Annotated in this window: 104 protein-coding genes, 2 tRNA genes and 1 pseudogene; 53 read left to right on the top strand and 54 right to left on the bottom strand. The window is 68.2% G+C overall.

Annotated features, from left to right (window positions below):
- The 6 genes from ACWF99_RS25780 to ACWF99_RS25805 all read left to right on the top strand — a co-directional run.
- On the top strand, positions 1-7,295 hold a 7,295-nt coding region (locus ACWF99_RS25780; protein ID WP_452537612.1), incomplete at its 5' end, for an amino acid adenylation domain-containing protein.
- The gene (locus ACWF99_RS25785) at positions 7,292-8,302 is read left to right on the top strand and encodes an ATP-binding cassette domain-containing protein (RefSeq protein WP_378633221.1); all 1,011 of its coding nucleotides are present in this window, start codon (positions 7,292-7,294) and stop codon (positions 8,300-8,302) included. The genes ACWF99_RS25780 and ACWF99_RS25785, both read left to right, overlap by 4 nt.
- Positions 8,299-9,117 carry an ABC transporter permease gene (locus tag ACWF99_RS25790; RefSeq protein WP_378633218.1) on the top strand — a complete coding sequence of 273 codons (819 nt, stop codon included), beginning with the start codon at positions 8,299-8,301 and terminating at the stop codon, positions 9,115-9,117. The genes ACWF99_RS25785 and ACWF99_RS25790 overlap by 4 nt, the downstream gene beginning before the upstream one ends.
- Positions 9,117-9,905 carry an ABC transporter permease gene (locus tag ACWF99_RS25795; RefSeq protein ID WP_378633216.1) on the top strand — a complete coding sequence of 263 codons (789 nt, stop codon included), beginning with the start codon at positions 9,117-9,119 and terminating at the stop codon, positions 9,903-9,905. The genes ACWF99_RS25790 and ACWF99_RS25795 overlap by 1 nt, the downstream gene beginning before the upstream one ends.
- A 48-nt stretch (positions 9,906-9,953) precedes the next feature.
- Positions 9,954-11,048: an ABC transporter substrate-binding protein gene (locus tag ACWF99_RS25800; protein ID WP_452537613.1), complete on the top strand. Its 1,095-nt coding sequence runs from the start codon at positions 9,954-9,956 to the stop codon at positions 11,046-11,048.
- Between the two features lie 86 nt (positions 11,049-11,134).
- Entirely contained in the window at positions 11,135-12,043 is a 909-nt protein-coding gene (locus ACWF99_RS25805) for a dioxygenase family protein (protein WP_452537614.1), read from the top strand.
- Positions 12,044-12,119: 76 nt separating this feature from the next.
- On the opposite strand, the gene ACWF99_RS25810 is transcribed toward ACWF99_RS25805, so the two are convergent.
- A complete protein-coding gene (locus ACWF99_RS25810; RefSeq protein WP_378633209.1) occupies positions 12,120-12,806 on the bottom strand; it encodes a TetR/AcrR family transcriptional regulator in 687 nt (228 codons plus the stop codon).
- Positions 12,807-12,901: 95 nt separating this feature from the next.
- On the opposite strand from ACWF99_RS25810, the gene ACWF99_RS25815 reads away from it, so the two are divergent.
- From ACWF99_RS25815 to ACWF99_RS25825, 3 genes are all read left to right on the top strand, one after another.
- Complete coding sequence (locus ACWF99_RS25815; protein WP_452537615.1) at positions 12,902-14,194, top strand: lipase family protein; 1,293 nt, start codon at positions 12,902-12,904, stop codon at positions 14,192-14,194.
- Positions 14,188-15,741, top strand: coding sequence for an AMP-binding protein (locus ACWF99_RS25820; RefSeq protein WP_452537616.1), 1,554 nt, complete (start codon positions 14,188-14,190; stop codon positions 15,739-15,741). The genes ACWF99_RS25815 and ACWF99_RS25820 overlap by 7 nt, the downstream gene beginning before the upstream one ends.
- A gap of 152 nt (positions 15,742-15,893) precedes the next feature.
- The gene (locus ACWF99_RS25825) at positions 15,894-16,298 is read left to right on the top strand and encodes a hypothetical protein (RefSeq protein WP_378633201.1); all 405 of its coding nucleotides are present in this window, start codon (positions 15,894-15,896) and stop codon (positions 16,296-16,298) included.
- Position 16,299: 1 nt separating this feature from the next.
- On the opposite strand, the gene ACWF99_RS25830 is transcribed toward ACWF99_RS25825, so the two are convergent.
- Positions 16,300-17,457: an epoxide hydrolase family protein gene (locus ACWF99_RS25830; RefSeq protein WP_378633199.1), complete on the bottom strand. Its 1,158-nt coding sequence runs from the start codon at positions 17,455-17,457 to the stop codon at positions 16,300-16,302.
- A 63-nt stretch (positions 17,458-17,520) separates the two neighbouring features.
- On the opposite strand from ACWF99_RS25830, the gene ACWF99_RS25835 reads away from it, so the two are divergent.
- On the top strand, positions 17,521-18,483 hold the full coding sequence (locus ACWF99_RS25835; RefSeq protein ID WP_452537617.1) for a helix-turn-helix transcriptional regulator: 963 nt from the start codon (positions 17,521-17,523) through the stop codon (positions 18,481-18,483).
- An 18-nt stretch (positions 18,484-18,501) separates the two neighbouring features.
- On the opposite strand, the gene ACWF99_RS25840 is transcribed toward ACWF99_RS25835, so the two are convergent.
- A complete protein-coding gene (locus tag ACWF99_RS25840) occupies positions 18,502-19,197 on the bottom strand; it encodes an alpha/beta hydrolase (protein ID WP_378633194.1) in 696 nt (231 codons plus the stop codon).
- Between the two features lie 113 nt (positions 19,198-19,310).
- On the opposite strand from ACWF99_RS25840, the gene ACWF99_RS25845 reads away from it, so the two are divergent.
- Entirely contained in the window at positions 19,311-20,288 is a 978-nt protein-coding gene (locus ACWF99_RS25845; RefSeq protein WP_452537618.1) for a cupin domain-containing protein, read from the top strand.
- Between the two features lie 52 nt (positions 20,289-20,340).
- Here ACWF99_RS25845 and nrdF read toward each other — a convergent pair whose 3' ends face one another.
- Positions 20,341-21,303 (bottom strand): class 1b ribonucleoside-diphosphate reductase subunit beta, encoded by a 963-nt coding sequence (gene nrdF, locus ACWF99_RS25850; protein WP_358105034.1) that lies wholly within the window; start codon positions 21,301-21,303, stop codon positions 20,341-20,343.
- A 394-nt stretch (positions 21,304-21,697) separates the two neighbouring features.
- On the opposite strand from nrdF, the gene ACWF99_RS25855 reads away from it, so the two are divergent.
- The 3 genes from ACWF99_RS25855 (at position 21,698) to ACWF99_RS25865 (ending at position 24,765) form a co-directional block, all read left to right on the top strand.
- Positions 21,698-22,684 carry a hypothetical protein gene (locus ACWF99_RS25855; protein ID WP_378633188.1) on the top strand — a complete coding sequence of 329 codons (987 nt, stop codon included), beginning with the start codon at positions 21,698-21,700 and terminating at the stop codon, positions 22,682-22,684.
- A gap of 19 nt (positions 22,685-22,703) precedes the next feature.
- On the top strand, positions 22,704-23,648 hold the full coding sequence (locus ACWF99_RS25860) for a hypothetical protein (RefSeq protein WP_452537619.1): 945 nt from the start codon (positions 22,704-22,706) through the stop codon (positions 23,646-23,648).
- 136 nt (positions 23,649-23,784) lie between these two features.
- Positions 23,785-24,765: a peptidase gene (locus ACWF99_RS25865; RefSeq protein WP_452537620.1), complete on the top strand. Its 981-nt coding sequence runs from the start codon at positions 23,785-23,787 to the stop codon at positions 24,763-24,765.
- On the opposite strand, the gene mgtE is transcribed toward ACWF99_RS25865, so the two are convergent.
- Complete coding sequence (gene mgtE, locus ACWF99_RS25870; RefSeq protein ID WP_378633181.1) at positions 24,762-26,210, bottom strand: magnesium transporter; 1,449 nt, start codon at positions 26,208-26,210, stop codon at positions 24,762-24,764. The two genes, ACWF99_RS25865 and mgtE, sit on opposite strands and share 4 nt — an antisense overlap.
- A gap of 360 nt (positions 26,211-26,570) precedes the next feature.
- Positions 26,571-27,146, bottom strand: coding sequence for a TetR/AcrR family transcriptional regulator (locus ACWF99_RS25875; RefSeq protein ID WP_452537621.1), 576 nt, complete (start codon positions 27,144-27,146; stop codon positions 26,571-26,573).
- Positions 27,147-27,226: 80 nt separating this feature from the next.
- Between ACWF99_RS25875 and ACWF99_RS25880 the strand changes: the two genes are divergently transcribed.
- A complete protein-coding gene (locus tag ACWF99_RS25880; RefSeq protein WP_452537622.1) occupies positions 27,227-27,913 on the top strand; it encodes a DUF899 family protein in 687 nt (228 codons plus the stop codon).
- On the opposite strand, the gene ACWF99_RS25885 is transcribed toward ACWF99_RS25880, so the two are convergent.
- Complete coding sequence (locus tag ACWF99_RS25885; RefSeq protein ID WP_452537623.1) at positions 27,892-28,419, bottom strand: hypothetical protein; 528 nt, start codon at positions 28,417-28,419, stop codon at positions 27,892-27,894. The two genes, ACWF99_RS25880 and ACWF99_RS25885, sit on opposite strands and share 22 nt — an antisense overlap.
- A gap of 183 nt (positions 28,420-28,602) precedes the next feature.
- Between ACWF99_RS25885 and ACWF99_RS25890 the strand changes: the two genes are divergently transcribed.
- Entirely contained in the window at positions 28,603-29,595 is a 993-nt protein-coding gene (locus ACWF99_RS25890; RefSeq protein ID WP_378651664.1) for an LLM class F420-dependent oxidoreductase, read from the top strand.
- Positions 29,596-29,653: 58 nt separating this feature from the next.
- On the opposite strand, the gene ACWF99_RS25895 is transcribed toward ACWF99_RS25890, so the two are convergent.
- The gene (locus tag ACWF99_RS25895; RefSeq protein WP_452537624.1) at positions 29,654-30,142 is read right to left on the bottom strand and encodes a DUF3558 family protein; all 489 of its coding nucleotides are present in this window, start codon (positions 30,140-30,142) and stop codon (positions 29,654-29,656) included.
- Between the two features lie 292 nt (positions 30,143-30,434).
- Between ACWF99_RS25895 and ACWF99_RS25900 the strand changes: the two genes are divergently transcribed.
- Together ACWF99_RS25900 and ACWF99_RS25905 are read left to right on the top strand one after the other, a co-directional pair.
- Positions 30,435-31,919 carry an endoglycoceramidase I gene (locus tag ACWF99_RS25900; protein ID WP_452537625.1) on the top strand — a complete coding sequence of 495 codons (1,485 nt, stop codon included), beginning with the start codon at positions 30,435-30,437 and terminating at the stop codon, positions 31,917-31,919.
- 71 nt (positions 31,920-31,990) lie between these two features.
- Positions 31,991-32,392 carry an RDD family protein gene (locus ACWF99_RS25905; RefSeq protein ID WP_452537626.1) on the top strand — a complete coding sequence of 134 codons (402 nt, stop codon included), beginning with the start codon at positions 31,991-31,993 and terminating at the stop codon, positions 32,390-32,392.
- A gap of 53 nt (positions 32,393-32,445) precedes the next feature.
- On the opposite strand, the gene ACWF99_RS25910 is transcribed toward ACWF99_RS25905, so the two are convergent.
- The 5 genes from ACWF99_RS25910 to ACWF99_RS25930 all read right to left on the bottom strand — a co-directional run bounded on the left by ACWF99_RS25910 (position 32,446) and on the right by ACWF99_RS25930 (position 37,111).
- A complete protein-coding gene (locus ACWF99_RS25910) occupies positions 32,446-33,243 on the bottom strand; it encodes an NUMOD3 domain-containing DNA-binding protein (protein WP_452537767.1) in 798 nt (265 codons plus the stop codon).
- Positions 33,244-33,275: 32 nt separating this feature from the next.
- Positions 33,276-35,357, bottom strand: a complete 2,082-nt coding sequence (gene nrdE, locus ACWF99_RS25915) for a class 1b ribonucleoside-diphosphate reductase subunit alpha (RefSeq protein ID WP_452537753.1) — start codon at positions 35,355-35,357, stop codon at positions 33,276-33,278.
- 59 nt (positions 35,358-35,416) lie between these two features.
- Positions 35,417-35,890, bottom strand: coding sequence for a class Ib ribonucleoside-diphosphate reductase assembly flavoprotein NrdI (gene nrdI / locus ACWF99_RS25920; protein ID WP_378633160.1), 474 nt, complete (start codon positions 35,888-35,890; stop codon positions 35,417-35,419).
- A 30-nt stretch (positions 35,891-35,920) separates the two neighbouring features.
- Positions 35,921-36,154 carry a glutaredoxin-like protein NrdH gene (gene nrdH / locus ACWF99_RS25925; RefSeq protein ID WP_358184484.1) on the bottom strand — a complete coding sequence of 78 codons (234 nt, stop codon included), beginning with the start codon at positions 36,152-36,154 and terminating at the stop codon, positions 35,921-35,923.
- Between the two features lie 387 nt (positions 36,155-36,541).
- Entirely contained in the window at positions 36,542-37,111 is a 570-nt protein-coding gene (locus ACWF99_RS25930; RefSeq protein ID WP_378633158.1) for an NAD(P)H-dependent oxidoreductase, read from the bottom strand.
- Between the two features lie 96 nt (positions 37,112-37,207).
- Between ACWF99_RS25930 and ACWF99_RS25935 the strand changes: the two genes are divergently transcribed.
- Positions 37,208-37,855 carry a TetR/AcrR family transcriptional regulator gene (locus ACWF99_RS25935; RefSeq protein ID WP_378633472.1) on the top strand — a complete coding sequence of 216 codons (648 nt, stop codon included), beginning with the start codon at positions 37,208-37,210 and terminating at the stop codon, positions 37,853-37,855.
- A 6-nt stretch (positions 37,856-37,861) separates the two neighbouring features.
- Entirely contained in the window at positions 37,862-38,686 is an 825-nt protein-coding gene (gene nadE / locus ACWF99_RS25940; RefSeq protein ID WP_378633155.1) for an ammonia-dependent NAD(+) synthetase, read from the top strand.
- A gap of 24 nt (positions 38,687-38,710) precedes the next feature.
- Here the strand turns inward: nadE and ACWF99_RS25945 are convergent, their stop codons facing one another.
- Genes ACWF99_RS25945 through moaA form a run of 3 tightly spaced genes read right to left on the bottom strand, consistent with a single transcriptional unit; the run spans position 38,711 to position 40,369 of the window.
- Positions 38,711-39,073 (bottom strand): iron chaperone, encoded by a 363-nt coding sequence (locus ACWF99_RS25945; RefSeq protein WP_452537627.1) that lies wholly within the window; start codon positions 39,071-39,073, stop codon positions 38,711-38,713.
- A 2-nt stretch (positions 39,074-39,075) separates the two neighbouring features.
- Positions 39,076-39,318 (bottom strand): MoaD/ThiS family protein, encoded by a 243-nt coding sequence (locus tag ACWF99_RS25950; protein ID WP_056812377.1) that lies wholly within the window; start codon positions 39,316-39,318, stop codon positions 39,076-39,078.
- Positions 39,311-40,369 carry a GTP 3',8-cyclase MoaA gene (gene moaA / locus ACWF99_RS25955; RefSeq protein WP_452537628.1) on the bottom strand — a complete coding sequence of 353 codons (1,059 nt, stop codon included), beginning with the start codon at positions 40,367-40,369 and terminating at the stop codon, positions 39,311-39,313. Before moaA ends, ACWF99_RS25950 begins: the two co-directional genes overlap by 8 nt.
- Before the next feature lie 142 nt (positions 40,370-40,511).
- On the opposite strand from moaA, the gene ACWF99_RS25960 reads away from it, so the two are divergent.
- From ACWF99_RS25960 to ACWF99_RS25970, 3 genes are read left to right on the top strand one after another with little or no spacing between them, the layout of a single operon-like run.
- Entirely contained in the window at positions 40,512-41,717 is a 1,206-nt protein-coding gene (locus tag ACWF99_RS25960) for a molybdopterin molybdotransferase MoeA (RefSeq protein ID WP_452537629.1), read from the top strand.
- Positions 41,714-42,796 carry a bifunctional molybdenum cofactor biosynthesis protein MoaC/MoaB gene (gene moaCB, locus ACWF99_RS25965; protein ID WP_452537630.1) on the top strand — a complete coding sequence of 361 codons (1,083 nt, stop codon included), beginning with the start codon at positions 41,714-41,716 and terminating at the stop codon, positions 42,794-42,796. The genes ACWF99_RS25960 and moaCB overlap by 4 nt, the downstream gene beginning before the upstream one ends.
- Positions 42,789-43,220 (top strand): molybdenum cofactor biosynthesis protein MoaE, encoded by a 432-nt coding sequence (locus ACWF99_RS25970; RefSeq protein WP_452537631.1) that lies wholly within the window; start codon positions 42,789-42,791, stop codon positions 43,218-43,220. The genes moaCB and ACWF99_RS25970 overlap by 8 nt, the downstream gene beginning before the upstream one ends.
- Positions 43,221-43,222: 2 nt before the next feature.
- Here the strand turns inward: ACWF99_RS25970 and ACWF99_RS25975 are convergent, their stop codons facing one another.
- The 3 genes from ACWF99_RS25975 to ACWF99_RS25985 all read right to left on the bottom strand — a co-directional run bounded on the left by ACWF99_RS25975 (position 43,223) and on the right by ACWF99_RS25985 (position 46,742).
- Positions 43,223-44,254, bottom strand: coding sequence for a CobW family GTP-binding protein (locus tag ACWF99_RS25975; protein ID WP_452537632.1), 1,032 nt, complete (start codon positions 44,252-44,254; stop codon positions 43,223-43,225).
- A gap of 129 nt (positions 44,255-44,383) precedes the next feature.
- Positions 44,384-46,018, bottom strand: coding sequence for an N-acetylmuramoyl-L-alanine amidase (locus ACWF99_RS25980; RefSeq protein WP_452537633.1), 1,635 nt, complete (start codon positions 46,016-46,018; stop codon positions 44,384-44,386).
- Between the two features lie 187 nt (positions 46,019-46,205).
- Positions 46,206-46,742 carry a sigma-70 family RNA polymerase sigma factor gene (locus tag ACWF99_RS25985; RefSeq protein ID WP_452537634.1) on the bottom strand — a complete coding sequence of 179 codons (537 nt, stop codon included), beginning with the start codon at positions 46,740-46,742 and terminating at the stop codon, positions 46,206-46,208.
- Positions 46,743-46,984: 242 nt separating this feature from the next.
- Between ACWF99_RS25985 and ACWF99_RS25990 the strand changes: the two genes are divergently transcribed.
- Entirely contained in the window at positions 46,985-47,320 is a 336-nt protein-coding gene (locus ACWF99_RS25990) for a hypothetical protein (RefSeq protein WP_378651687.1), read from the top strand.
- 9 nt (positions 47,321-47,329) lie between these two features.
- Here ACWF99_RS25990 and ACWF99_RS25995 read toward each other — a convergent pair whose 3' ends face one another.
- The 3 genes from ACWF99_RS25995 to ACWF99_RS26005 all read right to left on the bottom strand — a co-directional run bounded on the left by ACWF99_RS25995 (position 47,330) and on the right by ACWF99_RS26005 (position 50,665).
- Entirely contained in the window at positions 47,330-48,817 is a 1,488-nt protein-coding gene (locus ACWF99_RS25995; protein WP_452537635.1) for a nitrilase-related carbon-nitrogen hydrolase, read from the bottom strand.
- A 76-nt stretch (positions 48,818-48,893) separates the two neighbouring features.
- Entirely contained in the window at positions 48,894-49,574 is a 681-nt protein-coding gene (locus ACWF99_RS26000) for a response regulator (RefSeq protein WP_452537636.1), read from the bottom strand.
- Positions 49,571-50,665, bottom strand: coding sequence for a sensor histidine kinase (locus tag ACWF99_RS26005; RefSeq protein ID WP_378651695.1), 1,095 nt, complete (start codon positions 50,663-50,665; stop codon positions 49,571-49,573). Before ACWF99_RS26005 ends, ACWF99_RS26000 begins: the two co-directional genes overlap by 4 nt.
- Before the next feature lie 215 nt (positions 50,666-50,880).
- On the opposite strand from ACWF99_RS26005, the gene ACWF99_RS26010 reads away from it, so the two are divergent.
- On the top strand, positions 50,881-51,849 hold the full coding sequence (locus ACWF99_RS26010; protein ID WP_378633122.1) for a cation diffusion facilitator family transporter: 969 nt from the start codon (positions 50,881-50,883) through the stop codon (positions 51,847-51,849).
- 510 nt (positions 51,850-52,359) lie between these two features.
- Here ACWF99_RS26010 and ACWF99_RS26015 read toward each other — a convergent pair.
- Entirely contained in the window at positions 52,360-55,719 is a 3,360-nt protein-coding gene (locus ACWF99_RS26015) for a WD40 repeat domain-containing protein (protein ID WP_452537637.1), read from the bottom strand.
- 99 nt (positions 55,720-55,818) lie between these two features.
- On the opposite strand from ACWF99_RS26015, the gene ACWF99_RS26020 reads away from it, so the two are divergent.
- From ACWF99_RS26020 to ACWF99_RS26030, 3 genes are all read left to right on the top strand, one after another.
- Positions 55,819-56,316 carry a hypothetical protein gene (locus ACWF99_RS26020; protein WP_378633118.1) on the top strand — a complete coding sequence of 166 codons (498 nt, stop codon included), beginning with the start codon at positions 55,819-55,821 and terminating at the stop codon, positions 56,314-56,316.
- A gap of 212 nt (positions 56,317-56,528) precedes the next feature.
- Entirely contained in the window at positions 56,529-57,179 is a 651-nt protein-coding gene (locus ACWF99_RS26025) for a hypothetical protein (RefSeq protein ID WP_452537638.1), read from the top strand.
- Positions 57,179-57,859 carry a hypothetical protein gene (locus ACWF99_RS26030; protein WP_452537639.1) on the top strand — a complete coding sequence of 227 codons (681 nt, stop codon included), beginning with the start codon at positions 57,179-57,181 and terminating at the stop codon, positions 57,857-57,859. Before ACWF99_RS26025 ends, ACWF99_RS26030 begins: the two co-directional genes overlap by 1 nt.
- Positions 57,860-58,395: 536 nt before the next feature.
- On the opposite strand, the gene ACWF99_RS26035 is transcribed toward ACWF99_RS26030, so the two are convergent.
- Entirely contained in the window at positions 58,396-59,757 is a 1,362-nt protein-coding gene (locus ACWF99_RS26035) for a lipase family protein (protein ID WP_452537640.1), read from the bottom strand.
- Complete coding sequence (locus tag ACWF99_RS26040) at positions 59,754-60,902, bottom strand: esterase/lipase family protein (protein WP_378633107.1); 1,149 nt, start codon at positions 60,900-60,902, stop codon at positions 59,754-59,756. Before ACWF99_RS26040 ends, ACWF99_RS26035 begins: the two co-directional genes overlap by 4 nt.
- Before the next feature lie 192 nt (positions 60,903-61,094).
- On the opposite strand from ACWF99_RS26040, the gene ACWF99_RS26045 reads away from it, so the two are divergent.
- A complete protein-coding gene (locus ACWF99_RS26045) occupies positions 61,095-62,369 on the top strand; it encodes a PucR family transcriptional regulator (protein ID WP_378633106.1) in 1,275 nt (424 codons plus the stop codon).
- A 43-nt stretch (positions 62,370-62,412) separates the two neighbouring features.
- Here ACWF99_RS26045 and ACWF99_RS26050 read toward each other — a convergent pair.
- A pseudogene (locus ACWF99_RS26050) lies at positions 62,413-62,739 on the bottom strand (transglycosylase family protein); the annotation flags it as partial.
- A 397-nt stretch (positions 62,740-63,136) separates the two neighbouring features.
- On the opposite strand from ACWF99_RS26050, the gene ACWF99_RS26055 reads away from it, so the two are divergent.
- Positions 63,137-63,631 (top strand): DM13 domain-containing protein, encoded by a 495-nt coding sequence (locus ACWF99_RS26055; RefSeq protein WP_452537641.1) that lies wholly within the window; start codon positions 63,137-63,139, stop codon positions 63,629-63,631.
- A 28-nt stretch (positions 63,632-63,659) separates the two neighbouring features.
- Here the strand turns inward: ACWF99_RS26055 and ACWF99_RS26060 are convergent, their stop codons facing one another.
- On the bottom strand, positions 63,660-64,292 hold the full coding sequence (locus tag ACWF99_RS26060) for a response regulator (protein WP_452537642.1): 633 nt from the start codon (positions 64,290-64,292) through the stop codon (positions 63,660-63,662).
- An 11-nt stretch (positions 64,293-64,303) separates the two neighbouring features.
- Positions 64,304-65,506: a sensor histidine kinase gene (locus ACWF99_RS26065; RefSeq protein ID WP_452537643.1), complete on the bottom strand. Its 1,203-nt coding sequence runs from the start codon at positions 65,504-65,506 to the stop codon at positions 64,304-64,306.
- A 246-nt stretch (positions 65,507-65,752) separates the two neighbouring features.
- Here ACWF99_RS26065 and ACWF99_RS26070 point away from each other — a divergent pair, with 246 nt between their 5' ends.
- Complete coding sequence (locus ACWF99_RS26070) at positions 65,753-66,313, top strand: GlcG/HbpS family heme-binding protein (protein WP_378633096.1); 561 nt, start codon at positions 65,753-65,755, stop codon at positions 66,311-66,313.
- 13 nt (positions 66,314-66,326) lie between these two features.
- Here ACWF99_RS26070 and ACWF99_RS26075 read toward each other — a convergent pair whose 3' ends face one another.
- Entirely contained in the window at positions 66,327-67,280 is a 954-nt protein-coding gene (locus ACWF99_RS26075; RefSeq protein ID WP_378633093.1) for a DNA polymerase domain-containing protein, read from the bottom strand.
- 198 nt (positions 67,281-67,478) lie between these two features.
- Here ACWF99_RS26075 and ACWF99_RS26080 point away from each other — a divergent pair.
- From ACWF99_RS26080 to ACWF99_RS26090, 3 genes are all read left to right on the top strand, one after another.
- Positions 67,479-67,551: transfer RNA gene (locus ACWF99_RS26080), tRNA-Glu, on the top strand.
- Positions 67,552-67,677: 126 nt separating this feature from the next.
- On the top strand, positions 67,678-68,283 hold the full coding sequence (locus tag ACWF99_RS26085; protein ID WP_378633091.1) for a QsdR family transcriptional regulator: 606 nt from the start codon (positions 67,678-67,680) through the stop codon (positions 68,281-68,283).
- A 17-nt stretch (positions 68,284-68,300) separates the two neighbouring features.
- Complete coding sequence (locus tag ACWF99_RS26090) at positions 68,301-69,446, top strand: acyl-CoA dehydrogenase family protein (protein ID WP_378633088.1); 1,146 nt, start codon at positions 68,301-68,303, stop codon at positions 69,444-69,446.
- Between the two features lie 55 nt (positions 69,447-69,501).
- Here the strand turns inward: ACWF99_RS26090 and ACWF99_RS26095 are convergent, their stop codons facing one another.
- The 8 genes from ACWF99_RS26095 to ACWF99_RS26130 all read right to left on the bottom strand — a co-directional run bounded on the left by ACWF99_RS26095 (position 69,502) and on the right by ACWF99_RS26130 (position 77,110).
- Positions 69,502-70,722: a cytochrome P450 family protein gene (locus ACWF99_RS26095; RefSeq protein ID WP_378651721.1), complete on the bottom strand. Its 1,221-nt coding sequence runs from the start codon at positions 70,720-70,722 to the stop codon at positions 69,502-69,504.
- The gene (locus tag ACWF99_RS26100; RefSeq protein WP_378633083.1) at positions 70,719-71,972 is read right to left on the bottom strand and encodes a cytochrome P450 family protein; all 1,254 of its coding nucleotides are present in this window, start codon (positions 71,970-71,972) and stop codon (positions 70,719-70,721) included. The genes ACWF99_RS26095 and ACWF99_RS26100 overlap by 4 nt, the downstream gene beginning before the upstream one ends.
- Positions 71,972-72,520, bottom strand: a complete 549-nt coding sequence (locus ACWF99_RS26105; protein ID WP_452537754.1) for a GTP-binding protein — start codon at positions 72,518-72,520, stop codon at positions 71,972-71,974. The genes ACWF99_RS26100 and ACWF99_RS26105 overlap by 1 nt, the downstream gene beginning before the upstream one ends.
- A gap of 43 nt (positions 72,521-72,563) precedes the next feature.
- Entirely contained in the window at positions 72,564-72,908 is a 345-nt protein-coding gene (locus ACWF99_RS26110) for a DUF742 domain-containing protein (RefSeq protein ID WP_378633080.1), read from the bottom strand.
- Positions 72,905-73,315: a roadblock/LC7 domain-containing protein gene (locus ACWF99_RS26115; RefSeq protein ID WP_378633077.1), complete on the bottom strand. Its 411-nt coding sequence runs from the start codon at positions 73,313-73,315 to the stop codon at positions 72,905-72,907. The genes ACWF99_RS26110 and ACWF99_RS26115 overlap by 4 nt, the downstream gene beginning before the upstream one ends.
- Positions 73,312-74,706, bottom strand: coding sequence for a sensor histidine kinase (locus ACWF99_RS26120; protein ID WP_452537644.1), 1,395 nt, complete (start codon positions 74,704-74,706; stop codon positions 73,312-73,314). The genes ACWF99_RS26115 and ACWF99_RS26120 overlap by 4 nt, the downstream gene beginning before the upstream one ends.
- 197 nt (positions 74,707-74,903) lie before the next feature.
- On the bottom strand, positions 74,904-76,109 hold the full coding sequence (locus ACWF99_RS26125; protein ID WP_452537755.1) for an SGNH/GDSL hydrolase family protein: 1,206 nt from the start codon (positions 76,107-76,109) through the stop codon (positions 74,904-74,906).
- A 2-nt stretch (positions 76,110-76,111) separates the two neighbouring features.
- Positions 76,112-77,110 (bottom strand): saccharopine dehydrogenase NADP-binding domain-containing protein, encoded by a 999-nt coding sequence (locus tag ACWF99_RS26130; RefSeq protein ID WP_452537645.1) that lies wholly within the window; start codon positions 77,108-77,110, stop codon positions 76,112-76,114.
- A 118-nt stretch (positions 77,111-77,228) separates the two neighbouring features.
- Here ACWF99_RS26130 and ACWF99_RS26135 point away from each other — a divergent pair, with 118 nt between their 5' ends.
- Both ACWF99_RS26135 and ACWF99_RS26140 read left to right on the top strand, forming a co-directional pair.
- Positions 77,229-78,143 (top strand): AraC family transcriptional regulator, encoded by a 915-nt coding sequence (locus ACWF99_RS26135; RefSeq protein WP_452537646.1) that lies wholly within the window; start codon positions 77,229-77,231, stop codon positions 78,141-78,143.
- A gap of 85 nt (positions 78,144-78,228) precedes the next feature.
- Positions 78,229-78,756 carry a TetR-like C-terminal domain-containing protein gene (locus ACWF99_RS26140; RefSeq protein ID WP_452537647.1) on the top strand — a complete coding sequence of 176 codons (528 nt, stop codon included), beginning with the start codon at positions 78,229-78,231 and terminating at the stop codon, positions 78,754-78,756.
- Here the strand turns inward: ACWF99_RS26140 and bla are convergent.
- The gene (gene bla, locus ACWF99_RS26145) at positions 78,749-79,666 is read right to left on the bottom strand and encodes a class A beta-lactamase (protein ID WP_452537648.1); all 918 of its coding nucleotides are present in this window, start codon (positions 79,664-79,666) and stop codon (positions 78,749-78,751) included. The genes ACWF99_RS26140 and bla overlap by 8 nt on opposite strands.
- Positions 79,667-79,834: 168 nt before the next feature.
- Here bla and ACWF99_RS26150 point away from each other — a divergent pair, with 168 nt between their 5' ends.
- From ACWF99_RS26150 to ACWF99_RS26160, 3 genes are all read left to right on the top strand, one after another.
- Positions 79,835-80,710 (top strand): LysR family transcriptional regulator, encoded by an 876-nt coding sequence (locus tag ACWF99_RS26150; protein WP_452537649.1) that lies wholly within the window; start codon positions 79,835-79,837, stop codon positions 80,708-80,710.
- Between the two features lie 110 nt (positions 80,711-80,820).
- Complete coding sequence (locus tag ACWF99_RS26155; RefSeq protein WP_378633463.1) at positions 80,821-81,714, top strand: serine hydrolase; 894 nt, start codon at positions 80,821-80,823, stop codon at positions 81,712-81,714.
- 40 nt (positions 81,715-81,754) lie between these two features.
- Positions 81,755-85,468 carry an arabinosyltransferase domain-containing protein gene (locus ACWF99_RS26160; protein WP_452537650.1) on the top strand — a complete coding sequence of 1,238 codons (3,714 nt, stop codon included), beginning with the start codon at positions 81,755-81,757 and terminating at the stop codon, positions 85,466-85,468.
- 65 nt (positions 85,469-85,533) lie between these two features.
- Here ACWF99_RS26160 and ACWF99_RS26165 read toward each other — a convergent pair whose 3' ends face one another.
- Complete coding sequence (locus ACWF99_RS26165) at positions 85,534-86,622, bottom strand: alpha/beta hydrolase (protein WP_452537651.1); 1,089 nt, start codon at positions 86,620-86,622, stop codon at positions 85,534-85,536.
- Between the two features lie 319 nt (positions 86,623-86,941).
- Here ACWF99_RS26165 and ACWF99_RS26170 point away from each other — a divergent pair, with 319 nt between their 5' ends.
- Positions 86,942-88,045 (top strand): metallophosphoesterase, encoded by a 1,104-nt coding sequence (locus ACWF99_RS26170; protein ID WP_452537756.1) that lies wholly within the window; start codon positions 86,942-86,944, stop codon positions 88,043-88,045.
- 38 nt (positions 88,046-88,083) lie between these two features.
- Here ACWF99_RS26170 and ACWF99_RS26175 read toward each other — a convergent pair whose 3' ends face one another.
- Positions 88,084-88,791, bottom strand: coding sequence for an LppP/LprE family lipoprotein (locus tag ACWF99_RS26175; protein ID WP_452537652.1), 708 nt, complete (start codon positions 88,789-88,791; stop codon positions 88,084-88,086).
- Between the two features lie 175 nt (positions 88,792-88,966).
- On the opposite strand from ACWF99_RS26175, the gene ACWF99_RS26180 reads away from it, so the two are divergent.
- From ACWF99_RS26180 to ACWF99_RS26200, 5 genes are all read left to right on the top strand, one after another.
- The gene (locus tag ACWF99_RS26180; protein ID WP_378633051.1) at positions 88,967-89,323 is read left to right on the top strand and encodes a PadR family transcriptional regulator; all 357 of its coding nucleotides are present in this window, start codon (positions 88,967-88,969) and stop codon (positions 89,321-89,323) included.
- Positions 89,314-90,657 (top strand): permease prefix domain 1-containing protein, encoded by a 1,344-nt coding sequence (locus ACWF99_RS26185; protein ID WP_452537653.1) that lies wholly within the window; start codon positions 89,314-89,316, stop codon positions 90,655-90,657. The genes ACWF99_RS26180 and ACWF99_RS26185 overlap by 10 nt, the downstream gene beginning before the upstream one ends.
- A gap of 48 nt (positions 90,658-90,705) precedes the next feature.
- A complete protein-coding gene (locus ACWF99_RS26190) occupies positions 90,706-92,103 on the top strand; it encodes a 3' terminal RNA ribose 2'-O-methyltransferase Hen1 (RefSeq protein WP_452537654.1) in 1,398 nt (465 codons plus the stop codon).
- The gene (locus tag ACWF99_RS26195; RefSeq protein ID WP_452537655.1) at positions 92,104-94,623 is read left to right on the top strand and encodes a polynucleotide kinase-phosphatase; all 2,520 of its coding nucleotides are present in this window, start codon (positions 92,104-92,106) and stop codon (positions 94,621-94,623) included.
- A 77-nt stretch (positions 94,624-94,700) separates the two neighbouring features.
- Entirely contained in the window at positions 94,701-96,191 is a 1,491-nt protein-coding gene (locus tag ACWF99_RS26200) for a DUF4246 domain-containing protein (RefSeq protein ID WP_452537656.1), read from the top strand.
- Between the two features lie 89 nt (positions 96,192-96,280).
- Here ACWF99_RS26200 and ACWF99_RS26205 read toward each other — a convergent pair whose 3' ends face one another.
- Together ACWF99_RS26205 and ACWF99_RS26210 are read right to left on the bottom strand one after the other, a co-directional pair.
- On the bottom strand, positions 96,281-96,976 hold the full coding sequence (locus ACWF99_RS26205; RefSeq protein WP_452537657.1) for a class I SAM-dependent methyltransferase: 696 nt from the start codon (positions 96,974-96,976) through the stop codon (positions 96,281-96,283).
- Between the two features lie 37 nt (positions 96,977-97,013).
- Positions 97,014-97,658 (bottom strand): dihydrofolate reductase family protein, encoded by a 645-nt coding sequence (locus ACWF99_RS26210; protein ID WP_378633035.1) that lies wholly within the window; start codon positions 97,656-97,658, stop codon positions 97,014-97,016.
- 61 nt (positions 97,659-97,719) lie between these two features.
- On the opposite strand from ACWF99_RS26210, the gene ACWF99_RS26215 reads away from it, so the two are divergent.
- Positions 97,720-98,238: a winged helix-turn-helix transcriptional regulator gene (locus tag ACWF99_RS26215; protein ID WP_378633032.1), complete on the top strand. Its 519-nt coding sequence runs from the start codon at positions 97,720-97,722 to the stop codon at positions 98,236-98,238.
- A 3-nt stretch (positions 98,239-98,241) separates the two neighbouring features.
- Here ACWF99_RS26215 and ACWF99_RS26220 read toward each other — a convergent pair whose 3' ends face one another.
- The gene (locus ACWF99_RS26220) at positions 98,242-99,258 is read right to left on the bottom strand and encodes a fatty acid desaturase family protein (RefSeq protein WP_378633030.1); all 1,017 of its coding nucleotides are present in this window, start codon (positions 99,256-99,258) and stop codon (positions 98,242-98,244) included.
- Between the two features lie 124 nt (positions 99,259-99,382).
- On the opposite strand from ACWF99_RS26220, the gene ACWF99_RS26225 reads away from it, so the two are divergent.
- On the top strand, positions 99,383-99,868 hold the full coding sequence (locus ACWF99_RS26225; RefSeq protein WP_378651767.1) for a nuclear transport factor 2 family protein: 486 nt from the start codon (positions 99,383-99,385) through the stop codon (positions 99,866-99,868).
- Positions 99,869-99,962: 94 nt separating this feature from the next.
- Here the strand turns inward: ACWF99_RS26225 and ACWF99_RS26230 are convergent.
- The 7 genes from ACWF99_RS26230 to ACWF99_RS26260 form a co-directional block, all read right to left on the bottom strand.
- Positions 99,963-100,035: transfer RNA gene (locus ACWF99_RS26230), tRNA-Ala, on the bottom strand.
- A gap of 181 nt (positions 100,036-100,216) precedes the next feature.
- Complete coding sequence (locus tag ACWF99_RS26235; protein ID WP_452537658.1) at positions 100,217-100,957, bottom strand: DsbA family protein; 741 nt, start codon at positions 100,955-100,957, stop codon at positions 100,217-100,219.
- Between the two features lie 65 nt (positions 100,958-101,022).
- Positions 101,023-102,354 (bottom strand): MFS transporter, encoded by a 1,332-nt coding sequence (locus tag ACWF99_RS26240; RefSeq protein WP_452537659.1) that lies wholly within the window; start codon positions 102,352-102,354, stop codon positions 101,023-101,025.
- Entirely contained in the window at positions 102,351-103,988 is a 1,638-nt protein-coding gene (gene pgm / locus ACWF99_RS26245; protein WP_452537660.1) for a phosphoglucomutase (alpha-D-glucose-1,6-bisphosphate-dependent), read from the bottom strand. The genes ACWF99_RS26240 and pgm overlap by 4 nt, the downstream gene beginning before the upstream one ends.
- A gap of 47 nt (positions 103,989-104,035) precedes the next feature.
- Positions 104,036-104,398 (bottom strand): fluoride efflux transporter CrcB, encoded by a 363-nt coding sequence (crcB, locus tag ACWF99_RS26250; protein WP_378633021.1) that lies wholly within the window; start codon positions 104,396-104,398, stop codon positions 104,036-104,038.
- 64 nt (positions 104,399-104,462) lie between these two features.
- Positions 104,463-104,879, bottom strand: a complete 417-nt coding sequence (gene crcB, locus ACWF99_RS26255) for a fluoride efflux transporter CrcB (RefSeq protein WP_378633020.1) — start codon at positions 104,877-104,879, stop codon at positions 104,463-104,465.
- 174 nt (positions 104,880-105,053) lie between these two features.
- Positions 105,054-106,547 carry an MFS transporter gene (locus ACWF99_RS26260; RefSeq protein WP_378633018.1) on the bottom strand — a complete coding sequence of 498 codons (1,494 nt, stop codon included), beginning with the start codon at positions 106,545-106,547 and terminating at the stop codon, positions 105,054-105,056.
- Positions 106,548-106,676: 129 nt separating this feature from the next.
- Between ACWF99_RS26260 and ACWF99_RS26265 the strand changes: the two genes are divergently transcribed.
- The 4 genes from ACWF99_RS26265 (at position 106,677) to ACWF99_RS26280 (ending at position 109,720) form a co-directional block, all read left to right on the top strand.
- Positions 106,677-107,354 carry a TetR/AcrR family transcriptional regulator gene (locus ACWF99_RS26265; RefSeq protein WP_358070330.1) on the top strand — a complete coding sequence of 226 codons (678 nt, stop codon included), beginning with the start codon at positions 106,677-106,679 and terminating at the stop codon, positions 107,352-107,354.
- 57 nt (positions 107,355-107,411) lie between these two features.
- A complete protein-coding gene (locus ACWF99_RS26270; protein ID WP_452537661.1) occupies positions 107,412-108,713 on the top strand; it encodes a D-arabinono-1,4-lactone oxidase in 1,302 nt (433 codons plus the stop codon).
- Between the two features lie 142 nt (positions 108,714-108,855).
- On the top strand, positions 108,856-109,269 hold the full coding sequence (locus ACWF99_RS26275) for an arsenate reductase ArsC (protein WP_378633013.1): 414 nt from the start codon (positions 108,856-108,858) through the stop codon (positions 109,267-109,269).
- 52 nt (positions 109,270-109,321) lie between these two features.
- Complete coding sequence (locus ACWF99_RS26280; RefSeq protein WP_378633010.1) at positions 109,322-109,720, top strand: VOC family protein; 399 nt, start codon at positions 109,322-109,324, stop codon at positions 109,718-109,720.
- On the opposite strand, the gene ACWF99_RS26285 is transcribed toward ACWF99_RS26280, so the two are convergent.
- Both ACWF99_RS26285 and ACWF99_RS26290 read right to left on the bottom strand, forming a co-directional pair.
- Entirely contained in the window at positions 109,696-110,184 is a 489-nt protein-coding gene (locus tag ACWF99_RS26285) for an NUDIX hydrolase (RefSeq protein WP_378633007.1), read from the bottom strand. The genes ACWF99_RS26280 and ACWF99_RS26285 overlap by 25 nt on opposite strands.
- Positions 110,185-110,308: 124 nt before the next feature.
- A complete protein-coding gene (locus ACWF99_RS26290) occupies positions 110,309-111,004 on the bottom strand; it encodes a helix-turn-helix domain-containing protein (RefSeq protein ID WP_378633004.1) in 696 nt (231 codons plus the stop codon).
- A gap of 141 nt (positions 111,005-111,145) precedes the next feature.
- Here ACWF99_RS26290 and ACWF99_RS26295 point away from each other — a divergent pair, with 141 nt between their 5' ends.
- On the top strand, positions 111,146-111,970 hold the full coding sequence (locus ACWF99_RS26295; protein WP_378633002.1) for a DUF1266 domain-containing protein: 825 nt from the start codon (positions 111,146-111,148) through the stop codon (positions 111,968-111,970).
- On the opposite strand, the gene ACWF99_RS26300 is transcribed toward ACWF99_RS26295, so the two are convergent.
- Positions 111,948-112,835, bottom strand: a complete 888-nt coding sequence (locus ACWF99_RS26300) for a hypothetical protein (RefSeq protein WP_378632999.1) — start codon at positions 112,833-112,835, stop codon at positions 111,948-111,950. The two genes, ACWF99_RS26295 and ACWF99_RS26300, sit on opposite strands and share 23 nt — an antisense overlap.
- Positions 112,836-112,946: 111 nt before the next feature.
- Between ACWF99_RS26300 and ACWF99_RS26305 the strand changes: the two genes are divergently transcribed.
- Complete coding sequence (locus ACWF99_RS26305; RefSeq protein WP_063816119.1) at positions 112,947-113,156, top strand: DUF5302 domain-containing protein; 210 nt, start codon at positions 112,947-112,949, stop codon at positions 113,154-113,156.
- A gap of 89 nt (positions 113,157-113,245) precedes the next feature.
- On the opposite strand, the gene ACWF99_RS26310 is transcribed toward ACWF99_RS26305, so the two are convergent.
- Positions 113,246-114,307: a hypothetical protein gene (locus ACWF99_RS26310; RefSeq protein ID WP_378651787.1), complete on the bottom strand. Its 1,062-nt coding sequence runs from the start codon at positions 114,305-114,307 to the stop codon at positions 113,246-113,248.
- Positions 114,308-114,314 lie beyond the last annotated feature (7 nt).

Raw genomic sequence — 114,314 nt, forward strand, 5'->3', positions numbered from 1 at the left:
CCCGCCGCCCGCTCGCCCCCGAGATGTTCGTGCGGGCGCCCACCTACAGCTCGCCGGGACCGCTCGTCGCCCGCTTCCGCGGGGTCAACGCGCGTGCGGTGCTGGTGACGCTGGATCCGAGCTATCCGGTGGAGCGGATCGAGCACATGCTCTCCGATTCGAAGGCCCCGATCGGCGTCACTGTGACGGCCACCGGCGAAGACCTGCCCGGGTCCATCGACTGGCTGCTGCTCGACGACCTGAACACCATGCGCCGCGCCATGCTGGTCTCCGACGCGCCGATCACCGACGCCGAACGCGGCGGCCCGCTCGATATCGACCACACGGCCTACCTGATCTACACCTCCGGTTCCACCGGCAAGCCGAAGGCGGTTCTGCTCAGCCATCGCGGCATCGCGAATCTCGTCGCCACCCAGCGCGAAACCCTGGCGCTGGACCCCACCGCCAGCGCACTCCAGGTCGCCTCCCCCAGCTTCGACGCTTCGGTCTTCGAGATGCTGACCGCGCACGCCGCGGGTGGACGCCTGGTGGTCTCACCGCCCGAGGTCTACGGCGGCGGCGAACTCGAGACGCTGCTGCGCACCGAGCGGGTCACCCACGCGGTGATCACCCCGTCGGCGCTGGCGACGATGGAACCCACCGATCTCACCGAGTTGCGGGTGCTGTCGGTGGCCGGTGAGGCGGCCACCCCCGAGCTCATCGAGAAGTGGGCCGCGGGCAGGCGGATGGTGAATCTGTACGGCCCCACCGAGTTCAGCATCTGGGCGACCGGTCCCGCCGAACTGCTCCCCGGCGAGCCGGTCACCATCGGCGGACCGATTCGCGGTGCGGCACTGGTGGTGCTGGACAGCTGGTTGCGTCCGGTGCCGGTCGGCATCGCCGGTGAGCTGTATCTGGCCGGGCCCGCGCTGGCGCGCGGCTACTTCAACCGGTTCGAGATGACAGCGAGCCGGTTCGTCGCCAACCCGTTCGGCGTCGCCGGGGAACGGATGTACCGGACCGGCGACATGGTGCGCTGGGTCACGGGCGAGAACGCCGCGCTCACCCTGGAATACCTGGGCCGCAGCGACTTCCAGGTGAAGATCCGCGGCCTGCGGATCGAACTCGGCGAGATCGACGCGGTGCTCTCGCGCGACGACGAGGTCGACTACGCGGTGACGATCGGGCGCGAAGGACCGGCGGGCGCCACCGTGCTCGTGTCCTACGTGCTTCCCGTGCCGGATGTCGCGCTCGACACCGAACGGTTGCGCGCCGAGGTCGCGGCGGAACTGCCGGGATACATGGTGCCCGCCTATGTCGTTGTCCTGGAAGATATCCCGCTCACCCCGGTCGGCAAACTGGACCGCAAAGCCCTGCCGATACCGGACTTCTCGGCCACCCAGCAGTCCTATCTCGCACCGCGCACACCGATCGAACAGGCTGTGGCCGTGGTGTTCGCCGATGTCCTCGGCAGCGAACGGGTGAGCGTCGACCAGTCCTTCTTCGAACTCGGCGGCAACTCGCTGAGCGCGACGAAGGTTGTCGCCCGGGTCAATTCGGCGCTCGGCTCCACCATCGCTCTGCGGGACCTGTTCGACGCGCCGAGCGTCGCCCAGCTGTCGGCGCGGGTCGTCCCCGCGGCCGAGGGCAGTCCGGGCCTGCCCGCGCTGGCTCCCCGCCTGCGCCCGGACCGCATCCCGCTGTCCCCCGCCCAGCAGCGTATGTGGGTACTCAATCAACTCGACCCCGACTCGTCGGCCTACAACATCGCGATCGCCCTGCGCCTCACCGGAACCCTCGATGTGGAAGCCATGCGCCGCGCTCTCGCCGACGTGGTCGAACGGCAGGAGAGCCTGCGCACCCGCTACCCCGCCGACGCCGAGGGCCCGCGTCAGGTCGTTGTCGGCATCGACACCGCGGTTCCGCCGATGCCGCTGCTCGACACCGAAGACGGCGCGCCACTGCGTGAGCAGATCAACGAACTGGCAGGCACCGGCTTCGACCTCACCCGTCAGGCACCACTGCGTGTCGGCCTGTTCCGCCTCAACAGTCGCCCAGCCGAGACCGGACCCCACAATGCTCATCGATCCGAAGACCCTGTGCCAGTACATGTCATCGTCCTCGTCGTACACCACATCAGCGCAGACGGCGCATCGATGGCCCCGCTGGCGGCGGACCTGGTCGCCGCCTACTCGGCGCGGGTGTCGGGTTCAGCACCCACGCAGCCTGCGCTCACGGTGCAGTACGCGGACTTCGCGCTGTGGCATCGCGAGCTTCTCGGCAGCGCCACGGATTCGGAGTCCGTTGCAGCACAGCAGATCCGGTATTGGCGCGAGGCACTCGCGGGCGCACCGGATGCGCTGGAACTCCCCGCCGATCGCCCCCGTCCGGCGGTGCAGACCATGAGCAGCGATGATGTCGACTTCACCGTCGACGAACAGACCCACCGTGCGCTGATCGACTTCGCCGCCGCGAACAATGTCAGCGTCTTCATGGTCGTCCACGCCGCCCTCGCAGTGCTGCTGGCCCGGCTCGGCGGTACCGGCGATGTCGTCATCGGCACGCCGATCGCGGGTCGCGGTGCGGCCGCGCTGGACGAGCTCGTCGGCATGTTCGTCAACACCCTGGCCCTGCGCACGCCGGTCGACCCCGGCACCGGGTTCCGGCAGCTGCTCGCCACCGTCCGCGACACCGACCTCGACGCCTTCGGCCACGCCGACGTACCGTTCGAGCAGCTCGTCGCGGCACTCGACCCCACCCGGTCGACCGCCCATCACCCGCTGTTCCAGGTGTCGCTGTCGCTGCAGAACTTCATCGAACCGGTACTCGAACTACCCGGACTGCGTTTCGAAGTCGAGGACTTCGACCGCCGCTCCTCGGCCTTCGACCTCACCCTGGACCTGCGCGAACGGTTCGACGAGACCGGCCCGGTGGGCATCGACGGTGTCCTCACCTACGCGACAGACCTGTTCGACGCGGCCACCGTCACCTCGTTCGCGACCCGATGGCGGCAGGTGCTCGCCACCGTCCTCAGCGACATCGACATCCGCCTCGCCGATATCGACCTCCTCGCCGAATCCGAACGCGCGGACCTCGTTCCGGTCCACGGCCCCTCCACCGCGGGCACCACGACGTTGGCCGACCTGCTCACCGCCACCGCGGCGACCTTCGCCGACCGACCGGCACTGGTTGCCGACACTGCGACGGCCACCGCGACCCAGGCCACCGCGGGCACCGGCACCATCTCCCCGACCGAGCCCACATCCGCCGACGACGCGGCACAACCCGCGCAGGTATCCGGCGCGATCACCTACGGCGCGCTGAATGCCCGGTCGAATCAGTTGGCCAGGATGCTCATCGAGGCGGGAGCGCACACGGAATCTGTGGTAGCCCTCGGCCTCCCACGATGTGTCGAGCTCCATGTCGGCATCTGGGCCGCGGCGAAGGTGGGCGCGGCGTTCCTGCCGGTCGACCCGAAACATCCGGCGGACCGCATCGACCACATGCTCACCGATTCCGGCGCGCGCGTCGGAATCACCCTCGCCGAGTACCGGCCGCAGCTGTCCGACACCACCCGCTGGCTGATCCTCGACGACCCCGGCTTCGCCACCCGCATGGCCGCCACCGACGACGCTGACCTCACCCCCGCGGAACTGCCGGTTCCGATCAGGGTGGAGAACCCGGCGTGGATGATCTACACCTCCGGCTCCACCGGTACCCCGAAGGGCGTCACCGTCACCCATCGTGGCCTGGCCGACCTGGTCGCCTCCCAGCGCACCGATCTCGCCCTCGACGAACACGCCCGGGTGATGCAGGTGGCCTCGCCGAGCTTCGACGCGTCGATCTTCGAGGCACTCATGGCCTTCGGCTGCGGCGGCGCCTCGGTGATCGCCCCGCCGGATGTCTTCGGCGGCGCCCCCCTCGCGGAACTGATCGCCGCCGAGCAGGTGACCCACATGGTGATCACGCCGTCGGCACTGGCCACCATCGATCCCGCCGACGTGTCGAGCCTGCGGGTGCTCGCGGTCGCGGGTGAGGCGGTCGGCCCCGATCTCGTCGCGCGCTGGTGCGGCGGCGCAGGCGGGCGGACGATGGTCAACCTGTACGGCCCGACCGAATACACCATCTGGGCAACAGGTTCCGCGCCGCTGTCCGCTACGGAGCCGGTGACCATCGGCGCTCCCGTCCGCGGTGCGTCCGCACTCGTCCTCGACGACCGCCTGCGCCCGGTACCCGTCGGCGTCGCGGGTGAGCTGTACCTCGCGGGCACCTCGCTCGCGCGGTGCTACCACGCGCGGCCGAGCTTGACGGCAGCCCGATTCATCGCCAATCCTTTCGGCGGTCCCGGCGAATGCCTTTATCGCACAGGCGACCTGGTGCGGTGGACTCGCACCGCAGGCCCCACCGACACACCGACCGGATTGGCGCTGGAATATCTCGGCCGCACCGACTTCCAGGTCAAGGTGCGCGGCCAGCGCATCGAGCTCGGCGAGATCGACGCGGTGCTCGGCGCCATCGACGGCGTCGATTTCGCTGTGACGCTGGGCGTTGCGGGCCCCACCGGTGCCACCGCCCTCGCCGCCTACCTGGTACGCGTGCCCGGCGCCGACCTCGACATCGCGCACATCCGCGCCCTCGCCGCCGACACGCTCCCCGCGTACATGGTGCCCGCCGCTTTCGTGGTGCTGGACGAGATCCCCATCAACGCGGTCGGCAAACTCGACCGCACAGCGCTGCCGGAGCCGGTGTTCGTCACCGACGACACCCCGTACCGCGCACCGGAGACACCGACCGAACTGGTACTCGCCGAGGTCTACGCCGAACTGCTCGGCCGTCCACAGGTCGGCATCGACGATTCGTTCTTCGCCCTCGGCGGCGACAGCATCCTCGCCATCCAGCTCGTCAGCCAGGCGAAGCTGCGCGGCGTGCACTGCACGCCGTTGCAGGTCTTCGAACACCGCACGGTGGCGGCGCTGGGCGCGGCCGTCGACGCCGCCGAGACGGTGGAAGCGCTCGCCGAACTGCCCGGTGGGGGCACCGGTGACCTGCCGCTGACACCGATCGTGCGCTACATGGTCGAACGCGGCGGCGATTTCGACCGGTTCGCCCAGACCGCGGTGCTGGAACTGCCCGTCGGCATCGAGCGCGCGCAACTCGTCGCCACTGTCTCGGCCGTGATCGACCGGCACGACATGCTGCGAGCCCACCTGTGGGCGGCCGAGGACGGCTGGCGGCTGCGCGTGGCCGAGCCCGGGTCGGTCGAGGTGGACGCACTGGTGCACCGCACGGCCTTCGACGCCGCCATCGACCCGATCGAGCTGCGCGAATACGCCCAGACCGAGCTCGACTCCGCGATGAACCGACTGAATCCGGCGGACGGGGTCGTCCTGCAGTTCGTGTGGCTGGATCCGGTCGGCGACGCCGGCGCGCACACCGGGCCCGGTCGCCTGATCATCGTCGCGCACCATCTCGCGATCGACAGCGTGTCGTGGCGCATCCTGGTGCAGGACTTGATCGCCGCCTGGGCCCAGGTATCGGCGGGCGCCACCCCGATCCTCCCGGACATCGGTACGTCGATGCGGCGCTGGTCGCACGCCATGACCGAGCAGGCCCGTTCCGAGCGGCGCCGCGCCGAACTCCCGTACTGGCAAGCGGTGGTGCACGGCCCCGACCCACTGCTCGGCGCCCGTCACCTCGATCCTGACACCGATCAGGGACAGACCGTCCGCCGTCTCGACATCGAGGTCGACGAGGACACCACGACAGCGCTGCTCACCACCCTGCCCCGCCTGTTCCAGGGCAGTGTCACCGACGCGCTGTTCGCCACCCTGGCGGTGGCGCTGGTGCGCTGGCGTGCGCGCAGAGGCGTGGACGAGCGTTCGGCGCTGCTGCGTCTGGAAGGCCATGGCAGACAGGAAGAAGTCGTGCCCGGCGCCGATCTGTCGCGGACCATCGGCTGGTTCACCAACCTGTACCCGGTGCGCCTCGATCTCGCCGACATCGACATCGACGACGCGCTGGCGGGCGGCCCCGCCATGGGCGCGGCCATCCGCCGGGTCAAGCACGACCTGCTCGCGGTCCCCGACAAGGGCATCGGCTTCGGCATGCTGCGCTACCTGAATCCCGAAGCCGCCGAGCACCTTCCGACCCGGCTGCCCGGCCAGATCTGTGTGAACTACCTGGGCAGGCACACCTCCGTCGACACTCCGCCCGGCCTCGAAGGTCTCGGCTGGCTACCCACCGACGCGCTCGGCGATCTCGAGGCGGCCGAGCATCCGGACGTGCCGATCATGTCGCCGATCGATATCAACGCCATGGTCGTCGGCAACCGGCTGCAGGCCGAGTTCGGTTACGCGGCACAGCTGCTGGATCGTGCGGACGTCGCCGAACTCGCCCACCTCTGGGTAGCGGCACTCGACGCGGCGGCACGATTCGCCGAAACCCCCGCGGCCCAGATCGCCTCGGCCGACGAAGCCGCCGCCATGACCGCGCGCACGGCAGCGGTCGTGGAGCCCGGACCGACCGGACTCGGTCTCGACGTGCTGCTACCGATCCGCCCCGACGGCGATCGACCGGCGCTGTTCTGCGTCCACTCCTCCTCCGGAATGTCTTGGAGCTACCTGGGATTCGCCGAACAGCTCCGGCCGGGCCGCCCGATCTACGGGCTCCAGGCGCCCGACCTCAGCGGCCGCGAGCCCTCCGCCCGCTCCATCGAGGAATTCGCCCAGCGCTACGTGCGCGAGATCCGCGCGGTGCAGCCGAGCGGCCCCTATCACCTGCTCGGCTGGTCCTTCGGCGGGCTCATCGCCCAGGCCATGGCGGTGGAACTGCGGGCAGCGGGCGAGCAGGTCGGCGTCGTGGCGCTGCTGGACACCGACACCGCCGATATCGACGGCGACACCATCGAGCGCCTGTCGCCGGGCGCCTTCATCAACACCTTCGGCGCCATCTTCGGCATCGACGACGTGCCCGCCGAATCGACCGCCGAACAAGCGGCCGAGCTCATCACCGCCCGGCTCGGCGGAGTCGAGCTCATCGACGCGGCCACCATCGAGCGCATGGCGGGCTCCTACAACGCCTCCGCGGGCACCCGGACCGGCTATCAGCGCCCGGTCTACCACGGTGACGTCGTGTATTTCCGCGCCACGGTCGATCCCGCCGAATGGATGGGACCCGACGGCTGGCGGCCCTACGTCACCGGCGACATCACCGACCACGACGTCGACGTGACCCACGACGACATGACCAATCCCTACGCACTGTCGGTCATCTCGCCACTGCTCGATGACCACTTGGAAGCAGGAGACCGGATATGAGCGTCGAACACACTCTCGTGCAGAGCAACCCGCGCACCGGTGGTGTCGTGGTCGAAGGGATCGAGAAGTCCTTCGGCGACGTGCACGCCCTGCGCGGCGTCGATTTCGAGGCCGCCCCCGGTGAGGTGCTCGGCATCCTCGGCCCCAACGGCGCGGGCAAGACGACGATGGTGAACATCCTGTCCACTCTCGTCACGCCCGACAGCGGGCGGGCGGTGGTCGCCGGACACGACGTCGTCGCCGACCCCGCCGCGGTGCGCAAACGGATCATGCTCACCGGGCAGTACGCCGCGCTCGACGACATGCTCAGCGGCTACGAGAACCTCGTCATGTTCGGCAGGCTGATGGGGCTGCGCAAACCGGCGGCGCAGGTCAGGGCCAGGGAACTGCTCGGCGAATTCGATCTGGAGAAGGCGGCGAATCGGCGCGTCGGCACCTACTCGGGCGGCATGCGGCGCCGCATCGACATCGCGTGCGGTCTCGTGGTGCGGCCCGACGTCGTCTTCCTCGACGAACCGACCACCGGCCTCGATCCCCGCAGCCGACAGGGCGTCTGGGACCTGGTGCGCAGCTTCAAGACCGCGGGGATCACCACCCTGCTCACCACCCAGTACCTGGAGGAGGCCGACGCGCTCAGCGACCAGATCATCGTGATCGACCACGGCGTGGTGATCGCCTCCGGCACCGCGGACGAGCTGAAACACCGTACCGGCGGCAGCTACTGCGAGATCGTGCCGCTGGATCTGGAAGGGCTACCGACCATCGTCGCCGCGCTCGGCTCGCTGCTGCCAGCGGAGAACCTGGCCGCGCTCACCCCCGAATCGGATCGCATCACCATCCCCGCGCCCGACGGTGCCAAGACGCTCGCCGAGGCCCTGCGCAGACTCGACAACGCCTCGGTCGAGCTCGTCGACATCGCCCTGCGCAGACCCTCGCTCGACGATGTGTTCCTGCAGCTCACCGGTCACCTCGCCTCGACCGAGGACGAATCGGCGGCCACCCCATGACCGCCATCACCTGGAACACCTCCGTGCGCGCGACACCGGAGACGGTGCAGCAGTGGTGGGTCCTGAGCACCCGGCTGATCGTGCCCTCGATCAAATCCGGCGAGTTCCTCGCCTCGGTGCTCGCGCCCGCGGCCTTCACGGCCAGCTTCTACATCCCGCTGAAAACGGTGATGACGTTCTCCGGCAACGGTTTCAGCAGTTACGCCCAGTACATGATGCCGCTGGTGATCCTGCAGGCCGCCGCGTTCACCGCCATCTCGGCGGCGTTCCGCTCGGCCACCGATTCCGTGGCCGGCCTCAACCGCCGCTTCGGCGCGATGCCGCTGCGCCCGCTGGTTCCGGTCGCGGCGCGGATGTCGGCCAACCTGTTCCGGCTGCTCATCTCGTTGGCCGCGGGGATCGCCGCGGGCTATGTGATCGGCTTCCGGTTCCGGCTCGACGCCGCGCATACCCTCGGCTATCTGGCGTTCTCGGTACTCATCGGACTCGCGTTCACCCTCGGCGCGGATGTGATCGGCACGCTGTCCAAGAGCCCCGAAGCCACCTCGCAGGCGCTGCTGCTGCCCCCGTTGATCTTCGGCATGCTCTCGACCGGTCTCGCACCGGCGAGCCAGTTCCCCGAGTGGATCCAGTGGTTCGTGCGCAATCAACCGGTCTCCCAGTTCGCGATCGTGTTGCGCGCGCTGGCCGGTGACACCAAGGGCAACGCCGGGACGGTGACCTGGTCGCTGGTGACCCCGTCGCTGCTCTGGCTCGCCGCCATGGTGGCGATCTGCGCGCCGGTGGCCATCCGGCTGAGTTCGAGGAGGGCCTGATGGCAGAACAATCGGAGACCTCGGCGGTGTCGCTGCTGCGGCACACGCTGATCCAGACCGAGCGGCTCCTGGTGCGCTGGGCACGCAACCCGGTGACGCTGCTCGAGACCCTGCTCATCCCGTGTCTGCTGCTGGTGATGCTCAACATCGTGGTGGGCGGTCAGATCGAGAAGTTCACCGGCGACGATGCCCTCTACGGCTCGGTGCCGATGGTCGCCCTCGTCGGCGCGCTGTCCGGCGCCGTCGCGAGCGGCGTGCTGCTCGGCCGCGAACGCGACGCGGGTCTGCTGGCCAGATTCTGGGTGCTGCCCGTGCATCGTGCGTCGGGCCTGATCTCGCGCATCCTCGCCGAAGGCTGCCGGATCCTGCTCGGCACCGTGGCGGTGCTGATCGTGGGCTACCTGCTCGGCTTCCGCTTCCACCACGGTCCACTGGCCGGCCTCGTATTCCTGGCGATCCCCGTGGTGTTCGGACTCGCCTTCGCCACCATGGTCACCGCCGTCGCCGTCTACAGCGCGAAGGCCTCACTGGTCGAGGGCATCACGATCCTCGCCTCGCTGATGATGTTCTTCAGCACCGGATTCGTGCCGCTCGTCGCCTTCCCGACCTGGATTCAGCCGGTGGTGCGCTACCAGCCGATGTCGGTGGCCGTCGACGCGATGCGCGGACTGTCCGACAAGGGTCCTGTCGCCGTGCCCCTGCTGCTCACCCTCGCCTGGTCCGGCGCCGCGCTCCTGTTGTTCGCCGTGCCCGCCGCCGTCGGCTTCCGGCGCGCGAGCCGCCGGTAGCTCGGCCCGCGGCATTCGCGCCGCCGGCTACGCAGTACCCTCGTGCGCATGCTGGCGAGCGTCCGAAACCGCACCCGATTCCGTCGCACCGCAGAGCAGGGCGGGCGCGTCCGCTCACGCGGCGTCGTCGTGGCTGCCGCGTTGCTGTGCGCCGCCGTGTTCACCGCGGGATGCGCGGACAAGCACGATGACGCGAGCACGATCATCCGCACCACCACGAATATCGCCGGTGCGGGCGTGGTCGGGGCCGATCGCGACACCGCGACCGCGTGCCCGTTGCCGAGTGCGCCCGACGCGGGCCCCGGCGGCCCCCGAACGGTGACGCACACCGCCGGTACCTCGCAGGTTCCCGCCGACCCGCAACGCATCGTCGTGCTCACCACCTCGGCGCTCGACGCGGCCTGCGCGGTCGGTCTGTGGGAGCGGGTCGCGGGCGCGGTAACCCTCGACGGCGACCGTTCGCAGCCGATGTACCTGGGGTACGGCGTGGTGAAGGTGCCCAGCATCGGACCGATCGGTCAGCCCGATCCTGCTCGCATCGCCGAGCTGAAGCCCGATCTGATCCTCGGCGACGTCGCACCGGCCGCGGGCGGGTACGAGGCGCTGAGCAAGATCGCCCCCACCGTGCTGATCGGCGCGGGCGGCAGCTGGCAGTCCGATTTCGCCGCTTATTCCGCGGGGATGAACCGCAACGATGCCGCCGAAACCGCCCTGCAGAACTACCTCACCGAGGCCCACGACCTCGGCCCCGCGCTGAACGCGCGCCAGTCCCAGGCCTCGGTGCTGCGCTTCACCGCCGACACCACGCAGGTCCAGGGCGCCGAAACCTTCGCCGCCCAAGTTTTGTCCGATGTCGGCGTCCAGCGCCCGACCGCCCAGCGCGGACCGTCCTTCGACATCACCGGAGCCGACCTCGCCACCAAAGCCGAAGGCGACATCATCTACGTGATGTTCGACGGCCCGGACGGCGAGAAACACGGCAAACAGGTTCTGCGCTCCGACCAGTTCGAGGAACTGGGCGCCTCGACCGACAAGCGGGTCTTCGCGGTCGACGACAAGATCTGGCACACCACAGGTCTCACCGCCGCCCGCGCGGTCCTCACCGACCTGCGCAACAGCCTCAACGGTTACGTCACCGATTGACTCCCAGCTGACTCCCAGCGTGTTCGCAGTCCCAGCGCAGTCCACCTGCTTAGCGTGGTCGCCAACAAGGCAGCGAAGGAGCAGCTATGGGCGAGCACGATCTGGGACTGGGGCACGACCTTCGAGTGATGTCACGGCGGCGAGCGCTGAGTTTCCTCGGCGTCGCCGGGGTCGCGGCAGCGGCGGCGGGTTGCGCGGCCTCGACCGACAGCTCCGGCACGAGCACGAGCTCGGCCGACAGTGCCACCTCCGCGTCAGCCGAAACTCCCGCCGCGGCGCCGCAGGAGACAGCGGGTCCCTACCCGGGTGACGGTTCCAACGGCCCCAATGTCCTGATCGAATCCGGTGTGGTGCGCTCCGATATCACCACCAGCTTCGGCACGTATTCCGGTACCGCCCAGGGTGTTCCGATGACACTCACGCTGAATCTGCGCGACCTCGCGCAGAACGCGGCAGGCACCGGAATGGCGGTGTACGTCTGGCATTGCGACCGCGAGGGCCGGTACTCCCTCTACACCGAGGGCGCCACCGAACAGAACTACCTGCGCGGCGTCCAGGTGGCCGACGACGACGGCACCGTACGGTTCACCTCGATCTTCCCCGCCTGCTACGCCGGTCGCTGGCCACACATCCACTTCGAGGTCTACGACTCCCTCGCCACCGCGGTCGCGGGCGACAACGCCCGCCTCACCTCCCAGATCGCCCTCCCCCAAGACGCGTGCACCGCCGTCTTCGACGCCGACTCCGGCTACGTGAACAGCACCCGCAACCTGTCCGGCGTGACCCTCGCCTCCGACGGCGTCTTCGGGGACGGCTGGGACGCCGAACTGGCCACCGTCACCGGCACCCCCACCACCGGCATGTCCGTCTCCCTCACCATCGGCGTAGCCGCCAAATCCCAGAACACCCAGTCCGACAACGGTTTCCCGGGCTCACCCCCCTCGGGCAACGGCGCACCAGGCGGCCCACCACCCGCCGGCCCAGCACCCCGCTGAAGGGCCCGCGGGCCGGCATCCCCACTCAGCTATCCCCTCGAATCCGAATTCGCCGATGACAGCCGCACCGGGAAGCTCAGTGGCGCAACGCTTCTGAACGGTCCGCGGCGGCAGCCAGTCCCAGGTGCACGATCTCGATGAAGGCCGTGAGATCTCTGATCAGGACGTCGATGTCGCCTTGCGCGCCCGCGTCGGTGTGGAGCCAGTCGGCGACGGTTTCGAACAGGCCGCCGATCGCGGAGACAGCGAGGGCGTGCAGGTCGACGCCGATTCCCTCGGGGGGCACGAATCCGTATTCGCGCCACAGGGTTTCGAGGAACTGGGCGGCCCAGCGGCGGTTGACGCGCCGCTGCTGTTCGACCTTCGCCGAAATGCCGCTGGCTTCACCGAAAGTCACCTTCGCCACGCGGGGGTCGTCGACCATCGAGTGGGCGAAGGCCCCGATGACGGCGGCGACCACCTCGTCGCGGGCGCTCGAGGATTCCGACAGCGCGGTGGCGACCCGGTCCTGCGCGCGTTCGCTCTGCTGCTGCAGCAGCGCCAGATAGCAGTCCTCTTTGCTGTCGAAGAGCTCGTAGAAGGCCTTGTTGCCGACGAAGGCGGTCTGGCAGATCTGCTCGATCGCGGTGTTGACGTAGCCCTCGGCGGCGATCAGGTCGAAGGCGGCGGCCAGGATCTGTTCGCGCCTGCGCGCGCGGCGCTGTTCGGCGTCCAGGCCCTGGATGCGCCGGGAGCGGACTTGGCTCTTGTCGGTCGACGTCACGCAGCTCAGCCTACAGATTCCCGAATATAAACAAGAACTCTTGTTCTCAACAAGGCACCGTGCTGTAATCAGCATCACCTATCGAAGGAGATGCCATGCAGCGCAGCACGGCCACCTGCCGGTCGCCCCGGCTCCGACGGCTCGGTGCCCGAGCCCTGCCCCTGCTCGCGATGACGGCGCTGGCGGCAGGGGGTCCGGCGGGCGCCCAGGATTTCGAACTGCCGCCACTGCCGAACGAGGCGCAGGTGTATCCGGCGGTCGTGCCGATCCCCACGCCGCAGCACGACCCCTGGTACGCCGACCCAGCCGACCTCGCCGGCTACGCCAACGGAGACGTGATCCGCAGCCGGGTGGTACAGACTCACGTGCTCGGCCTGCCCGCGCCCGTACACACCACCCAGCTCCTGCTACGCAGCTCCGACGTGCACGACAACCCGATCGCCACCGCCACCACCGTGCTGATGCCGGGCATCCCGTGGCTGGGTCCCGGTGCGCGCCCGCTGATTTCGTATCAGGAGGCGATCGACAGCCTCGGTCAGCAGTGCAATCCGTCCTACACCCTGCGCGCGGGCATCCAGAAGGAGGTGGCCATCATGAGCCAGTTCCTTGCGGCAGGCGCAGCCGTGGTGGTCACCGATTTCGACGGCAAAGAGAACACGATCATGTCGCCGAGCGAGGGCCGGATGGTGCTCGACGGCATCCGCGCGGCCCAGCGCGGCGGACTCGGGCTCGACGCCGCGCCGGTGGGGCTGTGGGGCTATTCCGGAGGCGGCAACGCGTCCGCCTCGGCCGCCGAGCAACGCCGCCACTACGCTCCCGAGCTCGACATCAAGGGCAGCGTGCAGGGCGGAATCCCCGGCGACAAGGTCGCGATCGCCCCGTTCGCGATCTCGGGACAGCAGCCGCAGGCCAACTTCACCGGCTGGCTCGCCGTGCTCGGACTGGCCCGCGAATACCCCGAATTCGACGCCCAGCTACAGCAGTACCTGACTCCGGAAGGCCGCCGAGTGGCCGACGATCTGCGGGAACGCTGTCTCTACACCTCCGTGGCGACCACCCTGCTCCGCCCGATCGCGCAGTACCTGACCGATCCGCAGGCCGCGCTGGTTGCCGCGCGACCCGCGCTGTCCGCCGCGAGTTTCGGCAGACCCGAGAACACCCCCGATATGCCGCTGCTGATGTGGCATTCGACCACCGACCAACTGCTGCCCGCCGAGCTGGCGATCGACACGATCGCCGGTGACTACTGCGCCCGCGGCGTGAACATGCGGATGATCAGGGTGCCGTTCTCGGAGCACATCAGCGCCGAGATCGTCCCCGAACTGGGCACGGTCGCGTGGCTGCTCGCGGTCGCCGCGGGCGCCGACCCGGGGCCGCGAGTATGTTGAGCGCCGCCACGACCTCGCTACGCCAGATCCGCGCCCTGGCACGGGCCGGGATCATCGATCCACGTCACCCCGCGCAGATCCTGCGCACCGCCCGCACCATGCGCGCGTTCGGCCCGATCGCCGGTGGGATCCGTTCCTCGGCGCGACGCGCACCCGAGCGCATCGCGCTGATCTGCGACGGCGAGCGGATCAGTTACCGGGAACTCGATCAACGCACCGACGCACTCGCCGCCACCTGGCACGCCGACGGCCTCGACGCGGGTGACACGGTCGGCGTGCTCTGTCCCGACGGAGTGCGGCTCGTCGAATCCATGGCCGCCACCGCGAAACTCGGCGCTCGACTGGTGCTGCTCAATACCGGATTCGGTGCGGCGCAGTTGCGTGACGTGCTGGACCGAGAGGGGGTCAGCGCACTCGTCCTCGACCCCGCCCTGTCCACGATGGCTCAGGATCTACCCGAACGGATAGTCCTGCTGGACAACACGATTCGCTCCGACGTCCCATCGATCGGCGCGCCCGCACAGCAGGGCGGTTTCGTCCTGCTCACCGGTGGCACCACAGGTACGCCCAAGGGCGCACCACGACGAGTCGAATCACCGTTGGCCGCCGCACAATTCGTCGACCGGGTTCCGCTGCGACGCGGGCAGACGGTGCTGCTGTGCGCGCCGCTGTTCCACGGCACCGCGCTGTCCCAGTTCATCCTCTCGCTGAACCTGGGGTCGACGATCGTGCTGCACGGCCGGTTCGACGCCGCCCGCGCCCTCGCCCAGATCGCCGAGCATCGCGCCGACATGGTCGTGCTGGTGCCCACCATGCTGCGTCGCCTCCTCGATCTGGACCCGAAGTCCTTGTCCACCACCGATACCCGCTCCCTGCGGATCGTGTTCACCGCCGGGGCGGCGTTGCCGTCGTCGTTGGGCACCAGGGCGATCGACACCTTCGGCCCGGTGATCTACAACTTCTACGGCTGCACCGAGACCGGTACGGCCACCATCGCGACCCCGCAAGACTGGATCGCCGCACCGGGCACCGTGGGCAAACCTCCGGTCGGGATCACCGTCGCGCTCTACGACGCCGACGGGACCCGGATCACCGAGCCCGGCGCGGTCGGCACCGTCTACGTGGGCAACACCATCGCCTTCGAGGGCTACTCCGGTGGCGGGTCCAAGCAACTCCGTGGCGGGTTGATGAGCACCGGCGACCTCGGTCACTTCGATTCCGGCGGTCGGCTTTTCATCGACGGACGCGATGACGACATGATCGTCTCCGGGGGCGAGAACGTCTTCCCCGGCGAGATCGAGGACCTGCTCTACCGGCACCCGGCGATCACCGAAGCGGCCGTGATCGGTGTGCCCGACGAGGAATTCGGTCAGCGGCTCGCCGCGTTCGTGGTGCCCGCGGGCGAGATGGACGCCGAGACCGTGCGCACCTACGTGAAAACCCACCTCGCCCGTTTCAAAGCCCCACGCGATGTGCTGTTCGTCGACGAACTACCGCGCACCCCGACCGGCAAGATCGACCGCCGCGGCCTGGCCGCACTGAGCTGACCGAACCCGGCGGCGCCGACGAGGGGTCGGCGCCGCCCGCTCGGCCGAGAAACCGCTGGTAGCGGCCCCATTGCTATCATGGCCAACAGTGCTCCATGATGTCGCGCCCGCCCGGCGACGAAGCTCGGCCACCCAGCGCTCGAGGAGGAAACATGGCTCAGCATGCCGATGATCGAGTCCCGCCCACATCCGACAACGCCGCCGATCTCGACCTGCCGTGGGCGCCCCGCGACCACAAGTGGAGCGGCCCGAAGGCCGAACACGACGCACTGAAGTGGGCCGACGGCGACGCGCTCAAGTTGGCGAGCATCTACCTGTATCGCGAGCCCGGTGGCAATCCGGCGACCGAGGCCGACTACAAGTTCCCGGTCGCCGACATCATCGACGGCAAGCCGACACGGGTCTTCCACGCGGTCACCAACGCCGCGTCCCGCCTCGACGAGGCGCACATCTCCGAAGCCGACCGCGCCACGGTGAAGCATCGGATCTCCGAGCTCTACCGGGACGCGGCCGAGGCCTTCGACGACCCGTCACTGCGGGCGCCCTGGGATCGCTGACTCAGCGCAGTCCACGAAAGAACGCGCGGATGTCGTCGACCAGCAGGTCCGGCACTTCCATCGCCGCGAAGTGGCCGCCACGATCGAACTCCGACCAGTGCACGATGTCGGTGTCGGCGCCGGCGTAGCGCCGGATCGCGATGTCCTCGGCGAAGACCGCGACGCCGACGGGCGTGGTCAGCGGCGTGGTCTCCCAGGAGCGGACGTGGGTGGCCTCGTAGTACAGCGCGGCCGATGAACCCGCGGTGCCGGTGAGCCAGTACAGCATCACGTTGGTCAGCAGCCGATCCCGGTTCACGGCGTCCTCGGGCAGGCCCGCGGCCGGGAACGTCCACTCCTTGAACTTCTCCACGATCCACGCGAGCTGGCCGATCGGCGAATCGTGCAGGCCGTAGGCCAGGGTCTGCGGGCGTGAAGCCTGGATCTTGAAGTAGCCGTTGCCCTCGCTCTTGAACAGGGCGAGGCGGTCCAGCCGGGCGAGCTCGGCGGGAGTCATCGTCGCCTTCTCGTCGTCGGCGACCGGGCCGAACGGGATGTACCCGAAGGTCGCGGCATTGACGTGCACGCCGATCACCTTGTCACCGCCCGCGCGGCCCACCTCCGGCGTGACGAACGCGCCCCAGTCTCCGCCCTGCGCGCCGTAGCTCTCGTAACCGAGCCTGCTCATCAACTCGACCCACGCCCTGCCGATGCGGGCCGGATCCCAGCCCTCCTCGGCGACCGGCCCGGAGAATCCGAAGCCGGGCAGCGACGGGATCACCAGGTGGAAGGCATCTGCCGGATCGCCACCGTGGGCCGCGGGGTCGGTGAGCGGACCGATCACATCGAGGAACTCGACGACCGAACCCGGCCAGCCGTGCGTGAGGATCAGCGGCGTGGCATCGGGATCGGCCGAACGTACATGCAGGAAATGGATGCGCTGGCCGTCGATCTCGGTGGTGAACTGCGCGAACCCGTTCAGTTCCGCCTCGGCCGCGCGCCAGTCGTAGGAGGTGCGCCAGTAGTCGGCGAGTTCGCGCAGGTACGCCACCGGCACACCGCGACTCCACTCGGCGCCGGGCTGCTCGGCAGGCCAGCGCGCATCGGTCAGCCTGGCTCGCAGGTAGTCCAGATCGGACTGCGGGATGTCGAGGTGGAACGGGGTGATCTCGTTGGTCATGAGGACAACGGTATGACCACAAGCGGACACCTTCTGTCCTATAGAACTGGCAGAGTCGAATTCGTGAAAGAAACTTCGGCGCGGCTACTTCGGCTGCTCTCCCTGCTGCAAACGCGGCGCGAATGGTCCGGCGACGAGCTCGCCGCGCGCCTGGATGTCAGCACCCGCACAGTGCGCCGCGATATCGACAAGCTGCGCGCGCTGGACTACCCGGTCCGCGCGGTGAAGGGCATCGACGGCGGCTACCACCTCGAAGCGGGCGCGCAGCTGCCGCCGTTGCAGCTCGACGACGAGGAAGCCGTCGCGATGGCGATCGCGCTGCGCACGGCGTCGATCAGCGGGGTGAGCGGGATCGGCGAGACCGCGCTCAGCGCGCTGGTCAAACTCGAGCAGGTGCTGCCCGCCCGATTGCGGCACCGCGTGCACGCCATGCAGGTCTCGAGCGTCCAGACCCCCGGCCGGGCCCGCGTGGATGTCGATCCGGCGGTGTTGTCCGCCGTCGCGGCCGCGTGCCGCGACCGTCAACGCCTGCGATTCGACTATCGCAGCGGTGGCCGCGAATCCCGTCGCGAGACCGAACCACACGAACTCGTCACCTGGGGCCCACGCTGGTACCTGGTGGCCTGGGATATCGACCGCGACGACTGGCGCACCTTCCGGGTGGACCGCATGTCACCGAAAATCCCGGTGGGCCCGCGCTTTTCACCGCGCGAGATCCCCGGCGGCAACGCCGCGGAACACGTGGCGAAAGGTGTCGCGCAACTGTGGCCCTACCGCGCCACCATCCGGCTACACGTCCCCGCCGACTCCGAACAAGCGCGCTCGGCCGCCACCTACGGCACCGTCGAACCGATCGACGCCGAGACCTGCCGCCTCGAGATCGGCGCCGACAACCCGCGCGGCCTGACCTTCCTCCTCGGTGCCCTCGACACCGATTTCGACATCGAGCACGGCCCCGAACTGACCGAGCACCTGCGCCGGATCGCCGCCCGCTACTCCCGCGCGATCAGCGCGGCGCCGGAGTAGCGCGGCGACGAAGCCGGGTCAGCCCGCGATGTCCAGCGCGGCCGCGTCGATCAGATCCACGACCGCGCCGGGCTGCGAGGCCAGCGAGGCATGGCTTGCGGCGAGTTCGATGGTCTTGCGCGGGTTCATCCGCGCGGCCATCCGCCGCTCGTTGTCGGGGTGGATCATCCGATCCTCGGTGGATACCTGGTACCAGGTGGGCTTCACCTTCCAGGCAGGCGCGGTCACCGTGTCACCGAACGTCGAGCCCAGTGGCGCCTTCTGCGTCACGGCCATCACCAGCGCTTCCTCGGAAGTCAGGTCCTGGCAGAAGCTTTCGTGGAACTTGTCCTGCGCGATCCACAGGTAGCCGTCGGAGTCCGGCGCGATGTTCGCGAACGCGGCGGGCGGCAACTGCTCGCTGATCGCACCGGGGCTCTCCCCCGCGTCGGGCGCGAAGGCCGCGATGTAGACCAGGCCCGCCACATTGGGCAGATCGCCTGCTTCGGTGATCACCGCGCCACCGTAGGAGTGACCGACCAACAGCACCGGGCCGTCGATCTGCGCCACCATCTTCCTGGTGCGCTCGGCATCATCGGCCAGCGAGGTGAGCGGGTTCTCGACCGCGTACTGCGCCGGATAACCGCGTCGGTTCAATTCCACGATCACCTTCGCCCAGTGCGCGGCACCACCCCAGAATCCATGGACCAGAACGATTGTCGGCTTGGCAGCCATTGCGAGGCCTCTCTCTCGGTCGGATTTTCTCGCCGGCCGGATCGGCCCGATACCGCGGAGCCGGTTGACCCGACGAGCACCATTGACGATATTTGGATGATGAGGCAAATACCATGACCGAAGACCCGGGATATTTTGCCGATCAACCGAGCGTCGGTGATACCTTCGCGCGGGACACCACCCTCGACGCCCTGTCCGACATCCTGCACACCGTCCGGCTGCGCGGCGATCGGCTCATCCGCTGCGCACCCCCGGCACCCTTCGCGATCGGGATACCCGGCGGCATCCGGCTGCTGCACATCGCCGAACGCGGGGACCTCGAGCTCCGCGTCGGCGGCCGGTCCTACACCCTGCGTGACGGCGATATGGCACTGCTCGCGCGCGGCGACCCGCACGTGATCTCCGTGGGCACACCCTCGGCGCCCACACGCGGGCTCACCGCCGCCGACAGCGTCCGCCGCGTCGCCGAGCTCACCGATCCGGCGGCGCCGCGCTGGGTCACCGGCACCTTCGGTGTCGAGGAGGCTATCGCCGATCCACTGCTTTCGGTCCTGCCGCCGGCGGTTCTGATCCGGGCGGGAGTCGGCGACCGCGATTGGCTGACGCTGAGTCTGCGGCTGCTCGTCGTCGAGATCACCGACGCCAGACCAGGTGCCGCAGTGATGATCTCGCGCATCCTGGACCTGCTGTTCATCCATGCGCTGCGGGCCTGGTCCGCCGACGACGCGACCGCGCCCGGCTGGCTCACCGCCGCTCTCGACCCCGACCTCGGTCCGGTGCTCACCAGGATCCACAACAATCCGGACCGCGCGTGGCCGATCGCCGAACTCGCGGCCGAGGCCAGGATGTCGCGGTCCACGTTCACCGATCGGTTCACCCGGCTGCTCGGGCAGTCACCCGGCGCCTACGTCACCGACCGGCGCCTCGAACACGCGGCCCGTCTGCTCGGCTCGACGGCCGAACCGGTCGGCCGGATCGCCGGCGCCGTCGGCTATCACTCGGAAGCCGCGTTCAACCGCGCCTTCCACCGCCGGTTCGGCATGCCACCCCTGCGGTGGCGCAAACGCGGTCATCCGAAGACCGCGCCATAGACAACGACGGCGCACCCGAACAGGTGCGCCGTCGTTCACAGTGCTGGTGCGCTCAGAACTCCCAGTCCTCGTCCTCGGTGTTGATCGCCTTGCCGATGACATAGCTGGAACCCGAACCCGAGAAGAAGTCGTGGTTCTCGTCGGCGTTGGGCGACAGTGCCGACAGGATCGCCGGGTTCACCTCGCACTCGTCCTTCGGGAACAGGCCCTCGTAGCCGAGGTTCATCAGCGCCTTGTTGGCGTTGTAGCGCAGGAACTTCTTGACGTCCTCGGTGAGGCCGACCTCGTCGTAGAGGTCCTGCGTGTAGTCGACCTCGTTGTCATAGAGCTCGAAGAGCAGCTCGAAGGTGTAGTTCTTGAGCTCGTCGCGCTCGGCCTGGGAGACCAGCTCGAGGCCCTTCTGGTACTTGTAGCCGATGTAGTACCCGTGCACGGCCTCGTCGCGAATGATCAGGCGGATCATGTCGGCGGTGTTGGTGAGCTTGGCCCGCGAGGACCAGTGCATCGGCAGGTAGAAGCCGGAGTAGAACAGGAAGCTCTCCAGCAGCGTGGAGGCCACCTTGCGCTTGAGCGGGTCGTCGCCGTTGTAGTACGACAGGACGATCTCGGCCTTGCGCTGCAGGTTGCGGTTCTCTTCCGACCAGCGGAACGCCTCGTCGATCTCCTTGGTGGAGCACAGGGTGGAGAAGATCGAGCTGTAGCTCTTGGCGTGCACCGACTCCATGAACGCGATGTTGGTGTACACCGCCTGCTCGTGCGGAGTGAGCGCGTCGGGGATCAGCGAGACCGCGCCGACGGTGCCCTGGATGGTGTCGAGCAGCGTCAGGCCGGTGAAGACCCGCATCGTGAGCTGCTTCTCGTCGGGCGTGAGGGTGTTCCAGGACGGGATGTCATTGGACACCGGGACCTTCTCGGGCAACCAGAAGTTGCCGGTCAGCCGATCCCAGACCTCAGCATCCTTCTCATCGGGCACCCGATTCCAATTGATGGCCGACGCCCGATCGATGAGCTTCATTCCGCCTCCACACCTTTCCGCCAGACCTGTTGACCCGCACCCGCCGCCGTGCGCGAAGCCCTTCACCCACGAACACTACTCGTAGTGGGTGACAACCTCGGGGAGCACTACAGCTTGTGTTGCGGCGCGCGGAACTCGACCCGACCGGCCGAACACCCACGCCACACACGCGGCCCCCATTGTGCGGCACGATCGCGAAGTCACCACCATCGCATCGCCAGTGATTCGCCACATGTGTGCCGGCACCCGCTTCACCGGTGAGCGCCGCCACTGCCCGGCGCACCCGGGCCCGGTGCGGATACGGGGCGCCGATTCCGGCACACTGGGCATTCGACAGGGCTCGACCGTGAGCCGGAGGGAGGCGGGAGTCGTCCCGCGCGAGGGGGATTTGTCGATGCTGTGGCGTCGTTGCGCGGTGGCCGCCGCTGTCATGATCGGGCTCACCGCCTGCCAGGACGACCTACCCGGGCACCGGCCGGTCACCCCGATCGAGGCGGCCTCGGCGATGCCCGCGTACTGGAAGACGGCGCCGACCTCCGACGATCAGCGCCTCGAACTGCTGCGACGGCTGCGCGCGATCGACCCGTGCGCGCTCATCCCCCGGACCGACCTGGCGAAGATCGGCACCCTGCTCGAGGTCGAGAACGACGGCCCGAACAAGTGCGAAGCGACGTTCGACTCCACCGAGAGCGGCAAGGGCACCTCGGTCAGCTGGGCGATCGGCGTCGCGCCGACCGGGTACGGCTGGGGACAGTCCCAGCGCGAGGAGGTCGACGGCATCACCGTCGGCGTTCTGCGCGATCTCGACAACGGCCCCCAGGTCGAAGGACAGCTCGACCGAAGTTGTCTCGCCACCGCGGCTTTCGCCAATACGACCACGCTCCCGGTCCACGTGCGAACGCCACTGGGCACCGAACCGTGCCCGGCCGCGCAGTCCGCGCTGGCCCGCGCGATGGGCGGGCTCGCCGCCGAACCGGCACAGGGCACCTCCCCGGACACCCCGCGGACCGCGCTGCACGGCAAGGACCCGTGCGAGGTCGCCGCCGCGCTCGACACCGCGGTCACCGTCCTCGATCTGCGGATATGGTCCTGCCAGTTCACTTTCCGAGGTGCGGCCATCGATGTGGACTACGGCTACGAGGCGCGCGGCTACGCCGACAGCGGCAAGCCGCTCTTCACCGTCAACGGCCACACAGGGTACGGCCCCAGCGACGACACGAGCGAATATGCCTCGTACACAGCGATAGTCGGCCCCAGCCTGCCCGGACCCGGTTCCGACCTGATGGGCCCCGCCGTCCCCACCATCCGCGTCTTCGGCACGGACCGTGCCGCCCTCGAATCCGTCCTCCGTTCGACCACCGAACTCTTCCCCGCCACCTGACCGGACAAGGAGAACCCCTGTGCGACAGCTCATCCTGCTCGCCACCGCAGTGCTGACGATGGTCGCCTGCGGAAGCGAACCCGCACCGGACTCCATGCCCGAGGGTGGATTCTGGTCCACCGCAGCGGTTTCCGATCAGGAGAAGGTCGCGGTTCTGCGTAAGGTCAGGGCGATCGATGTGTGCGCGCTGCTCCCCCGCGTGGCACTGGGCACCCTCGGCACCGTGCGCGACGTCGAGAACGTGCATCCGAATCAGTGCCGGCTCAGCATCGCCGTGCCGGGTCATCTCACCGGCATCGACGCGACCTGGAGTACCGGGGTGATGTTCGAGGGCGAGCCGAGCATGGACGGTCCGGTGGACGAGGAGTCGATGGGCGACGTGCGGGTGCTGTTCAACGACGAGCCCGCCGCGTCGGATGATCCGCAGGTGCGCGGGGCCTGTCAGGCGTGGGCGCGGTTCGTGGCGGGGGCCGACCTGTCCTTCAGCGTGCGGGCGCCGCAGGACGCGTGCGCGACGGCGAAGACGCTGGTACGGATCGCGTTGACCGAGTGGCGCGAGGAGCCGCCCCAGGGTTCCTCGCCGGATTCGGATCGGGCGGTGATCACCGGCGCCGATCCGTGCGCGGTCGCGCCGTTGCTCGGCGTTCGGGTTCCGGTGGCCGATCAGCGCGTCACCACGTGCAAGGTGAGCGTCGACGGGCACGACGCGATCGTCACCTTCGACTACAACGAGGAACGCTCGATCATCGACGACACCCCGGCCTTCACCGTGGGCTCGCGCCAGGTGTACCGATTCGATACGGCCCAGGCCGACATGGCGTCGCTGTCGGCCGTCGTCGGTCCCGGCCTCGCACCGGGACCGACCGACGCACTGCTCGGCCGGCGCGTGCCGACGGTCTCGGTCACCGCCCACTCGACGATCGCGGAGAAGGTCATGCGCGAAACCTTGCCGCTGGTGCGCTGACAGCTCGGCACCGGTGCGATCACGACAACGTTCTGAGAACGACCTGGCGTGATGTTTGCGCGAGTGTTGCCGTCGCGGGCAGACTCGGTGGTCGGGCGCGGGTCCGGGCCCGTATCTGTCGAGGACAGGGGTGCCGATGTATCGCAGGATGGCGCTGGCCGCTGCCGCGTTGCTCGTGTGCGCCGGATGCGGGAGTGACGACGCGGGCAACCCACCCGACTACGGGGAGCTGCCGCCGCCGCCCGCACCGGTGATGCCCGCCCAGCCCCCCGAGTTCTGGTCGAAGGTCCCCCAGGATTTCGCCCAGCGAGCCGAGGTCGCCCAGGCGACCCGCCAGGTCGATGTTTGCGCGCTGCTTCCGCGCGACACTCTGGCACGGCTCGGCGAGGTCAAGAGCGTGACCGTCGGCCTGGATTCGTGCCGGGCCATCATCGGCAGCGACAAAGCCGGTGAGGGCTCGACCCTGACCTGGCACGCCACCCTGCTGGGCAGCCTGTCGGCCGGTGGCCGGGGCACCACGCGGCAGATCGGCGACGCGAACGTCCGCACGGTCCCCGACCGCGATACGGGTGAACCGCGCGCCTGCGGCGTGACCGTCCAGTTCCCGTCGAGCGCGGCCTTCTATCTCGGCCTTTCCACACCGGGCAAGAACCCGTGCACGGTCGCCGACGAACTGATGCCCGGCATGATCGAGCGCTGGCGTCAGTCGCCGAAACAGGGCACCTCCCCCGACACCGCGCCGACCGTGCTGCTCGGCGCGGATCCGTGCACGGTCCGGGGCAAACTGGCCGGCGCCGTCCCCGATGACGAACAGCGGCTCACCCAGTGCCTGTTCGGGTACCGCGGCGAGAAGATCACCGTGAGTTACGAGTACCGGGTACCCGAGTATCTGGCCGCCAACAGCACCGAGGACCACATCAACGGCCGCACCGTGCACCGCTCGGTCTCGGTGTACGACAGCTCGATCCCGATCTACACCGCGGCCGTCGGCCCGGAACTGCCCGCCGAATCCACCGTTTTCGGCAGGCGCATCCCAGTGGTCGAGGTGGTCGCCGCCACCGACGACGTCGCGAAAGACGTCATGGCACAGGCGCTCACGCTCTTTCCGCAGCGTTAGATCCCCAGCACGAGCTTCGCGGTCGTGAAGTAGATGATCAGCCCGGTCGCGTCGACCAGGGTGGTCACCATCGGCGCCGACACGACCGCGGGGTCGATCCGGAACTTCTTGGCCAGCAACGGCATCGTGCCGCCGATGGTCGCCGCCCAGCCGCAGATGACCACCAATGTGATGGCCACGACGATGGCGATCTTCGGCCCCACGAACACCGTGCCGATCAGCAGCCCGGCCGCGGCCAGCATGCTGCCGAGCACCAGCCCGACCCGGCATTCGCGCCAGATCACCTTGAACAGGTCCGAGACCCGCACCTCGCCGACGGCCAGCGCGCGCACGCACGCCGTCGCCGCCTGCGCACCCGCGTTGCCGCCCGCGCCGATCAGCAACGGGATGAACAACGCCAGGCTCGCGGCCTGTTCGAGCGTCGTGGCGAACATGTCGGTGACACTCACCGTCAGGGTCGCCGCGAACAGCAGCAACATCAACCACAGCGCCCGATACCGCGCCAGCTGGAACACCTTGGCGGCCATGTAATGGCCCTCCCACGGCGCCGAACCGGCCTGCTTGGCGACGTCCTCGCTGTCGGCGGCCTCGAGCACCTCCATCGCGTCGTCGATGGTGAGCAGCCCGACCACCCGGTCCTCGCTGTCGACGACCACCAGGTTGATGAGGTTGGTGGAACTCATCAGCCGGGCGGCCTTCTCCGCGGCGTCGGTTGCCCGCACGAACGGCGGCTCGGTGACGACGAGCTCGGACACCATCGCGTCCGGCGCGTGGAGCACCAGCTCGCGCAGTTCGACGATGCCGGTGAGGCGGCGGCCACGATCGACCACGGGCAGCGTGTAGACGGTTTCGGCGTTGGCGCCCTTGGCGCGCACACAACCCAGCGCCTGCGCGACGGTCAGATTGTCCGGCAGCGCAACGACTTCCGGCGTCATGTACAGCCCGACCGAGCCCTCGGGGTAGCCGAGCAGCGTGGCGGTCATCCGGCGCTCACGCGGGCTCAGCCCGGCGAGGACCTTCTTGGCGACCTTGGCGGGCGCTTCGTGCAGCATGCGGGCGCGGTCGTCGGGGTCCATCGCCTCGACGAGATCGCGAAAGCTCTTCTCGCGCAGGCCCTGCAGGATCTGCTGCTGGTCGACCGGCTCGAGCTCCTCGAACACGCTGAGCGCGCGCTCCTTGTCGAGCAGCCGGAACACGACACCGGCCTGCACGGCGTCCATGCGGGCCAGCGCGTCGGCGATGACGTGCGGCGGACGGTTGTCGAGCCAGTCCAGGCCGCCACAGACCCGGTGGGTCTCGACGATGTCGCGCACCGATTCGGACAGGATCGCGAGCGCCTCGGTGACAGCGTGGTCCTCCACGGCTGCGCGTCGCGCTGAAACCACCTCGGGCACAACGGTTTCGGTGGGTACATGACGGGTGGTGACGAGATCGACGTTCGACATGATCGAGTCCTCTGGCGTGACAGCGCACACGCCTGCGGCACAACAGCTACAGGATGCGCGAGAAGTGGAACGAGTGACGGTGGTTCACACCGCGGGGCGTCCACCACCGAGGCCGGCACGCACAGACCGGACCGAGCAGGTCAGGATCGGCAGTACGAGGACGAAGGGGTGACGCCGCGCGGCCTTCGACTGGGAGGTTCATTGCGCATTGCAACCCCACCTCCTCGCAGTCGCCGCGGGTGATCGTTCCGCGGATCGCTTGGAGTACCCACTCGGGCACACCCTTCCACCGACGAGACTACATGCGAGGGCCGATCGTTTCACCTTCAGCGCGCGTACCACTGGTCACAGTGATACCGATCACACCACCGACGGCAGCCCCGCGATGACCGTGTCGACCGCCTGTTCGGCGAGCGGCCACAGCTCGGTGGTGTCCAGGTGCCGCAACGGCCCGCGCAACGCCAGTTCCGCGAATCCGTGCACGGTGGACCAGCAACTCCAGGTCGCACCCGCACGCGCCGCCGGTGCGAGATCGCCGATGTGCACCATCATGTCGAGGGCGTCGGCGAGGGCGAGGTAGGCGGGCGAGTCGACGACCGACTCGGGCGAGGTGTCACCGGCGCCGAAGAACGCGACCGCGAACCAGCCGGGCTCGAGCAGCGCGAAGCCGATATAGCCGAGACCGACCGCGCGCAGGCTCGCACGACCGGTCGCGGGGCCGCGCTCCATCCCCTCGGCCATCCTGGACTCGATCGCGGCCGAGACCGCGCGCAGCAGGGCACGCCGGTCGGGAAAGTGCCGGTAGGCGGCGTTCGGCGTGACGCCGACCTGTCGGGTGACCGCACGGATGGTCAAGGCGTCGGGGCCGCCGGCCCTGGTGAGTTCCAGCCCGGCCTCGACCAGCGCCGCCGCGAGGTCACCGTGGTGATAGGCCAACTCTTGAACCCCCTTTCGACGAAGTGTACGGTGTGAACATATCAAATGTGCACGCCGTACACATCGAAGGGTGGCTCACCATGACCGCATTGCCCACCATCGTCGATCAAGACGTCTGGCAGGCCGAACTCGATCAGCTCCGGATCCGGGAGAAGGCCGCGACCCGCGAACTCGACGCCGTCGCCGCCCAACGCCGGCGCATGCCCGCCGTCCGCTTGCCCGACTACACGCTCGAAGCCGAAGACGGCAAAGATGTTTCGCTCGCCGAGGTCTTCGACGGACACTCACAACTGATCACCTACCACCACATGTGGACACCGGGGAACACCTGGCAGTGCCCCGGCTGCACCGGCCTCACCGCGCAGTACGCACGACTGGACTTCCTCGACGGCTACGACGCGCGATTCGTCATCGTGACGCAGGGGCCGATGGACGAGGTACTCGCCTACAAGAAGCGCGTCGGCAACGCGATGACCTGGTATTCGACCGCCCACAGCCCGTTCGGCGCCGACATGGGCGCAGGCCCCGGCGCGGGTTTCGCCGTGAACACATTCCTGCGCGACGGCGACACCGTCTACCGCAGCTGGCACACCGACGGCCGCGGCACCGAACAACTCGCCCACACCTTCGGCCTCATCGACGCGCTTCCCTACGGCCGCCAGGAGCAATGGCAGGACAGCCCCGAGGGCTGGCCGCAGTCACCGACCTACAGCGGCTGGCCGAGCAGCAAGGACATCGCCGCGTCCTACGGCGACCCGAGCGCCTGACCCGCGAGATCAGCACCCACCGCACGTTCGACGGCAGGCCAGTCGGGCGTGTGGGTCAGCCACGGCGGGATCGGCCCGGTCTGCGCGCCGAACAGGTACAGCCGGGGCACCAGGTCGCGCAGGATCAGGTGCACGTCGAGCCGGTCGTCGATCATGTGCGTGATGCCGAGCTCGGCGCAGTGCGGCGCCTTGCCGGCGCGAGTTCTGCAGAAGCGCAGGTGTTCTCGGGGGATTCCGGTGCGGGCGGCGAAGTCGTGATGGTCGAGCCATTGCCTGGTGCGCTGTTCGATGCGCGGACCACATTTGGAGATCACCCACGCGTTGCCGTCGAAGGCTCTCACCAGCCGGTTGAGCACGGCGAACGCATCAGGACCGGGTGGAGTGCTCATCGCTTCGTCGAAGCCACCCGACAGGAATACGGTGTCCGCGGCGCCCGGTTCGAGCGCTGCCCCTTGGATCACTCGGCCGAAGTCGACGCCGAGGCGGGGTGGAGAAATATTGTTCATACGCCCGCAAGCATGCCCGGGTTCTCCCCGCGTGCCAACAGATTTTCGGCGCATAACGGCCGGTCCAGGGTTCAGCGCGGTGCGCGCACAATAGTTGCCTGAGCGCGCAGAAGTGGAACAGTGGATCTCGACAGCCGCGGCGTGTGGCGCCGCTCGAGCTCTACTCACTCCAGGAGAAAACCTGTGCGCTTCGGCATCTTCGTTCCCCAGGGCTGGCGGCTAGATCTGGTCGGTATCGAACCGGCCGACCAGTGGTCGGTGATGCGCGAACTGGCCCAGCGGTTCGACGCGGGCACCGACTGGGAGTCGATCTGGGTCTACGACCACTTCCACACCACGCCCGTTCCCACCGACGAAGCCACCCACGAGGCGTGGACGTTGATGGCGGCGTTCGCGGCCACCACCTCCCGAGTGCGGCTGGGCCAGATGTGTACTGCCATGAGCTACCGCAACCCCGCCTACCTCGCCAAGGTGGCCGCCACCGTCGATCTCATCTCGGGTGGCCGGGTGGAGATGGGCATCGGCGGCGGCTGGTACGAACACGAGTGGCGCGCTTACGGTTACGGCTTCCCGTCTGCCGGTGAGCGCCTCGGCCGCCTCGACGAAGGAGTCCAGATCTTCCGCGAGGCGTGGAAGACCGGCCGAGCGACATTGGACGGCAAGTACTACCAGGTCGACGACGCCATCGTGCACCCACGACCGTTGCAGGAGAACGGGATTCCTATCTGGATCGCCGGTGGCGGCGAGAAGAAGACCCTGCGCATCGCCGCCAAATACGCCGATTACACCAACTTCAGCGGCGACCCCGACGAGTTCGCCCGCAAGTCCGACATCCTGCGCCAGCACTGCGAAGAGGTCGGCACCGATTTCTCCGCCATCACCCGCAGCTCGAACTTCAACGCCATCGTGGGTACCACCGAAACCGAAGTGCAGGAACGACTCTCGACCATCGTCGACCGCTTCACCCCCTTCCTCGGCGCCGATGAGGCGAAAGCCCGCGTGCACGAACAGTTCGCGACCAGCGCGGCGGTCGGCACTCCGGAACAAATCGTCGAACGCCTCACGAAGGTCAAGAACCTCGGCCTCGCCTACACCATCGTCAACTTCCCCGAAGCCGCCTACGACACCTCCGGCATCGAACTCTTCGAACGCGAGGTGATTCCGGCATTGGCATAATCCGCGGCCGGTGAACTCGGGCAGTCCGCGGCCTCGCTTCGCAGGGCGCGGACCCGGCTCAGGTCGGGAAGGTCGGAATGATCGAATCGCCCATGTGGCGCAGGGTGGTGCAGGCGTCGGCGGTCTGCTGGGTGGGGTTGTTCACGACCACCATGCGGATGACGCCTTGGGACGCGGCGAAGAGGATGTCGCAGGAGGTGGGGGTGTCGCCGAGGCGACGGCCGGTGCGGCCCGCGACTGTGTAGTCGGTGAAGGGTGTCGGACCTGCTTCCTTTTCGAACTCCTCGAGGGTTCGCGAGGTCGAGAACACCCTCAGGTAGGCGGTGGCGCCGGTCCATTCGCAGGTCTGCCAACCGGCGGACACCGCACCTGCCGCCACCTTCGTCGCGGGGTCGACACCGGCCTTGCGTAGTGCGTCCGCGGTGACTCCGGTGCACGGCTCGAACAATGCCTTCGGCTGCGCGGCCTGGGACTCCTCGCTCGAGCATCCGACGAGCGTCGCCAACGCCAATCCCCCGGTCGCTACCACCATGAGCGCGCGCTTCATCCGTTCCCTCTCACCGTGCATCGCAAAACGCGGCCACGTTAACAAGGCTCGCAACCTCACCGAGCGATCGTTCGACAAGACTTGGTCCGATCACCACCCCCTCACACCGCGACTGTGACGAACACCCACCCAGCGCCTTCGGCATCGAACACGAAGCGATTCACGCTCTTTCGCGATTGTGGCCTTGACCACATCGGCGGGATCCGGCTATGTTCTCTCGCCAACAGACTTGGACATTCGTTCAGTTGAACGAGCGTCCACCTGGGGATCGAGGACGCAGATGATGAGGACGATGAGGCGACCGGTGCGCTGGCTGACGGCGGTCGCACTCGCAGCCGGGCTGGCCGTGAGCAGCGCCCCGGTGACCGCCGACCCCGCGACACCGCTGACGCCGCTGCGGGCACAGGGGTCCGCGTTGATCGACGGGTACGGACGCACCGTGCTGCTCCACGGGGTGAACACCGTCGACAAGGACGCGCCCTACCTGCAACCCGGCGACGGATTCACCCTCACCGACGAATCGGCGGCGATACTGGCCCGGCACGGGTTCACCACGGTCCGGCTCGGGGTGTCGTTCGACGGGCTGATGCCGACAGCGGGTGTTGTCGATACCGCCTACCTCGACCGGGTCGAGAATGTCGTGGATACCCTTGCCGCGCACGGCATCTACACGTTGCTCGACAATCACCAGGACGGATTGTCGAAGATCTGGAACGGCAACGGGTTTCCCGAATGGGCGATCCGCGCCCGGCCCTCGGACGGTGAGCCGAATCCCGGATTCCCGCTGTACTACCTGATGCCGAGCATGAATGCCGGGTGGGACGAGGTGTGGAACAACACCTACGGGGTGCTGAACCATCTGGGAGTGGCGCTGGGCGCGCTCGCCGAGCGGATGAACGGGCGAGCGAGCGTGCTCGGGATCGAGTTGCTCAACGAACCGTGGCCCGGTTCACCGTTTCTCACCTGCTATCCCGACGGCTGCCCCGACTTCGACGTGAAATATCAACGGGCACTGCAACAGCTGACCGATGCGGTCCGGGCACGCAATGCCACGGTGCCGGTGTTCTGGGAGCCGAACGTCACCTGGAACGAGACCATGCCGAGCCACCTGGGCAAGAATCCACCGATCACCAGCCCGAATATCGTTTTCTCCCCGCACGATTACTGCATTCCCAGCCAGCTCGCGATCTACCTCGGCCTGCCCGAGGAGCTGCGCGCACTGTGCCCACCGCAGCAGGACCGGACCTGGTCGAACATCGACGCGTTCGCCGACCGCACCGATATCCCCACCATGGTCACCGAATTCGGCGACGGCGATCCGACCGTGTTGCGCAACACCACCACCCGGGCCGACGAACGGTTCGTCGGCTGGCACTACTGGCATTACAGCGCCCGCGACGGTGATCCCTTCCGCGGTGAACTCGGCCGCGAACTGGTCCGCACTTATCCACAGGCCACCGCGGGAACCCCCGACGGCATGGTCTTCGATTCCGGCACAGGCGATTTCGCCTACCGGTACCGCCCTCGCCCAGCCTCGGCGCCGACCGAGATCTACGTCTCGGATCTGTTCCATCCGGACAGCTACGAGGTGAAGGTCACCGGCGGTCGGGTCACCTCGGCGCCCGGCGCGCGCATCGTCACCGTGGAAGCCGAGGGCACCGACCCGGTCACCGTTCGCATCCACCGCCCTGGCTCGGCGGGCGCGGACCTTCCCGCCGGCGGCGGCACGGGATCGGCCTCGGGATTCCCCTGGTTGTCGTCCGGGTCCGCGGGCTGACACCGGAGGTGATCAGGTCGGCAAGGTCGACACCGGGTGCTTGTTAAGCGGCGTCGACCACGCTGAGCCCCATGAGCAACGCAGCACCGCCCCGGCACGCGGCGAGGAACAGCGGATACGAGCGCGGCCCCGCACGACCGAAGGACGAATTCCCGCTCACCGGGCGCACTTCCAGCGGCGACGAGACCGGCGTGATCCCCGCGTTCCTCATCGATATGGCGCTGCACGCCGCGATCGGCGTCACCGCCTGGTACCTCGCGCCCGGCACGACAGCCGTTCTGTACGGCATCCTCGCCTGGCTGAGCGCGTCTTTCCTGCACCGCACCGTCATCCAGCACCTCACCCGGACAACGATCGGCAAGTGCCGGTACGGACTCCGACTGCGCCACGCCGACGGCACCTACCCGTCGACCTGGCAGCTGACCGTCCAGTGGTTCCGCGGCGGCTGGTCCTGCTTCGATCTCTTCGACTGACGCGCAACGGTGCCAGATCAGCTCACCGTACGCAGAAGTTCGACGCCTCATGATCAGTCGATAATCAGTTCAGCAATCGCTTCAGGTTTGGGAGCGTTCTGATTCGCCTGGTCCTCTATGCAGTACGCACAGGACGGTTTGAAAGTGCCCTTGTTCGTGTGGTGACGCGTGTGCGCGTTACGCCTGCTAGACGGCATCGGCCGCCCCTTCCGAACCGCAGACATCTTCGCCCGAGTCTCGGCGCTGGCTGTCCGCCCGTAGTTGGGGTTTGCCGCACCGGTTCTCATCTCAGAAAGACGCCGACGCGATTCCTCCGACATCACACGGCCGAATCCGGGATGCTCTGGGCCGAACTTTCCATAGTTCGGGTTGGCTTCCCCTTGGTATGTGCCTTTGCGTTCGGCCGACCATTTCGCTCGCTGTGCAGCCGAGTGCGTGTGCCCGTAGAACGGAGCCTCGTCCCCGAACCGGCTCACGCCCGGACGGCCAGTCGCACGGATCCGCGCTGCCTCCCGCATTTCCGTAGTCCAGACCACACCGTTTGGCCCGAGTCCGCCATCGGCCAGATTGAGCAGCGGCTGGCGGTCTCTACGCAGATACGCAATCCAATCAATCTCCGCGCGACCCAAATCGTTCAGGCCGTAAACCCAATCGAGGACATCGGCAATCACATCATCGCGATTCTGTTTGCGCAGCCAGTCATAGAACGGAGTCTTCCGACCTGCGCGGGCGACCTGGAAGTGCTGACGGAGCCGAACACTCTCCGACTTTGTTGTCAGCCCGATATACCGGTAATCAAACTCGGCGCGGAGACGGACCCCGTAAATCACACCACTACGTGGCTTTTTCATCGAGCCTCCGCACAGAGTTTGTTATTGACTGATCACAACATACAGCTGACGCAACCCTCCACGGCAGTCCCCTCGAGCGCCATCTGGCGCAGGCGGATGTAGTAGAGCGTCTTGATGCCCTTGCGCCATGCGTAGATCTGCGCCTTGTTCAAGTCACGGGTGGTGGCGGTGTCCTTGAAGAACAGCGTCAGCGACAGACCCTGGTCCACGTGCTGGGTGGCCGCGGCGTAGGTGTCGATGATCTTCTCGTAGCCGATTTCGTAGGCGTCGTCGTAGTACTCGAGATTGTCGTTGTCCAGGTAAGGAGCCGGGTAGTAGACGCGGCCGATCTTGCCTTCCTTGCGGATCTCGATCTTCGACGCCACCGGGTGGATCGAGCTGGTCGAGTGGTTGATGTAGGAGATCGAACCGGTCGGCGGCACGGCCTGCAGGTTCTGGTTGTAGATACCGTATTCCTGCACCGAGGCCTTGAGCAGCCGCCAGTCGTCCTGGGTGGGGATGCGCACGCCGGCGTCGGCGAACATCTGAGCCACCTTGTCGGTCTTGGGCTCCCATGCCTGGTCGGTGTACTTGTCGAAGTACTCGCCGCTGGCGTACTTGGAGTCGGCGAACCCACCGAACGCGGAGCCGCGCTCCTTGGCGATCAGGTTCGAGGCCCGAATCGCGTGGTAGACCACGGTGTAGAAGTAGATGTTGGTGAAGTCCACACCTTCTTCGGAGCCGTAGTGGACCCGCTCACGCGCCAGGTATCCGTGCAGGTTCATCTGGCCGAGGCCGATGGCGTGGGACTCGTTGTTGCCCTGCTCGATCGAGGGCACCGAGAAGATGTGCGTCTGGTCCGAGACGGCGGTGAGCGCGCGGATCGAGGTCTCGATCGTCTGACCGAAGTCGGGCGAATCCATCGCCTTGGCGATGTTGAGCGAACCCAGGTTGCACGAGATGTCCTTGCCCACCTTGGAATACGACAGATCGTCGTTGAATTCCGAAGGGGTGGAGACCTGCAGGATCTCCGAGCACAGGTTCGAGTGGGTGATCTTGCCCTTGATCGGGTTGGCCCGGTTCACCGTGTCCTCGAACATGATGTAGGGGTAGCCCGACTCGAACTGCAGCTCGGCGATGGTCTGGAAGAATTCGCGCGCCTTGATCTTCGACTTGCGGATGCGCTTGTCGTCGACCATCTCGTAGTACTTCTCGGTGACGTTCACATCGGCGAACGGCACACCGTAGATGCGCTCGACGTCGTAGGGCGAGAACAGGTACATGTCCTCGTTCTTCTTCGCCAGCTCGAAGGTGATGTCGGGGATCACCACACCCAGCGAGAGCGTCTTGATGCGGATCTTCTCGTCCGCGTTCTCACGCTTGGTGTCGAGGAAGCGGTAGATGTCGGGGTGGTGGGCGTGCAGGTACACCGCGCCCGCGCCCTGACGCGCACCCAGCTGGTTCGCGTAGGAGAAGGAGTCCTCCAGCAGCTTCATGATCGGGATGACACCCGAGCTCTGGTTCTCGATCTTCTTGATCGGGGCACCGTGCTCACGGATGTTGCTGAGCAGCAACGCCACACCGCCGCCACGCTTGGACAGCTGCAGCGCGGAGTTGATGGAGCGCCCGATGGACTCCATGTTGTCCTCGATACGCAGCAGGAAGCAGGACACGGGCTCGCCGCGCTGCTTCTTGCCGGAGTTGAGGAAGGTGGGGGTGGCGGGCTGGAACCGGCCGTCGATGATCTCGTCGACCAGGTTGCTCGCCAGCACCTCGTCGCCGGCGGCCAGCGTCAGCGCGACCATGCAGACGCGATCCTCGAAACGCTCCAGGTAGCGCTTACCGTCGAAGGTCTTCAGCGTGTACGAGGTGTAGTACTTGAACGCGCCGAGGAAGGTCGGGAACCGGAACTTCTTGGCGTAGGCCTGCTGGAACAGCTGCTTGACGAAGGGCCGACCGTACTGGTCGAGCACCTCGGTCTCGTAGTAGTTCTCCTTGACCAGGTAGTCCAGCTTCTCGTCCAGATTGTGGAAGAAGACGGTGTTCTGGTTCACGTGCTGCAGGAAGTACTGGTGCGCGGCCTCGCGATCCTTGTCGAACTGGATCTCGCCGTTGGGGCCGTACAGGTTCAGCATCGCGTTGAGGGCGTGGTAGTCGAGCACCTCGCCCGCCTCGCCGCGCACCGCCGACTGCTCTAGGCGTGCTGACTTGCCTGCCGGTGCTGTGGTTGCTGTTGCCAAAACAATCCCAATCCCTCTCGGACGCGCGCGACGTCCTCAGCGGTTCCCATGAGTTCGAAGCGATACAGATACGGCACCCCGCATTTTTGCGAGATGATGTCTCCTGCAACGCAATAGGTATCGCCGAAGTTCGTGTTGCCGGCCGCGATCACTCCGCGCAGCAGCGCGCGGTTGTGTGGGTCGTTGAGGAACTTGGCGACTTGCCGTGGAACGAGGTCCTTGTCGGGACGTTGTCCGCCCATGACGTGCCGACCACCACCATAGGTGGGGGTGATCAGCACGTAGGGTTCGTCGATCCGCGGCGGTTCAGCGGTGGTGTGTAGCGGAAGTCGAGTTGCCGGGAGACCGAGCTTCTCGACGAAACGATGGGTGTTCTCCGAAGCGCTGGAGAAGTAGACCAGCCCGCCCGGAGTCATCTGCTCGGGCATGGCGCCTCCTTACCGGCGAACCGGCGCGAACTACGCAGCCGCGACGGCGAGCGACTTGATGCGGTCGGGACGGAAGCCCGACCAGTGATCGTCACCCGCGACGACGACCGGCGCCTGCAGGTAGCCCAGGGCCATGACGAAGTCACGCGCCTCGTCGTTCTCCGAGATGTCGATGACGTCGTAGTCCACGCCGACCTTGTCGAGAGCCTTGTAGGTGGCGTTGCACTGCACGCAAGCGGGCTTGGTGTACACGGTGATGGTCATGATGGAAGTCCCTCTCTCCTATGCCTGATCCACAGCCTGTGATCCGTATGCAATGCACGAACGGGTGATGCTGCGCAAACTCCTGGATCTGGCGAAGAAAGCCCTGCTCGCAACCCCTTCCCTTGGGCCCGATCAGTGGTGGCTCCACACCGTCTTCCAGTACGACAGACACTACACCTAGTGTCCGACAGATGGGAACAACACAAGGTGTTGCGAGTCGCACGGATGTAATTCCCACGCGGTAAGTCCCAGGACGGGCCGCCGACCAGCAGGGAAAACAGTGGTTCAGATCACGATTTCATCTACCGGCGAGTCTTCAGCAAACTTCGTGGACAGCGAAAGGGCGTCGCATCCGTGACGGATGCGACGCCCTGCCGAAGGACCAGCTTACGCCGTGATCAACGTGCCGTTCACCGCGGCGACCAACTCGTGCACGGTCGCGCCGAGCTGGGTCAGCGCCTCGGCGTCCTCGGCCGGATGGGTCTGCGCGAAACGCTCGCCGATGGTCGCGAACTGCGCGTGCGCCGACTCGACGACGACGCCGCCCGCCACGCCGACGGACTTGACGGTGTCGCCGTGTGCCCACGCCGCGGCGTTCGGGCTGATCGACGCGCTCACCACGGCGACCGGCTTACCCTTGATCGCACCGGCGCCGTACGGACGCGAGGCCCAGTCGATGGCGTTCTTCAGCACGGCGGGCAGGGTGCCGTTGTACTCGGGGGTGACCAGCAGGACGGCGTCGGCGGCGGCGACGGCGGCACGCAGCGCCTCGGCCCGCGCCGGTACCTCACCGGGTACGTCCAGGTCTTCGTTGTAGAACGGGATCTCGCCGAGACCCTCGTAGATGGTGATGTCGACACCGGCGGGCGCGGTCTGTACGGCAGCCTCGGCCAGGCGGCGATTGATGGAGCCCGCGCGCAGGCTTCCGACAAGAGTAAGGATGCGGGTCTCGCTCATTGCGACTCCTGGTGTACTCAGTGGAATGATCCAAGTTTCATCCGACATTAACCGGACCCCGGTCCGATTACTTCCCGCGGAGGACGCGTGAGCGGCGTGAGCTATGGCACACCCAAGTCCGACGAGCCACCCCTGCTGGGAATCGGACGGCCGCTGCCCGGCAGCGCGGAACCCGTCGAACGTGCCGACGCCGCGCGCAATCGCGCGCTGCTGCTCGACGCGGCCCAGCAGTTGGTGCGTGAGCACGGCGTCGACGGCCTCACGATGGACGCGCTCGCCAAGCGCGCGGGCGTCGGCAAGGGCACGGTCTTCCGCCGGTTCGGCAACCGGACCGGGCTCATGCTGGCCCTGCTGGATCACTCCGAGCAGAAATTCCAGGCCGCGTTCATGTTCGGGCCCGCGCCGCTCGGTCCCGAGGCAGGCCCGGTCGAGCGGCTGATCGCCTTCGGGCGAACCCGGCTGCTCGACATCGAGGTGGAGGGCGATCTACACCAGGCCGCGGAGAAGGACGGGCGTTTCGGTGGTGGACCCTACGCCCTGCACAAGGCGCACATCATGCTGCTCCTTCGCGCGATCGGCGTCGACGGTGAGGTGCCGCTGATCGCCGACACCCTGCTGTCCACACTGTCGGCGGCGCTGGTCATCCACCAGGTCGAGGTGCTCGGCTACACCCGCGATCAGATCGGCGACAACTGGGAATGGCTCGTTCGCCGGGTCGTTTCGCCTGTCCCCCAAGTAGAGTGAGACCGCATGGGGACACTGCGTGAACAGATCATTGCCGAATTGGGTGTGCTGCCCGAGATCGAGGCGAAGCAGGAGGTCCGGCGGCGCGTCGACTTCCTGAAGGACTACCTGGCCACCACCCCGGCCAAGGGATTCGCCCTCGGAATCAGTGGCGGGCAGGACAGTGCGCTGGCCGGTCGGCTGTGCCAGCTGGCCGTCGAGGAGCTGCGCGCCGACGGTGTCGAGGCGAAGTTCCTGGCGGTCCGGCTGCCCTACGGCGTGCAGGCCGACGAGCACGACGCGCAGACCGCCTTGAATTTCATCGACCCCGATCGCACGGTCGTGGTGAACATCCGGCCCAGCGCCGACGCGGTGGGCATCGAGGTGGCGGGCGCGCTCGATCACGAGCGCCTGCGCGACTTCGTGCGCGGCAACATCAAGGCGCGTGAGCGGATGGTCGCCCAGTACGCCCTCGCGGGCCAGGAAAGCCTGCTGGTGGTCGGCACCGATCACGCGGCCGAAGCGGTCACCGGGTTCTTCACCAAGTTCGGCGACGGCGGTGTCGACCTGACTCCCCTCACCGGTCTCACCAAGCGCCAGGGCGCGGCCCTCCTGCAAGAACTCGGCGCTCCGTCGAGCATCTGGTCCAAGGTCCCCACCGCCGACCTCGAAGACGACCGCCCCGCCCTCGCCGACGAGGACGCACTCGGCCTGCGCTACGCCGAGATCGACGACTACCTCGAAGGCAAGGACGTCACCCCCGAGGTGGCCGCCCGCGTGGAGTCGATCTTCACCAACACCCGCCACAAGCGCACCGTCCCGGTGACCCCGCTCGACACCTGGTGGCGCTAGGGGCGTGATCCCGGCCCCACCGGATCAGCAGATCTGGGCGCCTTCACCGGAGGCAGTGGCTCGCAGCAGGTCCCGAACCAGCTCGTAGTCCGGTTCTTTGCGGAAACGCAGGCATCCTTTGCCCATGTCCTGGCTCGCGAGACGGTCGGCGAAGGCCGCGCGGACGTCGGAGCGCAGGAGGTAGAAGGAGATGTACTGCTTCTGGCTGGCGAAGGCGACCTCGCCGGTGCCGTCGCGTTCGTAGGCGGGCATCCCGTAGGACATCACCTCGGTGAAGCCCGACAGCTCCTGGAGGCACAGGTCGCGCAGCCTGGTGAGCGCCTCGCGGCGATCGGCCGGGAGTTCGGCGAGGTAGGTCGCTACGTCCGGGGCCTTGCTCTGGACCACGGCTAGCCGCCCGCGAAAGGCGGGAGAACGTCGACTCGGTCGCGGAGCATGGCCGACGGGTCACGGGTGAGTTCGTCGCCGATGAGGAAGGCGCAGACGCCGACGAGGCTGTCAATATCGGAGCCGTAGGTGGCGGCGAGGGTGGCGCGCAGGTCGGCGACGGTGGCGCCGTCGGGTAGGTCGAGGGATTCGGTGTTCTTGCCGACCGCGTCGGCGATGGCGGCGAAATAGCGGACCTCAACCACCGATGGCTCCCATCGTGCGTTCCGGGGGGACGAAACCGGCGGCGTCGATACCGTGACCGGCCCACTTCTGCCACATCGCACCGCGCCACAGCTCGGCGACCTCGTCGTCGTCGGCGCCTGCCCGCAGCGCGGTGCGCACGTCGAACTCCTGGTCGCTGAACAGGCACGAACGCAGCATGCCGTCGGCGGTGAGCCGGGTGCGGTCGCAGCTGTCGCAGAACTTGCGCGTGACCGTGGCGATGATCCCGACAGTCGCCGGCCCACCGTCGACCAGCCATTTCTCGGCCGGGGCGGACGGGTCGGCGCGGGCGGTGGGGGTCAGGGTGAAGCGCTCGCCGAGGACGTCGAGGAGGTCGGCGGCGGTCACCATGTGATCGCGGGCCCACTCGTGGTCGGCGTCGAGGGGCATCTCCTCGATGAAGCGCAGTTCGCACTGTTCGGCCAGGCACCACGCGAGCAGGTCGGCCGCGCCCGCCAGATTCTGGCGCATCAGCACGGCGTTGACCTTCACCGGCGCCATCCCCGCGTCGCGCGCGGCACGGATGCCGTTGAGGACCGACTCCAGCCGGTCGCGGCGGGTGAGGCGGGTGAAATCTTCCCGGTCGACGGTGTCGAGGGAGACGTTGACCCTGGTCAGCCCAGCCGCGGCGAGCTTATGGATGCGATGTTCCAGGCCGACGCCGTTCGTCGTCATAGCCAGCGGGGTGCCGGGCACCGCCGCATGACAGCCCGCGATGATCTGCTCCAGCTCACGGCGCATCAGCGGTTCGCCGCCGGTGAACCGCACCTCCCGCACACCCAGCTCGCGCACCGCCAGCGACACCAGCCGCACGATCTCGTCGGCGGTGAGCAGTTCCTGGCGCGGGATCGGCGGCAAGCCCTCTTCGGGCATGCAATAGGTGCAGCGCAGCGAACACTTCTCGGTGATGGATACGCGCAGGTCGCGGGCGACCCGGCCGAAGCGGTCGACGAGGAACGGCGTCTCGGGCCTGCCGTCCAGGGGCGGCCGCTCCGATCGCACGGCGGGTATCCCCATTTCGACCAGCGTCATCTCTACAGTATGACCCGTAAGGCCCGTCACATTCCGTGCGCCGGGCCGATTCTTCGCGAACTCGTCAGCTCACCGCCGACCGCCTACCACCGTGAGCAACGCGACGCCGACCGGCCCCGACGCCGGCGATTAAGCTGGCAGCATGACTCCCCGGCCCGCTACCGCGTCGGCGCGCAGCGTCGACGAGTACCGCGACACCGTCGCCGCGCTGCTGGCCCGCCTCGCCGACCGCCCGGATGAACAGGTGCCGGTACCCGAGGCGCTCGGCCGCACGCTGTCGGCCGATGTGATGTCGCCGATCGATCTGCCGGTGTTCCGTAACTCGGCGATGGACGGCTACGCGGTGCGGGCGGCCGATGTGGCCGTCACCCCGGTCACCCTGCCGGTGGCCGGCGTGGTGGCGGCGGGTAAGCCGGGCACCGACGCGCTGCCCGCCGGATCCGCGGTGAAGGTGATGACCGGTGCGCCGATGCCCCCCGGCGCCGACTGTGTGGTGCCGGTCGAGGATGTGCAGGCGGTCGAGGGCCGGATCGTGGTCGAACGTGGCCGCGGACGTGGCGAATTCGTGCGCGAAGCCGGTACCGATGTGCGCACCGGCGAGCTCGTCGCGCGGGCAGGCACGGTGCTCGCGCCCCGCCATATCGCCGCACTGGCCGCTGTCGGCCTGCCCACGGTGCCTGCCCTGAGTCGATTACGCGCTGTCTGCATCACCACCGGGGACGAACTCCAGCCCGCGGGCACCGAGCTGGCCCCTGGCCAGATCTACAACTCCAACGGCATCGCGCTGGCCGCCGCGTTGCGGGCCGACGGTGTCGAGGTGGTCGAGGTCGCGCACAGCACCGACGACCCCGCGGTGTTCACCTCGGTATTGCACGCCGCGACCGCCGTCGCCGATCTGGTGTTCACCTCCGGTGGCGTGTCCAAGGGTGACTTCGAGGTCGTCAAGGATGTGCTGGGTCCGCTCGGCGGGACCTTCGGCTCGGTCGCGGTGCAGCCGGGCGGACCGCAGGGCTACACCGTGGTCGACGAGGTCCCCGTGCTCAGCTTCCCGGGCAATCCGGTGAGCACGATGGTGTCGTACGCCGTGTTCGCGCGCCCCGCCGTGCGCGCGCTGGCCGGATTGCCGGAGCTCGTGAGCGGCGAGACCACCCTGCTCACGCCGCTTCGCTCCCCCGCCGGTCGTCGCCAATACCTGCGCGGCCTGCTGACCGAGGACGGGGTGGAAGTGATCTCGGGCCCCGGCTCACATCTCATCGCGGGGATGGCCTGGGCCGATGTCCTCGTCGACGTTCCCGCCGAGGTCACCTCGCTGGCCGCCGGTGTCGCTGTGCGAATCTTATCGCTATGAGCGAGTTGTCCCACGTCGACCGCGAGGGTCGCGCGCGCATGGTCGACGTCAGCGCGAAAGCCGACACCACCCGGATCGCTGTCGCCGCAGGCGAATTGCAGACGACCGCGGAAGTGGTCGCGTTGGTGCGGGCCGAGGGAATGCCCAAGGCCGATGTGCTGTCCACGGCACGACTGGCCGGAATCGCCGGTGCGAAAAAGACTTCCGAGCTGATCCCGCTGTGCCATCAGCTGGCGTTGTCGTCGGTGAAGGTGGAGTTCGGGTTCACCGAGACCACCATCACAGTCGAGGCGACCGCGAAGACCAAGGGGCCCACCGGGGTCGAGATGGAAGCACTGACCGCTGTCGCCGTGGCCGGGCTGACCCTGCACGACATGGTGAAGGCGGTGGATCCCGCTGCCGTGATGAACGGGGTTCGGCTGATCACCAAAGAGGGTGGAAAGCACGGGCATTGGGTGCGACCCGAGGGTCGATCCGACACCGGCACACCGGCGCTCGACCGATCGGCACAGGTGGACGCGGGTGCCGGCGCCGAGTCCGCGCTGCCGGCGACCACCGAATCCCAGGACGGCGCTGCGGCGGAATCGTCTGACGCCCCGACCTTTTCGCGGACCGCGGTCGTGGTTGTCGCGTCTACCGGTACCGCGGCCGGTACCCGCACCGACACCACCGGGCCCGTCCTCGTCGACTGGCTGACGGCGCGAGGTTTTTCGGTGCGTGGGCCACTGGTCTACGCCGATGCCGAGATCGCCGCCGGGCTGGCCGACGCACTCAGCGGGGCGCCGGCGCTCGTCATCACCACCGGTGGCACCGGCGCCTCACCCACCGACGCGACGCCCGAGGCCACCCGCGCCGTGCTCGATCGTGAGCTACCCGGTGTCGCCGATGCCATTCGGCAGCGCGGGACCGCGAAGTTCCCCCTCGCCGCGCTGAGTCGCGGCGTTGCCGGGCTGGCCGGCGGGACCGTTGTCGTGAACCTGCCCGGTTCGCCCGGCGGGGTGAAGGACGGGACGGCGGTGCTGGAACCGCTGTTGGATCATCTGCTCGCGCAAGTAGCCGGAGGCGGCAACCATGAGTGACTTCGGTGCGGTTCGGCTGGCGACCATCAGCGATCAGGACCTCGATCCCCTCGCCGTCGAGAAGGCGGTCGACGGACCGGAATTCGGCGCGGTGGTGGTGTTCACCGGCAAGGTGCGCAACCACGACGGCGGCCAGGCGGTGACGTCGCTGGAGTACTCCGCGCATCCCCAGGCCGAGCGCTTCCTGCACGCGATCTGCGCGGAAGTGGCGCAGGCGAGCGGACTTCCGGTCGCGGCGACGCATCGCATCGGGTCGCTCACGATCGGCGGGCTGGCGATCGTGGTGGCGGTGGCCGCGCCGCATCGGGCCGAGGCGTTCACGGTCTGTGCCGAGCTGGTCGACCGGATCAAGCACGAGGTGCCGATCTGGAAGCGGCAGTCGTTCGCCGACGGGCTTTCCGAATGGGTCAACGCCTGCGGCTGACGCTACTGCGTGGCGTACCGCCACACACCGAGCATCTCCTGCTCGTCCAACGGCGTCTCACCGTCGAAGACTGTGTCGTGCAAGCGTTTCAATGCCGCGACCGTATCCAGTCCGGCACCGATCAGCACCAGATTCGAGACACGGCGCTCGCCGCGCGCCCAGCTTCCAGGAGTGACGACCACGTGCCGGCCCACCAGGTGCACTTCGAACTTGCGGCGCTCGCCTGCCACCGCGAACGCGACACATCCCTTGGCACGGAACAGCCCTGACGGCGGATCTTCCAGAAAGGCCACCAGCGCACGCGGATTCAACGCGCGCTCGCTCGTGAACGCTACCGAGACGTAGTCGTCGTGAAGGTGGCGATGGTCGGGGTTGTCGTGATCATGGTCGTCGAGCAGCGTGTCGAAGCTCAGTTGCTCGGCTGTTTTCGGCTGCTCGGGTACCCGATCGTCGAACAGCAGGCCGGGGTCGATGCGGCCGTGCGTCGTCGCGTAGACCGGCACCTGCCCCACCCAGTCGGTCAGCTGTGCGCGCAAACCGGCCAGCGCCTCGGCCCCGACTCGATCGGCCTTGTTCACCAGCACCAGATCCGCCATCCGCAGATGCGTCACCAGCTCGGGATGTCGCGTGCTGGTGGCGGCGAACTGCTCGGCATCGACCACTTCGACCAGGCCGCCGTAGGCGATGCGCGGGTTGGGGTTGGCGATCACCATCCGGATCAGGTTGCGCGGCTCGGCCAGTCCGCTGGCCTCGACCACGATCACATCCACCGCGCTGCGCGGTTGCGCCAGCTGCGCGAACAGATCGTCGAGTTCGGACACGTCCACCGCGCAGCACACACACCCGTTGCCGAGCGACACCATCGCGTCGACCTGCCCCGCCACCAGCATCGCGTCGATGTTCACCGCCCCGAAATCGTTGACCACCACCCCGATCCGGGTCCCCCGATTGTTGCGCAACAGGTAATTGAGCAGGGTCGTCTTCCCCGAACCGAGAAACCCAGCAACGATCACGACAGGAATCACCGCACCCATGCTGCCACCACGTCACCGCGGCGGAGGCGACCGGTCCACCACGCCCGGACTCCCTCCGTCCGCCCCCAAGCGGCACACCGCCCACCCCTGCGATCAGAGGTGGGCGGGTCGACGTGCGGCGAACCGTTGTCAGGACGGGCTGAAAACCATGCCTACCAGGGTGTACGCGAGATTGATCAGCTGGCCGGGGATGGTCGACTCGTCCATGCCGAGCGCTTGAGCCAGCGGCATGAGCAGCGTCATGACGGTGGTGATCGGACCGCCGAGCGTGCTCAGATCGAGCTCGGATTCGTTGGGCGTCGCCTGGGATTTCGGGCTGGTGCCGCGGTTCTTCGGGGTGGTGGTGGACGGTGCGGCGGGAGCCTCGGGTGACGCGGTGCGGGCCGGGGCGCCGGGAGACGCGGTGCGGACGGGGGCTACCGGAACCGGATTCGCGATCGGGACCCGCTCGGGGATCGGAGCGGCAGTGGCAGGCGCGTTGGCGTCGGCGGGAGCCTGGTCCTCCGACGGTGCCGTCCGATCGCCCGAGCCACTGGGAGGCGCGGACGAATCGGTCGGTGCCCGGTCGGGCGCGGGAGCCTGGGCGGGTGCGGGTGCCGGCGCGGGAGCGTGGGCGGGCGCTTTCGCTCCCGGCGTCGCAGTCGTCGAAGCGGGCGACTGGGCCGGTGCGGGTGCCGTCGTGCCGGACTCCGGCGCCGACGCGGTGGTCCCGCTGGGCTTCGTCGACGGCTGTGCGGGTTCGGCCGGATCGGTGGTGGGCGCCGGCGCGCCGTTCGTACCCTCGGCGGGAGTTCCGGCGCCGTTGGGATCCTCGGCCGGGGCGGAAGCTCCGTTCTGGCTCCCCGCCGGTCCGGGCGCGGGGGCGTCGGTGCTGGGCGAGGGGGCCTCGGTCGGGTCGGCGGCGGGTGCCCGCTCGGGTTCCTGAGCGGTCGTCGCGACCGGTATCCGACCCGGCGCGGCGGCGTAGGCGGGAATCGGCTTGTTCAGCAGGAACCCGACGACGCCGGTCGCGATGGCGACCGCGTGCTCGAGCTGGCCTTCGCGCGATTCCAGGCGGGCGGCGTCGTCGACATTGGCGCCGTTGCCCATCTCGACGAACACCAGCGGCACCTGCGTCAGCGCCGGGCCCGCCACATCCTCGCGGGTCTGCAGGCCCGCCTTGACGCCCGCGTAGTTCGCGGGTGAGAAGCCGGCCGCCAGGTAGGCGTCGCGGACCGCGCTCGACACGAGTCGCCCACCACCGGATTGCGCCTTGTCGGCGATCGAGTCGGGAATGGGCAGCTGGGGCACGATCATGTGGAAGCCGTGCTGGTCGGGGCCCGCGCTGTCGGCGTGAATGCTCACCGCCACGTCGGCGCCGGACTGGTTGGCGGCGCGCGCGCGATCGTCGACGCAGCCGCCCCACCCGGTGTCGTCGGCGCGGCTCAGCACCACATCGGCACCCAGTGCCTCCAGAGATGCGCGCACGAGCTGGGCGACATCCCAGTTGATGGTGTGCTCGGGGATGCCGTTGAGCGAGGTCATGCCGGTGGTCTGGCAGTCCTTGGTACCGCCGCGACCGTTGTCGACCTGGCGGCTCAGGTCCTCGGAATGCGCCGTCCCCTGGTGACCGGGGTCGAGGAAGATCGTCTTACCGGCGAGCTGCTCGCTGGTCGCTGGTTCAGGGGCGGCGTGGGCGGTCACGGGGACCAATCCCGACAGCGACACCACCACCGCGGCGGAGACGGTAGAGCAGATTCCGGCCTTGATGATGTTTGGTTGCATGTTCGGTCGGTGCTCCGGGACCGGAGCACCCCTCCCTTCCCATTGGTAACACCTGGTAACACCAAACCCAGTGGTTCACTCTTGCAACGTTGACAACCACAGGGCAAGCACAGTTACCGAAATGTAACTGGATAGGAGTATCAAAAGACGCTGGTCGGATGCCCAGCTGAGCCGTCAGCGGGCTAGTTCAGGCAACTTCTGGCAATTGGCGCAGCGACCGCAGCGCGTAGTGAACCCGGGTCTTCACGGTCCCGATCGGAACACCGAAATCGGCGGCGACTTCCCGGTATCCGCGGTCGTGCAAGATCACCTCGGTCACGGCTGCCCGCTGCGGTTCCGGGAGCCGAGCGAGGAGTTGATCGACCAGTAACCCGTCGACCAGACCGTCGGCGAAATCCGGTTTGCCGCAGACCGGCACCTCAGTGATGTCGTCCCAGCCCACATCACCGGGGCGGACGGCTCTGGCCCGCACGATGTCGATGATGACGTTGTGTTCGATCGCGAGCAGCCAGGTCCGCACGCTGCCCTTGCGACCGTCGAAGTCGTGACACGAACGCCAGCCACGCAGCAAGGTCTCCTGCACCGCGTGCTCGGCCAGGCCCGCGTCGCCGAGGCTGCGCATGGCCCGCCAGTGCAGCAGACCGCGATCGGTGGCCAGCACCTCGGCCAGCCCGTCCCTGGTACACAGGCGCGCGCAGTGCGCACCGCAGGTGTTGTCCGTCATATGGGGTTATCGCGGTGGACCGCGCCGATGACAACGCCGCGCGTTAAGCGGCTCTTCAGGATCCTGCTGGGGCCGTGCCGGAAGGTAGTTCTTGCGAGCCCGGCCGGGCCTGCTCCAGGAGGGGGGAGCAGGGACGCCGGGCTCGTTCGTTTCCGGACCCGATCATCGCGGGTTCGCGCATTCGAGCGAAGTCCAGCACGATCGGACCGGGGCGACGACAATCGCCCGCGAGGAGCGAACAAGTGGACATCCATGCATATCCGACCGACGCGCAGACGCCGGTCGACCGGGCCGAGGCCACCCGAGTGGCGGCCGAACACCTACCAGTCGACCTGCCGGGTCACGATCGGCAGATCGTCGAATTCGCGGACGGCTTCGCGGTTTTCGCGGTTGAGCCGTTGCACGCGCCACCGGATCGGCCGATCCCGATCGGCGGCTCGGTCTACGTGATCGACAAGGTGACCGGGGCGGTGTCGTTCTGGCCGACCTATCCGACCGGCGTGATCGCCGCGCACTACGCGCTGCTCCTGGCGGCGGGACAGTTGGTCGTCGCCGATTCCTGGCCCGATCAGGACTGATCGAGTAGTTCACGACGTCTCCTCGGTCGAGTGGCTACGGCGACGCAGGGCGGCGAGTCCGCAGGCCACAGCCAGCGCGATCGCGAGTGCGCCGAACCAGTCGCCCCAGCGGACGTAGGGAGTGCGATCGCCGGCGGTGCGGATGTCGGCCAGCACCGTGTGGGTTTCGGTGATGCCGGTGCGGACGGAGGCTCGAACGGCGCCCTGTGCGTCGGTGGCGGTCAGCTCGCCGAGCTGGGCGGGGCGGGCGACGGCGATGCCCGATTCGACGGCCCGTACCGCCGCCATCCGGCTGTGTAACCAGTGATCGACGCTGAAATCCAGCGCAGGCGCGAGCAGGAGCGTCGCGCCGTCGGCGCGGTTCTGGCGAACGAGGGCCGGGTGGTCGAGGTCGGCGCAGATCGCGAGCGCCCACGAGCGGCCGGGGATCTGGACCGGCGTCGCACCGCGTTGTAGGCGGGACTCGAGCCCGGGGACGAGATAGCGCTTGGCGTAGAGGGTTTCGCCCGGATAGGCGATGGCGGCGTTGACGGTGCCGCCCGGTTGCTCGAGTTCCAGGCCGACGACCACGTGGATGCCACGGCGAGCGGCTACGGCGGTGAGCGGGTCGCGCAACAGGAAGAGGTCGGATCGTCGTGCATGCCATGCCTTCTCGGAGAACACGATGACCTCGGCGCCCTGATCGGCGAGTTCGTCGACGGCGGTGACCGCCTCGGCGATCATCCGCGCACCGTCGGGCGACGCGACAGGAACATACATCGGCGGCTGTGCGAGAGCCACCAGCCCCACCCGTGTCACCGGACCGCCGCTCGCCGCCGCGGAACACCACAGACCTGTGCCGATGGCGAAGGTTACGACCGTGGCCGTCACGCCCGCTGTCCTCAGCAGGCGTGGCGCTCGGATGCCGGGTGCCGTCATCGTGCCAACGGCACTGGGCACCGCGAGCACGAGGAAGCTGATCCCCCACACCCCGGTCAGCGAAGCGACACCCACGATCGGGTCGACCCCGGCCTGGGAGTAGCCGATGCTCCACCACGCGCCGATCCCGCCGACCAGACCGAACAGGAACTCGGCGGCGGTCCATGCGGCGGGTAGCGCGAGCACAGCCAACCCGAACCTGTTCTGCATCAACAGCTTTCGGAAGAGCGCCACACAGACCCCGAAGGTGAGTGCGCTGCCGACCAACAGGGCGACGGCGGTCGCCTCGGGTTGCTCCAGGGTGTCGGTGAAATAGGACCAGTATTCGGCGTTGCCGCCGAGCCAGGACAGCACCGCCGCCGCGTACACCGCCCGAGCTGAGCGCCGTGGGGCCAGCCACAGCACCGGGATCGGGGCGAGGAGGGCAACTCCGGGGACCGGCTGCAGACCGGTGCCGATACTCCACAACACCGCCGAACTCACCGTGGCGGCCGACCAAGCCGTCAGCTCCCGACCGGGCATTCGTCGGCCGGTTCGCCCGGAGAACTCTTCGCGCACAGCCTCTTCAGTAGATGTCACGCGACAATCGTCACGGTGGAGCGGGTCCCCGCACATCGCCCGTGCGAGCGGACTCGTCTCCCTCTCGCGAGTGAGCTCATCGCACACCACCCGGCAATTGATTGTCCCCCGGCGACACCATTCCGGATTCGTAGGCGAAGACCACCGCCTGCGCCCGATCGCGCAGCCCCAGCTTCGAAAGAACGGAGCTGACATGAGTTTTCACGGTGTGTTCGGTGACAACCAGCCGCGTCGCGAGTTCCGTGTTCGATCGGCCGGCGGCGAGTTCACGCAGGATGTCGCGTTCCCGCGGGGTCAGCACGGCCAGCTGCGCGGACGCTTCCGGGTGGGCACGCGCGCGTCCGGCGACCTCGGCGATCAGCCGCCGCGTCACCGAGGGAGCCAGCAGTGCGTCGCCGGCGGCGACAACCCTGACGCCACCGATCAATTCGGCCCTGCGTGCGTCTTTGAGCAGGAACCCGCTCGCACCCGCCCGCAAGGCGGCATAGACGTACTCGTCGACATCGAACATGGTGAGCACCAGTACTTTTGCCGCGGTTTCCGCGCAGATCCGCGCAGTGGCCGCCACCCCGTCCAGCCGGGGCATCCGCACGTCCATCACCACCACGTCGGGGACGAGCCGCCGGGCCGCCGTCACCGCTTCCACACCGTCGGAGGCCTCCCCCACCACCTCGATGTCGGGTTCGGATTCCAGGATGAGGCGGAACCCGGCACGGAACAATTCCTGGTCGTCGACAACGAGCACCCGCACCGTCAACTCCTCTGTGCCAGTGGCAGATCGGCCGACACCACGAACCCGGCACGCGTCGGCTCCGCCCGCAGCAAGCCGCCGCACGCCTGTACCCGTTCGGCCATCCCGACCAAACCGAAGCCCGTCGGGCCCGCGCCCGCCCGCGCATGTTCCACGGCGGTGCCGTCGTCGGCGATCCGCACCCCGAGCCGACCCGATGACCAGCTCAGCGCCACCTCGACCCGCGTCGCCTTCGCGTGCTTGCCCGTATTGGTCAGCGCCTCCTGCACGATCCGGTACGCGGCGGCATCGGCTTGCGGTGAGATCGGCAGGCGGGTTCCGTGCTCGGTGAAACGCGCGGTCAGACCCCCGTGTTCGGCGAGGGCGACGAGATCGGCGATAGCCGCCACCCCCGGTTGATGCGGCGGATCGTCCTCGCGGAGCACACCGATGCTGTGGCGTAGTTCCCGCAGGGCATCACGTCCACCGTCGGCGATCGCCGCGAAGGCCGCGTCGGCATCCGCCCGATCCAGCAGCGGACCGGTTTCGGCGCGCACGATCATCGCGCCGACGGTGTGGGCCAGCCCGTCGTGCATGTCCCGGGCGATCCGCAACCGCTCGCGGACCACCGCGGCCTCGCGTTCGTCGTCGAGACGTCGTGTCCGTTCGGCGAGCGCGTCGATCTGTGCCTGCTTCGCACGCACGCCCGACCCGAGCGCCCATGCCGTCATGAACGACATCGCGGCATAGGCGTACGAATCAGCGGGCTCGCGTGGCACCAGCAGCGACACCAGAATTCCCACCGCGACCAGTACGAAGGTCAGCCGACGCTGCCGCGCGGAACAGTACGCCGCGATCGTGTACACACAGACGACCGTGCCGAACGGCAGCACCGGCAACGCGTGCACACAGCCGAGCGCCGTGATCGCCGGCCCGACCACGCACAGCACCCCCACCGGCGCCCGACGCCGCCACAGCACCGGCGCCGATGCGAGGACCGACAGCCCGACAACCCACCACGACGCACCGACGACAAGCGCGGGCACGACGCTCGCGACCGTTACGACGGCGGCGATCAGTGCGTCCAGCGGCGACGGATGTTCCCGAGGTACTCCCACGACGTCCCAGTCTGTCCGCAAACAGTCCACCGCACCTCACTCTCGAGAGTGATTCGATGGGCAGCACCGCGACCGTACGCTCAGGCATAGGGTGGAATTCGACGCGGCAACATCCGATGACCAGCGACGATCGCGCTCGACCAAGAACGAATTGCATACATAGCGATGTGTGCATATGATTGCGACCGATCGGACCGCAGGAGAAGGGGAACGCGATGGGCGCAGGGCACGGGCACGACCACGGGGTATCGGCCGACAGCGATCGGCGCTGGCTGGCCGGCGCGCTGGCGGTGATCGTCACCTTCCTGATCGGCGAAGTGATCGTCGGCATCATCGCCGATTCGCTGGCGCTGCTCTCCGACGCGGCACACATGACCACCGACGCCGCCTCGATCGCACTGGCGCTGTGGGCGATCCGGCTCGCGGCGCGACCGGCGACCGGGCGGATGACATTCGGCTGGAAGCGGGCCGAGATCCTGTCGGCCCAGGCCAACGGGCTGACGCTGCTGCTGCTGGCACTGTGGCTCGGCTACGAGGCGATTCGCCGACTGTTCGAGCCGCCGGAGGTACACGGCTGGCTGGTGCTGATCACCGCGCTGGTCGGCGTCGCTGTGAACGTGCTCGCGACTTGGATGATCAGCCGCGCCGATCGCACCAGTCTCAATGTCGAGGGCGCCTACCAGCACATCCTCAACGACCTGTTCGCGTTCATCGCCACCGCCGTCGCCGGCCTGATCATCATCCTCACCGGCTGGGTCCAGGCAGACGTCGTCGCGACGCTGATCGTGGTGGCGCTGATGATCAAGGCCGGCATCGGGCTGATCAAGGCGTCGAGCCGGATCTTCCTCGAGGCCGCGCCCGAACATCTCGACCCGGCGCAGATCGGTCGCGACATGGCCGCGCGCGACGGCGTCACCGAAGTCCACGACCTTCACATCTGGGAAATCACCTCCGGCTCCCCCGCGCTGTCGGCCCACGTTCTCGTCCAGCCCGGCCACGATTGCCATGCGGTCCGCGAGGACATCGCGCACATGCTCGACCACGACCACCACATCGAGCACGTCACCCTGCAGGTCGACCACGCCAGCCCGAAACTGCTCGACATCGGCAACCGTGACTCCCACCCGTGCGCCGACTCGCACGGTCCCAAGCACGTGTCCCAACAGGCGCCCCACACCCACTGACGAGGGAAGGCCCCACACCCATCGGGTGCGAGGCCTTCTCGTCGGTCACGCGCTAGCGAGGACCAGGTCGTTTCATCGACCTATGGGGCTGATTCAGCCGCCGAAGGAACCGGTCCACAGGGTGTCGACCAGCCCGTGCAGTGCGGCGCCGAGGGTGTCGAAGAGGCCGCCCAGGGCAGCGCTACCGGTGTCGATGATAACGGGGATCATAGTAATTCCTCTGTTTCTCGCATAGGCCCAGCCGGAGCTGGCTTACGAATGGCATATCGACACTAAAACGCGACGGGTTACGGATTTTCCGATTTAGTGACACTGGTAACAGTACGGCCACAAAACTGCCCCCACCTGGCATTTTCGCGCGATACCCACTGTTCCTTAATTAATTCTGAGAACTCTATGAGATTCGTATTGCGACATCCGATAAGGCCGCATTTCCATTGCCCCAAGAAATAGGGGCACCGCTACACAGCGTCACACACAAATGCGAATACTCCGGCCAGGGGGTATCGGTCAGCGTGCCGGGCAGGTGTTCACATAGGCGTGGCCGGGGAGGGCGCCCGCCCATTCCTCGCGGGTGATCGGGGTGGTGCCGCTGGCGCAGATCCGATCGGCTTCTGCGGCGGCGTCGGTGCGCCATTGACGCAGGGTGCCGTCGACCGCGGACTCGGTGAGGACAGCGCCGCCGGCGGCGAAGGCCAGCATGGTGGGTTGCCGGTGGCGCAGCCCCCGGGCGATGGTGGCGTAGGCGGTGGGGTGCGCTGGGTCGGAGTAGTCCCAGAGCAGGATGGTGCCGCTGACGATGTCGTCGATGGCGAGCAGGGTTCCGTCCGGATCGAACGCCACCGAACCCGCCGAGCCGTTGGCGCCCACGGGGGCGGCAAGGGCGCGCGGCGGGGTACCCGGCGTGCCGAGCTGGTAGACGAAGGCGCCGGTGAGAGTGCCTACCGCGAGTGTGTCGCGCGAACTCAGGGCCAGCGCGATGGTCTGTCCCGGGGTTCGCAGATCGGACAGTTCGGCGATCGGCTGCGCGGTGGAGGTGGTCGAGAAGACGCTGACATTGCCGGTGCGGTGGCTGCCCACGGCGAGCAGGCCGCCGTCCGGGCTGAACGCGAGGGAGGTCGGGTAGCCGCGGCCGAATCGGATACTCGACCGCAGCCGGGGCTCGCCGGCGACATCGAAGAGATCGACGGTCTGGGTCATGCTGCGGCCGATGGCCAAGGAACCGTCGGGGCTGAACGTGATGGCGCGGATGTCGACGCCTGCCGCGCTGAGCGGCGCGCCGACACGACGCGGAGTCACCGGTTCGGTGATGTCCCATACCTGGATCGTGGATTCGGTTCTGGTGACCGCCCTGGCCGCGTTCGGGGCGATCGCGACGACGTCGATCAGGCCGGCGGGGTCGCCGTCGAGCAGCGCTCGATCGGTGGCGTAGGGAGTTCTGGCCAGACTTCGCAGGTGGGGGAACAGGTCCTGCGGGAGGGCAGGCTGGTCGAGCGGAAACCGGAACAGCGTCAGCGAGCTGGTCGACACGACCGGGCCCGGCAGTTCGAACACATGCACGGCATGGTCGAAACTCGTTGTCACCAGCGACCTTCCACCGCGCAGGAAGCGCGCCCGCGCGACCATGTCGATCGGGAGCGTGACCAGCTCCTCGCCGGTGTCCAGATCGCGAATGCGCGCCCGGGTGTCGCCGCCGACGATCACGGCGGATCGACCGTCCCCGGTCGGTGATACGTCGAGGTATTCGTTGGCGCCCCGCGGCACGGCAGGCATCGGGTCGAAGCCGTCCGCGCCTACTCGCCAGCGCGCGACCTCGCCCGGATTGAGGCCGACGGCCAGCACGGTGCCGTCGCCGTTGAACTCGACCGACCTCGCCTCCGCGCCGCCGGGCCGTTCGAGGCGGCGGTCGAACACCGGTGTCTGCTCGCGGTCGAGGGTCTCGATGTTCCAGGCGCGCACCGTGGTGGTCCAGATTCCGCCGAACAACGACGGCACCGCCGCGACGAGCGTGCGATCGCTCAGGGCGACCTCCGCACGCTGCCCCGAACCGGCCATCGTCGGCAGGGCGACCGGGTGCGCCGGATCGTCGCCGAGGCGCCAGCTCACCACAGTCGCGCTGTGGGTGCCGATGGCGACGAACCCGAGGTCGGGACTGAGCGCTGCCGACGAAGGCAACCGGCCACCGAGCGGCAGCTCGGTCACCAGGCGCGGTGCACCGGGGTCGGCGATGTTCCACAACGCCGACCGCAGATCGCCCGCGACCACCAACCACTCGTGACCGGCGCTCATCGCGAGACCGCGGATGTGCCCGCTCCCGGTGGCGAACCGTGGCCACCGATCGATGCCGGACTCGCTCACCCGCACCAATTCCACAGAGCCGTCACCTTCGCCGATCGCGATCACGTCGCCCTGCGCGGTGGTCGCGATGCGTGGTGCGTCGGGATCGAAGACCACGCCGCGACCGAGCACGACGCCGGGACTGATCCGGATCGGCGCATTCGTGGCGGTGTTCTCCAGCAGCGCGGACCTCGCCTCCTCGGTCGGAGCGGTGCGATAGGCGGCGAGGGCGATCTGCTGGGACAGCGCGGGATTGAGATTGCCGCCCCCTCGGGCGACACCGGCGAACAGGCGCGAATTCGATTCCGCGCGAGCGGCCGCGTTCCCGATGCGCAGCTGGACCACATTGGTCACCGACACCACCGCCAGCAACACGGCCAGCCCGGCCGCAACAGAAACGATCCACAGCGCGAGGTTGGCCCGTGTGCGGGTCCGGGCGATCGCTTCGGTCACCGTGCGGGCGGCCGAGATCCGGTCGGCGTAATTCTGTGGCGCCTCGTCGGCGGCTTCCCGCAATGCCTCCGACGCGACCACCACGCGCAGCGACGAGCGTTGCGCGGCAGTCAGTTTGCCCGCATAGCCACCGACTGCCGTCAGATTCGACCCGGACAGGCCCGCGGTGACCGCGCACTCGGGGTCGAGTCGACGGGGCCGCAGCTTTCGCAGCAGGGCGTGCCGCGGTGCGAGATCGTCCAGGGCGACCGCGAACGCCGCGCCCATCGACGCGCCGTTGATGTCGTTGGCCGGGGCGCTACCGTGCGTCGAGACCGACCATCGAACGCACGCGTCGGTGCCGGCCAATCTGCTGATGCGCCATGCTTTTTCGAGGCTGTCGGTGAAGGCACGATCGGCCTGCAGAAAACCCATCCGCGCCGGGTCGGGGTGCAGGCCGCTCGGTCCTCCCCGGACCTGGTCGAGGCGCAGCACGCCCACCTCGCCACCACCGCCGAAGCTGGCGAACAGCACGCTGATCCGGCTGCTGCGCACGACCGGGAGGGTATGCCCGGACAACTCCAGCGCGGCCATGATGGCGTAGCCGCGCGCCGCGCGAGCGCCCTGTCCGAGGAGATGGCGCACGATCTCGCCGAGCGGAGCGTTCGCGCTGGTGATCGGAATGCCCGCGGGCAGCAACTGGGTACCCACCGAGGTCAGACCGGCGCGTTCGGCGTGATCGAGAAAGGCCGCACACGCGTCGTCGGTGTCGATCGAACCGGTCAATGCCCGCGCCAGCACCGCCATCGCGCGTGCGGCGGACAGATCCGCGGTGATCCGACGGTCCTGCGCGTCGCGGTCTTCGGCTTCTTCCTCTAGCAGATCGTCCGCGGCGAGATCCTTCCAGCGGGCCAGCGACTGCCTCGCCAGCACGCCCGTCTCCCGCCGGTGTTCCAGCAATCGGCGCGCGGCATCCGGCCCGGCCGCAACGGCAGCACGGCACAGCGCAAGCCAGCGTTGCGACGCGCCGGTCAGCTCGATCAGCACCGCGTCATCGGACAACAGCGCATCCGTCGGCTGATCGGTCGATTCGCCTGCCATGTCTCCCCCATCTCCCTCCGGGCAGCACCGGCGACCCTGCCGGGAATGCCCCGATACGATGGAATTCCAGCACACCACCGATCGACCCAGGGGACCACGTTGTCGAGACGACACATCGCCGGACGCACCCTGACCGCCGCGGCCCTGCTCGTCACGATCCCGGTATCGGCGAGCTGTGCCGACGACACGGACACCGGCGCGAAGCCGACAGCCGTGGTCGCGCAAGAGATTTCCGCACCGCCGCCGCTGCCCGGCGCCGACGAGGTCGGGCAACTGATGCGACGGCTGCTCGACACCACCGTGTCCAACGCCGAGAAGCTCGAGCTGATCCAGGGCATCGGGAGCGACCCCGAGCTGCCGAACCGGGTGGCCGACGCGCCCCGCCAGGGCGGCGCCACCATCGCGCTCACCATCACGGGTACCCGCGCCGCACCCCCCGGCATGATCGCCGACGGCACCGCTTCCATCAACAACAGCCCGCCGCAGCCGCTCATCGTGAACTTCGTCGTCGAGGACGGGAAGTGGAAGGTCGAAAAGGCCTGGTACTGCCAGATCGCGTTCTCGTTCATGGTCGCCTCCCCGGCGTGCCCGACCTGATCCGTGGACACCGTCGATGCCGACTGAGCGAACCGCCGCGGGCCGCAACCGCATCTGTGTAGGAGCCGATCGACCCGACAGGAGGCTCCGCGATGCGACATGCTCGACCCCGTACCGCGCGCCACTGTCTGTCCTCGGCCCGGCCTGCGGCGTGGGGAGCGTCGAGAAACCGAGCCGTGGTGGGCGCGCCGTCGGCCGCGTGGGGGTGCCGGGTGAGCACTGAACCCTTGGACGAATGGCTCGGCGCCTGCTGGAGCGAGGTCCCCGAACGCCTGCGCCCGGCGGTGGTCGATCACATCTTCGGCGCCGATCTGGTCACCATGTCGACCTATGCGGCGACCAAAGCGCGCTACGTCCTGGATCGGCTCGACCCGGACATGCGCAGCGACTTCGAAGACGTCGCCCAGGACACCATGGTCGAACTCACCGCGACGCTGCCCACCGAGCGGATCCGGCACTGGAAAGCGTTGGTGCTCAAGAAGCTCCAGTGGCAGGTACTCCAGGACCGCCGCAGTCGCACCGCCGAGAAACGCCACCCCGGCCAGCGGGTCGACTACGAGTCGGCGGTCCTGGTACTCGAGGATCACCGGTGCGGCGACGCCGAGAACCGGCTCGCCGACCGCGCAGTCTTGCGGGACGCACTGGCCTCGATCACGCACGCGGAGACCGCGGCCGTGCTCCGCGCGACCTTCGTGATCGCCACGGACGGCAGCTATGCCGATGTGCAGACCACCGGCGAGGTGGCCGGCGACCTGCGGTTCAGCCAGGAGAAGGTCAAGCGATTACGCGCGGCAGGCGCCAAATTGCTGCGCGAGGCCGTGCGCGCGCAGCTCGACGACCGGGACAACGAGGAGACAGCGTGATGGCGCCGGATCATGACGCGGACCGGTTGAGTCTGCCTGTCGACCTCGACGTGCTGATCGCCTTCGCCGCGGCCGACAGTCCGGACGCCGACGCGGAATCCGCCGCCGCGGGGGCGCGAATCGCCGAGCGACTGTTACGCGCGGGCGCGGTGTCGGGCGGCTCAGCCGCGCTCGGCGACCTCGGTGCGCGCCGGGCTGTGATGACGGTGCCCGGCTGGTCCGTGCAGCCGCTCGCCGCGTCGTCGGACAGCGAGCAGACAGCGACTCGCACGGTGCAGAAGCAGCGCGACCGGGAGTTGGGGATCGAATTCACACGCTCGCCCGCGGGCGCGGAGCAGACGCGAATCTCGGTGCACTCGTTCGGCGCTCGGGCCGCGGCGGGCGACATCGTGCGGGTCTCGGTGCGTCTCGGTGCCGAGCGCACCGAACTGCTCGTCGTCCTCTACGCCGGTGACGACGGCACGCTCACCGGGCAGGCCGTCACCAGGGCGCTCACCATGTCCGAGGGTCTCGAGATCTCGCTGTTGCCGGGTGCGGCACTCGACAGCACGCACGTCTCGGCGGTGACCGATGCGGTGCGCTGCTCGCTGACGGCCGGGCGCAACGCCTGGCGGCGGGTGGCCAAGGGCCTACCTGCCGGTGATCCGGTACGGGCGGCGATCGTCGCCGGTTTGAGCTGATCGTCGCGGGTTGTGGTGCAAGGCACGGAACCCGGCTGCCGGAGATGTTCGTCCGGCAACCGGGTTCGGATACGCCCCGGGAGGGCGCGCCGACGGACCGGGTGGAACCCCCCTGCGGCTCCACTCGGCGAGCGGCGGCGCGGCCGTCACTCCCAGGGCAGTAGTACTTCACCGACGTCGGCGCGGTGGTGGCGACAACGTCGGTGAAACCCCTCACCGACACTGATGCCGTGCGAGGGGCAAACGGTTCGCGGCGAACCGCCGCCGGGGCATGGCGCATCTATGTTCCGACGGCCGGTGCCGGTGCCGGTAGTGAGGAACACGGAATGACACCTTCGAGGAACGACACGGCGCGGCAGCTCGCCGCGTCGGCCGATCTCGAGGCGGCGCGGCGACAACGAGACAGCGACAGCCGAACACGGCGCGACACCGCGGAGTTCGTCGCGCTCTTGCCACTGCGTGGCGAGGCTCAGCTCACGGCGGCCGCTCCTGACACGCCACCACAATCGAGCACGCGTCTCACGGAGTACACCGACTCAGCATTCGACCGCGATCGAGGCATCACCGACCACGTGCGGATGTTCGGTATCGCTGTCACGCAGGCTGGTTCGTTCCGGTGACACCCCACCGATCGGCATACCTGCCAGCATCCGCAGCGCCAGCCGCACGAACGCGAAGTGCGTACGCAGAGCCCGCGGTGAGCGGGCGACGGAGGCAACGGTGCACGTGCCGGTCGGTGCGGGAGTTCCAGCGAATCTGTCGGTGAGCCAATCGAGAATCGCCGGGACGATGAGGAATTCGAGTGGCAGGTGCGAACCGCGGCGCACGCGCAGGTAGCGCACCGTCGCCCCGGCCTGCTCGTACCGGCGCACGTGGGCGTCGATATCGGCGACGGCGATCACCTCGTCGTTCACCCCCTGGACGATGAGCAGCGGTGCGGCGGGCGCGCGAGTGCCGGGTTCGATGTCGGCGAGAATGCGGCGCAGGACGGGCTCGGCGAGCAGCTCCCCCATGCCGCCGCGCAGATGCCGGGTCACATCGCGACGGGCGAACCGCAGCAGCAGCGCGAAGGTGCTGCGCTCCTCGGCCTCACCGAGCAGACCGCGATATCGCGCGTCGAAGTGATCGCTCAGCACCGGATCGAGTTCGGGATAGGCCTGCCGCAATCCCGCGACGAACGCCGCCGGGAACCCGGCGAACCATCCGCCGTTGAGACGAACGAACGCCGCGGCCGGGTCACCCACCGGTGATCCCGCCGCCGCGCCGACGATGTTCAGCTCCGGCGCGTACTCGGCGGCCAGTTCGGCGGCCCACGCCGTCGCCAACCCACCACCCGAATAGCCCCACAGGGCAACCGCCGTGGTGGGCGTCAGCGCCATCGGGGCGAAGTCGAGCGCGGCCCGAATCCCGTCCAGCGCACGGTATCCGGGTTCACGTGCCGCTCCGAACCGGCCACCTGCCCCTTCGTGATCGGGTACCGATACCGCCCAGCCCTGCTCCAGGGCCATCGCGATGATCGGCAGCTCGAGCGGCGCGATCGAACCGATCGTCCACGCCCCGCTCCGCAACGCGTACGACGGAAAGCACTGCGGGGCAACCGCATCGATCGCGCACTGGAACGACACCAGCGGCCGGGGACGCGCGGCGGCGCCCCATGGCAGCAGCACCGTCGTCACCGACACTTCCGGCGCACCGTCGAGATCGCAGGTGCGGTACAGCAATTGCCAGGCCGTGATCCGCTGCCGGATCACCCCGAACAACGCGACATCCACCGGCCGCGACCGCACCACCGTCCCCGGCGCGAGCACGTCGAAACCGGATGGCGCGTCGTAGAACGGGTCATCGGGCGGGAGCAGCGGCGCGGCCTGCCGGGTCGGCGCCGGGGCGTCGACGGTCATAGGCTGCCGCCGCCACCGAAGAACCAGGGGTTGAACGTGCAGGTCAAGGTGGGACTGCCTTCCGGGTCGAGGGCACGCAGCGCGATCGAGGCGGCGCGCGGGGAATACATCATGGTCAGGTGGTCGGAGACGTCCTGCTCACAGCCGTTCTGCAGGGCTATGTTGTCGACGGTCGCGTCCGGCCCGGCCCGCAGGAAGGTGAGGTCGAGGGGATTCATCACCTCGTCGTAGCGGGAACCGACCACGGTGTAGGCGACGCCGGGCACGGTGTCGCCGGTGGCGTTGAGGGTGGTGTAGAACGACGAGCCGATGGCCTGTTCGACATTGGCAGCGCCGATGATCGGCCGGTAGAAGCCCAGGATGTCGATGCCGGCGTTGTTGATCATGCGGCCGAGGGTGGCGATCCCGAGCAGCGAGGTGCCGTGGTGGGTGGCGCCGAAACTGACGAGCTTGCCGACCTTGCCCTGGCCGCCCTCGAACTTCAGGTAGTGATTCGCGATGGTGCCGCCCTGGGAATGGCCGACGATGTCGACCTGGTCCGACCCGGTCGCCGCGCGTACTCGTTCGATGAAGGCGGCGACCTGACGGGAAGAATCGGCCATCGGGCCGACCCCGTAGCGCCCCGGCAGCACGGCGCCGAGTCCACCGGCCTCCAGCAGCCCGGATTTGCCGAAGTTCAAGGCGAACACGCAGTACCCGGCCTCGGCGAGGCGGGGCGAGAGATAGGAGAAGGTGTCGTAGGCGTTGAGCCAGGTGCCGTGCAGCAGCACCACCGGGCGGGGGTGCTGCGCCGAGGGCTTGCAGTCCCAGCGGTTGGCGCCGGGCGGCGCGGCGTCGGGGTGGAGCAGGCCGTAGGCGAAGGCGGGCAGGTAGGCCGACATCTCGGGGCCCTCACCGACGGCGTCGGAGGCGCGGCTGCCCGACGAACCCGAGCTGCTGCCCGAGGCGCTGCCGGTGTCGGCGATAGCGGTGGGGGTGCGGCCGTCAGCGGCGGCCACCGTGCCCGCGTTCATGTATTCGGCCAGCGAGGCGATCGTCGGTTCCAGCGTGGGAGCCGCGCCGGCCGGGCCTGCGGCCACGGTCAGCGCCGCGGCGATGCCGATTCCGCACAGTGCGCGGCGAAGGGAATGCGTCGTTGCAATCATGGTTTCACTTCCGTAGATCCGCGTCGACGAACAGGTAGCTCGGACGCGCTCTGCGAATCTATGACCCAGGACACAGTGATGTCACTGCACCGGGCAACGAGAAACTCTGGACCGGATTGGCGCGGGAACCAAGTTCTGTACGTTTTCGATCGGATGGTCCACTACCGGGCTGTCGTCGGACACAATCGAGTCATGCTCGCCGAACACCCCGTTTCCGAACTCCCCGCTCTGCCCGCGCTGACCGCCCGCCTGCTGACGCGGTGGCCACAGATCTCCGAACGCATGCTCGCCGCTGGTCTCGGCGCCAACGCGCCCGCCGAACTGCCCGACGGGCACTTCACCGCGGAAGTGCTACCGACCATCTACGCGTGCGGGCGGGCCGTACTCGAGGCGATCGGCGCCGACCGCGAGTTCACCTACGCCGAGGTCGCGGCCTTCGTCGCCCCGGTCGCCGAGCGTCACGCCGAGGACCGGCTGCCGTTGCCGATGCTGATCGGCGCGATCCACGGCTCGGCGCAGTCGGTGTTCGCGGAGGCGTTGTCGCTGGCTCTGCCCACCGAGACCGCGGAGATGGCGCGGGTGGGCAACCGCCTGCTCGATCTGCTGCGCCATATCAACATGACGGTCGTGGAGACCTACACCGAGGTCGAGCAGTCGATCTATCACGCCGAACGCGAGGCGCGCCGGGAGCTGTGTTCGGCACTGGTTCGCGGCCTGCCCGCCGAGGAGCTCGCGGCCCGCGCCGACACGATCCTCGCCGACCAGTACACGGTGCTGGCGGTCCATCTGAGCGAGCCGCCGCGCGTGGGCACCGCGGCCAACCTGGTGACCAGGCGACGGATCCGCGTGTTGCAGCGCGCTTTGGACGAACTCACCGGCACCACCACCCCGGCCACCTTCGACGGCGCTCACGGGATCGCGCTGCTGAGTCACAGTTCCGAAACCGACATCCTCGACACGGCGAAGTTCGACGAACTCGCCGACCGACTGCGGGCCCAGTTCGGGGTACCGGTGTATCTGGCCGAATTCTCCGGCGTCAGTCGTGACGCCATTCCGGCCGCAGCGAAGGACGCGACCGAACTGACCGAACTGGCGCGACTACGCGGCAAGCCCGGCGGCTGCTATCGGCTCGACGATCTGCTGCTCGAATATCAGCTCACCCGGCCCGGCCCGGCCCGAGAACGCCTGGCGCAGCGGGTGATTCCGCTCCTGAGCAGCCCGCACCTGATCGATGCGCTGGAAGCGCATCTCGTGCACGGCGCCGACCGCAAAACTGCGTCACGACTTATTCATGTGCACCCGAATACATTTACCTATCGCCTGCGCAGGATCGCCGAACTCACCGGTCTCGACCCGGCCGATCCGAAAGATTCGCGTATGCTCGCCGCGTCACTCACGGTGTATCGACTCGATTCCCTCGAGAACGAAAAAACCCGCTATTCGACGTGTGCATCGAATAGCGGGTAATTCGTTTCCCGACAAGGAAAGTCTTACTTGTCAGCGCTCTTTACAGGTAGGCGCTGCACACGGGCCAGGCGCCGGGACCCTGCGCGGCCAGCACGTTCTCGGCCACGCGGATCTGCTCTTCACGGCTGGCGTTGTCGGCGGTGCCCGCGCCACCGTAGGCTTCCCAGGTGCTCTGCGAGAACTGCAGGCCGCCGTAGTAGCCGTTACCGGTGTTGATGTTCCAGTTGCCTGTGCTCTCGCACTGCGCCACGGCGTCCCAGTTGTTCGCCGAGGCGGTTGCGGTGGTCAGACCGGCCGGAACGGCGATCATCGCGCCGGCAACAGCGGCAAGACCAAGGGCACGGGTGGTGAACTTGCGATTCAAAGACATAAAGTATTTCCTGCCTGCGCCCACCGACTCGGTGATGGAAACTACCGCGTCCCTGCCCCTCAGTCATGTCGGGGATCCTCGAATCACGGGGCAGGCTTTCTGGCGTTCTGCGATTCGATTCGGCTCGGGTTGTTGTTCAAGCCGTGATCGAATGTAGCCGGTTTGCGACCTGAGATCACGTACCGATCACGACGCCATTTGTAGCGAGCATTGTCCAAACGAACACTGTTCACCCCTGGTCGACCGTAATAAATCCGTAATCACACCACTGTCGTTATAGCGCCGTAATGTGACGGGGCTCATGCGGAACAAGAGACCCCAGTCACGTTTCTTTCCCGGCAATTCGGGCAAGCGGCCCACGTCGGGCCGGGGGATGATGGGTGAAAAGGAGGCGCACATGAGCACTCGCCGGACCCTGTTCACCGTCATCGCGCTCGGCGTGGTCGCGGCCGTGAGCGTAGGTCTCTACCTGTTCCAGCCCTGGCGACTGTTCACCACGGTCACCGTCGACGAGGCACCGATCGTCGCAGTGGACGGCGCGCCACCGCCGGTCATCGCGGAGGGCACCTTCGTCTCACATGAGCACGACACCTCCGGCACCGCCCAGCTCCAGCGCACGTCGGAGGGCACCATCGTGCTCCGGATCGTCGACCTGAACACCTCCGACGGGCCTGCCCTGCACGTCTGGCTCACCGATCAGCCGGTGATCGTCGACGACTGGCACAACTTCGACGACGGCAACCACATCGACCTCGGCTCCCTGAAGGGAAACGAGGGCAACCAGAACTACGAGCTGCCCGCCGGTACCGATCTGTCCACAGTGAAGTCGGTCAGCATCTGGTGCGAGCGCTTCCACGTGTCCTTCGGCGCCGCCACCCTCGTTCCGGCGTAAACCCGCAGATCAGCGGGATAACGACCGGTCAGGCGAGCAAGCGGCGCTCGGTCGCGACAGCGACCGCCGCCGCGCGGGTGTCGACGCCGAGTTTGTCGTAGATGCGGCCCAGATGCGTCTTCACCGTGGCCTCGCTGATGTGGAGGGCGCGCGCGATCTCGCGGTTGCCGAGGCCGTGGGCGAGTTGACCGAGGATGTCGCGCTCACGCGCGGTGAGCGTGGGTCCTGGATTGCGCATCTTGGCCATCACCTTGGCGGCGACCGGCGCGGACAAGGCGGTCTGCCCGCTCGCCGCGGCGTGGATGGCGGCGAACAGTTCCTCCGGCCGCTCGGCCTTGAGCAGGTATCCGGTGGCGCCCGCCTCGATCGCGCGGGTGATGTCGGCGTCGGTGTCGTAGGTGGTGAGTACCAGGACGTGCGGGGTCGGCGCGGGCTGGGCGGTGATCCGGCGGGTCGCTTCGACGCCGTCCATGTCACTGCCGAGCTGGAGGTCCATCAACACCACGTCCGGGTTCAGGTTCGCGGCCAGCGTGACCGCGGTCGGCCCGTCGGCGGCCTCCCCGATGACCTCGATATCCGGCGCGCTCGACAGCAGCGCGTGCAGTCCGGCGCGGACGACAGCGTGATCGTCACAGATCAACAGGCGCACGGTGGGGTTCACAGGTGCCGATGTTAATCCGCCGACCGGTCGACCGCGGTCGCGCCGGCGACGGTGCCGAGCGGAATGGCGGCCGAGAGCACGGTGCCGTCGCCCGGCGCGGACTCGACGGTGCAGGTGCCGCCGAGTTGGCGGACCCGAGCCCGAACAGCGGGCAACCCGTGGCCGCGATGTTGTGCCGGGTCGGTCTGCGCGTCGGGGTCGAAGCCGCGTCCGTCGTCGGCGACGTCGAGCACGATCTGGTCGTCGAGACTGGTCAGCGTGATGGTGGCGGTGGTGGCCGCCGCGTGTTCGCGCACATTGGCCAGCGCGCCCTGGGCGATGCGCAGCAGGGTGGCCTCGACCCGCTGGGGCAGCGGTCCCGGCGTTCCTTCTATATGGCAGCGCACGCTCAGGGTGTCGGTGGTCTCCCGCTCGGCCAGCGCGGCCAGCGCGGCGGGCAGTGATCCGCCCGCGGCCAGGTCGGCCGGTGCCAGGTCGTGGACGAACCGGCGGGCCTCGGTCAGGTCACGTTCGGCGATGGCGGCGGCCGAGCGCAGATGGGTGTGCGCGAGCTGCGGATCGCTGTCCCACACCAGGTCGGCCGCTTGGAGCAGCATGCGCTGACTCGACAGACCCTGTGCGAGGGTGTCGTGGATCTCCATGGCCAGCCGTTGCCGCTCAGCCAGGGTGCCTTCCCTGCGTTCGGTGGCTGCCAGTTCCCGCCTGGTCCGCACCAGGTCGTCGATCAGCGCGGCCTGCCGTTCGGCCTGACGGCGCATTCCGACGAACAGTGCCGTGGTCACCGCCGCCACCGCGGGTGGGGCGAGCACCAGATTCGGATCGAGCCACCCGGCGATGCGCACCTGGCTCACCACCACCAGCGCCGTGAGCGCGACGACCAGGATCACCGCGACCCGCTCCGACAGAATCCGCAACCCCGTGTACACCAGCGGCACCGCGCACCAGGCGAAACTCGGCGCGAGCACCACCAGCACCGACCAGGTGAGCACCAACAGCGCGAACCACACCAGCCGCCCCGATTGCCGCAGCTCGCTCAGCGCGTAGAGCACCGCGATCACCACGGAGAGGACGACGATCAACGGCGTCGACCGGGTCTCGCTGTGCCGGATCAACCATCGCATCAGGGAAGCGGCCAGCAGGACATAGAAGGCACTGTGCACGATGACGGCAAGCAGTCGCGTGTCGTCCCGCTGGGCGCCGAGCAACTGAGTCATGTCGTCCACCTGCATCTCTCGACGGCTGCGGCCGCGGGTTCTCGCCCCTACGGGTCCTGGGCAAACTCCGATTCTCCCCCGGCGATCGCCCGCGGTGGGTCATCCGATCGGTTGACCCGGGTGTCGACCGATCCGGCCCCGGAGTGCAGCCGGTACGCCGATCCGCACGGGCCCCCGAGCGAACAGGATGGATATCAACAGGCCACGGCAGACCGCCGGCCGGCCGAAATCCGCACAGGAGCAGTCATGACCGCCAAGTCCACCACCCGCAACCGTCTCATCATCGCCGGCGCCACCGTCGGTGTCGTCGCCGCCGGTGTGGTCGGCGTCGTGACGGTCCAGGCGCAGGATCAGGACCCGGCCACCCGCACCCCCGTCGTCGTCAACGCCGCCGACGCCAACCTGGCCCAGTCGACTCACCTGTCGATCGCCGCCGCCACCAAGGCCGCGCAGACCGCCCTCGACGCCGCCGCCAAGGAGAACCAGCGGGTGAGCGTCGCGGTTGTCGACCGCAACGGCAATGTCATCGTCACCCTGCGCGGCGACGGCGCGGGCCCGCAGTCCTACGACGCCGCCCAGCAGAAGGCCTTCACCGCGGTCTCCTGGAACGCCCCCACCACCGAGCTGGCCAAGCGTCTCGAGTCGGCTCCGCATCTGGCCGACATCGACGGCACCCTCTTCCTCGGTGGCGGCGCCCCGGTGAAGTCGAACAATGCCCCGATCGCGGGCATCGGCGTGGCAGGCGCCCCGAGCGGTGACCTCGACGAGAAGTTCGCCCAGGCGGGCGTCGCCTCGCTCGGGAGCTGATCAGCATCAGTGTTCATTCGGTGCGGCGGGCGCGGGCCCGGCGTTTGCCCTCGTGCATCGCCTGGACCCGGGCGATCGGAATGGTGTGGCCCTCGGCGATCAAGTCGGCCGGAAGTGCTTGCGGTGCGGGCATTTCCGTGGTCCACGGGTCGGAATCGCCGAGCAGGTTCGGCGCTGTGCGCAGGGTGAAGTCGGCGGGGGTCACCGAGTCGATGTCGTTCCAGCGCAGGGGAAAAGACACCGGAACACCCGGGCGGATACGCGGGCTGTATGCCGCGATCACCGTTGCGCCACCGGCTCGCGTGGAGTCGAGAAAGACTTTGCCCGCACGGTCCTCGCGGATGAACGCGGTGGTTCCGACGGTGGGGTCGATGCGCTCGGCCCTGGCCGCGACGGCCCGTGTCGCCGCCGCGGCGTCCTCGATCGCGACGCCGGGCTCGATCGGCACGTAGACGTGTAATCCCTTGGCGCCGCTGGTCTTCACCGCACCGGCAAGCCCGTCGGCCGCCAGCGCGGCCCGGATCAGATGCGCACCCGCGGCCGCGTCGTGAAACGTCTGCCCCGGTGAGGGATCAAGATCCAGCACCAGGTGCGTCGGTCCCGCGCTGTGGTCGACCGGCAGCAACAGCGGGTGGTATTCCACCGCGCGCTGGTTTCCGAACCACAGCAGCGTGCGCACGTCGTCGCCGAGTGCGTAGGTGACCTCGCGATGCGAGCTCTCGGCCCACACCGTCGCGCGCGGAACCCAATCCGGGGTGTATTTCGGCAGGTTCTTCTGCATGAACGGCTCCTGCCCCGGCCGCACCCGCACCACCGACAGGGCCCGCCCCCGCAACACCCGAACGAGCCGCTCCCCCACGAACTCGAGATAGTCGACCAGATCCCGCTTGGTCGCCTCGGCCCCGTCGAACAACGGCTGATCGAGATTGCTCATCTCCACCCCACCGCGCAGCTCTTTGCTGGTCATGGCCCCACCTTGCCCCGCTGCCAGAGGGCGGTCAACCGGTCGTGCGCACAGAACCGCCGCCCGAGCTCGTCTCGGGCGGCGGCGTATCAGCAGAGCGCATCAGGCACATCGAGCAGCGATCATCACCCGTTTTGGTCGATCACCAGGTCGTCGGCTATCGTATGTTCCGCGCGGCTCACCCCGGTGAGCTGTAGTTCTGGCCCCGTCGTCTAGCGGCCTAGGACGCCGCCCTCTCAAGGCGGTAGCGCGGGTTCGAATCCCGTCGGGGCTACAGAGAGAACTCCTCGGTCATGGTGACCGGGGAGTTTTTTTGTGCCCGTGTCTTGTGCCCCGAGTGCAACATATTGACAGACGTTGCACAGTTCATACACTGTAGGAAACGGTGCATGGAGGTGACGTGATCGAGCAGACGGCGTTGGAGAAGCGACTCCAGGACGCCGCGGCGCGTCCCGATGCCGTGAGCGCGTTCCGCGCCGCCAGGGCCGTATTCCTGGCCGGGCACCGACTCGAGATGAAGGAACTCGCCGTCGCGCTCGGGGTGAACCGGGCAACGCTGTTCCGGTGGGTCGGCGGGCGCGACGAACTACTCGCCGAGGTGATCTGGTCGGTCGCCGAGCCGACCTTGCGGCGCGCGGCCGCCGCGGCGCCCGGTCACGGCGCGTACCGCATCGCGACGATCCTCGGTGATTTCGCGCAGGCCACCAACACCTCCTACGCCTTCCGCCAGTTCCTGCTGCGCGAACCCGAGCGGTCGCTGCGACTGCTCACCACACGCGCGGGATCGGTGCAGCACCGCGTCGTCGCGATCGTGGAAGAGCTACTCGCCGAGGAGATTTCGGCCGGGAATCTCGATCCGCTGCTGCCGGTGCCGGAGTTGGCGCTGCTGCTGGTGCGGATCACCGAGACCTTCATCTACACCGATGTGATCAGCGGTGAGGAACCCGACGCGGCCAGAGTTGTCCGGGCGTCATTGGTTCTGCTGGGCGAACGGCCCGAACAGTAAGTCAGCGAAAGGACACCATGAAGCGCTCCATCTTTACCGAGGACCACGACGCCTTCCGCGCGTCGGTCGCCGAGTTCGTCAAGCGCTCGATCGCGCCGAATGCCGAACGCTTCGTCGAAGAGCGGGCGATCGACCGCGAAACCTGGCTCGCGGCAGGCGAACTGGGCTACCTCGGCCTCGGCGTGCCCGAGGAGTTCGGTGGCAGCGACGCCGGCGACTACCGGTTCAACGCGGTGTTCGGTGAGGAGCTGTCGAAGGCGAGCGCCGCGATCGCGTCCTCGTTCGGCATCCACTACGACGTGTGCGCGCCCTACATGGTCGAGCTCACCAACGATGAACAGAAGCAGCGCTGGCTCCCGAAGTTCTGCACCGGCGAGATCATCACGGCCATCGGCATGACCGAGCCGTCGGGCGGTTCCGACCTGGCCGCGCTGAAGACCACCGCCGTGCGCGACGGCGACGACTGGATCGTCAACGGCTCGAAGACGTTCATCACCAACGGTTTCAACGCCGATCTGGTGATCGTCGCCGCCCGCACCAGCCCGGAGAAAAAGGCCAAGGGCATCACCCTGTTCGTCATCGAGACCGGGATGGACGGCTTCACTCGCGGGCGCAAGCTCGACAAGGTCGGTCAGCCCGAATCCGATACCGCCGAACTGTTCTTCGACAATGTGCGTGTCCCCGACGCCAACCGGCTCGGTGAGGTCGACCGTGGCTTCATCGCCATGATGGAGCGGCTGCCGCAGGAACGCATCGGCGCGGCGATCTCCAACCTCGCGCACGCCTCCGCGATCCTGGACGAGACGCTGCAGTATGCCAAGGAGCGCAAGGCATTCGGGCAGCAGATCGGCAGCTTCCAGTACAACAAGTTCCTGTTCGCCGAGCTGGTCACCAAAATCGAAGTGACACAGGCGTTCGTCGATCAGGGCATCGTCGCCCACGCTGCCGGTGAGCTGTCCGCGGTCGACGCGGCGAAGGCCAAGTGGTGGTCGGCGCAGGTGCAGAACGACGTGCTCGACGCGTGTGTGCAGCTGCACGGCGGCTACGGCTACATGCGTGAATACCGGGTCGCGCGGGCGTGGATGGACGCCAGGGTCACCAAGATCTGGGCGGGTTCCAACGAGATCATGAAGGAACTGATCGGCCGCGATCTGGGTCTGTAGCGCACGGATAGCGTCGCGCCCGGCGTAGGAGCCACCGGGCGCGACGCGTCGCCGGTCAGCTCAGGATGATCGGCAGCGCGGCCAGATCGTTCTGCGTGAGCACCGGCAGGTTGCCGATCTCACTGTCGGGCACGGCAAGTCGCAGCTTCGGGAAGCGGGCGAACAGCGCGGGCAGCGCGATCGCGGCTTCCAGCCGCGACAGGGCGGCGCCGGGGCAGATGTGCGGGCCGTAGCCGAAGGCCAAGTGGCGGTTGGCGGTCGGGCGCGTCACATCGAACTCGTCGGCGGTCTCGCCGTGCACCGCGGTGTCGCGGCCGACGGCACGGTAGGACATCACCACGCCCTCGCCCTTGGCGATCACGGTGTCGCCGACAACGATGTCCTCGGTGGCGAAACGCATCAGCAGGTGCGAGACCGGGCCGTCCCAGCGCAGCGATTCCTCGATGACCTGCTTCCACTCCACGTCCCCGGCAAGGACTTTCGCCAGCTGCTCGGGTTCGGCGAGCAGCGCGCGCACGGTATTGATGATCAGGCTGACGGTGGTCTCGTGGCCGGCGGCGACGAGGGCCTTGATGTTGCCGATCGCCTCTTCCTCGGTGAGCGGCTCGCCGCCCTCGTCGGCGGTGACGAACGCCGAGGTCAGGTCATCGGCCGGGTCGGCGATCTTCTGCCGGACCAGGTCGGTGAAGTACACATCGAGGCCGCCGATCACCTCGAGGCGCTCGTCCTGCGGGGTCATTACCGAGAAGAACTTCTTGTACCACTCGAGCAGCTGCGCGTGGTCTTCGCGCGCGACGCCCATCAGGTCGCCGACCACGCGCATCGGCAGCGGGTAGGCGAAGACCTCCTTGAGGTCCACCGGCGCGCCGTCGGCACCGGCGGCTTCGAGGTCGTCGAGCAGGTCGGCGGTGAGCTGTTCGATCACCGGACGGAGCTCTTCCAGCCGCCGCGGGGCCAGCGCCTGGGCTGTCTTGAGCCGCAACCGGCGGTGCTCGGCACCGTCGACGCTGAACATCGACCTGTCGACGAGGACCATCCCGATCAGCGGCCACTGGTTGGTCACCACGCCGTCGGCGTACAGCGACCACGCGTTGATGTCCTTGACCAGCCGGGTGTCGGTGGTCAGCTGACGCGCGACGGCGTGATCGGTGACCGTCCAGGCGGGCACACCGAGCAGGTCGATCCGGGTGATCGGACCGAGTGCACGAAGTCGGGCGGTTTCCCCGTTGAGGTCACCGACCATGGGGTCGATGGCGAAAGGGCATGGCGAGCTCACGAAAAACCTCCGACGGGTCGAACTGGTGTGAAACGAACGGGCAGTGCGGTCATGCCCCGAAGGAAAGCCGAAGGTCGCCGGGTGAGCTGGTCGGCGGGCACCCCGAGGTCGACATCGGGCAGCCGGTCGAGCAGCACCTCGATCCCGGTCCTCGCGATGATCTCCGCGATCTGCTGCGCCGGGAAAGGACAGCGATACTCGCCATAGCTGAACGCGAAGTGGGCGTTGTTGCCGGTGGGCACCGAGCCGCCCTCGGTAAACGATTGGCGCACATGCGGATCGAGATTGGCCGCCGCGAGACCGAGCAGCAGGAGGTCGCCCGCCCGAATCGTCTTGTCGGCGAGACGGGTGTCGCGCGCGGCCCAGCGCCCCGCCAGAATCGAGGTGGGCCCCTCTTCCCAGAGCACCTCGTTCATGGCCTCACCGACACTGCGCCTGCCACCGCCGAGCGCGTTCGCGAATCGGTCGTCGGTGAGCATCAACCGCATGGAGCTGCCGAGCCAGTCCGCGGTGGTGAGGTGACCCGCGGCGGCGATCGCCATCAGGTCGTTCATGTATTCCTCGTCGGTGAACGGCTCGGGGTCGGCCAGCATCATCGAGGCCAGATCCCCAGCGGGACGTGCCCTTTTCGCCGCGACCAGGCGGGCCATGTGCTCGGCGAAGCGGGCATGGCCGGACTGGGCGTCGGCGCCACCGTCGGCGAGCTGTTTCATCGCCAGGGCGAGGTCTGCCGCATCGATGTCGGGCAGACCGAGGATGCGCGCCAGAGCGAGAGCGGGCAGCGGCACCGCGAACTCGGCGATCAGGTCGGCGCTGCCGCGACCACAGAACCCGTCGACGAGGCGGTCGGCCAGTTCCTCACAGGCTCTGCGCAATTCGAAGTGATCCACCGCGTCCAGTGCCGGTTCCACCATCGCCAGGTGCCTGCGGTGTTCGGCGCCCGCGGTGAAGTAGATCGAGGGCATCGGGTGCCCGATCATCGGCAGCAGCGGCCAGTCCTCCGGTACCCGGCCCCACTGATTCCACAGCGACACATCGCGCGGGAACAGCAGTGGATCGCTGGTCACCTGGTGCAGTTCGCGATAGCCGATGATCAGCCACGCCGGAAAACCGCCCGGCAGCTCTACCTCGACGACCGGGCCGTGGTCGCGGCGCATCCGCCGGTAGACCTCGTGCGGTTCGATGTGGAACTCGGGCCCGCTCAACGGCACCGCGCCGGTGATCGGGCAGGCGCCGGTCGGTGTGCTCATCAGACGGTTTCTCCCTGCGGGACAGCGGAATACAGGTGCTCGACCAACGTGATCAGCACCTGCTTGCTCGATTCGCGCGAGCGCGCGTCACACATCACCAGCGGCACCGCCGGATCGAGATCGAGCGCGTCACGCACCGCTCCGGGCGAATGGGAATCGCCGAAGTCGTTGCAGGCGACCACGAACGGGGTGCCCTGGTGTTCGAGCCGGTCGATCGCATACCAGGAGTCGCTGATCCGGCGCTGGTCGACCAGCACGATCGCGCCGAGCGCACCCGCGAAGAGCCGGTCCCACAGGAACCAGAACCGTTGCTGCCCAGGAGCTCCGAACAGATACAGCACGTGTTCGTGGTCGAGGGTGATGCGGCCGAAGTCGAAGGCGACGGTGGTGGTCGACTTGCCGGGCACACCGCTGGTGTCGTCGACACCTGCCCCGACGTCGGTCATCGTGGCTTCGGTGTCGAGGGGCCGGATCTCGCTCACCGAGCGCACCAGTGTCGTTTTGCCGACACCGAATCCGCCGATCACCACGATCTTCAACCCGTGCATTGCCGTGCTGTGCAGCGGCGCTCGAGCCCGCTCGGGCACGTTCTCAGAGCTTGCGAAGTCCAACGAGCACCTTCTCGAGGGTGGAAGCGTCCAGCGACATCGCCGCCGACAGCGGTGGGCGCACCGTGATCTTGCCCGAGGCCAGCAGGTCCGACAGCACGACCGTGGCCACCCCGACGGGCAGGCGCAGCTCGGCCGCGATCTCCACCACGGCGGTCGGCGCCCGGCACATGTCGAGGATCGCGGCTTGCTCCGAGGACATGCCCGCGGTGGGCGCGGACTCGCTGACCACCAGGGTGACCAGGTCGAAGTCCTCGGTCGCGGGGGCGCGGCCGCCGGTCAGCGTGTAGAAGCGGTCGGGATCGTCGTCGCGACCTGCCCTGGTCACTCGATCGCTCCGCGTCTGGGTTGGGCAGCCAGATGCTCGCCGAGCTGTTCGACGAGCTCGTGCATCGTGTGGCCGACCAGACCGGCATCGGCGTCCTCGGCGGCGACCACCGCCAAGTGCGCGCCGCGCCCCGCCTCGACCACGAACAGGATGCCGCCGTAGAACTCGGTCATCGACTGGCGAACTCCGCCACGCCCGTCACCGAACTCGACGGAAGCCCCGTGCGACAGGCTCTGGAATCCGGCGGCGATGGCGGCCAGCTGATCGGCGCGGTCCACATCGAGTTCCGGCGTATGGCAGATCTTGAGCCCGTCGCCGGACAGCAGCAGGGCGTGCCTGGCGCGCGGGGTGCGGGCGAGCAGCTTCTCGAGCAGCCAGCCGAGGTGGGCGGGGGCGGTGGTGGTCATCGGTCCTCCATGGGGTCGGGAGCCGCGGCGGCGCTGCCCGGTTCGTGGCTTGCGTTGGTGCGGCCCGGCGCGGAGCGCTGGAAGGCACCGAGGGCGGTGGGCTTGGCCGGGGCCGCCTTGGCGGCGGGTGCGGCGGTGAGACCTTCGGGGTGGACCTGGGCCAGGGTGTCGCCCCGGCGGCGTTTCGGCAGCGAGGGTGAGGTCGGGACCGCGCCGTCGGTCTCCGGTCGCGCGTGCTGGCCGGCGGACTCGCTGAAATCCATGGTGCCGGTGTCGGTTCTGCGCGGGATCGGACTGTCGAACTGGCTCAGCGTGGCGGGTTCGGCGAAGCGCGGCGCCGCCACCACATTGCGACTGCGGCGTTCGGCGCGGGCGGTGAGTTCGCGCGGGATGACGACGACGACCGCGGTGCCGCCGATCGCCGACGGCCGATACGACACGGTGAGTTCGTGCTTGCGCGCCAGATGCCCGACCACCGCGAGGCCGAGCCGGGTACCCGACAGCGAGGCGAGATCCACGCCCTTGCCCTTGTGATCGCGCCCGGTGACGGCGGCTTCGGCGCGGCGCAACGCGGAATCGCTCATGATCAGGCCGCTGTCCTCGATCGTGATCACCACGCCCGCGGGCACTTCCGCGGCGTAGACGTGTACCTCGGTGGTGGGCGGCGAGAAGTTGCAGGCGTTGTCGAGGAGTTCGGCCAGTGTGTGCATCACGCCTTCGGCGGCGTGCCCGGCGATGCCGACCTCGGCGATCGCCCGCAGCCGGACGCGCTGATACCCGGCGACCCGGCCCATCGCGCCGCGCAGAATCGATTCCATCGCAATCGGTTTCGCCCAGCGGCGCCCGGTCCGCGCACCGGACAGGACCGCGATGCTGTCGGCCAGGCGTCCCGCCTGGGCGGTGCGATGGTCGATGTGGAGCAGGTCGGTGAGCACTCGCGGATCGGCGTGGCGGTGTTCCATCTCCCGCAGTTCGGCCAGCATCGAGGTGGTCATCGCCTGGATGCGGCCGGCCGCACCGGCGAAGGCCGCCAGTGCCGCCGCGCCCCGGCGCGAGTTCTCCTGGGCTTCCCACGCGTACGCGGCGGTGTGCTCGTCGGCCTGGGTCAGGCGCGCGCTCGCCTCGGCCACGGTGGCGGCCAGTTGCTGCTCGGCCTGCTGGGCAGCGGCCAGACTCGCGCGCGCCTGCGCGCGCTGGCGCAGGGCGAACCACACCGCGGGGCAGCCGATCAGTGCCGCGGCCACCGCCGCGGCGAGCACCGGGATGCCGATGGCCGGTGGCGTGAACACCGCGGTCACCGCGGCGATCGCCACCACCGCCACGCCGGCGCCGAGCACCACAGATCCGGCGCTGTCGCCGGACGCCTTCGGCGCAGCTGCTGTCTGTGCCATCGGCAGTACTTCCGCAGTACTCACAGGCCCCCTGCCATAGTGGTCGATCAAACACGCAGCAAGGCAGCCTGTTTCGAAGTCGGAGTCGAGCATATCGAGCCCCCGCCCGACCTGCCACTCGACCGATCAGGGTTCACCGGCCGTTGGGGTACGGGTCAGTATCGGGCCTGGTCACGACAGGTGGGGCGAGACGGCGATCACGTCCCGAGAGCAGGTGCGATGACCGTCGCCATGGCTCGGTAGCCGGAATCATTGGGATGCAGGTGATCACCGCTGTCGAACACGTCGGCGAGGCGGGTGCGATCACCGGGAGTGGCCAGCGCTTGTTCGAGATCGACCACCGTGTCGAAGGCGCCCGACTCCCGAATCCAAGTGTTCACCTCGTTCCGCAATCGTTCCTTCTCCGGCGAGTAGTACGCGGAACCGGCGAATGGCAGAATGGTCGCGCCGACGATGCGCACGCCCGCCGCGCGCGCCTGCGCGATCAAGGCGCGATATCCGGCGATTAGCTGGTCGGTCGACACCGGTGGGAAGACAACCCCGTCCGGGCCCGCACTGCCCGACAGGCCGATGTCGTTGATCCCGATCAGGACGACGGCGGTGCCGACGCCCGGTTGGTCGAGAACGTCACGACGGAACCGAGCCAGCGCGCTGTCGCCGAGCACGGTCGAGTCGGTGAGCAGCCTGTTGCCGCTGATTCCGGCATTGACCACCGGGCCGTGGTGGCCTACCGCCGCGAGTTGGTCGGGGTAGCGCAGGTCGGCGTCGAGAGTAGAGCGGTAGCCGTCGGTGATCGAATCGCCGAAGGCCACGGTGACGTCGCCGGTGCTCGACCGCAGCGTCTCGATGCCCGCCACGTAATACCAGGACTGCGAGGTGTCGGCGAACGGCGCCGCCGACGGATCGGCGGCGTGATCGCCCTGCGCTCGGTAGCTGGTGGCCAGCGACTGGCCGTGCTGGGTCGCGGGGCCGGTGGGTCGGTCGAAATAGAGGGTGACCGCGATCGATGCCCCCACGGTGCGCACGGCGTCGCTGACCACTTCGGCCCCCGGCGCGATCACGAAGGTGGACTGCCCACCAACGCTCAACCCCCGCACCGATTCCGGGGTGATCGCCGCGCCGCCCGCGCTGGCGGCCACCGTCGCCGCCGACACGGGCAGGGGGTACTCACCGAAGCGGTTCGACAACCGAATCCTGACTTGCGGACCCTCCTGCGACAGGCGAAACACCTGTCGCACAGTCTGGTCGGCGAAACCCATCGCCGACCAGTTCTGGTAGACCGGGTACTGCACAGCGGTCGTCCAGGCACTCGACCACGAGGTTTCGGTGTCGCGAGCACCGAACGCCACCAGGACCAGCGCGGCCACGGCGGCGACGGGCGCGGCGATCCACCGTAGGCGCACCGTCAACGCAGCGACCATGTCATGCCGAACGGCGCGAGAGCGTCGAGGAATTCGACCGGCTCGAACAGCTCGGCGGGTGACTGCGCGCCGGGCTTGCCCACCCCCGCGGCAATTCGCGTCGCGACCTCCACCGCTAGCTGGGCGCTGTTGCGGTAGGCGTCGGGGCCGCTACCGATCCCGCGCAGGGTCCGGCCGTCGCGGTGGATGTCGACGACCATCGAGTACGCGGCCGGGGCCGACGGGGTTTCGGGCGCGGCGTCCAGATCGGCCTCGGTGACGGTGCCGACGATGTCGAAAATCGACGTCGCGAGCACACCCTCCACCGAGCGCGCCGTGGTGTGGCGTGGAATCGTCACCACGGAGGGTTGCGGAAACTTCATCACTGCAATGGGTTCCGTCTCGTCAGGAAGTAGGAAGGTGGCCCGGCGGGGCTGGGGACCGGTGCGGAATTCGCCGTCGGACCAGGACAGGCCGCCACTGGTGAAGACATCTAGATTCTGGAAGACGGTGCGCATACTTCCGCGCGAGCCCTCACCGCCGGGCGTGGCGACATGGCTCAGCACGATCTCGTCGGCGCCGCCGAGCCGCTCGGCGCCGAGGTGGGCGAGCAGGTCGCCGAAGATCCCCGCTTCGGTGGTCGCGGTCGAGAGCGTCACCCCGGCCTCTGCCGCGAGCGGACCGAATTGGGCGAAGACCTTCTCGACGAAGAGCTGTTCGCCCGCGACGTCCACGTAGTGGACGCCGGCGGCGATGGCGGCGCGCAGTACGCCCTCGCCGCGACCGGTGTAGTCGGGCAGGGTACTGATCACGGCGTCGACATCGGCGAACGCGGCGACGAGTGCGCCGTGATCGTCGGCCGCGGCGACCCGAACCTCGGCGCCGCGACCGGCGAGCCGCGCGGCGTCGCGGCCCACGGCCACGGTCTCGATGCCGCGCTCGCGCAGTTCCCGCACCGCGAGTGTTCCGACGTGGCCACTGGCTCCGTAGACGGCGATCTTCATGTCGTGCTCCTTGTGCTCATCGGGCTGATGAACACAGCGTATGAACTATTGGTGAGACAAGAAATCATCCATAATCTTGCCTGGATATCCGATCGTCTCCACGCGTATTGTTTCGAACATGGATCTGCTGAGCGATGTCCTGGCCACCGCGAAGACCGGCAGCCCGGCCTCCGGCATGTTCGTGCGGCACGCGCCGTGGGGCCGGGCGTATCCACGCATCGAGAGCGCGGGTTTCCATGTGATTCTGCAGGGCTCGTGCTGGCTGACGCGACCCGATGCGGAGCCGCTGGCACTGGGCGCCGGTGACGCGGTCTTCATGCCACGCGGGGTGGCCCACGATCTGCTCGACCAGCTCGACAGCCCGGTGACCGAAACCGCGGGCCCCGAGGATGTCCGGATCGTGACGGGACCGGGCGCTCCCGCGACGCTGCTGTGCGGTTCCTACCAGCTCGCCGCCGACCGAACCCATCCGCTGCTGACGGAACTGCCCGAGGTGGTACACATTCCGGCGCGGCTCGGCACGCATCCGTCGCTGCGCGCCGCGGTCGATCTGCTGGCCGACGAACTCACCCACACCCACCCCGGCGCCGACGCGGCGATACCCCCACTGCTGGACCTGCTGCTCCTCTATCTCCTGCGCGCCCGGCTCGCGGACTCCGCCCAGACGACCGGCTGGGCGGCCGCGGTCGCCGACCCGGACATCTCCCGCTCCCTGCGCGCCGTCCACGACGACCCCGCCCGCGGCTGGACCGTCGAATCCCTCGGCGCCCGAGCAGGTCTCAGTCGGGCCGCCTTCGCCAAACGTTTCACCACGCTGGTCGGCGAGCCCCCACTGACCTACCTCACCCGCTGGCGCATGCTCACCGCCGCCCGCCTGCTCCGCGACACCGACCACCCGCTCTCGACCGTCGCGAGGCACACCGGATACAGCTCCGAGTACGCCTTCAGCAAGGCCTTCAAACGCGAATTCGGCACGGCACCTGGCCGATACCGCTCGACACCGACCGAGGTCCTGATGGCGGGCGCGCGGTAACCCTCAGTCGAGCACAGCCGTGGCCTCCACCTCGACGAGCAGATCCGGCTCACCGAGCGCGGCCACCCCGATCAACGTGATCGGCTTGACCGGATCCACGCCGAGCTTCGCCGCGGCCCTGGCGACACCTTCGCCGAGCAGCGGATACTTGTCCGCGCTGCCAAGGACGAAGAACCCGGCGGTGCGGTCGATGCTGATCGACCGGGCGGCGCAGCTGGCGGCGCGGCTGGCGCAGGTGCCGGTCGCCGAGGATCCGGTGCACGATCTGGCCGCGCTCGGCAGCGCCTACCTCGCCAACGCCATGGCCAATCCTGATCTCTACCGGGTGATGTTCGGCGCGGGTTTCGCGCTCGAGGACGCCGGAGCCGCCGATGCCACCCTCGACCGCCTGGTACGGGCGGCCGACTCGGCCAGGTCGATCGGACGGTTCGAGGCCGATATCGATCCGCTCGATCTGGCCACGCAGAGCTGGACCATCGGACACGGGCCGGCGGGCCTGGTCGCGACCGGGCCGCTGCCACCGGCCGCGCTGGGCCACAGAATTCCCCTGCTCACAGCATTGTTCGTGGCCCAGTGCGCGCGGTCGGTGGCGTCGGGCTGGAGCCTCAGTTGAGTTGGGCTACAGCGGCTTTCGTCGCCTCGGCGACGAGGTCGTTGGAGGGTTCGGCGTTCTGGTCCGGCTTGGTGGTGAGGACGGCGAGGACCAGGGGCGCGCGGTTGGGGGGCCAGGCGACAGCGACGTCGAGGGCGGAGCCGTAGGCGGGGCTGCCGGTTTTGTCGCCGACGATCCAGTCCGTGGGCAGACCTGCCTTGATGCGTTTGGCGCCGGTCTTGCTCGCCTTCAGCCACGTGGCGAGTTGGGCGCGTTCGGGTTCCGGGAGAGCGGTGCCGACGACGAGGGCGCGGTAGTTCGCCACCAGGGCGGCGGCGGTGGTGGTGTCGCGCTCGTCGCCGGGGATCGCGGTGTTGAGCTCGGGCTCCCAGCGATCGAGGCGGGACACGGTGTCGCCGAGGGTACGCAGGAAGGCGGTGAACCCCGCTGGGCCACCGAGCAATCGGAGCAGCATGTTGCCCGCGGTGTTGTCGGACTGGGTGATCGCCGCGTCGCAGAGCGCGGTGACGGTCATGCCGGTGTCGATGTGTTTCTCCGACTCCGGCGAGTTCACGACGATGTCGGCCGCGGTGTAGCGGATCACCTGGTCGAAATAACCGGTGGACAGCGGATGCGCCTGCAGGAGAGCGCCACACGCCAGACCCTTGAACGTCGAGGCCATCGGGAAGCGCTCATCCTCCCGGTAGTCGACGGTCGCTCCGTTTCCGGTGTCGACCACCGAAAGACCGAGCCGGGCACCGTATCCGGCCTCCATATCGGCGAACGACGTTGTGGCGGGCACGCCGGCCGACGTAGACGATGCCGGTTCGGCGTCGTTGCTCGAGCAGGCGGTGAACGTCACGGCCGAGATCGCCAGCGCGACGGCGGCGATCCTGGTGCGGAGGCGGGGCGTCAGTGTGGAGGAAGTCACCGGTGCACGCAATCATCGCCGACCGGTTCGAAGCCAATACCGGACAGCGGGCTGGACGAGTCGTACCCGATATCACCGCAGGTGAACAGCGGTGAGGCGACGTGGAAGACCGATCCCCACCAGCTCGTCACCCCAGATCGACCGAGTCGCGGCAAGCGCGCTGGTTCAATGGCCGATATGGATCTGATCCGCCACCTCCGGTTCTTCGTCTCCGTCGCGGACGAGGGCCACTTCGGGCGGGCAGCAGCGGCACTCGACATGACCCAACCGCCCCTGTCGCAGGGGTTGCGCCGCCTCGAACAACATCTCGATGTCGAACTCATCCACCGCACCAGCCAGGGCGCGCTGCTCACCACCGCGGGCAAACACTTGTTGCCGCGCGCCCGGCTGCTCGTCGACGACGCCGACCGATTGCTCGCCGAATCACAGCGGATCGCGCAGCTCAGCGGGACCGTGCGGTTCGCGGCGACGACCGCGCTACCCGATCGCCTGGTCACCGCGTGTGTCACCGGCTTGCGCGCCGCGGGTGGCAGCGTGGCGACGACACTGGCCACGACCGTCGATCTCGTCGCCGAGGTGCGCGCGGGCGTCTGCGATGTGGCGGTGATCGAACATCCGGCGCTGGTCGACGGAGTGGAGGCCGGACCGGTGGTGAAGTTGCCGCGCTGGCTGGTGGTGCCGGCCGAGCACCGCACCACCACCGCCGAACGGCCGACCTTCCCCATGCTCGCCGGACTGTATTTCGCGCATCCGCCGCGCGCCGCGAACCCGCCCGCCTTCGACAGCATCATCGATCTGCTGCGGGAACGCGGACTGGACGCAGCGCCACTCGCGGCTCCCGACGATCGGGCGGTGTTGGCCGCCGTGGCCGCGGGCACGAGTTTCGGCGTCACCGCCACCTCGCCGACGCCGACACCGGGGGTGGCATGGCTCACGCTGGCGCCGCAGTCGATTGCCTTGCGGATCAGGGTCATTCGCAGAGCGGACGCGGGAGCGCAGGCCGATGCGCTGGATCGGGTGCTGTACCGGGAGCGGCTGCGATGAGCGGGTTCGACGCGGCGACGGACGGCCGCCGCCCCGATTCGAGCCGGCTCAGCGCGACCGACACGCTGCCCGGATCGAGCACCACCGACACCGGACACGGCGGTGCCGGCATGCCGGAATCTGCGAGTGCCCGGATCCGTGCCGTGTTCGCCGATGCGGGCTGCGTCGGCTGGTTGCACGCCCGGCGCTGCGATGGCTCCGCCGGCCAGATCTCTGTCGGCGGGCACGACCGGGTGGTGATCGCGTCGGTCTACAAACTGCTGCTGTTGGCAGCGTTCTTGCGACAGGTCGACCACGGCCTGATCGACCCCACCGGCCGGCTCACCATCGATCCGGCCGACTGCACTCCGGGGCCTACCGGTCTTGCGGCACTGCATGATCCGGTCACGCTGAGCCGTCGCGACCTGGCGGCGTCGATGATGACCGTGTCCGACAATGCCGCCGCCGATGTCCTGCTCGGCGAGGTCGGTCTCGCCGCGGTGAGTGAGCTGGTGCACGAGCTCGCCCTGACGGATACCCGGATCGTCGGCGGCACGGCCGACCAGCACCGCAGCCTGGTCCGCGATACCGATACCCACAGCACCGCGGAGGCTTTCGCGGTCCTGGCGGACAACGACGAGGCGTGGACGGTCTCCGCCTACGACCCCTCCTACGCCAGCGCGACCACGCCCGAGGAGATGACCCGGTTCCTGTGGAAGCTGTGGACAGGTGACTTATTGTCCACGGCCAGTACGGCATTCGCGCGCACGGTGATGAGCAAGCAGATCTGGCCGCACCGCATCGCCGCCGGCTTCCCGCATCGCGGAGTGCTCGTCGCGGGGAAGACCGGGACCATCGGGGTGATCCGCAACGAAGTCGCCGTCATCGAATTCCCCGGCGAAACACCGGTAGCGGTAGCGGTCTTCACCCGCGCCGCCCGCGCGGATCCGATGCTGCCGGTGGTCGACGCCGCGATCGGCGAGGCGGCACGGATCGCCGTCACCGAACTACGCCGCCCGCGCTGAGGTGACAACTACCTGACGACCATGGCTAGCATCGTCGTTTGTGGGTGGAGATTCTTCCGGCTTCGGCCGAGTGCAGAAAATCGGGATCGCGGCGGGGGCGCTGGGTGTGGTGCTGGCGGTGGCGACTCCGTTGCTGCCGGTTCAGCAGCAGCGCGCGAGCCTGGAGTGGCCACAGCCCCAGTCGATGCAACTCAGCGTGCCACTCGTGGACTACGTGCCGTTGTCGCTCGACGTGAGCATTCCGTGTACCGCGTTGCGCGACATGACCGGCGGGACAGTGCTGTCCACGGTTCCCGCCCAGGCGCCGCGAGCAGGATCGAAAGGCTTGGTCGCGCGTATCGAGGACCGGCCGGGAGCCGGGCGCACGTTGTCCGTGGTGCTGCGCGACAAGTTGCTGTTGAGCGCGCCGATCGCGGATATCGCGGGGAACGCCCCCGTGCAAGAGAGCTCGACCGCCGACGGCCGGAATGGCACACAACCGCCCCCCACCGACGCGAACCGGCCACCTGCCCCCAACGGCACACCGTCCGCCGGCGGCGCTCCCCCCAACGGCGCACCGCCCCTCAGCGGCACCCCGCCCAACGGTGCACCGCCCTCTGGCGGCACCACTCCCAACGGTGCGCCGCCACCCGGCGGCACCACTCCACCCAACGGCGCGCCACCCACCGGCACCACTCCACCTAGCGGCGCTCCCGCTCCTGGCAGCACTCCCCCGTCGGGCGCGGTTCCGCCGAACGGGCCGCTGTCCTCGACGACGAAGCCACCGGCCGGTCCGGGCGGCGCGCCCGGAACAGCTGTGCCCGAGACCGCACGCGACGCCCGATGCGGAGCGCTGACCGTGGTTTCCACCGGCTCGAGCACCACCGCCGAGCTCACCGGTATGACCCGAGCCGACGGCTCGCCGATGAAGACGACCGTGGACGCCGATGTGCGCCCACAGGTGGTCGGAGTCTTCACCGAGCTGGATCGCGGACGGATGGGAGACGCGCGACTGCATGCCGAGATCGATGCGCGGTTCTCGTCGAGTCCGAGTGGCTGGAAGCTGGCAGCGATCGTCGGGGCGGTGTTGAGCGCCTTGCTCGCCCTGATCTGCCTGCATCGCGGCGACGCTCGCGACGGCCGCCGGGCGCGTCGCGTTCTGCCCGCCCAATGGTGGCGGTTCACCGGTCTCGACGCGGTGGTCGCGGGCACGTTGGTCAGCTGGCATGTGATCGGCGCCAACAGTTCTGACGACGGCTACATCCTCACGATGGCGCGCGCGTCGAAGGAAGCGGGCTACACCGCCAACTACTACCGCTGGTTCCAGGTCGCCGAGGCACCGTTCGGGTGGCCCTACGAGGTGCTCGCCCAGATGACCCGGGTCAGCGAGGTCGGGGTGTGGATGCGGTTGCCCGCGTTGCTCGCCGGGTTCGTGTGCTGGCTGGTGCTCAGCCGGGAAGTGTTGCCGCGCCTGGGTTCCGGCGTGCGCGCGAGCCGCGTCGCGCGCTGGACCGCTGCCCTGGTGTTCCTGTCGATCTGGCTGCCCTACAACAACGGCCTGCGACCCGAACCCCTCATCGCGGTCGGCGCACTTCTCACCTGGTGCTCGATGGAACGGGCGATCGCCACTCGCCGCCTGCTGCCCGCCGCCGTCGCGGTGCTGATCGCCGCGTTCTCCCTGGCGGCCGGGCCCACCGGATTGATCTGCGTGGCAGCACTGTTGGCCGGTTCGCGACCGGTGCTGCGCACGATCATCGCCCGCGCCAGACCGGATTCGGGCGCTGGCGTGTCCCCTCGCGGAACCGTGTTCCTCCGATACGCCGCACTCGTCGCTCCGATCGTCGCCGCGGGCACTCTCGTACTGGTCGTCGTCTTCGCCGACCAAACCTTCTCGACCGTCCTCGAAGCCACCCGCGTGCGCCAGCTCGTCGGCCCCGACATGTCCTGGTTCGAGGAACGCACCCGCTGGGATTCCCTGCTGTCGGTCAACCCCGACGGCTCCCTGGCCCGTCGCTTCGGCGTCCTCGCCATGCTCCTGTGCCTCGCGGTCGGCATCGCCGCGACCCTGCGCCGCGGTCGCATCCCGGCGACCGCGCGTGGCCCGGTGACCCGAATCCTCGCTGTCGTCTTCATGGCCCTGCTGCTGATGATGTTCACCCCCACCAAGTGGACGCATCACTTCGGCGTCTACGGGGGCCTGGCCGCCGCACTCGCCGCGATCACGGCAGTGGCGCTGGTCCGCGTCGGCCGGAACTATCTCCGAACACTGTTCGCCGCCGCGGTGCTGTTCCTGCTCGCCGTGAGCTTCACCGGCTCCAACGGGTGGTGGTACGTCTCCGGCTATGGCGTCCCGTGGCCCGACCGCGCTCCCACGCTAGGCGGGATCGAGGTGTCGACCCTCTTCCTCGCCGCAGCGGCCGCGAGCCTCCTCACGGCCCTGTTCCAGTACTACGGCGGTATCGGTCGCCGCAGGCCGAATCGCAAGATCCCGGCTGTCGCGCCGCTGACCGTCGCCGCGGCGGCCATGGTGCTGTTCGAAGTGGCTTCGCTTGCCGCCGCGGCCGTTTCGCAGTACCCGGCCTATTCGGTCGGGCTGTCGAATCTACGCGCGCTGACGGGTGACCGGTGCGCGATGGCCGATGACGTTCTCGTCGAGACGAATACCGCGGACTCACTGCTCGCCCCGTACAGCGGCACCGTCGCCGACGGGCTGGCCGCCGAGAACACCGGCTTCACCCCGAACGGTGTCGGGAGTCTCGCCCCCGATCCCGGTCCCGGCCAATCCTCCGCCCCGCCTTCGGGTTCGGGTCCCGGAGGAAGCGGCCCCGGCGGCTCAGGCCCTGGCGGAAGTGGCCCCGGCGGTCCAGCCCCGGCCGGCGGCACGACCGGGACACCACCGAGCGGTCCGAACGCGGGACCACCCGGAGCGGCCGGTCCTGCCGTGGCCGGCGTGAACGGCAGCACGGTGGCATTGCCGTTCGGCCTCGCCCCGGAACGAACGCCGGTGCTCGGCAGTCACTCGACCGGCGAACCACAGCGGACGCAGTTGACGACGCAGTGGTATCGGCTGGATATGGCCGCCGCACAGCAGAATCCGGCCTACCGGGTGATGATCCTGACGGTGGCCGGTCGGATCGAGTCCACGGCGCCCGATGGCTCACGCATGCCGGGGCAACGCTTGCGAGTGGAGTTCGCTCGTCGTGCCGAGGACGGAACCACCACCGCCCTGGGCGAGGCGATCCCGCCGACGGTTGGTGGCGCTCCGGGCTGGCGGAACCTCCCGATCGCGCTGGATCGAGTTCCTGTGGGTACCACTGCCGTTCGACTCGTCGCCGACGCGGCGGAGCCCGACCCCATGCAGTGGCTCGCGATCACCCCACCGCGCCTGCCGAAACTGTCGAGCCTGAACACCGTCGTCGGCAGCACCGACCCGGTCCTCACGGATTGGCATGTGGGACTGGCTTTCCCGTGCCAGCGCCCGTTCGACCACCACACCGGCGTCGCGGAGATGCCGATCTGGCGTATCCAGCCCGACAAGCTCAACGCCCAGGTCTCCGAGACCTGGCAGGGCGACACCGGCGGCGGCCCGCTCGGCTGGACCGGCATGCTCATGCAATCACGCACCGTCCCCGCCTATCTGGCCGACGACTGGACCCGCGACTGGGGCGAGCTCCAACGCCTCACCCGCACCGTCGCCGCACCACCGGCCGACATCACCGTGCGCACCGAGATCCGCTGGGGCCTGACGAACGAAACCCCGATCAAAACCAGCTGACCCCGGCAAACACGAACCGCCGCTACCCCGAGCACGGGTAGCGGCGGTGTCGGTTGTGGCAGAGGCTACTTCGGCGGTTCGGCACCGGCGGGCGGGCCACCGGCGGGCGGACCGTCGACGGGCGGAGCGCCACCGCCCGGCGGGGTCGCGCCCGCGGGCAACGGCTTGCCGATGTTGCGCGCCATGTCGGGCATCAGACGGATGGCGACCTGTTCCCAGGTGCCCCAGTTGTGAATGCCGATGTCGGGGAAGTCGTAGCTGACGTTCTCGTAACCCAGTGCGGTCACCCGCTTCTCGAACGAGCGGGTGTTGGCCAGGGCGATCGCTTCCAGCGGCATGCCCTGGGTGATCGCGTCGACCGAGGACAGGTCCTGGTCGGCGGGCTTGGCGCTACCCGCGGAGACGTAGAGGCGGGTGTTGTTGGCGATCAACTTCTCGACGAACCCGTACGGGTCCATCCGCTTCCACTTCTCACTGCCCGCGGGCGCCATCGCCTCGATGTTGTACCCACCGCTGGCGATCATCGCCCCGCCGAGCGCCTCGCGCATGCCGGGCATCGACATGTGCAGGTAGCCCGACAGCGACCCGGCGTAGGTGAACTGCTCGGGGTGGTATGCCGCCATCAGCATCGCCGCGCTACCGCCGCTGGACAGGCCGACCACACCGTTGCGGGTCGCGCTGAAGCCCAGCCGGGAATTCATCGCCTCCGGCAGCGTCTTGGTGATGAAGGTTTCCCACTGGTAGGTGTTGACCTTGCCCTGGGTGTCCTCCCAGCCGCCGATCGCCGAACCGGAGTCGGCGCTGGGCAGCATCGACCCGTCGGGGTTGACGCCGAAGAAATTGCTCGGCTGCTCCCAGTCGGCGTAGAAGCTGGACTGGCCGCCGACCGGCATCACGACGTTGATGTTGAACTTCGCCATCTGCGCCGGGATGGTGGTGTGCTTCTCCCAGCCGTTCAGGTCGTCCTCGGCGCGTTCGCCGTCGAGCAGGTAGACCACCCGATCGGTGTTGCCGTCGGCCGCGCGGATGATCCTGGTGTTGATCTCCCCCATCGACGTATCCACCCGGAAGTCGATCGCGGACGGGTCGGCATCGGCTGCGGCGGGCGCGACAGAGGCGCCGAACGGCACCACCACGACGACGGCGCCTGCCATCACTCGCCGAAGAACTCTCTTTACCCCACGCATGATCGGTGTTCTGACCTTCCCGTTTGTGCGGCCTCGCCGCTTCCCCACTCGACCCGCCGCGGTACTGCACCTGCGCGCGGGGCCCTGTCGGGCAGCATAGCGCGCACCTGATCCCAGGGGTACATCGAATTGTGCAGTGGGGCAGCCTGCTTCGCGCGCCCGCTGCGAACTGCGGATTCTCGGCGAGGGGCGGCGCCGGCGGAGCGCTACCCTGGGAGGTCGATTCGTGGCCGCGCCCGGCCGCCCTGCCCAGAACGGGACCGCCGTGAAGCTCGCCGTACGCCTGATGATGTTGTCGCTGGTCCTCGCCCTGTTGTTCGGGGTCCCCTGGTGGACGTTGGTCTCGGCGCCGACCGGTGGCAGCGGCACGCTGTTCTGGATCGGGACGGCGATCGCCGCGGCCGCCCTCGTGTGCCTGCCGCTCACGATGTTCCTCGGGCACGGGCCCGCGCAGTCCGATCCGGCGGTGATCGTCGGCGACACCCTGCTCGGGGTGGTGTGGGTGGTGTTCTCCTGGTCGGTGATCGGGCTGCTCGTGCGGGGCGCGCTGGCCGTCGGCGGGGTCGACGGTGCCCGGATCGTGGCGGCAGGGGTGCTGGTGACTTCCGCGGCGCTGGTCGGGTGGGGCGTGTACGAGGCGCGTCGGGTACCGCGGGTACGCACGGTCGACGTCGCGATTCGCGGGCTGGCGCGGGGCCTGGACGGGTTGCGCGTAGTGGTCGTCACCGACACCCATTACGCCGCGCTGAATCGGCGGCGCTGGTCGGAACGCGTGGTGGAGGTGGTCAACGCGCAGCGGCCCGATATCGCATGCCACGCCGGTGATCTCGCCGACGGCTCGGTCGTGAAACGCCAGGCGCAGGTCGATCCGCTCGGCAAGGTCGAGGCGCCGCTTGGCCGGTTCTACATCACCGGCAATCACGAGTACTTCGGCGACGCGCAGGGCTGGATCGACTACATGGCCTCGCTCGGCTGGCAGCCGCTGCACAACCAGCACAGCGTCCTGACCCGCGACGGCGACCGCCTCGTCATCGCCGGCATCGACGACCCGACCGGCGTCGGCCTGCCCGGTCACGGTCCCGATCTGCCCGCCGCACTCGCGGGCGCCGACCCCTCGCTGCCGGTCGTCCTGCTGGCCCACCAGCCCAAACAGATCGCCGACAGCGCCGCGGCGGGCATCGCGCTGCAGATCTCCGGTCACACCCACGGCGGGCAGATCTGGCCGTTCCACTACCTCGTCCGGCTCGACCAGCCGGTGGTCGCGGGCCTGAGCAGACACGCGAACAACACCCAGCTCTATACCAGCCGCGGCACCGGTTTCTGGGGCCCGCAGCTACGGGTTTTCGCCCCCAGCGAGATCACGGTGCTGGTGCTGCACCCGGACAACTGAACCCAGTCGCCCAGCGCACAGGGGCGTCCGAGATCGGATCAGCGGTGCGGCTGGGTGACTTCGGTCGGTAGCGTGCCGCCCATCACCACCTTCGAACCGTTCCACGAATAGGTGATCGTGGCCGGGCCGCCCTGCGGTGCGGCAAAGGGTTCGTCACCGGCGAGCCAGCGGTAGTCGACGGTCACCGCGTTGTTGCTCGACCCGACAACGGTGGTGAAGGCATACGGCTCAGAAGTGCCCGTGCCCAAGTACTTTCCGTTGCGGAAGAACAAGAGGTGGATCGGCGCACCCGCGGAGTTGCCGCCGATGGCGCGCACATACAACAGCTGACCACAGCTACCCGGCTGATCACTCGAAGCCTGTCCGGCGACCCAGGTTCCCTGGAGGCTCGCGAGGGCGTTCTGCACACCGGTCGAGGCCGGGTCTATGCAGCGACCCGGTCCGCTGATGTCGTCGGCGGGGGCGGGAGAGGTGGTGCCGGGAGCCGGGATCAACGTGGGAGCTTGTGTGACCGGCGGTGTTTCGGGCTCCGGCGCGATGGTGGCGCCGGGCCGGGGCGCGGCGGTCTCCTCGGGCGCGGAGGACTCCGGGGTCTGGCCACCCGGCGCGGGCGCGCGGGAGCTCGACGGGGCCGCCGTCGCGCGGGAGGTTGATGTTGTTGCCCCTGAACCACTCTCGTCGGTGCAGCCTGTGACCAGTGCCGCGGCGACGGCGATGAGCGCGCCCATTCGAACTGCGTTCTTCATGGTTCCTCGATTCTGTGTCCCCTACGCGCGGTAGCGCGTACATGCAGACTTCATCGGGGCCCCCGACACGGTCGTTAGGCGATTCAACGGAATCCTCACCCTAGGGTGCGACATCCACACCCATATACCTAGATCTGCTAGGTTATTACCTAGATCTTCTAGGTATAGGAGTGCGATGCGGATAGACAAAGACCTGGTGGCGGCCTCGGCGACGCCGCTGGTACTCGGAATTCTGGCCGAGGGCGAGTCGTACGGCTACGCCATCCTCGAGCAGGTCAACCAGCTCTCCCGCGGGCGGATGCAGTGGACCGACGGGATGCTGTACCCGCTGCTGCACCGGCTGGAACGGCTCGGGCACGTGTCGTCGACGTGGCGGGTGTCCGAGGGCGGACGCCGCCGCAAGCACTACCTGATCACCGAGTCGGGCCGGGCGGCGCTCGCCGAACGACAAGCTCAGTGGAGTGTGGTCGCCGAGGCCCTGGACCAGGTCTGGCGCAGCGCCACCCGGCCGGTGGAGAAGGGATGGGCGTGATGGAGACCGAGTTGCAAGCCCATATCGATCAGTGGCGCGGGTACGTCCAGCGTCATCGTGCGATTTCGGTCGCCGACATCGACGAGATGGAAGATCATCTGCGCGAACAGATCTCGACCTTGCACATCGCGGGCCTGTCGAGCGACGAGGCATTCCTCGTCGCGGTGAAACGGATGGGCAGCATGGACGCGATCTCCCGGGAGTTCGCGCTCGAGCATTCCGAAAGGCTGTGGAAGCAGCTCGTTCTGGTGCCGGAGGAGTCCGAGGGCGGTGCGGGCAATCGAGAGCTGATGGTTGTGCTCGCCTTCGCCATAGGGGCGGCGCTCACGGTGAAGGCGGGCTTCACCTGGCTGGCGGGCCCTGCGTTGGATCTCAACATCAGCCTGCTCGTGTTGCCCTTCCTCGCAGGATATTTCGCGTGGAAGCGCCAGGTTTCCGCGCGGGTGGCCGCCGTGCTGCTCGCGCCCGTCGTGCTCACCGCACTCGTGCTGAACCTGTATCCGTTCGAGCCCGAAGGGGCGACCGAGATCATCGCCGCGATCCACGCGCCGATCCTGCTGTGGCTGGTGGTCGGCTTCGCGTACGTGGGCGGCGACTGGCGCTCCGGGCGGCGGCGGATGGACTTCATCCGGTTCACCGGGGAGTGGTTCGTCTACCTGACCTTGCTGGCACTCGGCGGCGGCGTGCTGATCGGACTGACAGTGGGCGCGTTCGGGACCCTCGATTTCGACATCGAGCCGGTGATCGAGGACTGGGTGCTGCCCTTCGGGGCGGCGGGCGCGGTGATCGTCGCCGCCTGGCTGGTCGAAGCCAAACAGAACGTCGTGGAGAACATCGCGCCGGTGCTCACCCGGGTCTTCACCCCGCTCACCATCGTCATGCTGTTCGCGCTGCTCGCCGCTCTCGCGACCACCCGCAGCCTGACCGCGATCGACCGCGATCTGCTCATCCTGATGGACCTGATCCTCGTCCTGGTCCTGGGCCTGCTCCTCTATACGATCTCCGCCCGCGATCCGCTGACCCCACCCGGGTTCTTCGACCGCCTGCAGCTGGTGCTGGTGCTCACCGCGCTGGTCGTCGACGTGACGATGCTGGCCGCCATGCTCACCCGGATCGCCGAGTTCGGCTCCACCCCCAACAAGGTGGTCGCGCTCGGACTGAACGTGGTGTTGCTGGTGAACCTCGTGTGGTCGGGCCACCTCGGGCTCGGCTTCGTGCGCGGCAGGAAGACCTTCACCGCTGTCGAACGCTGGCAGACCGACTACCTGCCCGTATACGGCGTGTGGGCGGCCGCCGTGATCGTCGCCATCCCACCGTCGTTCGACTTCCGATGATCTCCGGACTCGGCGAAAATCGCTGGCGGTCCGTGACAGGATCATCAAGTGCTCTTGACGATCTCCACGACTCACACGCCGGCGACCGACCTCGGATACCTCGTGGTCAAACATCCCGACCGCGTGCAGTCGTTCACGACCACCGGCGGCACGGCACACGTCTTCTATCCACAGGCCGATGTCGATCGCTGCACCGTCGCCCTGCTGCTGGAGGTCGACCCGGTGGAGTTGGCGCGACCGAGCAAGGGGCACAACGGGTCCGCGCTCGGACGCTATGTGAACGACCGGCCGTATGTGGCGTCGAGCCTGCTGTCGGTGGCGCTGGGCAAGGTGTTCCGGTCGGCGCTGAACGGCACGAGCCGCGACCGTAAAGAACTGGCGGAGACCGCGATTCCGTTGGAGATCGAAGTCCCCGCCGTGCCGTGCCGTGGTGGGACCGAGATCGTCGAGAGACTGTTCGCGCCGCTGGGTTGGACGGTGTCGACCAGCTCGGTGCCGCTCGATCCCGAGTTCCCGGAATGGGGCCCGTCGCCCTACACCCACCTCCGTTTGACCGGGACGCTGCGGCTGGCAGAGGCACTGAACCACCTCTACGTGCTGTTGCCGGTGCTCGATGACAGCAAGCATTACTGGGTGGACGCCGACGAAGTCGACAAACTGCTCCGCGCGGGCGAGGGCTGGCTCGGCGCCCACCCCGACCGTGAACTGATCGCGCGGCGCTATCTGGCCGGACGGCGCACACTCATGTTGTCGGCGTTGGAACGGCTGCGCTCGGCGGACGAGGTGGTCGACGATGCCGAAATCCCCGGAGACGCGATCGAACGCGTCGAAGCTGCCGAGCGCCGCACACCCCTGGTGAAGCTGCGCAAGGAAGCGGTGCTCGCGGCACTCGCCGAGACCGGCGCATCGCGTGTCCTCGATCTCGGTTGTGGCCCGGGCGCTCTGCTGCTCGCGCTGCAAGCCGAGGCCCGGTTCACCGAGATCGTCGGCGCCGACGTCTCCAGCGCGGCGCTGTCGATGGCGGAGCGGCGCTTGAAGTTCGACCGGATGTCGGACCGGCAGCGGGCCAGGATCACGCTCATCCAGTCGGCGCTGACCTACCACGACAACCGCCTGCGCGGCTTCGACGCGGCGGTGCTCATGGAGGTGATCGAACACGTCGACGAGTCCCGGCTGCCCGCGCTCGAACGCGCCGTCTTCGGGCATGCTGCGCCCGGCGCGGTGATCGTGACGACGCCGAACGTGGAATACAACGTGCACTACGAGACCCTCGACGGTCACCGCCACGACGATCACCGATTCGAGTGGACCCGTGCCGAATTCACCGCCTGGTGCGCCCGCGTCGCCGAGACCTTCGGCTACACCGTCGACATCCGCCCGGTCGGCGACCACGACCCGCAGACCGGCTCCCCCACCCAGCTCGCGCTGTTCCGGAAGGCCGCGTAAATGAACATCGACCTCCCCGACCTGTCGCTCATCGCCCTGGTCGGCATCTCCGGTTCCGGCAAATCCACCTTCGCCCGCGAGCACTTCAAGCCCACCGAGGTGCTGTCGTCGGACTTCTTCCGCGGCATGGTGGCCGACGACGAGAACGATCAGTCCGCGACGAAGGACGCCTTCGACGCGCTCGGCCACATCGCCGGGATCCGGCTGCGCGCCGGTCGACGCGTCGTCATCGACGCCACCAATGTGCAGAAGCACGCCCGGGCCGAATTGGTCGCGCTGGCGCGGTCTTTCGATGTGCTGCCGGTCGCGATCGTCATCGATACGCCCGAAGCTGTGGCGTGGGAACGTACCCAGGGACGCACCGATCGCGACTTCGGGCGCAACGTCCTGAAGCGGCAGAGTCAGGACCTGCGGCGTTCCCTGCGCGAGCTCGGTCGCGAGGGTTTTCGCAAGGTGCACGTCGTCAGTGATCCGGCCGAAGTGACGATCACCTACGAGAAGGCGTGGAACGACCGGCGTGAGCTCACGGGTCCGTTCGACATCATCGGCGATGTGCACGGCTGCCGGGCCGAATTGGAAACGCTGCTGGGCGAACTCGGATGGACGCTGGTTCGCGACGAGGCCGGGCGCGCTGTCGATGCCACCCACCCGGCGGGACGTCAGGCGGTCTTCGTCGGCGACCTCGTCGACCGCGGGCCCGATTCACCGGGGGTACTGCGGTTGGTGATGGGCATGACCGCGAGCGGACACGCGCTGTGCGTGCCGGGCAATCACGAGCAGAAGCTGCTCAAGAAATTGCGGGGCAAGAACGTCACGGTGTCGCACGGCCTCGCCGAGACGCTCGAGCAATTGGACAGCGAGACACCGGAGTTCATCGAGTCCGCGGCGCAGTGGATCCACGACCTCGTCAGTCACCTGCGATTGGACGGTGGGCGACTCGTGGTCGCGCACGCCGGACTCAAAGAGGCATACCACGGACGCGCGTCCGGGCGCGTTCGCGACTTCTGTCTCTACGGCGAATCCACCGGCGAGACAGACGAATACGGCTTGCCGGTGCGCTATCCGTGGGCGCGGGACTATCGCGGTGCGGCAATGGTCGTCTACGGGCACGTACCGACGCCGAAGGTGGAGTGGATCAACAACACCGTCTGTCTCGACACCGGTGCGGTGTTCGGCGGCGAGCTGACGGCGCTGCGCTACCCCGAGAAGACATTCGTCGCGGTGCAGGCCGAGCGGATGTACTACGAGCCGATCCGGCCGCTCGCCGATGCCGAATCCGCGCGCGACAACGAGACGCTCGACCTCGCCGATGTCACCGGGCGCAGGCACATCCGCACCGAGCACGGCACGGTGATCGTCGATGCCGAGAACTCGGCGGCCGCGCTGGAGGTGATGAGCCGGTTCGCGATCGATCCCCGGCTGTTGCTGTGGTTGCCGCCGACCATGTCTCCGCCGTCGACGTCGACCGTCGAGGGGTATCTCGAGTATCCCACCGAGGCGTTCGCCGACTATCGCGCGGCGGGTGTGGACAAGGTGGTGTGCGAGGAGAAGCACATGGGGTCGCGGGCCGTGGTGCTCGTGTGCCGTGACAAGGCGGCGGCCCGCTTCGGCGTCGGCGACGGATGCTCCGGTGCGATCTACACCCGCACCGGACGGTCGTTCTTCAACGATCCGGCCCTCACCGAGACGCTACTCGACCGCGTCCGTGCCGCGGCCGCACCGCTTTTCGACGAACTCGACTCGGACTGGCTGCTCCTGGACTGCGAACTGCTGCCCTGGTCCGCCAAGGCCGCCGGGCTGATCCGCACCCAGTACGCGGCCGCAGGCGCCGCCGCACGGTCGGCGCTGCCCGCCGCGGTCGCGGCACTCGACGCCGGACTGGCCCGTGGGCTCGACCTCGGCGAACTGCGTGCCCGCACCGCCGACCGCGCCGAGAACGCGGCCGGTTTCACCCACGCCTACCGCCGATACTGCTGGCCGACAACAGGACTCGACGGCGTCCAGATCGCCCCGTTCGCCCTCCTCGCCTCCGCAGGCGCCTGCTACGCCGACCGCGACCACGGCTGGCACCTCGACATCAGCGACCGCTTGGTCGCGGCCGACCCTGTGACCTTCCGCCCTACCGGCCGCCGAATCGTCGACCTGTCCGACCCTGCCGCCGAAGCCGAAGCCACCACCTGGTGGCTCGAGATGACCGCGGCAGGTGGTGAAGGCATGGTCCTCAAGCCCTACGCCGGCCTCACCCACCGCAGCAGAGGCAAACTCGTCCAGCCCGGCATCAAATGCCGAGGCCGCGAATACCTCCGCATCATCTACGGCCCCGACTACACCACCCCGGAACACCTCACCCGTCTGCGCGACCGCACCCTCAGCCGCAAACGCACCCTCGCCCTCCGCGAACACACGCTCGGCCTGGCCGCCCTGGACGCCGTCGCCGCGGGCGAACCACTGTGGCGCGTCCATGAATTGGTCTTCGCCGTCCTGGCCATGGAATCCGTACCGACCGACCCTCGCCTCTGAGCTCTGCGGCGGTCAAATAGTGTCGTCTCCGGTATTCGCACCGCGCGACTCGCCAGAACTGTTGAGAGAATAGAGAATTGACTCAGCTCGCCCCGTTTCCGTTGCCCTTCCGTGCCGCTCATCTGGTGGCTGTCGCACCGGTCAGGACGGTGCGCGAGCTGGAGATGATGCGATTGAGCGCCGCTGTTCGGGAGAAATCACAGTGGCATCAGAAGATGCTGGACTCCGACATCGTCGCCCGATGGACTCGAGAAGCCGCCGAATCCGGAATGACGGAGGCGCAAATCCGCTATGTGCTCGATGAACTCGCGTACTACGCCGGATTACGCGACGAGAAGACCGGGATCGAGATGTCCGCTGTCGATGGGGTGTGGCAATCGGACACCCTGATCGACGACACGTTGCGGGCTCGCCTGCGCGCAGCGGCCCGGGTGTTCGAGGATGTTCCAGCGGCAGAACACGATTGGCAACCCGGGTCGAACGGTCAGGTGCGCAATCTCGTCCATCCCTCGCTGTACTGCCTGGTCCGCGGCGTCAGCCGGCCCGATGACGCGCCATGGCCCGGCCCGGCGAAAAATGATGCCGGGTACGCGTATTCGCAGAAGTTTCAATGGCTGCCCACCGATGTCGATGTCACCGACACCGGCGAGGTCGCCTTCCGTTCCTATGTCAACAACGTCGACCCCGCTCGCCATCACGCACTCGAATCCGTCTTGCCGGAACTGTTCGCCCGCATGCTCCCACTGCTGGCCGATGTGCTGACCGACCTGCGCCGACCACGACCGGTGCGGATCGACGTCAACCCCTTCGCCTGGTACGAAGACTCCGAACCCACCGAGCCGACCGATGAGAGCGACGAAGCCCAGGAAGCCTTCGAGGCCGCCTGGGACGAATGGTGGGAAAACCGCCGACCGGCCATCCCCGACGCCCCCGCTTTTCAGCCACCCATACCCGTCGACGACAGCGATCGCGTCGACCTCACCGGGCGCAGATTGCAGGTCATCGTGAAACTCGCCAACATTTACCTCACACCCGAGAAGCCGGAATATCCGGGCGGTTCGTGGCACGTCGAAGCAATGCTCAACGAAAGCATCGTCGCCACCGGAATCTACTACTGGGACAACGAGAACATCACCGACAGCCGGCTCGGTTTCCGCGCGGCGATCGATGACCCCGAATACGACCAGAACGACGAAACCGGCATGCGCGAGGTCTTCGGTCTCGCCGACGAGGACGCACTCAACCAGGACCTGGGATCGGTCCAGGCCACAGCCGGTCGCTGCGTGGCGTTCCCGAACATCCTCCAGCATCGCGTCGCACCGTTCCGGCTCCAGGACCCGACCCGGACCGGTCACCGCAAGATCCTGGCCTTCTTCCTCGTCGACCCTTCGACGACCATCGTCTCGACCTCCGACATCCCACCCCAACAACCCTGGTCCCCGACGTCGACGATGACAGCGGCACAGGCCGACGCCTTCCGCACGGAACTGATGCGAGAGCGCAAGTTCTTCGTCGACGAACACAACAACGAACTCTACGAACGCGAATTCTCCCTCTGCGAACACTGATCTCGATGCCCTGCACTTCCAGGGAGCGGTGCCCACCGATGTCCGTCAGCTCGCCGCCGTTGCGGTGTGCCAGAACTGACGATCCCGGTTCACCACTCGTAGTACGACACCACCGCCGGCTGACCGGTATACCCGGGACCCGCGGTCGGGTCGGCGCCGAGGAAGGTGGCGGCGAAGGTCGGGCGGCCGTGTCCACGCACCTGGTGTCGGCGGCGGTTGTAGGTCAGTCCTGCCGCGCGCAACGCATCGACGACAGCGGTCGTCGCCGGGGAACCGCCCGGACAGCGGATTTCGGAGGGGTCGAAGTCGGCGGCGAAGTGGCCGGAGGGCGTCATCCAGGATGTCATCGACTCGATCAGCGCCAGTTTGTCGCCGATGTAGTGCAGGCCGTGGACGCAGGTGACGAGGTCGGCTTCACGTGGCGGGGTCCAGGTTGTCGCCGAGGTGGTGAGCAGGCGCAGGCGCGGGGTGCGGGGTTTGTCCAGGAAGAAGTCGACGAGGTCCAGGCCGATGATGGTGACGTCGGCGGTCGGGAATTCGCGGTCGAATCGTTCCTCTGCTTCGAGCAGGGCCCGGCCGGAGCCGCAGCAGACGTCGATCCACGTGACCCGGGCGGTGGGGTCGGCGCGCAAGCGCTCGGCGAGTACCTCGTAGGGGTCGAATCCGAGTTCGCGGGCGTAGCTGTTCACCCCGGACAGTCCTCGGCCGCGGTTCATCGCGTTGTTCGCGACTACCGAGGACTGTTCCAGCGTCAGGTCGTCGAGCAGGACGGGATCTGTTGGCACCACACGATTATCGCTGCCGCGCAGGTCACGTGATACGTCAGCGACGCCAGAAGAAGTGGTGGACGACTCCGCTGGGGCTGGGGACCTGCTCGTGGTGGAAGCGGTCGTCGTATTCGTCGGGGCTTTCCCACAGGCGTTCGCCCGCACCGATTTCCACCGGTGCGACGACGATGTGCATCGCGTCGATGAGGTCGGCGGCGAGGAATTCGCGGACCGTGGCGACGCCGCCGCCGATGCGTACATCCTTGCCGTCGGCGGCATCCAGAGCCTGGGCGAGCGCGTCCTTCGGGGTGGCGTCGATGAAGTGGAACGTGGTGTCGGCCAAGGTGAACGACGGGCGCTCGTGGTGGGTGAGGACGAAGACCGGAGTGCGGAACGGCGGGTTGTCGCCCCACCAACCCTGCCAGTCGTAGTTCTCCCACGGTCCGCGCTGCGGACCGAACTTGTTGCGGCCCATGATTTCCGCGCCGATGTTCACGGCGTAGTCGCGGGTGATGTAGTCGTCGAGGCCGTAGGTGCCACCGGGATCGGTGCGGTTGGGCCAGTGCGCGGTGGCGCCTGCCCAAAACATGAAGTCAGAGGGTTCGGCGTGACCGAAGGGGTGTTCCAGACTCTGCCCCTCCCCCGCGCCGTACCCGTCGCTGGAAATGCTGAAGTTCTGAACGCGGACCATCTGAGCCATCGGGGGTGCCCTTTCTGATTGCAATGTGCAAGCAGTGATGAACGTATCCTAGACTGATCCTATGTCGCAACCAGTTGCTCAGGAGAAGTTGCCGGTGCCGCCGGGCAAGTCGGGCTGCCCGATCAACCTCACAGTCGAGCTCCTCGGCGACCGCTGGAGCCTGATCATCCTGCGCGACATCATGTTCGGCGGGCATACGCATTTCCGGGAACTACTCACCGGCTCCATCGAAGGCATCGCCTCGAACATCCTGGCCGCACGGCTCGCCAAACTCGTCGCCGCAGGTCTGCTCACTCGCGACGACGACCCCAGTCACCGGCAGAAGGTCGAATACCACCTCACCGAGGCCGCGATTCAGCTCGTTCCGGTGCTGGCCGCACTGGGCGCGTGGGGTGCGCGATGGTTGCACACAGCGCCGGAGCTGACGGTGCGCGCGGAGCTACTCGCCGCGGGCGGACCCCCGATGTGGGAGCGCTTCATGGATGAACTGCGCGCCACCCATCTCCGTGGCGCGCCGCTTCCCGACGACGGGGTGCTCGCAGAACTCACCGCCGCCTACCTCGCGGCGGCCGGCGAGTAAGGGTCAGCGAGCCGCCTGGCGGCCGACTTCGTTCAGGTGGGCCATCGCCTGGCGGTACGACTCGAACAAGCCGGTCTCGCAGTAGGGAACGCCGATCTCGGCGCAGAACTGCGCGACCATCGGCTGGGCATGGCGCAGGTTGGCGCGCGGCATCGACGGGAACAGGTGGTGCTCGATCTGGTAGTTCAGCCCACCCATCGCGGTGTCGACGAGGAAGCTGCCGCGCACATTGCGCGAGGTGAGCACCTGGCGACGCAGGAAATCGGTGTTGTCGCCGTCCGGCAGAACTTCCATGCCCTTGTGGTTGGGCGCGAAGGTGGAGCCCATGTACAAACCGAACAGACCCTGCTGAACGGCGATGAACACCAACGCCTTCCCCGGCGACAACACCAGGAACGCCGCCGAGAGCAAACCGATGAAGTGGGCGGCCAGCAGCGCACCCTCCCAGACCCGGTTCGGGATCGGCCAGCGGAACACCGCGACGATGCTCTTCCAGTGCAGGCTGCCACCTTCCAGAAGCAGCAGCGGGAAGAACAGCCACGCCTGGTAGCGGAAAATGAATCGCCGCCAACCTGTTCCGGCCCGCGCACGGTCACCGGAGAACGCGAGCACACCCATCGCGTCCGGGTCCATGCCCTCGGTATTGGGGTGGGCGTGATGACGGTTGTGGTTGCTCGTCCACCACCCGATGCTCAGCCCGATGGCGAGGTTGCCCGCGATCAGCCCGTACAGGTAGTTGGCCCGCCGCCCGGCGAAGATCTGCTTGTGCCCGGCATCGTGCCCGAGGAACGCGATCTGCGAGAACACCGCGGCCAGGAACACTCCCACCGCCAGCGTCCACCACGAGTCACCGATGGCGAAAAATGCCACCCAACCAGCCACGAAGGCCACTGCGGTCAGCGCGCTCTTCCACCCGTAATACCCCACTTGCCGGTCGAGCAGGTCCGCCGCCCGGACGCGACGCAACAGGACCGAGTACTCACTGCCACGCACGGGAACGACATCAGACGCGATAACCACGCCACAAGCATGGCGCATGCAGGCCACGTCCGGGTGAACGGGTTGCAGATCTGCGATATCCACCGCTGGGTGGTCGCGGAGTTCGGCGGGAATTCGCTACCGTCAGGCTGACGAGGGGAGTCACATGTCCGCTGAACAGTTCGTCGCGAACTTCATCGATTTCTGGGATCGACCGTCCGTTGACCGAATCCCGGAGATTCTGCATCCGGACGTGGTGCTGACCCAGCCGTTGTCCCCACCGATGCACGGAATCGCCGCGGCGCAAAGAGAATTCGCCCAGATCTGGCGATTCCTCCCCGACCTCCGGGCGCACGTCGACCGGTGGCGCGGTGACGACGACGTGGTCTTCATCGAGTTCCGGTTGCTGGCGCACGTGGGACGCCACCGCATCGAATGGCCGAACGTCGATCGCATGATCCTTCGCGACGGCAAGGCGATCCAGCGAATGAACTACTTCGATCCCCTACCGGTGCTGCCCATCGTTCTGAAGCACCCGTCACTGTGGCGGCGCTGGTGGGTATCGGGCGCGGCACGCCCCTGGCGGACCGGCCATCGGATCGACGACTACCGAACCATCACCGGAGGCGGCCCGGCCACCGTGCTGGATTGAAGATCGAGCCGATGTCGGCGTACATTTTTACGACGACCATCTGACCATGAAACGACAAAAGGTCCGGCTCGAAAGCCGGACCTTTTGTTGAAAGTGGAGCTAAGGGGACTCGAACCCCTGACCCCCACACTGCCAGTGTGGTGCGCTACCAGCTGCGCCATAGCCCCGTGTTCAGTTGTTTCAGCGGCTCTCGCTGCTGCCTGAATGAAGTTACACCATGCGTCTGAGAGAGAACAAATCGGCTGGTAGGCGGCGAAAATGTGGGGTTACGGGCGGGGGCGCAGTGGCTCGTGGGGCGGGAAGGATCGGCTGGTCAGGGGTAGAATGTGCCGAACCTCACGCGAGGGCTCAGGGCGCCAGGTTCACTACCCAGTTCTCGTCCTGCCAGTTGATCTTGGTGGAGCCGTCGTAGATCGCGGGGGTGGCCGCCTTGTTGCCGGTGCGGGCGTCGAGGTCGGCGAGGTTCTTCGCGGCGGCGGTCTTGGCGGCGTCGGACTGGGTGCCGTTGTTGATGCAGGCGGCGACGGATTCGGGGGCGCCGGATTCGGTGGCGATGGTGGCCAGGGCGGGGTTGCTCAGGTCGGAGCCGCCTTCGGAGGGCTGCTTCTTCGTGAACAGGGCTTCGTGGAACTTGCTGTAGATGGGCCCTGAACCCGTTTGGGCGACACAGAGATTCGCGGCTGTCGCGCGGGTGGAGTAGTCCTTGCTCTTGGACTGGGGGTCGAGGAAGGTGACGAGGTGGTAGTTCACCGCGAGCTTGCCTTCGTCGATCTTCTGGGCGAGCTCCTGGCCGTAGGCGGTTTCCATCGCGCCGCAGGCGGGGCAGATGGGGTCTTCGAAGATGTCGACGGTCTTGGGGGCGTCGGGGCGGCCGAGGCGGATGACGCCCTCGGGGGTGGTGGTGACCTGCACGGCGGCCTCACGGACGGTGCCGTAGCCCTCGTTGCGGACGGCGGGCGGCGGTTCCGCGCTCCACTTGTAGGCAGCGAACACGATCAACCCGATGAGGACGACCGCCACCGCGGCCAGCGCGTAGGTGGTGTTGCTGGAAACGGGGCGCGGATTGTGCGAAGAACCGGCTGTGCTCACCCGTCCACTCTGCCTCGAGTCGCCGGCGGCGCGCCGCGCGGGCACGCCGAAATGGCGCTGACCTGCTACTGAGGCTTGTGGTAATCGCTGGGTCGACCGGCGGGAACCATGCCGTCACGCACCACCGGCTTACCGTCGGGACTGCCGTCGCAGGCGCATTGGGGGTCGATGCCGTCGCCCGCGTGGTCGGGGTGCTCCGGATCTTCGGGGTGCTCGATCTGCGAGGGCTCGGGAGTGAATACCCATACGGCCGCCGACACCGCCAGCACCGCACCGGTCACGGCCATACCCACCCCGAACGACGTGCGCTCGGCCAACCAGCCGATGACGATCGGACCGAGCACGGTGCCCAGATCGGCCGACATCTGGAACGCGGCCAGCACCGGACCACCGCGGGCCCGCGACCCGATCACATCGGCCAGCGCCGCTTGCTGCACCGGGCTGAACATCCCCGAACCCAGACCCGCGATGAACGACGCGGCGAGGAACCACGGCAGTGTCGGCGCGAAACCGAGCGCACCGGTGCCGAGCGCGCAGATGACGGACCCGGCGATCAGGAACGGTTTCCGGCCGAGCCGGTCGGAGAGCCTGCCCGACGCGAACAACACGGCCGCGTTGCCCGCGGCGAACACCGTCAGCGCGACACCCGCCATGCCGACTTCCTGATGCAGCGTTTCCACGACGAGCAACGGGACGAATGCCATCCGCACACCGAACACCGCGATACCACCGGCGAAACTCGACAGCAGCACCGCCCGATAAGCGGGCTCGGCCCACCCTTGACGGAAGGTGAACTCGACAGGCTTCGCGCCGTTCTCGGGCGCGAGCACCGGCGATTCGCGCAGCCCGGCGAACACGATCACACACACCACGAGCAGCGCGGCCATGTAGATGACGAACGGCGCACGCAGCCCGAAACCGGCCAGACTGCTGCCGACCAGCGGCCCGAGCAACGACCCGATCAGGAAACTGGTCGAGTAGACCCCCGAGACCCGGCCGCGCGCGGCGGGCGGTGACACCCGGATGATCAGCGCCATCGACGACACCGTGAACATCGTGGACCCGATGCCACCGAGCGAACGCAGCACCAGCAGTTGCCAATACGTCTGCGCGAGCGCGCATGCCCCGGTCGACAGCGCCACGATCACGATGCCCGCCAGATACACCCGCCGCTCGCCCAGCTTCTGCACGAGCCGACCGCTGGCGGGCGCGAAGAGCAACCGCATCAACGCGAACGCGCTCACGATCGCCGACGCCGCCGCGATGCCCACCCCGAATTCGCGGGCGTACTGGGGCAGCACGGGCGCCACGAGACCGAACCCGAGCGCGATCACGAAGGCGGCCGCGATCAGTACCCAGATCTCGGCGGGTAGCCGGACTTTGGCCGGAGCGCTCACTCGGTCAGCGCCTGGTTCACCATCTCCTCGGCCGCGGCCTGTACCTGGGTGAGATGTTCGGGGCCGAGGAAGGACTCGGCGTAGATCTTGTATTTGTCCTCGGTGCCCGAGGGACGTGCGGCGAACCAGGCGTTCTCCGTGGTCACCTTCAGCCCGCCCAGCGGCGCTCCGTTGCCGCGCGCGGTGGTGAGGATGCCGGTGATCTCCTCGCCCGCGATCTCGGTGCCGGTGACGGCCTCGGGGGTCAGGCGCGCGAGCTTGGCTTTCTGCTCGCTGGTGGCGGCGGCATCGATCCGCGCGTAGGCGGGGCTGCCGTATTGGCGTTCCAGTTCGCCGTACCTGGCAGAAGGAGTCTGGCCGGTGACGGCGGCGATCTCGGCGGCGAGCAGGGCCAGCAGGATGCCGTCCTTGTCGGTGGTCCAGACGGTGCCGTCCATCCGCAGGAACGACGCGCCCGCGCTCTCCTCACCACCGAATGCCAAACTGCCACTGAACAATCCGGGCACGAACCACTTGAACCCGACCGGCACCTCGTGCACGTCCCGCCCGAGCACGCCGACCACGCGGTCGACCATGGACGAGGTGACGACGGTCTTGCCGATCTTGGTGAGCGCGTCCCACCACATCCGGTTCGCGACCAGGTATTCGATCGCGACGGCCAGGAAGTGGTTCGGGTTCATCAGGCCACCGTCCGGGGTGACGATGCCGTGCCGGTCGGCGTCGGCGTCGTTGCCGGTGGAGATGTCGTAGTCGTCCTTGATGCCGACCAGGGCCGCCATGGCATGGCGTGAGGACGGGTCCATCCGGATCTGGCCGTCACTGTCGAGGGTCATGAAACGCCAGGTGGGGTCGACGAACGGGTTGACCACTTCGAGCTCGAGATCGAAACGCTGGCCGATCTCCTCCCAGTAGTCCACGCTCGCGCCACCCATCGGGTCGGCGCCCATCCGGATTCCCGCGCCCCGAATCGCGTCCAGGTTCAACGCGTTCGGCAGGTCGGAGACGTACTGGTCGAGGTAGTCGTAGCGCTGGACGTGGGTGTTCATCGCCTGATCGAGCGAGACTCGTTTGACCCCGGCCAGGCCGCCGCGCAGCAGTTCGTTGGCGCGGGCGGCGATGGCGTCGGTGGCCTTGGTGTCGGCGGGGCCGCCGTGCGGCGGGTTGTATTTGAAGCCGCCGTCGCGCGGCGGATTGTGCGAAGGGGTGACCACGATGCCGTCGGCCTGGTGCTTGGTACCGCCGCGATTGTGGTTCAGGACAGCGTGGCTCAGCGCGGGCGTGGGCGTGTAGCGGCCGCGGGCGTCGATCACTGCCGTGACGTCGTTGCCCGCCAGGACCTCGAGCGCGGTGGTCCAGGCGGGCTCGGACAGGGCATGGGTGTCGCGCGCGAGGTAGACCGGGCCGGTGATGTCACGGGTGGCGCGGTATTCGACGATCGCCTGCGTCATCGCCATGATGTGGGCCTCGTTGAACGCGCCGTCCTCGCTGGACCCACGGTGACCCGAGGTGCCGAACACCACCTGCTGGCTCGGCTCGTCCGGATCGGGGACGAGGCTGTAGTACGCGGTGACCAGGTGAGCGATATCCACCAGGTCGGTCGGGCGGGCGGGCCGTCCGGCGCGATCGTGGGCCATGGTGGGTGTTCCCTTCCGTGTCGGCTGCGCGCGGCTGGTCATGAGAATCATGCGCACAACCACTGGGTCAGGGACGCGGCGGCGTACACCGCGGCCAGGCTCGCCGCGACGCTGATCGCGACATTGCCCACGGCGTACACGTAGGCGCCCTCGGTTACCAGACGGACCGTCTCGTAGCCGAACGTGCTGAACGTGGTCAGCGCACCACAGAAGCCGGTTGCCGCGAATGCCAGCAGCGCACTGCCCGCACTCGCGCCGATCAGACCCCCGAGCAACGCCGAACCGACAATGTTAACGGTTAGTGTCCCCCACGGCAGCCCAGTCGGAAACCACGCCGACATCCGCCGGTCGATCAGGTACCGGGCAGGTGCCCCCAGCATGCCCCCGGCCAGCACCAGCGCCACCGTCATGCCGCGCCTCCCCGTGTGGGAGCCCACATCTCGACCATCGGATGGCCCCCTTCCGTCGTCGATTTCACGCGAACCCCCGCCGCGCGCCCCAGCGGGTCACGCTCATGGCGACTGCCACGGCACCGAGCGCCGCGAGCACCGACAGGCCGAGATAGGCGACCGCCGTGCCCGTCGCGCCGGTGCCGATGAGTCTACGAATCTCGAGGCTATAGGTGGAGAAAGTCGTGAAGCCCCCCAGCACACCGATTCCCAGGAACGGCCGCACGAGTTTCGGTGCTTCCCACAGTTCGGTGACCACGACCATGAGCACCCCGATCGCGAAGCAGCCGAGCACATTCACCGTCAACGTCGACCACGGGAATCGGCCGGGGAGTACCGGCCACCAGTGCCCGACGCCGAAACGGGCGGTGGCGCCGAGTCCACCACCCACCGAGATCGCCGCGAGGACGGCCGGATCGAGCGCCGGGGGCCGCGATGCCATGCGTTCCCCTCCCGTCGGCCGATCCGTGTGGTGGTCGTCGCTCATCGTATCGAGACCCACCGACACCCCGGCGAGCGGTGCGCCCCGTGGCAAACTTTCAGCAGCCCTCACCGGCGAACGACGATGGCCCGAACCGATTGTCGGTTCGGGCCATCGTCTGGCAGTTGTCCTGGATCAGTGCGCCAGCACCGGTTCACCTTCGGCCGGGGCGGGCACGGTGTTCGGCATGATCGCCGCGATCACGATCGCGCCGAGCACGAATGTGGCCGTAGCCCACCAGAAGCTGGTGGTGTAGCTCTCGATCGCGCCCTGCGCCATCGTGAGCGGGCCCGGCTGGTGCGAGGACACGTAATCGGTCATCGCCGAGGCCGCGATGGTGCTGAGCAGCGCGGTGCCGATGGACCCACCGACCTGCTGGCTGGTGTTGACCATCGCCGAGGCGACGCCGGCGTCCTCGTGCTGCACGCCCGCCGTCGCACCCTGGAACGCGACCGACATCGCACCACCGAGGCCGAGGCCGAGCAGGACCAGCGCGGGCAGGATATGGGTGGCGTAGCCCGAGTCCAGACCGATCTGGGTGAGCCACAGCATGCCCGCGGCGGCGACCAGGAATCCACCGCTGATGACGATCTTGGGGCCGACCTTCGGCAGCAGCAGCGACGGCGCGGTGGTCGAGGAGACCACCATGCCCGCCACCATCGGCAGGAAGGCCAGACCGGTGACGATCGGCGTGTACGCCAGGGTCAGCTGCATGTAGAAGGTGAGGAACAAGAAGATCGCGAACATGCCGATGCCCATGACGAACACGGTCAGGTACGACGCGCCACGGGTGCGGTCGGCGACGATGCGCAACGGCAGCAACGGGTGCGCGACCTTGGTCTCGATCCAGACGAAGGCCGCGAGCAGCACGGCGCCACCGATCAGGAAGGCCAGCGTGGTCGGGTCGCTCCAGCCGTTCGACTCGGCGTGCGAGAAGCCGTAGACGATGCCGAACAGCGCGGCGGTGACGGTGACCGTGCCGTACCAGTCGAGCTTGGGACGCGAGGTCGACGTGTGCTTGGCCAGCAACAGCACAGCACCGACGAGCGCGACGGCGGCGAAGATCAGGTTGACGTACATCGCCCAGCGCCACGACGCCCATTCGGTGAGCACGCCACCGAGCAGCAGACCGATCGCACCACCGGCACCGGCGACGGCACCGAAGATGCCGAACGCCTTGGACCGCTCACCGGGTTCGGTGAAGGTGACCGTGAGCAGTGAGAGCGCGGCGGGCGCGAGCAGCGCGCCGAACACACCCTGGCCGACGCGGGCCGCGACGAGCATCTCGAAGCTGGAGGCCGCACCGCCGATGGCCGAGGCCACCGCGAAGCCCACGAGCCCGACGATGAAGGTGTTGCGGCGGCCGAACAGGTCGCTGAGCCTGCCGCCGAGCAGCAGGAGGCTGCCGAAGGCGAGGGCGTAGCCGGTGATGACCCACTGCCGGTCACCGTCGCCGAAGCCGAGGTCGGCCTGGGCCGCGGGCAGCGCGATATTGACGATCGTCGCATCGAGCACGACCATCAGCTGGGCGATGCCGAGTACGGCAAGCACCCACCAGCGCAGGGCGTGCGAGCCGCGGCGACCGGTATCCGCGGGGCTCTCGAGCCCGGTGTCGAGTGTGGTGGTCATAACTCCCCTAGAAGGTCTGCGGGTGGTTTCAGGTGGCATAATCGGAGATACCGCCTCCGCTTCATTAGAAGCTACCAGAGTAACGGAGAAATGACCTCCACTTAATCCCCGGATTGATAGGATGTACTTGTGAATCACGCCACGACGACTGCCACACCACCTCGCAGGCTGCGCGCCGACGCCGCGCGCAATCAGCAACGCATCGTCGCGGCCGCCCGTGAGCTATTCGCCGATCACGGCCTCGAGATCACCCTCGACGACGTCGCCGAGCGCGCCGGAGTCGGCGTCGGCACGGTGTACCGGCGCTTCGCGAACAAGAAGGAACTGATCGCCGAGGTCTTCGACCAGCACGTGAAGGACTTCGCCGACGCGGCTGACGCGGCCATGAGCAACCCGGACGCCTGGCTCGCGCTCGTCGAGTTCTTCGAGAGTGCGTGCAAACACCTGGCGACCAACCGCGGCTTCGGCGAGGTGATGCTCGAACTCGAGGAAGATCCGGCCCGTTTCGCCGAGTTGCGCGACCGGATCCAACCGGCGGTCGCGGGCATCATCGATCGTGCCCGCGCGGCGGGCGCGGTGGACCCCGACATCGCGACCACCGACTTCTTCGCGCTGATCCACATGGTCAATTCCCTCGCGGAGTTCGCGGGGCCGATCAATTCCGAAGTGTGGCAACGATATATGGCCATCGCACTCAACGGCGTGCGCACCGACGCGGTGCCGCGCAGGCCACTGCTGGTCGCGCCGATGACCAACGAGGAAGTCGAGCAGGCCAAGGCCGCCGGCTGCCTCGGACGCCGTCGCTGAGCCGAAACCTGTCCGACCAGTAGCGCGCGTCACAGTGCATCCTCTACTGTTGGACACATGACCAAGAGCACCTGGGTGAACTGGGCAGGCCAGCAGAGCTGCACACCCGCCGTCGTCGCCGCGCCACGCGACGTCGAGGAACTGGCCGCGATCGTGACCGAATCGGCGGCCGCGGGGCGGACCGTGCGCGTCGCCGGGTCGGGACACTCGTTCACCGACGCCGTGCTCACCGACGGCACGCTGATCGACCTCAGCGGTCTGGACAAGGTTCTCGACGTCGACTCCGCCACCGGACGCGTGCGGGTGGAGGCCGGGATTTCGCTGCACGCGGCGAGCCCGCTGCTGCACGGACACGGCCTGGCCTTCCCCAATCTCGGCGACATCGATACGCAGAGCCTCGCGGGCGCGACCGCCACCGCCACCCACGGCACCGGCGCCCGGCTGCGCAATATCTCCGCGGCACTGCACTCGGTGGAGGTGCTGCGCGCGGACGGCACCCTGGTGGAGCTCAACGAGCAGACCGACCCCGACGGCTGGAAGGCGGCGCGGGTCAGCGTCGGCGCGCTCGGCGTTGTCACCGCGGCCACCCTGCAACTCGAGCCGTCGTTCGTCCTGGAGTGCGTCGAGCGGCCGGTGCCGCTGGATGATGTGCTCGCCGATATCGACGAATTCGCCGACGGCAGTGATCATTTCGAGTTCTTCGCGTTCCCGCACAGCGCCACGGCGATGACCAAGGCCATCGATCGCACGCAGGCGCCGGAACAGCCGCGCGGCACGATGCGCGAATGGATCAACGACATCCTGATCGCCAACCATGTCTACGACGGCATGTGCAAGCTCGGTCGGCGAATTCCCGCCGCCATCCCCATGATTCACCGCGCGGCCACGCTCGCCGGGAGCAACAACCGGCAGGTCGACCGTTCCTATCGCGTGTTCTCCACCCCGCGGCTGGTGAAGTTCAACGAGATGGAATACGCGATCCCGCGCGCGCACGCGGCCGAGGCGATTCGCGAGATCCTCGCGCTGGGAAGACGATTCGGCACGCCGATGCCGATCGAGGTGCGCTGGGTCGCGCCCGACGACGCCTTCCTGTCCCCCGCGGGCGGACGCGACACCTGCTACATCGCGGTGCACCAGTATCAGGGCATGGTGTGGGAACCGTATTTCCGCGCGTGCGAGGCGGTCTTCGACGCCTACGACGGCAGGCCGCACTGGGGCAAACGCCACTTCCAGACCGCCGAGACACTGCGCTCGCGCTACCCCGACTGGGACCGCTTCACCGCGGTGCGCCGCCGCTTCGACCCCACCGGGGTATTCGCCAACGACTACGTGCACCGGGTACTGGGCGGACTCGACTGACGATCTCGCCGCGCGGACACTGCTCGGACAACCGGGTCGCCGGTTCGTCCACACCCGCCCCCGCCGCAGCGCGCTGATGGAATGATGACGGGTGATATCCGAAGCGCCACAAGCACTTCGCCCCTGCGCCGAAAGGGCGACCATGGCCCACACTCCCAGCGTGTTGTTCGTCTGCGTCCACAACGCGGGCCGATCACAGATGGCGGCGGGTCTCCTGCGCGCCATGGCCGGTGACCGGATCGAGGTGCGCACGGCGGGCAGCGAACCGGCCGCCGCGCTGAACCCCGCCGCGGTGGTGGCCATGGCCGAGATCGGGATCGATATCGCGGGCGCACGGCCGACCGCGCTCACCGACGATGTCGTCGGGCTCTCGGATGTGGTGGTCACGATGGGATGCGGCGAGGTGTGCCCGTATTTTCCGGGGATCAGCTATCGCGACTGGGTGCTGTCGGATCCGGCGGGTCAGCCGATCGAGGTGGTGCGCGGCATTCGCGACCACCTGCAGATTCTGATCGGCAATCTGATCGCCGAACTGCTGCCGGTGCCCGCCCGCTGAGACGTCCGATTCGTTCAAGACGCACCCGCGATCGAGTGTTTACGCTGCGAATATGACTCCACAGCTTGATGTCGTGTCCGTTGTAGTTTCCGATATGGCCGCTTCGGTGGCCTTCTACCGCAGGCTGGGACTGGTCTTCCCGGACGGCGCCGAAGCCGAGGGCCATGCCGAGGCCGTGATCGGCGGCGGGCTTCGGCTGGCGCTGGACACCGAGGCGACGATCGCCTCCTTCGCGCCCGATTGGCAGCCGCCGACCGGTCCCGGCCGCAGCAGTCTCGCGTTCCGATGCGCCGATCCGGCCGAGGTCGACAAGCTCTACGCCGAGCTCGTCGACGCCGGCCATCACGGCGAACTGCCACCGTGGGATGCCTTCTGGGGTCAGCGCTACGCCTCGCTCGCCGACCCCGACGGGCACGGCATCGACCTCTACGCGCCGTTGCCCGCCGAATAGGACGACCAGTCGTGGGGGTCGCGCTGACGCTGCTGATAGCGGCCGAGCATCTCGCGGACCTCGTCGCTGACCGGGGGTTCTCCGGTGAGCCTGGTCCACAGGTGGGCATCGTGGTCGGTGAGCGTCACCGGTCCCGTGGCGGCCACGTCGACGACGAAGGTGAACTGCCTGGTGCGGGCGCCCGCACCGGTCAGGTAGTCGAAATCACCGAGGTAGTCGCTGACTCCGGTGACCTCGAGCCCGGTTTCCTCCGCGACTTCGCGGGCCAGCGCTTCGTCGAGTGCCTCACCCGGCTCGACGACGCCGCTGGGCAACTCCCACCGGCCACCCAGGAAATCCGATCGTCGGCGGCGCAGGATGAGCACTCGATGATGGCGGACGACGACCGCGCCGACGACAAGCCGGCGGATTTCGTCTCGTTCTGCCTCGATACGGAGCGTGGAGTACACGGATTCGTCGATCATCAGGTCACATCCTCTCGTCGGTGTTCGGACTGGACTGAGCACTTGCGACGGGGCGTGCACTAGTGAGCCTAAACCTTCCGTCACGCTGTGCCGAATGAGACTTTCCGGGCGGTGAGACGCCCGGTCAGCCGGTTTGCAGGGTGCGCACCGAGCATCCCGCCAGGTCACGGACCTCCCGGGACAGGTGCGCCTGGTCGGCGAAGCCGGTCACGGCGGCGATGTGCGCCGCCGGAACTCCGGTGCGAAGCGCCGCGAGCGCACGCTGAAATCGGAGAATACGGGCCAACATCTTGGGTCCGTAGCCGAAGGCGAACAGGGAGCGCCGGTGCAGCATCCGGGCCGACATGCTCGTCCGATCGGCGGTTTCGGCGACCGTCGCGCCCGCCGAAAGGGCATCGACAACGGCGGTGAGCGCCGGATCGGCAGGGCCGTTGTCGGCGGCGAATCGTAATGCGATCGCTTCCAAGGCGGCACCGCGGTCGGGCGCGTTGTCGATGCGGTCGACGAGTTCGCGGGTGGTGCGCGACGGTGCGATCTCGGCCAGGTCGACCCGCTGGTTGAGCAGTTCTACCGCCGGAACCCCGAGCAACGTGGGAGCGGTGCCCGGCGCGAACCTGATGCCGACGAATTCCCTGGCACGCGCGGCCGGCGCGAGGAACGCGCGACTGTCCGGACCCGCCACCATCAATGTGCCCTCGGTCCAGATCAGATCCATGCAACCGTCGGGGAACACGGTGACGGGGCCGGTGGCGGCGGGCATGGTCCGCGACCAGACCACCGCTCGGTCCAGCCGCGATTCGCGTTCCCGGTATTCGGCCACACTTCGACGGTAGTCCCGCCCACCGACAGGTAGCTGCCGCAGCGTGATCACCCGGTACGTAAGATCTGACGGCACGACGTTCGGCTCGGCAGAGGGGTGCCAATGCAACCGACAGCATCAGTGCGGGGTGGACGGCCGCGGGTGGCGGGATTTCCCGGTGCGGACATAGATATCGAGCCGGACGTGTGGTCGGGGGCGGCTGTCGACGACGACCGGATCAGGGCGCTGGCCGTCGGTGCGTATTACGGGCGCAGCTGGGGTGCGCAGTGCGACGGCGTCGCGTTCCTCCCGGAGGAGCCCGACAGCGCGTCGACGCGGCGGGAGACCGCGATCGAAGGACTGCACGAGTCGTGGGGCGTCGACAACGCCGAGGACGCCCACGACACCGTGCGGCGGCTGCTGGCCGGGATGCACGCGCCGCTGTTCGAACTCGTCCATCCGCTCGCCGTGATGGCCGCGACCGACACCGGCCGGGTCGATCGGTCGGGATTGGCCGACGAACATCGCGAATTCCTGCACACCCTCTCGGGTTTCCGCGGGTATCGCGGGCCCGCCGGGATCGATCGCGACTACGACGCCTGGCTACAGGCCATCAAACTCGGCATCACCGACAGCCTGCCGACGCCACTACAGATCGACGCCACCGCATGGGACCTGGCACGGCTGGTGTTCATCGCCCGCGCCGCGTGCACGGCCGGATACCTGACCGAGGACGAGGCGTGGGAACACATGCTGACCGGGCTGGATCGGGCGCGTCAGCACTATCGCAACTGGCGCCAGTTCGGCGACGGGTTCCTCACCGGTGCGATCTTCTGGGCGGCCACGCAAGATCTGTCGGCCGCGAAAAGCCAAGTGGCCGAACGTAGGCGGATGATCGCGGGGCTGCACCTTCGACCGTCGAGTCCGTGGCGGCGGGTGTCGCTGCATCCGGGTGCGCCGGTGTTCAGCCCGGCATCGTCAGCATGATGCCGACGGCTTGACGGCGGAACGGATCGTCGTCGACCATGCCCAGTTTGCGGCGTTCCACCAGCAGTTGCCATTCGCCGAAGAGGTCGGCCGAGCAGGGCATCGACTGGGCGATGGATCCGTCGACGTGCTCGATCTCGCAGGCCAGACGAACGGCCTCGGTGATGCGGGTGAAGTCGGCGGGTTCCCAGTCGACGAAATCGAGATCGGTGCCCGCTCCCGAGATCCGCAGCGTCGCGACCTGTCCGGGAGCGGTGAGCACTTCGGCGCCGGTGAGGACCGAGACCGGGAATTCGTAGACCGCCCACGCGGACACGAACAGCAGGCGCAGCGTGGTGATCGCAACCAGGCCGGGAGCGCCCTCGTGGCCCGCCTGGGCGAGTTCGAGGACGTACTCGTCGGGCCGGGCACAGCTGTGCAGGATGTCGATCTCGCGTAAGGAGTTGCCCGCGTGCCGCATTCGGCGTGCGGCCGCCGTGACATCGGGGCGCCGCGGGCCGTTCGAACCCTGCACCGAGTGCGGTGGAACGAGATTCGGGCGGGGCGGGAACACCCTGCGTAGGCTGACCAGGTCGCGTTCGACCGCCCTGATCAGCGCCTGCGCCTGTTCGCGTAGGCCGGTTTCGAGGAACACCGGCACCGGATGACGATCCGTCGGCGCACCGTTCACCACGAACTGCGCCGACCGGAAGAACAGCAGCAACGCCATCTGCCCGTCCTCGGTGTTCGCCAGCGCGATCCTGCCCAGCTCGGCCACTCCGACGTCGAGCGCGATCTCGTTGTCTGCGCGCAGCGGCGTCGTCACCAACCGCCCGTCCGCGTACCGGACCGCGACTCGCGCACCCCATACTTCGATCAAAGCCACGTCCCTCCTGGCCTGCCCCGCATCGGTGGATCCTACCGAGGGGCCCTCGCGAGCGGGGCGATGGTCCTGCCGATGGTGTTCGACGGTGCGCCGAGGTGGCAGGCTGTACGCATGCCCGATGAACAGGAAGTCTCCGCCGAACAGTCCGCGGACGCGATCGAAACCCCGGAGGAGGCGACGAAGCGGCGGTTCCGCGAGGCGCTCGAGCGGAAGAACGGCCACTCCTCCGCGGGTGGCGCGGCCCAGAATTCCGCCAAAGTGCGTGGGACGCATGCGCAGGCGGGCGGGAAGCGCACCTTCCGTCGTCGCGCCGGCGGATAGCCCCACACCGGGCGGCGCTGTCCCGTCCGTGAGCAGCCCTGCGCCGCGGTGATCACCGTGCGGCGCAGGGCTTTTCGGTGGATCGGAAGCTACTGCAAGCGGGAGGTATCGGCGTCCGCTTCGGTTCGGACGGAGTCCTCGAAGGTGGCGCCGCTGTCGGCTTCGCTGAAGACCAGCCAGCATCCCCGGATGGCGCCGAGCAGGTCTTCGAGCAGATCGATCGCGGGGCGAGTGGGGTCGAGGCGGCAGATGCGGTAGCCGTCGGTCCAGTCGTCGAGATCGTCGTCTTCGTCGTCGCGTTCCTCGATTTCCTGCGCGGCTTCGATGATGCCGTCCAGGTCGCGAACCTTGCCCTCGGAGACCGCGATGGCATCGGCGATCAGGTCGACCACCACCTGGGTGGGCGTCTCCCCCGCGCCGAGCCGTTCCAGGACCACGGTCGGCGTCTCGACCTGGAGGGCTTCGATGTCGTCCGCCTCGGCGACCACGTCCACCGGCTCGAGGCCCGTGACCTCACCTGCCACCGTCGCCGCGGCTCGCAGCCAGTGCGCGGCGGCGACCGAGGCGGCGGCGGGGTCCAGTTCGGTGAACAGGTCGATCGAGCCGAGGGGATTGGCCCGGAGCAGGCTGTCCGCCGCGTGCACCTGCACCGGGGAGATCTCCGGGCGGGTGAGTTCGACGGCCTGCCTGGCTCGACCTGCCAGATCGCCCAGTTCCGCGGCCGTGATCGCCGCCTGCTCGGTGAGCACCTCGTTCACCACCCGGTCCACCAGGCTCGCGTCACCGATCGCATGGAGCACGCGGCCGACATGGTGCGCGGATTCCTCGATGGGGCTGTAGAAGACCAGCATGCAACCGTCGTCGTCGGGCAGATTGGGGGTGCGCAGCGCGGCTTCGACCTTCGCGAAGCGATTGCGCTCCTCCGCCCGCCGCCACGCTTCCCCGTTCACGACATCGGGATCACCGGCGGCGGTCGCCGGATGGGTGTAGGTCCGCCACTGGAACCGCGCCAGACTCGCCAAGGCCGCCGCCAGCTCCACGCCGTGCTCGGCGCCTGGCACCTCGGCGATCGTCTCGGCGACATCACCGCGACCGGTCCCCCAGGTGGCGACCAGCGTTCCCGCCCCCGAGTCGTATGCATACCGCGTCATTCGCTCA

The sequence above is a fragment of the Nocardia sp. NPDC055002 genome (assembly GCF_053608825.1).

Bases quoted from the DNA above. Each gene is read 5' to 3' on its own strand.
- ACWF99_RS26115 (WP_378633077.1), bottom strand. From the start codon at position 73,315: ATGACCACCACCGCCCCCGCCCACCTCGGCTGGCTGCTCGAGAAGCTG.
- ACWF99_RS26155 (WP_378633463.1), top strand. From the start codon at position 80,821: ATGCCGGAATCTGCGAGTGCCCGGATCCGTGCCGTGTTCGCCGATGCG.
- ACWF99_RS26275 (WP_378633013.1), top strand. From the start codon at position 108,856: ATGGCCCACACTCCCAGCGTGTTGTTCGTCTGCGTCCACAACGCGGGC.
- ACWF99_RS25795 (WP_378633216.1), top strand. From the start codon at position 9,117: ATGGCAGAACAATCGGAGACCTCGGCGGTGTCGCTGCTGCGGCACACG.
- ACWF99_RS26215 (WP_378633032.1), top strand. From the start codon at position 97,720: ATGTCGCAACCAGTTGCTCAGGAGAAGTTGCCGGTGCCGCCGGGCAAG.
- ACWF99_RS25800 (WP_452537613.1), top strand. From the start codon at position 9,954: ATGCTGGCGAGCGTCCGAAACCGCACCCGATTCCGTCGCACCGCAGAG.
- ACWF99_RS26195 (WP_452537655.1), top strand. From the start codon at position 92,104: ATGAACATCGACCTCCCCGACCTGTCGCTCATCGCCCTGGTCGGCATC.
- ACWF99_RS26070 (WP_378633096.1), top strand. From the start codon at position 65,753: ATGACCGCCAAGTCCACCACCCGCAACCGTCTCATCATCGCCGGCGCC.
- ACWF99_RS26090 (WP_378633088.1), top strand. From the start codon at position 68,301: ATGAAGCGCTCCATCTTTACCGAGGACCACGACGCCTTCCGCGCGTCG.
- ACWF99_RS25855 (WP_378633188.1), top strand. From the start codon at position 21,698: ATGCTGTGGCGTCGTTGCGCGGTGGCCGCCGCTGTCATGATCGGGCTC.
- ACWF99_RS26065 (WP_452537643.1), bottom strand. From the start codon at position 65,506: ATGACTCAGTTGCTCGGCGCCCAGCGGGACGACACGCGACTGCTTGCC.
- ACWF99_RS26270 (WP_452537661.1), top strand. From the start codon at position 107,412: ATGACCAAGAGCACCTGGGTGAACTGGGCAGGCCAGCAGAGCTGCACA.
- ACWF99_RS26045 (WP_378633106.1), top strand. From the start codon at position 61,095: ATGCTCGCCGAACACCCCGTTTCCGAACTCCCCGCTCTGCCCGCGCTG.
- ACWF99_RS26075 (WP_378633093.1), bottom strand. From the start codon at position 67,280: ATGACCAGCAAAGAGCTGCGCGGTGGGGTGGAGATGAGCAATCTCGAT.
- ACWF99_RS25820 (WP_452537616.1), top strand. From the start codon at position 14,188: ATGTTGAGCGCCGCCACGACCTCGCTACGCCAGATCCGCGCCCTGGCA.
- ACWF99_RS26130 (WP_452537645.1), bottom strand. From the start codon at position 77,110: ATGAAGATCGCCGTCTACGGAGCCAGTGGCCACGTCGGAACACTCGCG.
- moaA (WP_452537628.1), bottom strand. From the start codon at position 40,369: ATGACGCTGGTCGAAATGGGGATACCCGCCGTGCGATCGGAGCGGCCG.
- crcB (WP_378633021.1), bottom strand. From the start codon at position 104,398: ATGACGGTGGCGCTGGTGCTGGCCGGGGGCATGCTGGGGGCACCTGCC.
- ACWF99_RS26015 (WP_452537637.1), bottom strand. From the start codon at position 55,719: ATGGCAGGCGAATCGACCGATCAGCCGACGGATGCGCTGTTGTCCGAT.
- ACWF99_RS25980 (WP_452537633.1), bottom strand. From the start codon at position 46,018: ATGCAACCAAACATCATCAAGGCCGGAATCTGCTCTACCGTCTCCGCC.
- ACWF99_RS26180 (WP_378633051.1), top strand. From the start codon at position 88,967: ATGCGGATAGACAAAGACCTGGTGGCGGCCTCGGCGACGCCGCTGGTA.
- pgm (WP_452537660.1), bottom strand. From the start codon at position 103,988: ATGGCCCACGATCGCGCCGGACGGCCCGCCCGCCCGACCGACCTGGTG.
- ACWF99_RS26055 (WP_452537641.1), top strand. From the start codon at position 63,137: ATGAGCACTCGCCGGACCCTGTTCACCGTCATCGCGCTCGGCGTGGTC.
- ACWF99_RS26030 (WP_452537639.1), top strand. From the start codon at position 57,179: ATGGCGCCGGATCATGACGCGGACCGGTTGAGTCTGCCTGTCGACCTC.
- ACWF99_RS25975 (WP_452537632.1), bottom strand. From the start codon at position 44,254: ATGGGTGCGGTGATTCCTGTCGTGATCGTTGCTGGGTTTCTCGGTTCG.
- ACWF99_RS26310 (WP_378651787.1), bottom strand. From the start codon at position 114,307: ATGACGCGGTATGCATACGACTCGGGGGCGGGAACGCTGGTCGCCACC.
- ACWF99_RS25785 (WP_378633221.1), top strand. From the start codon at position 7,292: ATGAGCGTCGAACACACTCTCGTGCAGAGCAACCCGCGCACCGGTGGT.
- ACWF99_RS25910 (WP_452537767.1), bottom strand. From the start codon at position 33,243: ATGAAAAAGCCACGTAGTGGTGTGATTTACGGGGTCCGTCTCCGCGCC.
- ACWF99_RS26175 (WP_452537652.1), bottom strand. From the start codon at position 88,791: ATGAAGAACGCAGTTCGAATGGGCGCGCTCATCGCCGTCGCCGCGGCA.
- ACWF99_RS26010 (WP_378633122.1), top strand. From the start codon at position 50,881: ATGGGCGCAGGGCACGGGCACGACCACGGGGTATCGGCCGACAGCGAT.
- ACWF99_RS25845 (WP_452537618.1), top strand. From the start codon at position 19,311: ATGACCGAAGACCCGGGATATTTTGCCGATCAACCGAGCGTCGGTGAT.
- ACWF99_RS25970 (WP_452537631.1), top strand. From the start codon at position 42,789: ATGAGTGACTTCGGTGCGGTTCGGCTGGCGACCATCAGCGATCAGGAC.
- ACWF99_RS26035 (WP_452537640.1), bottom strand. From the start codon at position 59,757: ATGACCGTCGACGCCCCGGCGCCGACCCGGCAGGCCGCGCCGCTGCTC.
- ACWF99_RS25790 (WP_378633218.1), top strand. From the start codon at position 8,299: ATGACCGCCATCACCTGGAACACCTCCGTGCGCGCGACACCGGAGACG.
- ACWF99_RS26210 (WP_378633035.1), bottom strand. From the start codon at position 97,658: ATGGCTCAGATGGTCCGCGTTCAGAACTTCAGCATTTCCAGCGACGGG.
- ACWF99_RS26285 (WP_378633007.1), bottom strand. From the start codon at position 110,184: ATGATCGACGAATCCGTGTACTCCACGCTCCGTATCGAGGCAGAACGA.
- ACWF99_RS25825 (WP_378633201.1), top strand. From the start codon at position 15,894: ATGGCTCAGCATGCCGATGATCGAGTCCCGCCCACATCCGACAACGCC.
- nrdE (WP_452537753.1), bottom strand. From the start codon at position 35,357: ATGCTGAACCTGTACGGCCCCAACGGCGAGATCCAGTTCGACAAGGAT.
- ACWF99_RS25840 (WP_378633194.1), bottom strand. From the start codon at position 19,197: ATGGCTGCCAAGCCGACAATCGTTCTGGTCCATGGATTCTGGGGTGGT.
- moaCB (WP_452537630.1), top strand. From the start codon at position 41,714: ATGAGCGAGTTGTCCCACGTCGACCGCGAGGGTCGCGCGCGCATGGTC.
- ACWF99_RS26150 (WP_452537649.1), top strand. From the start codon at position 79,835: ATGGCCGATATGGATCTGATCCGCCACCTCCGGTTCTTCGTCTCCGTC.
- ACWF99_RS26100 (WP_378633083.1), bottom strand. From the start codon at position 71,972: ATGAGCACACCGACCGGCGCCTGCCCGATCACCGGCGCGGTGCCGTTG.
- ACWF99_RS26225 (WP_378651767.1), top strand. From the start codon at position 99,383: ATGTCCGCTGAACAGTTCGTCGCGAACTTCATCGATTTCTGGGATCGA.
- ACWF99_RS26185 (WP_452537653.1), top strand. From the start codon at position 89,314: ATGGGCGTGATGGAGACCGAGTTGCAAGCCCATATCGATCAGTGGCGC.
- ACWF99_RS25880 (WP_452537622.1), top strand. From the start codon at position 27,227: ATGACCGCATTGCCCACCATCGTCGATCAAGACGTCTGGCAGGCCGAA.
- ACWF99_RS25885 (WP_452537623.1), bottom strand. From the start codon at position 28,419: ATGAACAATATTTCTCCACCCCGCCTCGGCGTCGACTTCGGCCGAGTG.
- ACWF99_RS25830 (WP_378633199.1), bottom strand. From the start codon at position 17,457: ATGACCAACGAGATCACCCCGTTCCACCTCGACATCCCGCAGTCCGAT.
- ACWF99_RS26305 (WP_063816119.1), top strand. From the start codon at position 112,947: ATGCCCGATGAACAGGAAGTCTCCGCCGAACAGTCCGCGGACGCGATC.
- ACWF99_RS26280 (WP_378633010.1), top strand. From the start codon at position 109,322: ATGACTCCACAGCTTGATGTCGTGTCCGTTGTAGTTTCCGATATGGCC.
- nrdH (WP_358184484.1), bottom strand. From the start codon at position 36,154: ATGACCATCACCGTGTACACCAAGCCCGCTTGCGTGCAGTGCAACGCC.
- ACWF99_RS26260 (WP_378633018.1), bottom strand. From the start codon at position 106,547: ATGACCACCACACTCGACACCGGGCTCGAGAGCCCCGCGGATACCGGT.
- ACWF99_RS25905 (WP_452537626.1), top strand. From the start codon at position 31,991: ATGAGCAACGCAGCACCGCCCCGGCACGCGGCGAGGAACAGCGGATAC.
- ACWF99_RS25895 (WP_452537624.1), bottom strand. From the start codon at position 30,142: ATGAAGCGCGCGCTCATGGTGGTAGCGACCGGGGGATTGGCGTTGGCG.
- ACWF99_RS25960 (WP_452537629.1), top strand. From the start codon at position 40,512: ATGACTCCCCGGCCCGCTACCGCGTCGGCGCGCAGCGTCGACGAGTAC.
- ACWF99_RS25805 (WP_452537614.1), top strand. From the start codon at position 11,135: ATGGGCGAGCACGATCTGGGACTGGGGCACGACCTTCGAGTGATGTCA.
- ACWF99_RS26120 (WP_452537644.1), bottom strand. From the start codon at position 74,706: ATGGCACAGACAGCAGCTGCGCCGAAGGCGTCCGGCGACAGCGCCGGA.
- mgtE (WP_378633181.1), bottom strand. From the start codon at position 26,210: ATGTCGAACGTCGATCTCGTCACCACCCGTCATGTACCCACCGAAACC.
- ACWF99_RS26135 (WP_452537646.1), top strand. From the start codon at position 77,229: ATGGATCTGCTGAGCGATGTCCTGGCCACCGCGAAGACCGGCAGCCCG.
- ACWF99_RS25815 (WP_452537615.1), top strand. From the start codon at position 12,902: ATGCAGCGCAGCACGGCCACCTGCCGGTCGCCCCGGCTCCGACGGCTC.
- nrdI (WP_378633160.1), bottom strand. From the start codon at position 35,890: ATGCCCGAGCAGATGACTCCGGGCGGGCTGGTCTACTTCTCCAGCGCT.
- ACWF99_RS25865 (WP_452537620.1), top strand. From the start codon at position 23,785: ATGTATCGCAGGATGGCGCTGGCCGCTGCCGCGTTGCTCGTGTGCGCC.
- ACWF99_RS26170 (WP_452537756.1), top strand. From the start codon at position 86,942: ATGATGTTGTCGCTGGTCCTCGCCCTGTTGTTCGGGGTCCCCTGGTGG.
- ACWF99_RS26040 (WP_378633107.1), bottom strand. From the start codon at position 60,902: ATGATTGCAACGACGCATTCCCTTCGCCGCGCACTGTGCGGAATCGGC.
- ACWF99_RS26105 (WP_452537754.1), bottom strand. From the start codon at position 72,520: ATGCACGGGTTGAAGATCGTGGTGATCGGCGGATTCGGTGTCGGCAAA.
- crcB (WP_378633020.1), bottom strand. From the start codon at position 104,879: ATGGCATCGCGGCCCCCGGCGCTCGATCCGGCCGTCCTCGCGGCGATC.
- ACWF99_RS25900 (WP_452537625.1), top strand. From the start codon at position 30,435: ATGAGGCGACCGGTGCGCTGGCTGACGGCGGTCGCACTCGCAGCCGGG.
- nadE (WP_378633155.1), top strand. From the start codon at position 37,862: ATGGGGACACTGCGTGAACAGATCATTGCCGAATTGGGTGTGCTGCCC.
- nrdF (WP_358105034.1), bottom strand. From the start codon at position 21,303: ATGAAGCTCATCGATCGGGCGTCGGCCATCAATTGGAATCGGGTGCCC.
- ACWF99_RS25985 (WP_452537634.1), bottom strand. From the start codon at position 46,742: ATGACGGACAACACCTGCGGTGCGCACTGCGCGCGCCTGTGTACCAGG.
- ACWF99_RS25930 (WP_378633158.1), bottom strand. From the start codon at position 37,111: ATGAGCGAGACCCGCATCCTTACTCTTGTCGGAAGCCTGCGCGCGGGC.
- ACWF99_RS26165 (WP_452537651.1), bottom strand. From the start codon at position 86,622: ATGGCAGGCGCCGTCGTCGTGGTGGTGCCGTTCGGCGCCTCTGTCGCG.